97 protein-coding genes and 1 riboswitch (2 of these 98 cut by a window edge) are annotated in these 115,343 nt (G+C 42.2%); of the genes, 52 read left to right on the top strand and 45 right to left on the bottom strand.

Annotated elements, in window-relative coordinates:
- Positions 1-1,642, top strand: the 3' portion of a protein-coding gene (locus C9J12_RS04210; RefSeq protein WP_107241565.1) for a glucosidase family protein. Its footprint begins 617 nt before the window's first position; 1,642 of the gene's 2,259 nt are visible here — the last part of the coding sequence; its start codon lies beyond the left edge, outside the window; it ends in the stop codon at positions 1,640-1,642.
- A gap of 102 nt (positions 1,643-1,744) precedes the next feature.
- Here C9J12_RS04210 and C9J12_RS04215 read toward each other — a convergent pair whose 3' ends face one another.
- From C9J12_RS04215 to nagE, 3 genes are all read right to left on the bottom strand, one after another.
- The gene (locus C9J12_RS04215; RefSeq protein ID WP_107241566.1) at positions 1,745-3,061 is read right to left on the bottom strand and encodes a sensor histidine kinase; all 1,317 of its coding nucleotides are present in this window, start codon (positions 3,059-3,061) and stop codon (positions 1,745-1,747) included.
- Positions 3,042-3,719, bottom strand: a complete 678-nt coding sequence (locus C9J12_RS04220) for a winged helix-turn-helix domain-containing protein (protein WP_107241567.1) — start codon at positions 3,717-3,719, stop codon at positions 3,042-3,044. The genes C9J12_RS04215 and C9J12_RS04220 overlap by 20 nt, the downstream gene beginning before the upstream one ends.
- A gap of 156 nt (positions 3,720-3,875) precedes the next feature.
- Positions 3,876-5,234, bottom strand: a complete 1,359-nt coding sequence (gene nagE, locus C9J12_RS04225) for an N-acetylglucosamine-specific PTS transporter subunit IIBC (RefSeq protein ID WP_107241568.1) — start codon at positions 5,232-5,234, stop codon at positions 3,876-3,878.
- 390 nt (positions 5,235-5,624) lie between these two features.
- Here nagE and C9J12_RS04230 point away from each other — a divergent pair, with 390 nt between their 5' ends.
- Positions 5,625-7,376 (top strand): glycoside hydrolase family 36 protein, encoded by a 1,752-nt coding sequence (locus C9J12_RS04230; RefSeq protein WP_107241569.1) that lies wholly within the window; start codon positions 5,625-5,627, stop codon positions 7,374-7,376.
- A 150-nt stretch (positions 7,377-7,526) separates the two neighbouring features.
- On the opposite strand, the gene C9J12_RS04235 is transcribed toward C9J12_RS04230, so the two are convergent.
- Both C9J12_RS04235 and C9J12_RS04245 read right to left on the bottom strand, forming a co-directional pair.
- Positions 7,527-8,747: a response regulator gene (locus C9J12_RS04235; protein ID WP_107241570.1), complete on the bottom strand. Its 1,221-nt coding sequence runs from the start codon at positions 8,745-8,747 to the stop codon at positions 7,527-7,529.
- Between the two features lie 573 nt (positions 8,748-9,320).
- On the bottom strand, positions 9,321-13,289 hold the full coding sequence (locus tag C9J12_RS04245; protein ID WP_107241572.1) for an AsmA family protein: 3,969 nt from the start codon (positions 13,287-13,289) through the stop codon (positions 9,321-9,323).
- 290 nt (positions 13,290-13,579) lie between these two features.
- Between C9J12_RS04245 and murQ the strand changes: the two genes are divergently transcribed.
- Positions 13,580-14,488: an N-acetylmuramic acid 6-phosphate etherase gene (murQ, locus tag C9J12_RS04250; RefSeq protein ID WP_107241573.1), complete on the top strand. Its 909-nt coding sequence runs from the start codon at positions 13,580-13,582 to the stop codon at positions 14,486-14,488.
- A 194-nt stretch (positions 14,489-14,682) separates the two neighbouring features.
- Here the strand turns inward: murQ and ulaR (C9J12_RS04255) are convergent, their stop codons facing one another.
- The 5 genes from ulaR (C9J12_RS04255) to ulaR (C9J12_RS04275) all read right to left on the bottom strand — a co-directional run bounded on the left by ulaR (C9J12_RS04255) (position 14,683) and on the right by ulaR (C9J12_RS04275) (position 19,488).
- Positions 14,683-15,438 carry an HTH-type transcriptional regulator UlaR gene (ulaR, locus tag C9J12_RS04255; RefSeq protein ID WP_107241574.1) on the bottom strand — a complete coding sequence of 252 codons (756 nt, stop codon included), beginning with the start codon at positions 15,436-15,438 and terminating at the stop codon, positions 14,683-14,685.
- Between the two features lie 226 nt (positions 15,439-15,664).
- Positions 15,665-16,537, bottom strand: a complete 873-nt coding sequence (locus C9J12_RS04260) for an L-ribulose-5-phosphate 3-epimerase (protein ID WP_107241575.1) — start codon at positions 16,535-16,537, stop codon at positions 15,665-15,667.
- Positions 16,538-16,562: 25 nt separating this feature from the next.
- A complete protein-coding gene (locus tag C9J12_RS04265) occupies positions 16,563-17,381 on the bottom strand; it encodes a Cof-type HAD-IIB family hydrolase (protein WP_170111715.1) in 819 nt (272 codons plus the stop codon).
- Between the two features lie 174 nt (positions 17,382-17,555).
- On the bottom strand, positions 17,556-18,623 hold the full coding sequence (gene ulaG, locus C9J12_RS04270; protein WP_107241577.1) for an L-ascorbate 6-phosphate lactonase: 1,068 nt from the start codon (positions 18,621-18,623) through the stop codon (positions 17,556-17,558).
- A 109-nt stretch (positions 18,624-18,732) separates the two neighbouring features.
- Positions 18,733-19,488 (bottom strand): HTH-type transcriptional regulator UlaR, encoded by a 756-nt coding sequence (ulaR, locus tag C9J12_RS04275; protein ID WP_107241578.1) that lies wholly within the window; start codon positions 19,486-19,488, stop codon positions 18,733-18,735.
- Between the two features lie 458 nt (positions 19,489-19,946).
- On the opposite strand from ulaR (C9J12_RS04275), the gene C9J12_RS04280 reads away from it, so the two are divergent.
- From C9J12_RS04280 to C9J12_RS04300, 5 genes are all read left to right on the top strand, one after another.
- Positions 19,947-21,695, top strand: coding sequence for a PTS ascorbate-specific subunit IIBC (locus tag C9J12_RS04280; RefSeq protein ID WP_107241579.1), 1,749 nt, complete (start codon positions 19,947-19,949; stop codon positions 21,693-21,695).
- Positions 21,696-21,762: 67 nt separating this feature from the next.
- The gene (locus C9J12_RS04285) at positions 21,763-22,239 is read left to right on the top strand and encodes a PTS sugar transporter subunit IIA (RefSeq protein ID WP_041394894.1); all 477 of its coding nucleotides are present in this window, start codon (positions 21,763-21,765) and stop codon (positions 22,237-22,239) included.
- 68 nt (positions 22,240-22,307) lie between these two features.
- Complete coding sequence (locus tag C9J12_RS04290) at positions 22,308-23,000, top strand: L-ribulose-5-phosphate 4-epimerase (protein ID WP_011220365.1); 693 nt, start codon at positions 22,308-22,310, stop codon at positions 22,998-23,000.
- Between the two features lie 221 nt (positions 23,001-23,221).
- Entirely contained in the window at positions 23,222-23,866 is a 645-nt protein-coding gene (locus C9J12_RS04295; protein WP_011220366.1) for a 3-keto-L-gulonate-6-phosphate decarboxylase UlaD, read from the top strand.
- Positions 23,867-23,879: 13 nt separating this feature from the next.
- Complete coding sequence (locus C9J12_RS04300; RefSeq protein ID WP_107241580.1) at positions 23,880-24,140, top strand: HPr family phosphocarrier protein; 261 nt, start codon at positions 23,880-23,882, stop codon at positions 24,138-24,140.
- Positions 24,141-24,269: 129 nt separating this feature from the next.
- Here C9J12_RS04300 and C9J12_RS04305 read toward each other — a convergent pair whose 3' ends face one another.
- Complete coding sequence (locus tag C9J12_RS04305) at positions 24,270-25,739, bottom strand: pyridoxal phosphate-dependent decarboxylase family protein (protein ID WP_107241581.1); 1,470 nt, start codon at positions 25,737-25,739, stop codon at positions 24,270-24,272.
- A 358-nt stretch (positions 25,740-26,097) separates the two neighbouring features.
- Here C9J12_RS04305 and C9J12_RS04310 point away from each other — a divergent pair, with 358 nt between their 5' ends.
- The gene (locus C9J12_RS04310) at positions 26,098-27,363 is read left to right on the top strand and encodes a metal-dependent hydrolase family protein (RefSeq protein ID WP_107241694.1); all 1,266 of its coding nucleotides are present in this window, start codon (positions 26,098-26,100) and stop codon (positions 27,361-27,363) included.
- A gap of 132 nt (positions 27,364-27,495) precedes the next feature.
- On the opposite strand, the gene C9J12_RS04315 is transcribed toward C9J12_RS04310, so the two are convergent.
- The 6 genes from C9J12_RS04315 to C9J12_RS04340 all read right to left on the bottom strand — a co-directional run bounded on the left by C9J12_RS04315 (position 27,496) and on the right by C9J12_RS04340 (position 35,138).
- Complete coding sequence (locus C9J12_RS04315; protein ID WP_107241582.1) at positions 27,496-28,914, bottom strand: YfcC family protein; 1,419 nt, start codon at positions 28,912-28,914, stop codon at positions 27,496-27,498.
- Positions 28,908-30,002 (bottom strand): alanine/ornithine racemase family PLP-dependent enzyme, encoded by a 1,095-nt coding sequence (locus C9J12_RS04320; RefSeq protein ID WP_107241583.1) that lies wholly within the window; start codon positions 30,000-30,002, stop codon positions 28,908-28,910. The genes C9J12_RS04315 and C9J12_RS04320 overlap by 7 nt, the downstream gene beginning before the upstream one ends.
- A 433-nt stretch (positions 30,003-30,435) precedes the next feature.
- A complete protein-coding gene (locus C9J12_RS04325) occupies positions 30,436-31,362 on the bottom strand; it encodes a LysR family transcriptional regulator (RefSeq protein ID WP_107241584.1) in 927 nt (308 codons plus the stop codon).
- Positions 31,363-31,511: 149 nt separating this feature from the next.
- Positions 31,512-32,231 carry a hypothetical protein gene (locus C9J12_RS04330; RefSeq protein ID WP_107241585.1) on the bottom strand — a complete coding sequence of 240 codons (720 nt, stop codon included), beginning with the start codon at positions 32,229-32,231 and terminating at the stop codon, positions 31,512-31,514.
- Positions 32,232-32,361: 130 nt separating this feature from the next.
- Positions 32,362-33,435 carry an ethylbenzene dehydrogenase-related protein gene (locus C9J12_RS04335; protein WP_107241586.1) on the bottom strand — a complete coding sequence of 358 codons (1,074 nt, stop codon included), beginning with the start codon at positions 33,433-33,435 and terminating at the stop codon, positions 32,362-32,364.
- Positions 33,436-33,692: 257 nt separating this feature from the next.
- Entirely contained in the window at positions 33,693-35,138 is a 1,446-nt protein-coding gene (locus C9J12_RS04340) for a catalase (protein WP_107241587.1), read from the bottom strand.
- Positions 35,139-35,522: 384 nt separating this feature from the next.
- On the opposite strand from C9J12_RS04340, the gene C9J12_RS04345 reads away from it, so the two are divergent.
- Together C9J12_RS04345 and C9J12_RS04350 are read left to right on the top strand one after the other, a co-directional pair.
- Positions 35,523-36,290: a TerC family protein gene (locus tag C9J12_RS04345; RefSeq protein WP_107241588.1), complete on the top strand. Its 768-nt coding sequence runs from the start codon at positions 35,523-35,525 to the stop codon at positions 36,288-36,290.
- Between the two features lie 130 nt (positions 36,291-36,420).
- Positions 36,421-38,256, top strand: coding sequence for a hybrid-cluster NAD(P)-dependent oxidoreductase (locus tag C9J12_RS04350; protein WP_107241589.1), 1,836 nt, complete (start codon positions 36,421-36,423; stop codon positions 38,254-38,256).
- 140 nt (positions 38,257-38,396) lie between these two features.
- On the opposite strand, the gene C9J12_RS04355 is transcribed toward C9J12_RS04350, so the two are convergent.
- Together C9J12_RS04355 and exaC are read right to left on the bottom strand one after the other, a co-directional pair.
- Complete coding sequence (locus C9J12_RS04355) at positions 38,397-39,341, bottom strand: endonuclease/exonuclease/phosphatase family protein (RefSeq protein ID WP_107241590.1); 945 nt, start codon at positions 39,339-39,341, stop codon at positions 38,397-38,399.
- A gap of 173 nt (positions 39,342-39,514) precedes the next feature.
- On the bottom strand, positions 39,515-41,035 hold the full coding sequence (exaC, locus tag C9J12_RS04360) for an acetaldehyde dehydrogenase ExaC (RefSeq protein ID WP_107241591.1): 1,521 nt from the start codon (positions 41,033-41,035) through the stop codon (positions 39,515-39,517).
- Between the two features lie 252 nt (positions 41,036-41,287).
- On the opposite strand from exaC, the gene C9J12_RS04365 reads away from it, so the two are divergent.
- The 19 genes from C9J12_RS04365 to C9J12_RS04455 all read left to right on the top strand — a co-directional run bounded on the left by C9J12_RS04365 (position 41,288) and on the right by C9J12_RS04455 (position 58,364).
- A complete protein-coding gene (locus C9J12_RS04365; protein ID WP_107241592.1) occupies positions 41,288-43,099 on the top strand; it encodes a sigma-54-dependent Fis family transcriptional regulator in 1,812 nt (603 codons plus the stop codon).
- Between the two features lie 286 nt (positions 43,100-43,385).
- The gene (gene phnC / locus C9J12_RS04370; RefSeq protein WP_107241593.1) at positions 43,386-44,195 is read left to right on the top strand and encodes a phosphonate ABC transporter ATP-binding protein; all 810 of its coding nucleotides are present in this window, start codon (positions 43,386-43,388) and stop codon (positions 44,193-44,195) included.
- Between the two features lie 87 nt (positions 44,196-44,282).
- Positions 44,283-45,293, top strand: a complete 1,011-nt coding sequence (gene phnD / locus C9J12_RS04375) for a phosphonate ABC transporter substrate-binding protein (RefSeq protein WP_107241594.1) — start codon at positions 44,283-44,285, stop codon at positions 45,291-45,293.
- A 62-nt stretch (positions 45,294-45,355) separates the two neighbouring features.
- Positions 45,356-46,150: a phosphonate ABC transporter, permease protein PhnE gene (gene phnE, locus C9J12_RS04380; protein WP_227876268.1), complete on the top strand. Its 795-nt coding sequence runs from the start codon at positions 45,356-45,358 to the stop codon at positions 46,148-46,150.
- Between the two features lie 77 nt (positions 46,151-46,227).
- Entirely contained in the window at positions 46,228-46,923 is a 696-nt protein-coding gene (gene phnF, locus C9J12_RS04385) for a phosphonate metabolism transcriptional regulator PhnF (RefSeq protein WP_107241595.1), read from the top strand.
- A complete protein-coding gene (phnG, locus tag C9J12_RS04390; protein WP_107241596.1) occupies positions 46,924-47,373 on the top strand; it encodes a phosphonate C-P lyase system protein PhnG in 450 nt (149 codons plus the stop codon).
- Positions 47,374-47,412: 39 nt separating this feature from the next.
- Complete coding sequence (gene phnH / locus C9J12_RS04395; protein WP_107241597.1) at positions 47,413-48,057, top strand: phosphonate C-P lyase system protein PhnH; 645 nt, start codon at positions 47,413-47,415, stop codon at positions 48,055-48,057.
- A complete protein-coding gene (locus C9J12_RS04400) occupies positions 48,048-49,208 on the top strand; it encodes a carbon-phosphorus lyase complex subunit PhnI (RefSeq protein WP_107241598.1) in 1,161 nt (386 codons plus the stop codon). The genes phnH and C9J12_RS04400 overlap by 10 nt, the downstream gene beginning before the upstream one ends.
- On the top strand, positions 49,209-50,111 hold the full coding sequence (locus C9J12_RS04405) for an alpha-D-ribose 1-methylphosphonate 5-phosphate C-P-lyase PhnJ (RefSeq protein WP_107241599.1): 903 nt from the start codon (positions 49,209-49,211) through the stop codon (positions 50,109-50,111).
- The gene (gene phnK, locus C9J12_RS04410; protein WP_107241600.1) at positions 50,108-50,941 is read left to right on the top strand and encodes a phosphonate C-P lyase system protein PhnK; all 834 of its coding nucleotides are present in this window, start codon (positions 50,108-50,110) and stop codon (positions 50,939-50,941) included. The genes C9J12_RS04405 and phnK overlap by 4 nt, the downstream gene beginning before the upstream one ends.
- Before the next feature lie 12 nt (positions 50,942-50,953).
- The gene (phnL, locus tag C9J12_RS04415; RefSeq protein ID WP_107241601.1) at positions 50,954-51,673 is read left to right on the top strand and encodes a phosphonate C-P lyase system protein PhnL; all 720 of its coding nucleotides are present in this window, start codon (positions 50,954-50,956) and stop codon (positions 51,671-51,673) included.
- Between the two features lie 101 nt (positions 51,674-51,774).
- Entirely contained in the window at positions 51,775-52,911 is a 1,137-nt protein-coding gene (phnM, locus tag C9J12_RS04420; protein WP_107241602.1) for an alpha-D-ribose 1-methylphosphonate 5-triphosphate diphosphatase, read from the top strand.
- A gap of 19 nt (positions 52,912-52,930) precedes the next feature.
- Positions 52,931-53,542, top strand: a complete 612-nt coding sequence (gene phnN, locus C9J12_RS04425) for a ribose 1,5-bisphosphokinase (protein ID WP_107241603.1) — start codon at positions 52,931-52,933, stop codon at positions 53,540-53,542.
- Entirely contained in the window at positions 53,539-54,306 is a 768-nt protein-coding gene (gene phnP, locus C9J12_RS04430) for a phosphonate metabolism protein PhnP (protein WP_107241604.1), read from the top strand. Before phnN ends, phnP begins: the two co-directional genes overlap by 4 nt.
- Positions 54,307-54,694: 388 nt before the next feature.
- Positions 54,695-54,779: riboswitch (cyclic di-GMP riboswitch) on the top strand.
- Positions 54,780-54,856: 77 nt separating this feature from the next.
- On the top strand, positions 54,857-56,317 hold the full coding sequence (gbpA, locus tag C9J12_RS04435; RefSeq protein ID WP_170111716.1) for an N-acetylglucosamine-binding protein GbpA: 1,461 nt from the start codon (positions 54,857-54,859) through the stop codon (positions 56,315-56,317).
- 90 nt (positions 56,318-56,407) lie between these two features.
- Positions 56,408-56,944: a cytochrome b gene (locus C9J12_RS04440; RefSeq protein ID WP_107241605.1), complete on the top strand. Its 537-nt coding sequence runs from the start codon at positions 56,408-56,410 to the stop codon at positions 56,942-56,944.
- A 122-nt stretch (positions 56,945-57,066) separates the two neighbouring features.
- On the top strand, positions 57,067-57,396 hold the full coding sequence (locus C9J12_RS04445) for a DMT family transporter (protein WP_107241606.1): 330 nt from the start codon (positions 57,067-57,069) through the stop codon (positions 57,394-57,396).
- Positions 57,397-57,416: 20 nt separating this feature from the next.
- Positions 57,417-57,662 (top strand): hypothetical protein, encoded by a 246-nt coding sequence (locus tag C9J12_RS04450; RefSeq protein WP_006230542.1) that lies wholly within the window; start codon positions 57,417-57,419, stop codon positions 57,660-57,662.
- A 333-nt stretch (positions 57,663-57,995) separates the two neighbouring features.
- On the top strand, positions 57,996-58,364 hold the full coding sequence (locus tag C9J12_RS04455; RefSeq protein WP_107241607.1) for a hypothetical protein: 369 nt from the start codon (positions 57,996-57,998) through the stop codon (positions 58,362-58,364).
- A gap of 156 nt (positions 58,365-58,520) precedes the next feature.
- Here C9J12_RS04455 and C9J12_RS04460 read toward each other — a convergent pair whose 3' ends face one another.
- Entirely contained in the window at positions 58,521-58,889 is a 369-nt protein-coding gene (locus C9J12_RS04460) for a hypothetical protein (protein ID WP_107241608.1), read from the bottom strand.
- A gap of 226 nt (positions 58,890-59,115) precedes the next feature.
- Here C9J12_RS04460 and C9J12_RS04465 point away from each other — a divergent pair, with 226 nt between their 5' ends.
- A complete protein-coding gene (locus C9J12_RS04465) occupies positions 59,116-59,781 on the top strand; it encodes an alpha/beta hydrolase (protein ID WP_107241609.1) in 666 nt (221 codons plus the stop codon).
- Positions 59,782-59,859: 78 nt separating this feature from the next.
- Here the strand turns inward: C9J12_RS04465 and C9J12_RS04470 are convergent, their stop codons facing one another.
- Positions 59,860-61,230 carry an L-serine ammonia-lyase gene (locus C9J12_RS04470; protein ID WP_107241610.1) on the bottom strand — a complete coding sequence of 457 codons (1,371 nt, stop codon included), beginning with the start codon at positions 61,228-61,230 and terminating at the stop codon, positions 59,860-59,862.
- A 427-nt stretch (positions 61,231-61,657) separates the two neighbouring features.
- Here C9J12_RS04470 and C9J12_RS04475 point away from each other — a divergent pair, with 427 nt between their 5' ends.
- Positions 61,658-61,867, top strand: a complete 210-nt coding sequence (locus C9J12_RS04475; protein ID WP_107241611.1) for a hypothetical protein — start codon at positions 61,658-61,660, stop codon at positions 61,865-61,867.
- A 200-nt stretch (positions 61,868-62,067) separates the two neighbouring features.
- Here C9J12_RS04475 and C9J12_RS04480 read toward each other — a convergent pair whose 3' ends face one another.
- Both C9J12_RS04480 and C9J12_RS04485 read right to left on the bottom strand, forming a co-directional pair.
- Positions 62,068-65,037 carry a TIM-barrel domain-containing protein gene (locus tag C9J12_RS04480; protein ID WP_107241612.1) on the bottom strand — a complete coding sequence of 990 codons (2,970 nt, stop codon included), beginning with the start codon at positions 65,035-65,037 and terminating at the stop codon, positions 62,068-62,070.
- A 325-nt stretch (positions 65,038-65,362) separates the two neighbouring features.
- Positions 65,363-66,730, bottom strand: coding sequence for an aminotransferase-like domain-containing protein (locus C9J12_RS04485; protein WP_107241613.1), 1,368 nt, complete (start codon positions 66,728-66,730; stop codon positions 65,363-65,365).
- 164 nt (positions 66,731-66,894) lie between these two features.
- On the opposite strand from C9J12_RS04485, the gene C9J12_RS04490 reads away from it, so the two are divergent.
- The 4 genes from C9J12_RS04490 (at position 66,895) to C9J12_RS04500 (ending at position 70,665) form a co-directional block, all read left to right on the top strand.
- Positions 66,895-67,503, top strand: a complete 609-nt coding sequence (locus C9J12_RS04490; protein WP_107241614.1) for a LysE family translocator — start codon at positions 66,895-66,897, stop codon at positions 67,501-67,503.
- 205 nt (positions 67,504-67,708) lie between these two features.
- Positions 67,709-69,022, top strand: coding sequence for an anaerobic C4-dicarboxylate transporter family protein (locus C9J12_RS04495; RefSeq protein WP_107241615.1), 1,314 nt, complete (start codon positions 67,709-67,711; stop codon positions 69,020-69,022).
- A 239-nt stretch (positions 69,023-69,261) separates the two neighbouring features.
- Positions 69,262-69,393, top strand: a complete 132-nt coding sequence (locus tag C9J12_RS31390; RefSeq protein WP_265416138.1) for a hypothetical protein — start codon at positions 69,262-69,264, stop codon at positions 69,391-69,393.
- Between the two features lie 105 nt (positions 69,394-69,498).
- Entirely contained in the window at positions 69,499-70,665 is a 1,167-nt protein-coding gene (locus C9J12_RS04500) for a multidrug effflux MFS transporter (RefSeq protein WP_107241616.1), read from the top strand.
- 99 nt (positions 70,666-70,764) lie between these two features.
- Here C9J12_RS04500 and C9J12_RS04505 read toward each other — a convergent pair whose 3' ends face one another.
- From C9J12_RS04505 to C9J12_RS04515, 3 genes are read right to left on the bottom strand one after another with little or no spacing between them, the layout of a single operon-like run.
- Positions 70,765-71,610 carry a dimethyl sulfoxide reductase anchor subunit family protein gene (locus tag C9J12_RS04505; protein WP_107241617.1) on the bottom strand — a complete coding sequence of 282 codons (846 nt, stop codon included), beginning with the start codon at positions 71,608-71,610 and terminating at the stop codon, positions 70,765-70,767.
- Between the two features lies 1 nt (position 71,611).
- Positions 71,612-72,226 (bottom strand): DMSO/selenate family reductase complex B subunit, encoded by a 615-nt coding sequence (locus C9J12_RS04510; RefSeq protein ID WP_107241618.1) that lies wholly within the window; start codon positions 72,224-72,226, stop codon positions 71,612-71,614.
- Between the two features lie 10 nt (positions 72,227-72,236).
- The gene (locus tag C9J12_RS04515; RefSeq protein ID WP_107241619.1) at positions 72,237-74,681 is read right to left on the bottom strand and encodes a DmsA/YnfE/YnfF family dimethyl sulfoxide reductase; all 2,445 of its coding nucleotides are present in this window, start codon (positions 74,679-74,681) and stop codon (positions 72,237-72,239) included.
- Between the two features lie 363 nt (positions 74,682-75,044).
- On the opposite strand from C9J12_RS04515, the gene C9J12_RS04520 reads away from it, so the two are divergent.
- The 8 genes from C9J12_RS04520 to C9J12_RS04555 all read left to right on the top strand — a co-directional run bounded on the left by C9J12_RS04520 (position 75,045) and on the right by C9J12_RS04555 (position 83,354).
- Positions 75,045-75,629: a molecular chaperone TorD family protein gene (locus C9J12_RS04520; protein WP_107241620.1), complete on the top strand. Its 585-nt coding sequence runs from the start codon at positions 75,045-75,047 to the stop codon at positions 75,627-75,629.
- Positions 75,629-76,186 carry a ferredoxin-type protein NapF gene (locus C9J12_RS04525; RefSeq protein ID WP_107241621.1) on the top strand — a complete coding sequence of 186 codons (558 nt, stop codon included), beginning with the start codon at positions 75,629-75,631 and terminating at the stop codon, positions 76,184-76,186. Before C9J12_RS04520 ends, C9J12_RS04525 begins: the two co-directional genes overlap by 1 nt.
- Positions 76,187-76,334: 148 nt before the next feature.
- On the top strand, positions 76,335-76,712 hold the full coding sequence (locus C9J12_RS04530) for a SpoIIAA family protein (protein ID WP_107241622.1): 378 nt from the start codon (positions 76,335-76,337) through the stop codon (positions 76,710-76,712).
- A gap of 182 nt (positions 76,713-76,894) precedes the next feature.
- Entirely contained in the window at positions 76,895-77,635 is a 741-nt protein-coding gene (locus tag C9J12_RS04535; RefSeq protein WP_107241623.1) for a porin family protein, read from the top strand.
- Positions 77,636-77,831: 196 nt separating this feature from the next.
- Positions 77,832-78,707: a 6-carboxytetrahydropterin synthase gene (locus C9J12_RS04540; protein WP_107241624.1), complete on the top strand. Its 876-nt coding sequence runs from the start codon at positions 77,832-77,834 to the stop codon at positions 78,705-78,707.
- Positions 78,708-79,997: 1,290 nt separating this feature from the next.
- The gene (locus C9J12_RS04545; RefSeq protein WP_107241625.1) at positions 79,998-81,335 is read left to right on the top strand and encodes an APC family permease; all 1,338 of its coding nucleotides are present in this window, start codon (positions 79,998-80,000) and stop codon (positions 81,333-81,335) included.
- Between the two features lie 56 nt (positions 81,336-81,391).
- Complete coding sequence (locus tag C9J12_RS04550; protein ID WP_107241626.1) at positions 81,392-82,555, top strand: M20 metallopeptidase family protein; 1,164 nt, start codon at positions 81,392-81,394, stop codon at positions 82,553-82,555.
- Positions 82,556-82,568: 13 nt separating this feature from the next.
- Positions 82,569-83,354 (top strand): phytochelatin synthase family protein, encoded by a 786-nt coding sequence (locus tag C9J12_RS04555; protein WP_107241627.1) that lies wholly within the window; start codon positions 82,569-82,571, stop codon positions 83,352-83,354.
- A 263-nt stretch (positions 83,355-83,617) separates the two neighbouring features.
- Here the strand turns inward: C9J12_RS04555 and C9J12_RS04560 are convergent, their stop codons facing one another.
- The 4 genes from C9J12_RS04560 to C9J12_RS04575 form a co-directional block, all read right to left on the bottom strand.
- A complete protein-coding gene (locus C9J12_RS04560; protein WP_107241628.1) occupies positions 83,618-85,003 on the bottom strand; it encodes a sensor histidine kinase in 1,386 nt (461 codons plus the stop codon).
- Positions 85,004-85,049: 46 nt separating this feature from the next.
- The gene (locus C9J12_RS04565; protein ID WP_107241629.1) at positions 85,050-85,838 is read right to left on the bottom strand and encodes a response regulator transcription factor; all 789 of its coding nucleotides are present in this window, start codon (positions 85,836-85,838) and stop codon (positions 85,050-85,052) included.
- A gap of 174 nt (positions 85,839-86,012) precedes the next feature.
- Entirely contained in the window at positions 86,013-86,699 is a 687-nt protein-coding gene (locus tag C9J12_RS04570) for a spondin domain-containing protein (RefSeq protein ID WP_107241630.1), read from the bottom strand.
- A gap of 10 nt (positions 86,700-86,709) precedes the next feature.
- Positions 86,710-87,390, bottom strand: coding sequence for a spondin domain-containing protein (locus C9J12_RS04575; protein WP_170111719.1), 681 nt, complete (start codon positions 87,388-87,390; stop codon positions 86,710-86,712).
- A 144-nt stretch (positions 87,391-87,534) separates the two neighbouring features.
- On the opposite strand from C9J12_RS04575, the gene C9J12_RS04580 reads away from it, so the two are divergent.
- The 4 genes from C9J12_RS04580 (at position 87,535) to C9J12_RS04595 (ending at position 91,059) form a co-directional block, all read left to right on the top strand.
- The gene (locus tag C9J12_RS04580) at positions 87,535-88,437 is read left to right on the top strand and encodes a DMT family transporter (RefSeq protein WP_107241631.1); all 903 of its coding nucleotides are present in this window, start codon (positions 87,535-87,537) and stop codon (positions 88,435-88,437) included.
- 130 nt (positions 88,438-88,567) lie between these two features.
- Positions 88,568-89,224, top strand: coding sequence for a DsbA family oxidoreductase (locus C9J12_RS04585; protein ID WP_107241632.1), 657 nt, complete (start codon positions 88,568-88,570; stop codon positions 89,222-89,224).
- A gap of 287 nt (positions 89,225-89,511) precedes the next feature.
- Positions 89,512-90,255: a helix-turn-helix transcriptional regulator gene (locus tag C9J12_RS04590; protein WP_107241633.1), complete on the top strand. Its 744-nt coding sequence runs from the start codon at positions 89,512-89,514 to the stop codon at positions 90,253-90,255.
- A gap of 69 nt (positions 90,256-90,324) precedes the next feature.
- A complete protein-coding gene (locus tag C9J12_RS04595; RefSeq protein ID WP_107241634.1) occupies positions 90,325-91,059 on the top strand; it encodes a transglutaminase-like domain-containing protein in 735 nt (244 codons plus the stop codon).
- Between the two features lie 214 nt (positions 91,060-91,273).
- Here C9J12_RS04595 and C9J12_RS04600 read toward each other — a convergent pair whose 3' ends face one another.
- Together C9J12_RS04600 and C9J12_RS04605 are read right to left on the bottom strand one after the other, a co-directional pair.
- Complete coding sequence (locus C9J12_RS04600; protein WP_107241635.1) at positions 91,274-91,738, bottom strand: ASCH domain-containing protein; 465 nt, start codon at positions 91,736-91,738, stop codon at positions 91,274-91,276.
- Positions 91,739-91,851: 113 nt separating this feature from the next.
- The gene (locus C9J12_RS04605; protein ID WP_227876269.1) at positions 91,852-92,325 is read right to left on the bottom strand and encodes a GNAT family N-acetyltransferase; all 474 of its coding nucleotides are present in this window, start codon (positions 92,323-92,325) and stop codon (positions 91,852-91,854) included.
- Positions 92,326-92,943: 618 nt separating this feature from the next.
- Here C9J12_RS04605 and C9J12_RS04615 point away from each other — a divergent pair.
- Positions 92,944-93,135 (top strand): hypothetical protein, encoded by a 192-nt coding sequence (locus tag C9J12_RS04615; protein ID WP_107241636.1) that lies wholly within the window; start codon positions 92,944-92,946, stop codon positions 93,133-93,135.
- A gap of 313 nt (positions 93,136-93,448) precedes the next feature.
- Positions 93,449-94,936: an alkaline phosphatase gene (locus C9J12_RS04620; RefSeq protein WP_227876270.1), complete on the top strand. Its 1,488-nt coding sequence runs from the start codon at positions 93,449-93,451 to the stop codon at positions 94,934-94,936.
- A gap of 77 nt (positions 94,937-95,013) precedes the next feature.
- On the opposite strand, the gene nagB is transcribed toward C9J12_RS04620, so the two are convergent.
- The 4 genes from nagB to C9J12_RS04640 all read right to left on the bottom strand — a co-directional run bounded on the left by nagB (position 95,014) and on the right by C9J12_RS04640 (position 99,879).
- Positions 95,014-95,814: a glucosamine-6-phosphate deaminase gene (gene nagB, locus C9J12_RS04625; protein WP_107241699.1), complete on the bottom strand. Its 801-nt coding sequence runs from the start codon at positions 95,812-95,814 to the stop codon at positions 95,014-95,016.
- Positions 95,815-96,053: 239 nt separating this feature from the next.
- Entirely contained in the window at positions 96,054-96,584 is a 531-nt protein-coding gene (locus tag C9J12_RS04630; RefSeq protein ID WP_107241638.1) for an MltR family transcriptional regulator, read from the bottom strand.
- Between the two features lie 105 nt (positions 96,585-96,689).
- Positions 96,690-97,835, bottom strand: a complete 1,146-nt coding sequence (locus C9J12_RS04635) for a mannitol-1-phosphate 5-dehydrogenase (RefSeq protein WP_170111717.1) — start codon at positions 97,833-97,835, stop codon at positions 96,690-96,692.
- A 91-nt stretch (positions 97,836-97,926) separates the two neighbouring features.
- A complete protein-coding gene (locus C9J12_RS04640; RefSeq protein ID WP_107241640.1) occupies positions 97,927-99,879 on the bottom strand; it encodes a PTS mannitol transporter subunit IICBA in 1,953 nt (650 codons plus the stop codon).
- Positions 99,880-100,559: 680 nt separating this feature from the next.
- Here C9J12_RS04640 and C9J12_RS04645 point away from each other — a divergent pair.
- Both C9J12_RS04645 and C9J12_RS04650 read left to right on the top strand, forming a co-directional pair.
- Positions 100,560-102,932, top strand: a complete 2,373-nt coding sequence (locus C9J12_RS04645; RefSeq protein ID WP_107241641.1) for a Lon protease family protein — start codon at positions 100,560-100,562, stop codon at positions 102,930-102,932.
- 250 nt (positions 102,933-103,182) lie between these two features.
- The gene (locus C9J12_RS04650; RefSeq protein ID WP_107241642.1) at positions 103,183-104,859 is read left to right on the top strand and encodes a methyl-accepting chemotaxis protein; all 1,677 of its coding nucleotides are present in this window, start codon (positions 103,183-103,185) and stop codon (positions 104,857-104,859) included.
- A gap of 88 nt (positions 104,860-104,947) precedes the next feature.
- On the opposite strand, the gene yddG is transcribed toward C9J12_RS04650, so the two are convergent.
- The 9 genes from yddG to C9J12_RS04695 form a co-directional block, all read right to left on the bottom strand.
- The gene (gene yddG, locus C9J12_RS04655; protein WP_107241643.1) at positions 104,948-105,835 is read right to left on the bottom strand and encodes an aromatic amino acid DMT transporter YddG; all 888 of its coding nucleotides are present in this window, start codon (positions 105,833-105,835) and stop codon (positions 104,948-104,950) included.
- A 292-nt stretch (positions 105,836-106,127) separates the two neighbouring features.
- Positions 106,128-107,756 (bottom strand): methyl-accepting chemotaxis protein, encoded by a 1,629-nt coding sequence (locus C9J12_RS04660; protein WP_107241644.1) that lies wholly within the window; start codon positions 107,754-107,756, stop codon positions 106,128-106,130.
- A 225-nt stretch (positions 107,757-107,981) separates the two neighbouring features.
- Entirely contained in the window at positions 107,982-108,689 is a 708-nt protein-coding gene (locus tag C9J12_RS04665; RefSeq protein WP_107241645.1) for an ABC transporter ATP-binding protein, read from the bottom strand.
- A gap of 6 nt (positions 108,690-108,695) precedes the next feature.
- A complete protein-coding gene (locus C9J12_RS04670; RefSeq protein WP_107241646.1) occupies positions 108,696-109,976 on the bottom strand; it encodes an ABC transporter permease in 1,281 nt (426 codons plus the stop codon).
- Position 109,977: 1 nt separating this feature from the next.
- A complete protein-coding gene (locus C9J12_RS04675) occupies positions 109,978-111,195 on the bottom strand; it encodes an ABC transporter permease (RefSeq protein ID WP_107241647.1) in 1,218 nt (405 codons plus the stop codon).
- Positions 111,192-112,529 carry a TolC family protein gene (locus tag C9J12_RS04680; protein WP_107241648.1) on the bottom strand — a complete coding sequence of 446 codons (1,338 nt, stop codon included), beginning with the start codon at positions 112,527-112,529 and terminating at the stop codon, positions 111,192-111,194. The genes C9J12_RS04675 and C9J12_RS04680 overlap by 4 nt, the downstream gene beginning before the upstream one ends.
- Entirely contained in the window at positions 112,522-113,661 is a 1,140-nt protein-coding gene (locus C9J12_RS04685) for an efflux RND transporter periplasmic adaptor subunit (RefSeq protein ID WP_107241649.1), read from the bottom strand. Before C9J12_RS04685 ends, C9J12_RS04680 begins: the two co-directional genes overlap by 8 nt.
- Before the next feature lie 286 nt (positions 113,662-113,947).
- A complete protein-coding gene (fbpC, locus tag C9J12_RS04690; protein ID WP_107241650.1) occupies positions 113,948-115,003 on the bottom strand; it encodes a ferric ABC transporter ATP-binding protein in 1,056 nt (351 codons plus the stop codon).
- Positions 115,004-115,021: 18 nt separating this feature from the next.
- Positions 115,022-115,343 carry the 3' portion of an ABC transporter permease gene (locus C9J12_RS04695; protein WP_107241651.1) on the bottom strand. It continues 1,775 nt past the right edge of the window, so 322 of the gene's 2,097 nt are visible here — the last part of the coding sequence; the start codon falls outside the window, past its right edge — the gene reads right to left on this strand; the stop codon is at positions 115,022-115,024.

Below are 115,343 nucleotides of genomic sequence, written 5' to 3' on the forward strand. Positions count from 1 at the left end.
TCTTCTGCCATTTGGCAGTGATTTAGAAAATGTGCAGCTAGGTGATATTACGGTTTCATCTGGTACTTCTGCATCGCTTCGTGCTGGTGATATCGTCGATTTTAGTCAACCCGTCACCATCACGTTGACTGATGAAAAAGGCCGTATAGAACAGTGGACAGCAACTGCTGTAGAGAAAGAAAAAGAAGTGGTCGTAACCTCTTCAAACCAAAAGCTTGAAGCTTCATTTGAATGGGCGATTGATAAAACCCGCCAGTTCGTGATGACAGATAAGCACGATTTGGTCAATCGAGATGAAAACAATAATGACGGCAGCGGAACCGCCGATTATATCCCTTCTTACTGGGCAGGTTACTTTGATCGTACCGCATTTTACTCGCGTGATTTTCTTCATCAGGCTACAGGTGCCAAGCTAGCAGGGCTGGATAAAGAAAATTTTTCAATGTTCAAAACCTTTGCACGTCACTCAACTGAATCAAGAAAATGGTACACCTTGTGGGCTGTTAACTTTGATGGTTCACCGCATACCATTGACTACAAAGACGACGACTGGTTTGTTCGTGAAGTACCCGCTCAGTTCGAGTTTTTAGAAAAAGCCTACGAGCAATATCAATGGACTGGTGATAAACGTTATATCGAAGATGAAGATCTTTGGCGTTTTTATACCAAGGTGTTAACTGATTATATTACCTTGCATGATTTGCAGGATCCTAACGGTATTGCCGAGGGTTACGGTGGTATTTTCGAAGGCTCAGCGACTTATAATGAACGCGGGGAGTTTCCGATTGAAGCTGGTGATGGTATCGGTTCACAATATCAAGCGACCGTTGCCTATGCGGCGATGCTTGAAGCGCGTGGTGACGACAGTGATGCCGAATTGTGGCAGGAAAAAGCTCAGAAACTCAAAGATTTTTTCAATCAAGATTGGAGCATTGCAGATCCAGAGAAACCATTGGCTAACTACGTCAATATCGTTCAAAAAGACGGTTTACGTTTGAACGATTTTGGTAAGGAAAATAGCTGGTTTATGCCAATGAAGCTGATCACCGAACCGGGCGAGCGCAATAACAATTATCTGGATTTTATCTCACAGAACCTAGGTGATGGTATTGGTACCACTCCAGAAGCCCCTAATAATATTGAAGCTTACACTTATATTCCAGAAACCTATTTCCCGTATAACCGTAACGAGGAAGCATGGAAGTGGATGCAATACATCATGGATAAGAAAGATCTGCCCCATGAACGTCCGACTCAAGGTACTAATGGTGATTATCCGGAAATTTCATTTACCTTCATATCAAATACCGTTGAAGGGTTAATGGGTATTAAACCGGATGCGGCAAACAATGCGGTTGTTACGGCTTCTCATCTAACAACGGATATTGATTGGCTGTCGGTAGATTACCTGCCAATGGGAGAGCATGAACTCACAATACGTCATGATGGATTGACCAAAACGACGCTCACTAACACATCAGAAAAAACACTGAACTGGCAAGCTTGGTTTTACGGTAACTATGAGGTGCTAAATGTCGATGGTGTATCGATGCCTGCTGAGCATAAATCCGTAAATGGTCAAACCGTGAGTTATGTTGAGATCCCTGTTGGAGGAAATGCAACACGGGTAGTGGAACGCTAGAACAAAAGCCTAGTGTGCCCACTTTAAATCTGGGTTGGTATTGATTTTCTATACTGATTTCCCCCGGCAATTTTACACGTTATTGTCGGGGGCTTTTTTAGCTTAATAAGAGGGAGGGAGCAATAGACGTGCACGTAGTCCAGGATTATTATCACTAAAAGCAAGCTCGCCGCCATGACAGACAATAACCGCTTCTACTAACGATAACCCTAGCCCAAAACCTTGATGTGTTCGGCTACGATCAACACGAAACATCGGTTCGCGAATACGTTCTTTATCCTTATCTGAAACCCCATAACCGTTGTCTGTTACAACTAATCCAAAGTTATCGACAATAACGATGATCTCTCCGCATTCGGGGGTATATTTGATCGCATTTTCAACTAAATTATAAATAGCGCGAAATAATAAACTAGGCTCTCCTTGTAAGTGATAGGGAGCATCTTGGCGCAGGTATAAATTTTGTTTTTTCTCATCAGAAATGGGCAGTAAAAATTCAATGACATCTTGGCTGATTTTGCTCAGATCAACGTATTCTTTTTCTAAATTTTGCTTACCACTATTCAAATTAGCGATTTCCAACATGCCGTTGAACATACCAAGTAAGATTTCAAGATCGTCGTGACAGGCTTCTAATTCATTTTGATGAGGGGAGTTATTGGTAACAAGCAAGCTTTCTAAACGTAGCTTCATGCGGGCAATAGGGGTACGCAAATCATGCGCCATACCGACTGATAATGATTTTAATGAATTCTCTTTTTTCTCAACTTGTTCTATGAGGAAATTTAAATGAATGGCTAATATATCAAATTCATCATCATTACGGCTAACGGGAAGCTTTACCCCTTTTTCACCATAAATAACCCGATTCATCCCTTGGTTTACTCGGCTGAGTTTATTGAGTATTGAAACAGCAAATAATGTTGCCCCTGCTAGCATTAAAATAACCGGTATAGCGATGCCTGTAAGTAACATTGGGGTAACGGTATCACGGTATTCTTGTAATAACTCGGGATTAATACCAATCACCAATTGTTCTTTATTGGGTAATAGAATAATGCTTTCGGGCTGAGTAACATTCAGTACGCTGACATTATTGCCTGATAGTACAGCAGGGTATGAGCGATTTGTAGCTGAATACGAGGCACTGCTAATGCGATAGGTAAATGCGTTATTTTGTTCACTTCTGTTTGCGACAGATTGGCGGATATTTTCAATATTGCCGGTGGCAGCCAACATTGAGAAAGTACTCGTTTCACTATTGAGTTCTCGTTTTAGCTGTTTATGGTAAAACGTTTCAGAACTTACGAAGACTTGGTGAATAAATAGCATAAACATCAATGCCACACAGGCAATGAAGTACAGCAACACTTTGAATATTGAAGATCGTGAAAGGTTATCAGGACCTGCGAAGGACATAGCCTGCACCTCGGATTGTATGGATCAAACCTAACTCACCATTTTCTTCTAATTTTTTACGCAGGTTGGCAATATGTACATCAATCACATTGGTTTTAGGGTCAAAGTGATAACTCCACACGGATTCAAATAAGCTCATTCTAGAGACAACATTTTCAGCGTGCTCCATTAAGTATTGCAGTAATAAAAACTCTTTCTGCTGTAGATTAAGTAAACGTTCACCTCGCCATACTCGGTGTGATTTCATGTCTAATCGTAGATCATCGTAGACATATTCAGTCACGACTTTTGTTGAAGAGTGGTGGCGTTTTACTAATATTTGAGCGCGAGCAATTAACTCTGCTAAGGCAAAAGGTTTGGTTAAGTAGTCATCGCTACCTGCGGTTAAACCGGTTACGCGATCTTCCACGCTATCCATTGCACTGAGGATCAATATAGGTGTTTGATTTTCAGTTGCCCTTATAGCCGCCAAGACCTTTATACCATCTAAAATAGGCAGCATTCGATCTAAAATGATCAGTTGGTATTCGCAACTGGTCGCCATCATTAAGCCTTTATGACCGTCGTCTGCCTCGTCAACGACAAAGCCATGCTCACGTAACCCTTTCGCGATAAATTCACGTGTGGTCAGATCATCTTCGATAACCAGTATTTTCATTTGAGACCTATTTAAAATGCTAAATGCTTGGTGATGGTATATCGCTTCGTTTTGTCGCCATTATAGATGCAGAAGTCATACTATTATAATAAAAAACGGCCTACCAAGGGCAGGCCGTTAAACAACTCTAGGGGGTAAAGTTGCTATTTCTTTATCTTATAGCGACTTCATTTGTGTCGCAATCGACTCAGCTTGTGGGCCTAAGATAACTTGTAGGTTAGCAGAACCAACATTAACGACAGCTTTAGCACCTAAGTTTTTCAGTTTATCATCATCAATAATACTGCGGTCAACAATGCCTAAGCGTAAACGAGTGATGCATGAAGAAATGTCGGTTAGATTATCTTTACCACCAAGAGCTGCTAAGTATTCTTTTGCAAGGTCACCCGCATCAACTTCTTTATTGTCTGTTTTAGGTGCGTCTTCACGGCCTGGAGTTTTCAAGTTGAATGCACGAATAACAGTGACAAAAGTAACGAAGTAAACAACACCCAAGCCAAGACCTAATGGAATAACCATCCAAGCATTTTTAGCTGCTGGGGCATTAAAGTTGATTAAGTAATCAATTAAACCAGAAGAGAAACTAAAGGCTAAGTGAATATCTAACATCGATGCTAATACTAAGCTCACGCCCATTAAGATTGCGTGAACTAAATACAGTGCAGGTGCTAGGAACATGAACATGAATTCGATAGGTTCAGTAATACCTGTTAAGAATGCTGTAAATGCAACACTCAATAGCATACCGCCAACACGCGCTTTATTTTCTTTTTTGGCTGTTACATAAAAAGCCGCAGCTGCTGCAGGTAGGCCGAACATGATTACAGGGAAGAAACCACCAAGAATTAATCCTGCGTTTGGATCGCCAGCCATAAAGCGAGCAATTTCACCTGTCGCGCCGTTGTATTCACCAAAGACGAACCACACCATGGTGTTCAAAATGTGATGAAGCCCAATAGGAATGAGTAAGCGGTTAGCAACACCATAAGCAAACTCACCAGGAGTACCACTGCTTAAAATCCAATGACCAAGGTCGTTGATCACAGATTGGATCGGGGGCCAAATAACAGAAAAACCATACGCTAAGATTAATGCCGCAAGGCCCGTAATAATAGGGACGAATCGCTTACCGGCGAAGAAACCAAGGAACTCAGGTAACTTGATGCTGTTGAAGCGGTTATACAGATGACCAGCAGTCAAACCGATAACGATACCGCCAGCAACCCCTGGGTCGACATTAGGATTTAACGAGCCGATAGCAGCTGTCATAATGAAGTAACCCACACAGGCTGCAATTGCAGCAGCGGCTGAATTATCTTTTGAAAAGCCACCTGCAACCCCCATTGCAAATAACAGTGCTAGGTTAGTAAATATTGCTTGTCCGCCAGCGGCTATAAAAGGAATGTCTAATAAGTCTGGTTGACCAAAGCGTAACAACATACCAGCAACCGGTAGTACTGCAATTGGGAACATCAATGCATTACCAAGTTTCTGGAAATAACCAAGTATGTTCATTTCCCTCTCCATATCGTCTAATTAAAAAATAACGACAACAACTGTGTTGTCGAAAAATATAACTTGGGTATAACAATACAGGTAAGCATCTAAAGTAAGATTTATCGGAACATTAAGGATCCTTAATGTTTCGGCATAAATGGCACTTTCAATGTGATTTCAATCACACAATTGGAAAGATAATAATTTGCGCGAATTATTTACTATTTTTCGTGGTTTATAGAGCCGCGTATTCGTTCGCTTTATCACGTCATGATTTTACAAGATTTGTTCACTTTCTATTCTGTTAAAATCATACGCTACAAAGCGTGCTATTCAGCACGGTTTGTAGTGCCATGGTTGATCTACTCTGCTGCCAGATTTCTTAATTGTGAATAAGATAGAAACATTATGCAGCCAGTGATTTTCCCATGTGGTATTCAAGCCTTGCCAGTGTCTGCTGAGGTTAGTTGTTCATTCGTCGGTAATGAGTTATTCCCTCAGTTCATTGCAACAGATAGTTCGGTATCGTTCTGTGATGAACAATATGCGATGTTGGAATTTTTATTACCCATAAACCCTGACACGCAAGTGATGGGCGATGGCTTTCAAATGTTGGCACAAACAGCGGGCTCGTTGAATCACCCTATTGATGTTGGACGCTGTCCTGATAATAACGAAAGCTATCGGATTTATTCGTCGAATGCCCCTAAGCGTTATTACAACTACTTAGTGATTGAGTCCTCTTATTCGGAATTTACGCTATTTGGCTTTACATCGTGTCATCGTTTTTCTGGCTATTTTGAATATAACAATGGGATGATTAAAGCTTATATTGATGGCGAAAGTGTGGCGATTCTTACGCAATCTTATCAAGAGAAAAGCACGCTAGAATCGATCACTGTGCTGCAGGGCAATGATATTAATGTTTTATACCAGCATTTTTCGGCATTAATTGAAGCAAACCATCCTGCCCGTTTAGGGGTTAGCCAAAAAGCACCTGTTGGGTGGTGTTCGTGGTACGCCTATTATGCAGGCGTGTCTGAGCAGAATATTCATCACAATGTTGATCAAATGCATGGTGAGCTTGAAGCGCTTGAATGGGTATTGCTTGATGATGGCTATCAAGCATTTATGGGTGATTGGTTAACACCGTCAGATCGTTTTGCTGGTGGTGTACAACATTTAATCCAGCAAATCAAAGCCAAAGGAAAGAAGCCAGCCATTTGGATGGCACCTTTTATCGCTCAACCAGAATCTAAAGTGTTCAATGATCACCCTGATTGGTTTGTTAGAAATGAACAAGATGAGCTGTTAAAAGCGGAAGATATTACTTATGGCGGCTGGCGTTGCACACCTTGGTATATTTTGGATACAAGCCACCCTGACGTACAGCAACATTTAATCCATGTTGTGCGTACTATGCGTGAAGAGTGGGGTGTTGAACTTTTTAAGTTGGATGCTAACTATTGGGGTACGTTGAAAGGATCACGTTATAAGAAGGGTGTAACGGGTGTTCAGGCTTACCGAATGGGAATGGAAGCGATAGCCAAAGGTGCTGGCGATGCTTGGCTATTAGGGTGTAATGCTCCTATGTGGCCGTCGCTCGGATTAGTTGATGCAATGCGAGTGTCTGATGATGTAGAGCGTCAACCACACCGTTTTGAACAAATTGCAAAAGAAACCTTTAGCCGCGCTTGGCAGCATCAACGATTATGGCAAATTGACCCTGATTGCGCAACGTTGATCTCGATAGAAGGGCAGGCGACATCAAGTGAAAACTACCATTTTCATCGTGATGTGTTATTGGCTTGTGGTGGTTTATTGTTATCGGGCGATCCGCTTTATCATCTTGATGATTTTGCTCGAAATACGCTATCAGCATTGATTGAAAGACAAAATGTTACGCAATCATCGGCTGTTTTTGATGATCTATTAATGCGGCATGCAGAACTTGATTATGGTGAAAGCGATAAATTACATGTGCTGTTTAACTTTAGTGGTGATGAAAAGCGTACCGTTATTTTAGATAGTAAGATTGGTGGTGAGTGGTGTGATTACTGGACGGGTGAACAAGTATCTTTAGCTACAAATACTCAATGTAGGGTTGATCTCAATGCCGGATTAATGAGCCGTGCTGTTCTATTTAAAGCAAAACGCTAACACGTATTGGTCTATACCCAAGCATCTTGAGGTAACTTGGGTATATTCGTGCGATTTGATGAAAGCTCGTGATGAAAAAACGTGTGAAATGGATTCTTATGTATCTTTACTAAAAAGAGATAAAAAATAGAATCCATTTTTTAGCATAATTTATTCCGAGACGATTAAGTTACGTCCATTTGCTTTCGCTTTATATAAACATTTATCTGCACGGCTAATAAGATCATGCACATTACTGTCAGCGTTGACGACCCCAGCACTAATTGTATAGCTAATTGAATTATTCAGGATATTGAACTGGCTATCTGCAATATCATTTTTTAACGCTTCAAGACGTTGGTTGAACACGATTGGAGAATTGCCATAAAGTATGCAAAATTCTTCGCCACCAAATCGTGCGACAAGGGCGTCTGAAAAGTAATTTTTTAATGTGTTAGCAAACTCAATCAACACCATATCGCCAATGTGGTGGCCATGGGTATCGTTGATTTTTTTAAAATTATCGATATCAAGTAATGCTAAACATCGAGGGCCCGAATGTTTTTTTGACAATGGTTGGTCAAAGAAATAACGACGGTTCCACGTTTGGGTTAGGTAGTCTTTATTCGCCAGATGAAAAAGGTGACGCTCAGAATCTAGCGTGTTTAATGTACTCTGTAAACGACAATAGAATTCCTCTTGATTAAATGGCTTGGTTAAAAAGTCATTTGCACCAGCTTTAAGAAACTTTGCGGTTAATGCAGCTTCATCACTGGCTGATAACCCTATTATTGCGACTTGTCCGGGACGATGAAGTTTTCGTATTTCTTTAATCAGGCTAACACCGTCACGTTCTGGCATTGAGTAGTCGGTAATAATTAAACTAATGTCTTTGTGTTGTTGGAAGACTTCTAGTGCGTGCTCACCATTTTTAGCTTCAACCACTGTTAGGTATTGGCGCTCAAGTAAACTGCGAATATAACGGCGAGCCGTTGTTGAATCGTCTACAACGAGTACTTTATGATCGCTGTTACTTTCTAGTCGTTTTAATATTGGAATGATTGACGCAATACAAGCTGGGCTATCTTTTGGAATATAATCAATAACCGTTTTGGCCAATACTTTTTCGCGTGTCATTTCATCCATTAAAGCCGTGAGAACGATAACTTTAATATCGACAGATAAACAAACATCAATAATCTCGCCATCTTGTCCATCAGGTAGACAATAATCAAGAATTGCGCATAGGAAGTCAGTTGTTTCATCAAGTATTCTTTCTGCTTCAGCGATAGTTTCGGCGAAGACTGGGAAAAAACCCGACTTTCGAAGTTCTATTTCAATCGCTCTTCGAAAAGGGCGGCTATCTTCTACAACTAATATTTTTTGTTCCATTGTTACGGCAACCTTGAGGAGATTATCTAATAGTTGAGTGATGTATCATTATGTGTTTTCAGGCGAAAGATTATGCGCTATTTTACAATATGATACAAATAAAGATGTCAAAAAAAAGTCTACAAATGAAGGTGATAACGGAAAAGTGACTATTTATTGACGGTGTTAGTTATATGGTATGCCATTCATGCTTTGGTAAACAATATCTTAAGCTTTAATGTTAATTTTTTGTTCTCAACCTGGTCGGTTTGTATGTCAATTGCTCGCCAGTGTTCATTGTTACTGATGGCTGGTATTGATAAAAAGCATATTAGTTATCATTCAGTTGTTATGTTTACAGCGAGTCTTTAAGTAAAATTAAACAGAAGTGATACGTAAAAATATAAAGCAACAAAAGTTAAACGCAGATGAATAGTTATCTTATATACCCAAGCTACCTTGGGTATAAACCTGCCCCCTTTGATGTTCCAAAAATGAAGATTCAAAGAGGGGGAGTGTTGTACTTAGTTCATGAATTTGGCAGTCATAATTTTATGGCTTATGGCTTATGGCTTATGGCTTATGGCTTATGGCTTATTGGCCTTGCCAAATCCTCTCACAGGTTTGACTACCATCTTGTTCAAGCGGTTTTTCGATTAACCAACGAATCGGTGATACAACGGGGCTTGTCGTAAAGCGAACCGAAGTTTCGAAAATAGCAGACCAAGGTACATCCAGATCGAAGTCTTCAAACTTACCATGTACTTCTACTGGGGTTTGTAAGCTGAATATTTGCGCCTTCTTTGACTTAGGGCTTAGGTATAAATCAAACGCGCGATCAGCATAACTGGCATTAAACAAACCATTGACTTGAATGCGAGTGGTATCAAGTAGCAAGTTACGTTGAGTCATTGTTCCCTGTTTAATATCCATGCCCGCTGCAACACAATTTAATACCGATGGGTCATTATTGGTAAAGTTGGGTAAAATGGCATCGGTTAAGCTTACAGCCCACAGATCAATTAAGTTGGCTTCAAATGTTTTAGGCCAAGCAGCAAAGCCAATGAATCCGTTCGCATTATTCATCAGTGTATCTGGGGTATTGGCGATGCTTGTTAGGTTAAATTGCGTACTTATTTTACCGTGCATGTCTGTGTTCGGATCGAGTCGACGAGCAAGAATGCCATAATCAAAATTGGTTACTTTACCTTGCAGGTTAATATCAAACATTTCTTGTTTGGCTTTCACTTCACCATGGATATTGATATCGCCACCGGGTAATTTCACATGCAATGGTTGCAGAGTGAATTGCCCTTGCTCTAGTTGCCAATATAGTTTTCCCGCGCCTAGCCAGTCATCACCCGATCGTACTTCATCCACATCGAGCTTGAAGTTAGCGTTCACTATCTCTAAACCTTCAGGGCTAATAACGGGCACTGCATCACTATCTTTGTTCTTGCTATCGATAGGAATACTTTCAATAGTTTGTTCTTTATCTAACCATGCTTGCCAACCAGTAGTCTTAAAGTTATTAATTTGGATAAATGGTGCATGCAAAGTGATATCAACGAAAGGGCGATCTTGCCCTTTCATTGGCGGAATAATGTCACCTTTTCCCATCAGTTTACTGTCACCCACCTGTACCATCATATCGCGCAGGTGGTAGCCGATATCATCCATCGACATTTGAGCCGCTAGTTTTACTGGGCCATAAGGGGGCAGTTCAACACCGGTAAATACGTTAAAGCGATCTAAGTTCGGTGTGTAAGCATCAAAAGCGAGATTTAAACGTTTAATGTCCATTGGCAGGGTAACGTTAGAGCGCGCATTGAATGCCATATCACCCACATTAACCGTTAAATTAACGGGCATTGATTTTCGTCCGTCATTAGCTTGTTTAAGTGACAATGAATCCAATTTTATAGAAACAGCGTGTTCAGATGCTTGTCCAGCTATTTTTAGCTGTGTTGCATCATTAGGACCCGTAATAAAGTGTCCATTATCAAGTGAAACATTAATGGCTTTTCCTGTGTAAACATCAGCGAGTTTAAGTTCGCCTCCCGACATTTTAGCCTCAATTTTGGCTTGTTCCATTAACTCGATAATCGTGCGACCCGATAGGTCAATGGCAAGTTGGGCTGATTTAAGCTTCATGCTCAAATCATCGGTCACATCAAACTGCGATAAAATACGACCAATATCGGAATTATTAACACCAAGATTGAGCTGCGTACTAATGTTTGCATTATTTAAGTTAAACGCAATATCTCCGTTATAACGACTGCCTGCATAGCTAGCGCCAAAAGGGGAAGCTGGCATTTTTCCGTTTCGCACTTTTCCTGTGAAGTTCACGTTATCGACGTGTTGATCTGCCCATGTCATTGTCTTTACGCGAAGTGATAAATCAGCATCTGCAATAACAAGATCATTGCCTAATAGCGGCACATCTAGATTCACACCTTGTGTCGGTACTGCTTGTTCTACTTGGGGTAATTCATCATCGTTAACAAACTGACCAAATTGCGTGAAATCCAATTGATCAAATTGCATGTTAAGCACTAAAAATGGGTTACCGTCTTCTGGTCGCCATTTTGCTTCAAATTGCCCTTTGGTGTTCATTAAAGATAAAGAGGGTATATCAAGGTTGATCCACTTATCTTGATAAGTCAGTTTACCGTTTAATGCAATTTCACCGTTTACATTAGTTTGCGTACCTAACCAAGGGCTTAGTTTGCTAGCATCATCGCCTTGAACGGTTAGGTTGAACCAACTGCCTTCTTGCCATTGAGTGCCGACTAATAAGCCTTGTGCTTTTACATCTAAAACTGAGCTATCGATATGTAATCGTGTTGGCCAATCGCGACCATTAATAATGTCACCGAGCGTGCCAGCTTTAGCCGTTACATGGGTCGGAATACCCATGAGCTCGCCTTGAATATCAGAGCTGAAAGGGCGATTCATTCCTGCTGCTAATTGGGCGGTATCAATTGCAAATGTTGCTTGGCTGCCCCAGCCGACGTTGGCATCATCAATTGAAAGTGCAATTTGGCTGTTATCTAACCATTCTTGCAGTTTGGTGCCTTGCGTGGTGATTGTTAACTCAGACGATGTTAGGTGACCAGAGGCGTAAGGAATACCGGTTAACCAGCCCGCAATTTCCCCTAGAGACGAATCTTTTGCTCCCAGTGTAATATCGACATTCGATGTCCATTCTGTTGCATCGATCGTTGCATTACCACGAAATGGTACATTGGCAATGTCTGCGGTCATTGGCGCTTGTAGTTTTCCGTCGATCCCTTCGATATTTAGCGATAAATTGGCGACGTTTGTACCTAGCCCTTTCACTTCGCCTATATTTACACCGACTTTGGTGGTGGTTTTTGTCAGCCATTGGTCGAGTGCCCGCTGTAATGGTGACTGCTGTGGTGGTGCACCATAAGCCGACATCATCATTGGTTGTGGCTCTTCTGGTTGTAGCCATGGGCGCAAATCAATCAATGGAATATCGAGTTGCCCTTCAATAAAGTTATGACCGTCTGTGTATGGCACATCCAGCTTAACGTCAAGGTAGCCTTTGGCTTGGGTTATCGGGCTTTGTAGCGAAAGGTCGGTAATCGCGAAATGATTCATAGAAGCGATGACATCAGCGTTTACGCTGAGTGGTGCGATAGGTTTTACATCAAGCCCTAATAAATCTTCAATGGGGCGGGTATCTTGCCAATCAAGCTGCACTGTAGCGTGTGACTCACCTTGTTGCAGCGGTACGACATTCGCATCGATGTTAAGTTGCGCACCTGCAAATTCTCCTTTCGCTTTCAGTAAACCCTGCTGCTCATTAATTAGGGTTTCCAGATCGCCTTCAAGGGTTAAATCATAATCTTGCCCTAGGGTGTGCCCTTTAATATCAAGCTGCCATGTATCTGGTTTGGTCAGATTAAGGTTTTCTAAAAACAAGCCAATATATTGATTTTGAGTCTGATCTTCATAAGCGAATGTAATATTTTTCGCTGAAATGCTGTCACTTAAACGTAATGAGAAAGGCAATCCGGAATTCGATGGGTCTTGGCTTTCATCATTAACATTTAGGTTTACTGCGCTTGCTGGTGAGGGCTGCTCATTAAATGCCCAATTGGTTACGCCATCGGCTGTCTTGGTTAAATTAAGCGCGATATCTTCAAACTCAAGATGATCAATTTTCAAGGTATTATTTAAAAGCGATAACACTGATATTTGGGCTTCTAAGTAACCTGATGTCAGCATTGGTTGCCATGGAATAGCCTCAATATTACCGATCATTACTCCTTCAAGCCGAATAGCCGGGCTGAATGAGATCTCAAGTTCGATATCGCCTGTTATTTCAGCGTCGCGATGAAGGTTATCGGTTAGCCATTGATTAATGTAAGTACGGTGTGGCGCGAGATCTAAATTAACGCCGTAACTTAATACGCCCGTTATTAGGATCATTGGACTTAAAAGGCCAATCGAGGCCCATTTGGCAATTTTTTTTAATCGACGAGGCTTAATAGAAGGCGAAGCGTCTGTTTGTGAATGCGGTTGAGTCATAAATTAAGCGCTTTAAATGTCCAGGATAAATAATAAATTGGATGATGTTTTATTGCTTAAGATATCATGAATAAGGGCTTTACAGATATGAGTTGACCATAAAATGACAGTACAAATTACCTGTATCCGTAATCAGTCTTACTAAAGGTAAGCTAGTATCTCGGTGGCGTATTTCTCTTGGATTACCCTGTAAAGCCGTTATGAAGGGAATTAATATAAAATATGCGTGTTGTTGCTAAATATAAAATTCCCTATTATCTAACGCTACATACCGATATTGAGCCAATGCCATGAAAATTGATTTAACCAATCTGATTACCGAAAGCCGTAATGCAGCCAGCCAGCACATCGATACCTTATCAACCATCGATATGTTGAAAGTGATCAATGACGAAGATAAAAAAGTGGCATTAGCGGTTGAACAAATATTACCAGAAATTAGCCAAGTGGTAGATGCCATCACTGAGGCATTTAAAAAGGGTGGGCGTTTAATTTATACCGGTGCTGGTACATCTGGTCGTCTGGGTATTTTAGACGCGAGTGAGTGCCCACCTACTTATGGTTCTAAACCTGAACAAGTTGTTGGTCTTATTGCTGGCGGTCATACTGCTATTTTACGTGCAGTAGAAAATGCAGAAGATAACCGTGAGTTGGGTGAAGGTGATTTAAAAGACCTTAATTTTAATGAAAAAGATGTGCTCGTCGGAATAGCGGCAAGTGGACGTACTCCTTATGTTTTAGGGGCAATGGCGTATGCAAAATCAGTGAATGCTACTGTTGCTTGTATTAGCTGTAACCCCAATAGCCCTATGACAGCAGCTGCTGATATTAGTATCACGCCTGTTGTGGGTGCAGAAGTGGTAACGGGTTCATCCCGCATGAAAGCAGGCACTGCGCAGAAGTTGGTGCTGAATATGCTGACGACGGGAGCAATGATTCGTTCGGGTAAAGTGTTCGGCAATTTGATGGTCGATGTTGAAGCCACCAATGCCAAGTTGGTTGAACGTCAGAAGAAGATTGTTATTGAAGCAACCGACTGCAGCCGAGAAGAAGCAGAAAGTGCATTAGCCGCATGTAACGGACATTGCAAAACAGCAATCGTAATGGTGTTGGCACAGTTAAGTGCAGAAGAGGCAAAGCAGTTATTGGATAATAATAAAGGCTTTATTCGTGCTGCGATTGCGGTAGAAAAAAGATGACGATTCTTCGGAGAGTTACTTTCCGTCAGACACTATACCCAAGCTAACTCAATATGTAGGGTTCAATGTTGATCACTAAACATTGAACCGCTATGCAATTGAGTATGCGCCATTGCTAGAAAATTAGATTTGCAAAAAAGTGTCTTCATCATCGAGACAGATAAAGAAAGATATTATGTATCTTTATTTTTCATCTATACCAACATGACGTTGATACCTGTGTCTTTCAATTGAGTAATAACTTCTGGGTTAGCGTCTTTACCAGTGATTAAAGTGTGAATCTTCGTCGCGTGGCAGAACAACATACCTGCGCGTTGACCAACTTTACTGCTATCTGTGAGTACGACCAATTTACCCACGTGATCTAACATTTTTTGTTCTGCCATCGCCGTGAGCATGTCCATTTTGTATAACCCATCAGCAGTTAACCCTTTACCGCTGGTGAACATCCAATGCCCAGCATATAACGATGACACTTCGTCTTGTGGTGCTAAGGTGATGGACTGCGTTTTATTGTATTGGCCACCAATGATGACAACTCCATCGTGTTCTTCTTCAATTAGGTAGTTTGCCAACGGGAAAAAGTTGGTGATTACTTGCACATCTTGTCCACAAAGCTCTTGCCCTAATAGGAAGGCTGTTGAACCACAATTGATAACCGCACTTTCACCCGGTGCAATCAGAGAGGCGGCTGCTTGGGCAATACGCACTTTTTCATCATGGTTTGAGACATGATTAATATTAAATGGAGACCAAACAGCTTTTTCTTGAGTGATGGCTTCTGCGCCATTACGGACTTTTCTTAACTTCTTCGAATCATTGAGCTTATTGATATCACGACGTGCTGTTGCCGGTGAAATATCATAGGCCTCGATAAGGCTATTTACGGTGATATATCGTTTCTGCTGCAAGAGTTCTAGGATGGCACTATGCCGTTGTGCTTCTGTCATAGCATGCCTTTATTATGATTATTACTGACTGCTTATGATTGTATACCGCGAGTTATGAGATTAAAAGACGTCATCTGCTCGCATTAGCCGAGAAATGACACGTATCAAGTGTATGTATAGATTCTGTAAGCTCAGACGCATATCGTGTCGATTTTCAGCGCCTGAGTTAACAACTTTTCTTCGTGATGACGTCGATTTATGAGGTTAATGTAGGGAAGCTCAGGTATTACGTGAGCGCAAACCCTGCTGCTTGTCCCATTTCAGTGAGACGAGTTTTTGCTAATTGAATGTTGTTGGCCCATTCATCATCTTGAGCCCACATTTCAATTACCATAGGGGCAGCGTAGTCCATGTTAGCTAAGGTTTTGAAAATTGATGGGAAATCGACATCGCCTTCACCTATTACTAAGTCGCGGAATTGGCCTTTACAGGTACTACTGACTTTTAATGTGTCTTTTAAGTGAATTTGGATGATGTGATCGCTGCTGAGTTGTAGCTCGGTACAGATATCATAATTCCATCCGGTGATGTTGCCGACATCGGGGTAGGCCATGAAGTACGGTGAAGGAATGGCTTTTTTCAGTACTTCAAATTTGCCGAGTGAGTTGAGGTAAGGGGTATCCATAATTTCGACACCTAGCATGATACCTGCGCGTTCTGCCATTTTTGTGGCTGCTTTCATGCCTTCGATGAAGCGTTGGTGGGTTACTGCGGTTTGTGGTTCGTAATACACGTCGTAACCGGCCAGCTGGATGCAGCGGATACCGAGTTTATAGGCCAAGTTGATGGCCTTCTCCATAATGACATAGGCTTCATGACGAATCGCTTCATTTTCAGAACCGAAGGGGAACTTACGGTGTGCACTCAAACACATCGACTGTAATGGCAAGCCGTGTTGTTCGCATAAATGGCGTAGGTTGTAAATTTCTTCATCGCTCCAGTCTAAGCGTGCTCGACGTTCATCTGATTCATCGACCGAAATTTCAATAAAATCAAAACCAAGATCTTTTGCGGCTACGATTTTTTGTTCCCATGACAAGTCTGCTGGCATAGCTTTTTCATACAAACCAAGGCGGAATTTCTTATTAAAATTATGCATATATCACCTAAATTAAGTGGAGGGCTTAGAAGCAATCTGCGATGATTTCACTGATGCCTTGGTCGTTATTTGTGGTGGTTGTGATACGGTCTGCGATCTGCTTGACTGCCTCATCGGCATTGGCCATGGCGACGCCGAGCCCTGCAAGGGTGATCATGGAAATGTCATTGTGGTTATCACCTATCGCTACAACCTTGCTTGGGTCAATGTGTTGGTCTGCTAAGTATTCAGCCAAGCGAAAGCCTTTAGTGTTGCCTTTGTTGGAAAAATCGATACGGTTCGACCACGACTTCTCACCAGTAAAAGTGCTACGAATAAACGGTAATTCTGCGAAATGTGTGATGTTTTCAATGTCACCTTCAACCACGAATTTCCAGATGTAGGCGTTGTTGTCGATTTCATCCAAGAAAGAATGAATGCGTTCAATCTCGGGTTTAATGTCATCAGGAAACTGTTGCGACCAGATTTCCATTGCTTCCATATAGTGGATGGGTGTTTTAGCCGAGAATGTCATTTTGTTGGTGACGTACATCACCATGTTCAGTTTGTTTTGCTGTGCCAACGTGACAAATTGACGGGCATTGTCGTGAGAAATGGCCTGTTCAGTGATCACGCTGTTGGTTGAATAGTCATATACATAGGTGCCATTGCAGCAAATGATCGGGGTATCGAGTTCGAGATCATGGTGGTATGGACGGGCGGCGGTATGGTGGCGGCCTGTGACTAACAACACAGTAGTGGTGTCTTTAATGCGTGCGATTGCGTCCTTTATTTCGGGTAAGATCTGATGGTCAGTGGTTAATGTCGTGCCATCTAAATCTAAGGCCAGCACGGAGTAAGTCATGTTTATTCCCTTTGATTGAATCGCGTAAACCATATAAGTAAACGGGAAATGGTGAGTCCTGTCCTTTCATTACTCGGTGAGAAATGAAAGGGCTACCTTCCAACACAAACGATGCGAACCGAAAACAGGAAGATAGCCACAGGTTTTTTTTGTAGGATTAAGAGTTTTTAATACTTACAAGAATGCCTTGAATGGTAATTCTGGTTCGTCTGTAAAGATGTCGGCAAAACCACGAGGGTGCTGGTAGTACATCTTCGCTTGGTCTGTTGGGAAGGTGTATTTACCGCCCACTTGCCAGAAGAAAGGACTAAATCCATAACCCAGACGATCTTTTTTCATCTTCCATAACACTTCAATTTCACGAGGATCGTTTTGGAAGTTGGCCCAAATATCGTGATGGAAAGGCATAACGACTTGCGCATCTAATGATTCTCCGGCACGCAAGATGTCGGAAGCGGTCATTTTGTCGGTTACGCCACGTGGGTTTTCGCCGTAAGACAACAGAGCGACATCAATTTGATTATCGTTGCCGTGTTTTGCGTAGTAATTTGAGTAGTGTGAATCCCCAGAGTGGTAAACATTACCACCCGTAGTTTTCACCAAATAGTTCACTGCGCGGTCGTCCATGCCATCTAAAATCGACTTGTCGTACGAAGAGGTGCCTTCTGGTAGTGTCACCAATGCAGTACGGTCGAAAGCGTCCAATACTTTGATGGTTATATCGCCCACCGGAATCTCATCACCAACTTTGGCTATAATGCATCGATCTTCTGGCACGCCCCAGCCTGTCCATAGATCCACACAAGCTTTTGGTCCGATGAATTTCACGTGCTCACCACAGTTATGCAGTACTGCAGAGGCAACGTTAATATCGATGTGATCGGCATGATCATGGGTAGCCAATACCGCATCAATATTTTTAATCCCGAATGGGTCAAGTACGAACGGTGAAGTTCGTAGGTTCGGCTGTAAGTTGCGAACACCACCCATACGCATCATCTGATGCTGATTTTTCATGTGTGGGTTGCCGTGTGTTCTCTTACCCGTACCACACCAAAAATCGATAGAAATGTTGGTATTACCTTCAGATTTTAGCCAAATTCCCGTACAACCGAGCCACCACATTGCAAAGGTACCTGGCTGCACATCTTCGTGATCAATTTCTTCGTTTAGCCATGTGCCCCACTCAGGGAACGTATTGAGAATCCATGATTCGCGGGTAATTTCGTCAACTTTGCTCATCTGATAGACCTTTCGTTAAATGAATTTAAAAAATCGTCCGAAACGTGCCGGTATGGTGCGTTTCGCTATAAAAACAAATGCGTACTTTTTTCTATATCTGGGTATTGGTTTATACCAACACCACTTCAATTCCTTGTGCTTCCAGCGCGCCCACTACATCGTGAGGGGCATCTCGCCCAGTGATCACGATGTCAATTTGAGCCGTGGAGGCAAATAACATCCCCACGCGTTGTCCAACTTTCGAACTGTCGACTAACACCACGAGTTTGGTCGCTTGCTTCATCATTTTCTGTTCTGACATAGCCGCAAGCATGTCCATTTTGTATAGCCCATCAGCTGTTAAGCCTTTGCCACTAGTGAACATGTAATGCGCGGCATAACCATGTCCCACTTTTTGATGAGGAGCCAGCATCAGGCCTCGTGTTCGGTGGTATTCCCCGCCAATGATCACCACATCATCATGCTCTTTCGTGATCAAATAGCGGATCAGTGGGAAGTAATTAGTAATAACCAAAACATCGCTGCCGCAGATCTCTTGACCTAATAAGAAGGCTGTTGAACCGCAGTTGATCAACACGCTGTCGCCACTGTGGCAAAGCTGTGCGGCATAGTGCGCAATGCGTGTTTTTTCATCATGATTGGAAGTTTGATGAATGTTCATGGGAGACCAAAACATGCGTGCTTGTGGCTTTGCCTCTGCACCATTACGTACTTTGGTTAATTTGCCTTGCTCTTCCAATTTATTGATGTCGCGTCTAGCTGTTGCTGGTGAGACACCAAAAGTATTGATGACTTTTTCAACCGTAATCGCTCGACGATGATTCAGAATATTAAGTAAAGCATTGTGGCGTTGTGATTCAGTCATGTGTCTTACCTCTACTGCTTTCACAATGACACTTTGTGATTCGCAATGACTATAACAATCACGATTGTGATTATCAATGATTACTTTTGGTGTTTTGTGACTGAGTTAAAACTTTATTTTCACCACTTTAACGAAGAGGTTACAACTAGTTGAAATTAAAGTGAGAAGTGTCAAAAAGGATTTTTTGCGAGTTAGTTAGCATTTTCAACCGTTTTGATACGCATTATCACCCACATGATAGCCAAAATTGATCTGTATCAATAGGAAGGGATAATCAACGAGAGCTCTCTCACATAAAATCAAACTATGACTTTTTATGATTATTTGTGATTGCTATGGTGATTACGCGAACAGAAAGCAGGTTGATAAAAATAGAGAATAAGAAACGGCGAAAAGCCAATCACCCCGTGATAGAAAGCGATGAGGTGTACGCACCTACGTTGCGATGGAGCATCATTATGGACACCCTATACGACATTTTTTACATCTTCTACAGCCAAGTCATGACAAAGGCCCCGTTATTACTTGGCTTAGTAACATGTATTGGTTACATCCTGCTAAGACGTGACACGACCACAGTTATAAAAGGCACTATCAAAACCATTGTTGGTTTTATGTTGGTACAAGTTGGTGCAGGTACTTTGGTTGCTGGTTTTAAACCGGTGATTGAAAAACTCTCTGAATACCATGGTTTAACAGGGTCGGTTATTGACCCTTACACCACCATGATGTCCACAATGGAAACTATGGGTGATAACTACTCATGGGTTGGTTATGCCGTCTTAATGGCTTTAGGTCTCAATATCCTCTTGGTGGTTTTCCGCCGATATACTGGTATTCGAACCATTATGCTGACGGGACACATCATGTTCCAACAAGCAGGCTTGATAGCGGTGTTCTACTTCATTCTTGGTGCTGGCATGTGGGAAACCATTATTTACTCGGCAATTTTGATGGCTCTGTATTGGGGTATTTCCTCCAACATTATGTTCAAACCGACCGAAGAAGTAACGGGTGGCGCAGGCTTCTCTATTGGTCACCAACAACAGGTTGCATCATGGATTGCGACTAAAGTTGCTCCAAAATTGGGCAATAAAGAAGACAGTGTTGACCACCTTAAACTGCCTAAATGGCTACACATTTTTCACGATAGTATTGCTGCTACAGCAATTGTGATGACAGTGTTCTTCGGTATTATTTTGTTGTCATTCGGCCTTGATAACTTACAAGCGATGGCAGGTAAAACGAACTGGTTCATTTATATCCTTGAAACGGGCTTGAAGTTTGCTGTTGCGATTCAAGTGATTGTTGCTGGTGTACGCATGTTCGTAGCGGAATTATCTGAAGCCTTTAAAGGGGTGTCAGAACGTGTGATTCCGAATGCGGTTTTGGCGATTGACTGTGCGGCGATTTATGCTTACTCACCGAATGCGATGGTATTTGGTTTTATGTGGGGTGCGATTGGTCAGTTTACGGCTGTGTTAGCGATGCTTGCTTTTGATGCTCCTATCATGATTATTCCTGGCTTCATTCCAATGTTTTTCTCGAATGCGACCATCGGTGTGTTTGCTAACCACTTTGGTGGGTGGAAAGCTGTGATGAAGATCTGTTTCGTCATGGGCATCATTGAGGTATTAGGCTCAGCATGGGCTATTCATTTGTTTGCGCAACAAGGCACAGAATTTAACGGTTGGATGGGCATGGCCGATTGGGCGTTAGTATTCCCACCAATCATGCAAGGTCTGTCTATGTCGAACTGGTTCTTCTTGGTTTTACTAGCAGCTGCTGGTGTGTACATGTTCTTTGCTTCAAAAACATTGCGTGCTGAAGAAGATGCAGAAGCGGCGTTGGCTGTTACACAACCGATAGAAGAAGCCGTAGTGGACGTTGCAGAGCAAGCGATTAAAAGCTCAGCAGGGCGTGCTATTCGTATTTTGGCTGTGTGCGGGAACGGACAAGGCTCATCCATGATGATGAAAATGAAAATTGGTAAATACCTTGAGAAGAAAGGGATACCGCATGTCATGGATTCGTGTGCTGTTTCAGATTATAAATCCAAGCTCGTGAATACCGACATTATTGTGTCTTCTAAACACCTTTCTGGTGAGATGCAACCGGGTGAAGGCAAGTATGTACTAGGCGTACAAAACATGCTGAACCCTAATTCTTTCGGTGATGAATTGCTGAGCTTAATCAATAAAATTTAGCGAATTAATCACAATGCCTCGGTGGGTTGTTGGCAGAGTACAATCCACCGAACACATGGAGTACATCATGAATTTTAAACAATCACTGAACGACAACAATTCCATTAACCTTCAAGCACAAGCTGCCGATTGGAAAGCGGCGATTAAATTGGGTACCGATATGCTGATTGCTTCGGGCGCGGTGCAACCTAGTTATCACGACGCCATCATTAGTAGTGTGGAAAAGCTGGGACCTTACATTGTGATTGCTCCGAATTTTGCGATGCCACATGCTCGTCCTGAAGATGGCGTGAATCGCACTGCTTTCGCCTTAGTAACCTTGCAACAGCCTGTGTATTTTGAGGGGGAAGAAGAGCCTGTTGATGTTCTGGTGACGTTGGCTGGCAGTTCATCAGATGAGCATATGGAAGGCCTGATGGAAGTGACGCAGGTATTGGAAGATGACGACAGTGAAACGGGGGTTGATCTCGATAAGCTTCGCCATTGTCGCAGTAAAGATGATGTGTACCGTGTGATTGAAGAAGCGTTAGCGCTTGTTGTGTAAGCAACATATGCACGGCTGACTATCTATGGGCAGTGTGTTGGCATGCTGCCCAATATAGGAGATGAACAATGTTTAATGCATTGAAAGAGAAAGTCTTAGAAGCGAACCTGCTGCTGCCAAAATACGATTTGGTGACCTTTACGTGGGGTAATGTGTCTGAAATTGATCGCGTAAGAGGCGTGGTCGCCATTAAGCCTTCAGGGGTAGATTATGATGTTATGACGGTGAATGACATTGTGGTGGTTGATTTAACTGGCAAGGTGGTAGAAGGAACGATGAATCCGTCCAGTGATACCGCGACTCACCTTGAGTTGTACAAGGCATTTCCTGCATTAGGAGGAATTGTACATACCCATTCTCGCCATGGCACGATATGGGCACAGGCAGGGTTAGATATCCCAGCGTTAGGTACCACCCATGCTGATTATTTTTACGGTGATATTCCGTGCACGCGTTCATTGACACCGCGTGAGATCGACAATGATTACGAGAAGAATACGGGCTTAGTGATTGTTGAAGAATTCACTCGCCGTGATATTGACCCGAGTGCAGTACCCAGCGCAATCATTGCTGGTCATGCCCCTTTTTCGTGGGGTAAAGATGCGTTTGACGCCGTACATAATGCTGTAGTGCTAGAAGAAGTGGCTGCAATGGCATTATCGACACGCAGCTTAAACAGTGGCATTAGAATTCAACAAGAATTATCGGATAAACACTATTTTAGAAAGCACGGTGCTAACGCGTATTACGGACAAAAATAGGCGTGAATGTTATTGCTTGAATTATTGAGCCAGCTACCAAGTGCTTCATCAACATGTATTCCTGACACATTGACGACAGTAACACCGTGATTGTATGACCAAAGATAAGTGATTGAAGACTTGTCGGGTTTCGTGCGCCTACATGTTGGTGACGATACAAAATAATGGGCTATTTGTTATCGATGTAAATGACTTAACCATTTCGAAAAGGATTAAAAACCATGACTAAACCACTATTACAAATTGCATTGGATTCAACTGACTTAGCAACCGCTGTTACCGTTGCGAATAACGTGGAAAGTTTTGTTGATGTGATCGAAATAGGCACTATTCTCGCGTTTGCGGAAGGTATGTCTGCTGTTAATACGCTACGTAAACGCCACCCTGAACATATTATTGTATGCGACATGAAAACCACTGATGGCGGGGCGATTTTAGCCAAGATGGCGTTTGAAGCTGGAGCGGACTGGATCACTGTCTCGGCTGCTGCACATATTGCGACCATCGAAGCGTGTAAGAAAGTAGCGGATGATTTTAATGGCGAAATCCAAATTGAATTGTACGGAAATTGGACTTTGAATGACGCCCAATCTTGGGTAGATTTAGGCATAAAACAGGCGATTTACCACCGTTCACGTGATGCGGAATTAGCCGGTGTAAGTTGGACACCTGAAGATATCAGCCGTATGCGAGTGTTGTCTGAAATGGGTATCGAAGTGTCGATTACTGGCGGTATTGTGCCTGAAGACATTCACTTGTTTGAGGGAATTAAAGCCAAAACCTTCATTGCGGGTCGTGCTCTTGCCAATGATACGGGTAAAGCGACTGCTGAAGCGCTGCGTACTGAAATTAACAAATATTGGTAAGGACCGAGATATTATGGAATCTTTTGACTTTAACATTACCAATGAAAATGGCTTGCATACTCGCCCAGGAGCTTTGCTGGTGAAAGCTTGTAAGGTTTTTTCTTCTTCAGTTACGGTGACTAAAGGTGAGCGAACAGTGAACGCCAAAAGTTTGATGAAGTTAATGGGCTTGGGTATTTGTAAGAACGACCAAATTCTAGTGGTCGTCGAGGGTGACGATGAAGCTGAAGCGATTGTTTATCTTCACGGTTTCTTGGCTGAATTAAAAGGGTAGTTAAAGAAACTGCTTAAATTAACTAAAAAAACCGTGGTGTTGAAAAGGCAGTAATTTTCTATTACTGCCTTTTTGTTAATAGGGACTGTTTGTTAATAGGAACGGTAATTACCTATAATACAAGCGAGTCTAACTACACGGCGTAGCATCAGACTGCGTGCACTCTTCCTGAACTTTCTCCAGTTCCATATGATAGATTTCAATGATTTTTTCTGCAGAAGCATCAATATCTTGCGCTGTGGTATGGCAACTCAAAACGGAGAACAACATCGTCTTAAGCCCTTTGTAGCCAGACGTCGAGGGGTAACAAAAACCATCTTGCTGAAGTTGGTGAACAATACGGGCGGTCAGCTGATCACGAAATGCATCATCTCCCTTGCCAAACTGAGCAGAGAAACGGTTTGACACCACATCATTGAGAATCGTGATGCCATCAACATTACGGAGCTTATCAGCCATTCGTTTCGCCAACGTGCAGCAGTTATCTAAATGAGCTTGAATACCTTCTTTACCCAGCGATTTGATCGTGGCGTATACTGGTACACCTCGAGCTCGACGAGAGGCAGAGATACCGAAGTTAATAGCATTTCTGTCTGGTTTTGCAATGGCGTCAGTGAGGTAATCTCCCATGTTATTCCCCCCCATAGCCTTCGCCAATAAACATGCATCTTTTACTATCACCATGCCGCTGTCATAAGGCATGTTGAACCACTTATGACCATCGGTATCCCATGAGTCTGCTTTCTCTATTCCTTTCAATAAATGTTTTTGTGTATCACTAGCGGCTGACCATAAGCCAATAGCACCATCAACATGAAGCCAAGCATTCGGATGGGCTTCAGCACAAGATGCAATTTCATCAAACGGGTCAAAAGCACCAGAATCGATACACCCAGCCTGAGCACAAACTAAGGTTGGCCCATCACATTCGGCCAGAATCGCTGGCAATGTATCTGGAATTATTCGGAGGTTATGATCGGTGGGAATAGTCTTAATATCATTAAGTCCAATGCCAATCATTGATAAAGCACGTTTAATCGTAGAATGAATTTGATCACTCATCACAACATGAATACGGGGCGCGCCATATAAGCCATTTGCAGCAACATCCCAGCCTGCTTTTTTCAGCAAGCTGTTACGAGCAGTGATCAATGCAGTATAAATAGCTTCCTGAGCGCCAGAAGTGAAACCCACACCCGCGGTTTTTGGTAGGTTTAGCAGATCAAGCATCCACTCTGCAGCCGTTTCTTCAACAATGGATGTTGCGGGGCTTGATACGTAATAAGGTACATTTTGATCCCATGCGCTCACGAGCCAATCTGCCGCCAACGCAACAGGGAACGAGCCTCCAATCGCATAGCCAAAATAGCGAGGTCCGCCGGAGCCGATCAACCCTTCTTCAACATCCGTGACCAATTGCTGAATAACGTGCTCAGGGGATGTTCCCGCCATAGGCAATGTGCCTCCAATTGCTTTTCGGAGACTCTCAGAACTTGACTGTTTATCAATTGGTCTTTCAGGCAAAGATTCTAGGTAATCGACTGCATGGTCTAACGAACTATTTAGTAATTGACGATACTGATTAAACTTATGGGACATAACAAACCTCATTAATATGACTGAACGACCTCCATAAATTACCCTTGTTATAGATAAGTTCTTACCAATTCACGCCACGTGATGACATCAATACTGATTCTGCCGCATCTTTGAATTGAAGACATAGTGGCAGAACGTAGCGTTATTCTTGAACATTCAGCATTGAACGGAGAGGGGGGGAAAAGTATGAGCCACTACTGAAGCCTCGAACTCTCGAGAAAAGTGCCTGTAATAAAAAAGATGTCACGATACTTCCCTGTGGTGTTGTTGGCGCAAAATGGTAAATACCACCTGAAATAAACCGATAAATTGACTTCGTAAGCAAGACATTATGAATGTGAATATTATTAAGGGCACAATTATGATTTTAATTAAAAATGCGAATCTATTTAACGGTACAGATGAAAAGCTAATTCAAAATGTGAATGTAGTTATTGAAAATAATATTGTCATAAAAATCACCCAAGATGCTGTTGACGAGAGCACTATCGAGAAAGTGATTGATGCGAATGGCTATACGGTAATGCCCGGTCTGATTGATGCTCACGTTCATATTACGTTATCTGAAGCGCCACATATTCTGGATACCATGACGACGGAAGAGATTGCAATACGTTCGGCAAAAGTGGCAGAAGGGATGTTGATGCGTGGTTTTACCTCTGTTCGTGATGTAGCGGGTAATACGACAGGTCTTAAAGTGTCCATCGATAATGGTTACGCAACGGGTCCTCGAATTTTCCCATCCCAAGCTGCAATTTCTCAAACATCAGGGCATTCAGATTACCGTCAGAACCGTGGACAGAAGCGCTTTAATAACCATGAAGATTCGCCTTTGATGAAAACGGGGGCATTTACTATCGCAGATGGCCGTGCAGAGGTGCTAAAGGCGGTGCGTGAGCAACTGTTCATGGGTGCATCCCAAATCAAGATTATGGCGGGTGGTGGTGCATCATCCATTTTTGATCCACTCGATACTCTTCAATATACCTTAGATGAATTGAAAGCAGCGGTTGAAGCAGCATCAGATTACGGTACTTACGTGGCGGCACACATCCATACAACAGAAGCGATGAAAAGAGCGGCAGAAGCGGGCATCATGTCATTTGAACATGCCACAATTATGGATGAAGATATTGCTCAAACGATTAAAGATAAAGGTATTTTTGTTATCCCGTCATACTTTACCTCATCACTTATTGCGGAACGAAAAATTCCTTTAGGTTCAGAGGTTTTGTATCAGAAAACAGAACGCGTCGGAAAAGCCATGCTGCGTTCTGCAGAGCTGATTAAAAAGTATGAGATAGAGAATATTTGTTACGGTACAGACTGTGTTGGAACGTTAAATGTTCATGCAACACAATCAAGTGAGCTAGAAGCCATCGAGAAAGTGTTCGATTCTTTAACGGCATTGAAAATGGCAACGTCGAACTGTGGTCGCTTGTTTGAACTATCTACTTATCAGCACCCTTATCAAGAAGGGAAAATTGGTCAATTGGTAGAAGGAGCCTACGCTGATTTGTTGATTATCGATGGTAATCCACTAGAAGGCGTAGCATGTGCTGTGAACCCTGAAACGCAGAAAGTTATTATGAAAGATGGCGTAATGTATAAAAACGTCTTTTAACAAAATCAACAATGCTGAAGGCTTATCTGTTTAAGAGTCGTTTTATTTGTTGGAAAAACACATTTCCCCTAGTGATTAAGTTCAACTAGGGGAAAATGTGCTGTGATTAATGAATGACTTAATTGATATCGATTAGCTATAAAGGCTAGCGCCAATGGAAAGGATAATGCAGTTAAGAACGACAAAGAAAGCCACCAGCGGGGCGATGAACTTCAGCCAGGTTACATAAGGAATACGGGCAATGGCTAGCCCGCCCATTAGTACGCCATAGGTTGGAGTAACAAATAGGACAGTGCCGATGCCACTCATAAACGCAGTAACGACTAATTCACGACCCGTATTGGCAAAGTCACTCAATGGCGCCAAGATTGGCATGCTCATTACTGCTAAGCCAGAAGTAGATGGAACGATGAAAGAGAGCAGCATTTCAATACCGTAGACGGTGTTGATAAACAGCACGGAACTTTTACCTGCAACAAGCCCTTCTGCGTAATTAAGAATAGTATCGGTGATATTACCCGCTTCCATGACCACCACAATGCCACGAGCGACGCCAACAATTAATGCCACGCCAATGAGATCGGCAGCTCCAGCAACGAAAGAGTTGATTAGATCGTCTTCGCTAAGGCGGCCGACAATCCCGCACAAAATACCCATGAATATGAACAGTGTTGCCATTTCAGCCATCCACCAACCGAGGCTGGAAACACCGTAGATCATGATGCTGAATGTCAGGATAAAGAGTACCAAAACCCCTTTTTGTGGGACGGTCAGTAGGGGAAGGTTATCGGTTGAATCTTTGCCTCCCAGAAAGTGTTTTTCATTATCGTCGCGTAGATGTGCCAATAAAGATGAATCAGGGTTATTTTGAATCTTTTTGGCGTAACGCATGACGTAGCCAATGCCGACGACAAGTGCAATTGCGAGTATTGCAAAGCGAAGCTCGACACCACTTAGAAAATCCACGCTGGCAGCGTTTGAGGCGATAACGGTTCCAAATGGATTGATGGTTGAGCCTAAGGTGCCAATACCAGTTCCAACGAAGATAACGGCGACGGCAACCAAGGGGTCAAAGCGTGCGGTCATAAAAATGGGGATAAGCAGGCCATAGAAAGCAAGGGATTCTTCGGCCATCCCATATGATGTACCACCTAGAGCAAATAGGGTCATTAGGATAGGGATCATGTAAATCTCCTTGCCTTTCAAACGCACCATGATCCGAGCAATACCGGTATCAATCGCCCCTGTCTGGGTCACAATACCCAAAAAGCCACCCACCATCAGAATAAACAGGCTGACATCAATAGCACCAATCACACCGCTTATCGGATCATAAAAGCCGGAGATCGGCGCCATTAAGGTGTCAAAAAAGCCTTGTGGCGATGATTCAATGACATGGTAAGAACCGGGTAATGGAACATCCCTGCCTAATTGTTCATTCATTTCGCGGGTGTATTTACCTGCGGGTAATAGGTACGTCAATGATGCAAAAAACGCAATTAAAAGGAATAAGATCGTAAACGTATTAGGAAACTTTTTAATTTTTAGCATAGTAATTCCTTAACGGATTTAGAGGAGATAAAACGCTTTGTGACGTATTCAGAGGTCATGCACTGTAAAACACCCCCATAAGAAAGCTCTAATTCAACAAGACTTCCGATGCTGTAGTCGATTTCGCTGTCATCAATATCGAGAATAAGGTGATCACTGCTACCACCAATAACAATGATGTTGCTGTCTTTTGGGGTAATTTGGTCGATATCGACATCTTGTTTGCCAATGGCACAAATAGCGCGCCTCCGTAGCCCTCGGTCAATAAATTCGGGTTTGTTACCGAAGGCATCTAGCGCTGTTGAATTTGAAGGAACCGACGGTTTAACTTTTATTTCGATGATCTCAGCCGTGAGGTCAAACGTATCTCGGCTGGTATTGGGGATTCGTTCATCATTGAGGCCAATGCCCATTAAAACGGATGCGCCCAGTCTTAACTGGTTAATTCCTTGTGGAAGATTACCGTTAAGCATGAGCTGAAGACCGGCAGAACTTGCCCCTGATAGGTATTGCAACTTGATTTGATGCTCAGTTTCTATCTTCTTGGCGATGTTTATAAGCTGATTTTGATTTTCTGCGGTAGGTTCTACTCCGCCATAACAGGCGAGGTTTGTTCCAAGACCCACTAAATCAATCCCAGGAAGTGCGATTGCTTTGCGTGATAGTGCAAGCGTTTCTTCTTCGTAGAATGCGCCTTCGCGGAGATCACCCAAATCATGCATGATGATGACTTGGTGTGATTTGTGCTGTTTGATAGCTTCGTTAGAAAGGGCTTCTAAGGTGACGATTTCAGAGTTTAAGGATATATCGGCATAATGAACAACGTCATCAGCTTCACTGATAGCGGGTATTCGTAACAGCATTTTTTTTGCATCGAGATGGTGGAGTTTTATTAAATTCGCAATACGTGAATCTGCGAGTAAATAAATACCACCGTCTAGGATAGCTTGACCGACTTCCGGATAGGCACAGGCGAGTTTTGTTACGCCAGCTGGTGTAATACCGTGACTTTGGCATGTCGTTACCAGATTTTTCGTGTTTTGGGTGATCGTATCTAAGTGGATATTAATACATGGATAAGCACTCATATATTTACCTTTAGGTAATATTGTTATTGATAAACATTGGGCGCTTTTTATATTTAAAGATAAATAGTGGCTTTAAGATGGATACATTGTGGAAAGTCGATGTAATAAAAAAGATGAAATAATATCCACGGGATAAATACCCAAGTTACCTTAAGATGCTCGTTTCAGCGAGAATTTGTTGTGCTCTAGGCAAGGCGCTTATTTATAGACCTAGTCGTTCTACGTTGAAAATAAGTAACACCGCATAAAGCCCAGCAAAACTCGCCCTTCGGGAGTGATTCAGCGTATCTACTTCTGTGTCAAATGTGTTTGAAAGGGAATGCCATTCCTACACACATTTTCCTTGAATTAAATACGCTGATATCACTCTGAATCCTGCATCTTTAGGTAGCTTGGGTATAGAACTAATTATCCCGTGTTAATTTTTATTTTATTATATTGATGCAGTCATTGATGTGCTTTTATTTATGTGAACATTGGAGATTGCATGCATTAATTCAGTGGCGGCCAGCGATAACTCTTTTGAGTCAAGTGTCGTTAAATGAAATGCAGCAAGGTACTCGAGAGAAGTCGCATTAACTTTTACCATTTCGCCTCTTTGTTCCCAAATAGAAGCATAATGGTCGGGAAGGTAACCAACAAAGGTTCCAGACAAGATAAGGTGAGCTGTCGCTTCCATGTTGGTACTGCTTGCAAGGTGCATTAAATTTTTGGTATCGCTGAATGGTGTGATTTTATGCGATAAACCCCGATCAACTATTGGGAATTTGAGAATATCTTTTGTGGTGATTTCGCCTGATATCGCTAATATTGGGTGCTCTGGCGCGCAGTATAGGCACTGCTTCTCTTCAAATAAATAGCGGTAGTTCAAGCCATCTTTTTGTACTTCAGATGAGGTGATCCCCAGCTCTACCTTTCCTTCTAGTAACATCATTTCAATTTGATAGGAGTTCCAAATATCCGTATCGATAGTGACCTTGGGGTAATTATTACAAAAATGCCTAATTCCTTGCTGAATTTTGCATTGCGGGTTGGTAGCAAGATTGTCGGTGAGTGCCAACCTGATGTGGCCATGAGAGACGTCTCTGATATTATCGAGTTGATTCTCAAAATGACTAATATCATCAAACAATGTTTGGCTAAGTTGGTAAACTTTATTACCGTCACTGGTTAAGCGAAACCCCCGTCGTCCACGATAACATAATGTCATTCCCAATCGAGTTTCAAGGTCATTCATTTTTGTACTAATTGTTGATTGGTGCATATTTAGTTTAAATTGCGCTGCGGAAAAACCGCCAGAATCAACAATGGTTATAAATAAATGCAGTAATTTCAAATCAACGTCGTTTATTTTTCGCATCTCTTTTACTCTATATTTTTTTATAGATAATATTGCATTGATGATTTTAATAATGAGATGCATCGCGGTTTTGTTGCAAAGTTATTCGAAATATAAACACACTGATTTTACAACGATGAACGTAAAGCGATTGTGCGGAGGGATCCGCCTTATTTGCAAAAATCTGGTACCTTCCACCAAATGTTGATCAATGCCAAACCGCTCATCGTCACAAGTGATGCTACTTCTATTGTTCCTGCACCAACAATCATATAAACAAAGACAGTTGAGTATTTTGCAAGCCACCAACTGGCAATGTCTAGCCATAGTGCAATCCAACTTATTGAAATTAAAGTTACTTTGATATATGGATTATAAGTGCTGCATGAGAAGGTCAGGCTGGTCGCGATTAATAACAATGCAATGCCAAAAAGATGGATATGAGCGGTTTTTGCCATCGATTGCCAAGAGTAACCCGCTTGAGTGAACCTGCTTACATCATCATAATTACTAAAGGGTATAGAGTTGATAGCCTTAGATTTCGTTGATGTTCGACTATGGCAGCTTTGGCAATCTTGTTTAATAATTGTCATTACCTCTTGTTGAAATTGCTCGTCATCCATTGCCCCTTTTTTTATCCAATCTTCAACGATTAAAATATCGTCATCATCAGCAACATATTCATACATTGACGTTTTCATTGACCCTACAAGTTGTGCCTCACTGTACTTGGCGCTCATTTTCTCGATGCTTGGCAGATTAAATCCTGTCTCGTTCGACGAATAGACAAGACCAATTAATGTTGCTGCTGATAAGCAACCAAATAGCATGGTGATCAGAAAACCAGATAGCGCAAGTTTGGATGAAAAGTGTAGGTTATGTAATCGCATGCGTTTTCCTCTAATCAATATCAAGGATTGAACACTCTGGACATAAGGTTTCAATTAATCAGATAAATTAATGGTGCTACTTCAAAAGAAGCACCAATACAGTATCAACTGGCGATGCTTAATTAATGTGTTATTTGAAGTTAAGCTTTAACGCACCTTCATGATAAATATGATTGATTTGGGAATTATCAAACACAGAAACACCGAAGTAATACGTTTTACTCAAATCTGAAAATTGCACATCTTCAACCGCAGCATTTTCACCAGTGGTGACTAATTTACGCTGGAACTCAAGCGTCCATTTACCATCAGCCCAAACGGCTTTAGATGAGATATCGCCTCTGGATCCGGTAAACGGGGAAACGACGATGCCAGGCAGTTTATCTCCGGGCTTATAGGTATCGATAAAGGGCGCTTTATCGATGTCTTGAATGGCATAATTATCATCAAGATTCATTACTAAGCCACCGTATGCAGGTTCGCTCTTATCTTCATTGATATTATTTTGGTATCCGCCGCCTGTTTTTGAGTCGCCTTTTCGGCCCCAGTTACTATTTGCTGCGGGATCTTTAGTCGCATCGACAAACTGGTCATCAAACTGATCTGTGAGCCCAGTACGTACACCTTTCCAGTGCCACATATCAATGGTTTCACCGTCTTTTCTGGTATATTTACGCCCTGCAGATTTCTGTTCAATGCCTGCAACTTTTCCCTCTTCATCTGCTAAATGACAGGCAATGTCACAGCCTTTTTTTGAAAAGCCTTTGGCATTAATCGCCCAGAAGATGCTTGCTTTATCTTCGTAATAGGTATTTTCATGGCCCGTTTGATCGAGATTCTTTTGTTGCTTCCATGAATCATCATCTTGCTTAACCCACGGGAAACGATTAACGCTTTTTGTTGGGTCATCCCATTGTACAAAAAAGTAAATATTCTGATCGTCATGAAGGGATTTGATGGAATATTGTGTTTTAAGCATGCCTTCATATTGATCGGGTTTATAAGGCATATAGTCTAACACCATGGTTAAAGGCTTTGCTTTTTCCCACTTTTTTTCGGGCTGACCATCTAACGTAATCGTTTGTGTTGTTTTGTAACTGATCAGCGTGTCATTTTCTGACGCTATGCTCGGTTGTATGAATCCAAGGTATAAAGTAGAACTTGCTATACAAACACTAACTGCACGGCTAACTAAAACATTCACAGAAAATACCTCGATTTTTATATTGAACGAGAGAACGAACACCTGCGTACTGAGTCGCTCAATACCTAGAGTTACTAAGTGCTAAGGTGGCGTATTGTCATTAAATATAGTTGCCTTCAACATAAACCCGTAGGTCAAACCCAAAATACACGCAAAATAATAACGGTTAATGTAAAAAAGGGTCCCCGTTTGGAGACCCCTTGTGTTTTCATTTATTCGTAATAAAGGATTGTTATGTGAACATTGGTTTATGCTGCTTAACCAATTGAAACACCTAAACCTTCCGCTAATGCTTTACCTAATGATTTATCAGCTTGATAGAAGTGATAGATTTGATTGCGTTTAATCTGCTCACAATCCACCTCACTTAACGAGGCTATCAAATTTTGGATAAAGCGTTGTTGTTGCTCTGCGTCCATGATGCGATATAGATTACCCGGTTGGGTGTAGTAATCTTCATCATATTTACGGAAATCATAATGCAATGCCGCTTTTTCAAGTGCTAGCGCAGGCTCTTGTTCGTGTGTTGGTACATAAGCGTTGTAATGGTTTGGCGCGTAGTTAGGTTCTTTACCGCCATTATCATCGCCACGCATTGAGCCGTCGCGGTGTGTTGTGTGTACAGGGCTTTTAGGTTTATTAACAGGTAGTTGACCATGGTTAACACCTAAACGATAGCGCTGCGTATCACCGTAAGAGAACAAGCGACCCTGTAACATGCGGTCTGGTGAGAAACCGATACCAGACACAATATTTGCTGGGGTAAATGCTGCTTGTTCTACCTCTGCAAAATAGTTCTCTGGGTTACGGTTTAGCTCTAATACACCTACATCGATAAGTGGAAATTCACCATGAGGCCATACTTTTGTTAAGTCGAACGGATGGAAAGAGACTTCTTGTGCTTGTTGCTCTGTCATTATCTGCACTTTTACATCCCAACGTGGGAAGTTGCCTTCTTCAATATTCATAAAGAGGTCAACTTGTGAAGATTCACGACTTTTACCAACAACATTCACAGCTTCTTCATCGGTATAATGCTTATGACCTTGCTGCGTTTTGAAATGGAACTTAACCCAAGAACGCTCATTATTGCTGTTGATGAAGCTGTATGTATGGCTACCGTAACCGTTTATGTGGCGGTAATCAGTAGGAATACCACGGTCACTGAATAGAATAGTTACTTGGTGCAGTGATTCAGGGTGACGCGACCAGAAATCCCATGCCGCCGTTGCACTACGTAGGTTGGTGATAGGGTTGCGCTTTTGGGTGTGAATGAAATCAGGGAATTTCAATGGATCGCGGATAAAGAACACTGGAGTATTATTACCGACTAAATCCCAATTGCCTTCATCGGTGTAGAATTTTAGGGCGAAACCGCGAACATCACGTTCAGCATCCGCTGCGCCTTTTTCACCAGCGACAGTAGAGAAACGTAGCAGTACGTCAGTTTCTTTGCCTACTTTAGAGAATAGATTTGCTTTGGTTAGCGCTGAGATATCGTGAGTGACTGTAAATGTACCGAACGCCGCAGAACCTTTTGCATGTACAACACGCTCTGGAATACGCTCACGATCGAAATGCGCCAGCTTTTCAAGTAACCATGTATCTTGAAGTAAAATAGGACCGCTAGGACCTGCCGTTAAGCTATTATCGTTATCAACAACAGGTGTACCATTTGCTTGTGTTAAGGTTGATTTAGTCATGTCACTTACTCCACAATTTTGCTGTGAAATAATAATAGGGTTGTTACCGTGATAAGTACAAACGATAGAATTTATCGTTATGATAGGTATTATCTATTGTTATAGGTGTCGGTACTTTATTCTAAATATTGCCACTTTTTTCGTGGTGTTTTCTGGCTTGTTGTATGTGTTTATCGCCAATTGAAACATGATTTTTTTGATGTTTATTGTCTTGTTTTTTACGTCATGTATCGCTCTGTTACAAATTCTTACAAATATCGCATTGCGCGAATTAAGGCGTAATGGCTAACTACGGCCTCATTCTAACAAGAGGCACCAAAGACATATGGACGACCCCTCAAGTCGCTCAACCCCTACTTACTCCGTCACTCAGGAGTATGCAACATGCTAGAACTTTTCCTTCAACCTGAAGCATTAATTATCTTTGCGACCCTATTTGCCCTTGAAGTGGTATTGGGTGTTGATAACGTTGTTTTCATTTCTGTACTGTGTGAACGTTTACCTGAACATCAGCGTAAAATGGCGCGAAACCTTGGTATCGCACTGGCTGTTATTGCGCGTATTGGTCTTGTTTTCTCGATAAGCTGGGTAATGTCATTAACAGCACCATTAGTGACCTTGATGAACTACGCCTTTACTGGTCGTGATTTAATAATGATTGCGGGTGGTGGATTCTTATTAGCGAAAAGCTTAAAAGAGTTATGGATGTGGTTAACACATGATGAACACCATAACGCAAGCACAGTAAGAGCAGGTATTGCACTTGTGTTGCTGCAGATTGTTGCGGTCGATGCTGTATTTTCTATGGACTCCGTTATTACTGCTGTAGGTATGACAGATGAAGTACCGTTAATGGTTGCTGCTATTCTCGCTTCGGCGTGTGTAATGGTGATGTGTGCAGAGAAAATCAACGATTGCGTAATGCGTTACCCTGGATTTAAAACGCTAGCATTATTATTCTTAGTGCTATTGGGTGGCTTGTTGATGGCAGAAGGTTTCGCTATACATGTGAACAAAGGGTATGTCTATTTTGCGATGGCATTTGGTTTGGTAATGGAAGGTTGCCACATCTTGCTAAAGAAAAAAAACAAACCGTTAATTAAACGTGTTTATCCAAAGCGTGTCGGTTGGGCAATTAAAGCCGCAAACTAATCGTAACTTTTGTGTAGTATCGTTAATAAGGCAGAGCATTGGCTCTGCCTTTTTTATAGGTTTTATTCTTATACATAATTGATACTATGCCAGTAAGCCGTTTAAACATATTCGCATTAAGGATAGCCTCGTGAGTAAGCCAACATTGTTAACGTCTCCAACCCTTTCGCAAATTAATGTCTTTCCCGTTAAATCTATTGCGGGTCTTAGCCAGTCGCAAGTATGGGTTGAGAAACAAGGGATCAGTTTTGATCGTCGCTTCATGGTAGCTAAAAAAGACGGCAGTATGATCACGGCAAGAAAACACCCTGAGATGGTAAAAGTGATGGCGACAATACAATCTCACGGTATAACACTGAGCTATCCGGGTCGTATGCCGTTGATATTGAAATATGCTGATTTCTTAATGGAAGACACTAATGCTGAAGTGTGGGGCGACGAATTTAGTGCGTATACCACAACTATTAAAGCTGATACTTGGTTTTCTTTACTGTTAGGTCAAGAAGTACAGTTATTGTATACGGGCGAGCAATCAAATCGTCTTCGCCCGAAGATTAATCAGAATGTTAGCTTTGCCGATGGTTTCCCTTTGCTGGTAATTAGTGAAGCGTCATTGGATGCGTTGAATGCTCGCAGTAGTCAGCGAAGCACAATGGATCAGTTCCGCACAAATCTTGTTGTTTCAGGCACAGAAGCATTTGCAGAAGATAGTTGGAAACGCATTCGTATTGGCGAGGTTGAGTTCTTATCCGTTAAGCCATGTTCACGTTGTATTTTAACCACCGTGAACCCTAAAACAGCTGAGTTTAATGCATTGAAAGAACCGCTAGCTACTATGTCTAAGTTTCGTGCTGATGCATCTGGTGATGTGTATTTCGGCCAGAATTTGGTTGCACTAAATGAAGGCGAAATTAAAGCGGGTGACATCATCGAAGTGCTCGAGACTAAGCCGAAAGAAGTGTATGCCGACAACAGTGAGTTGAACTTAACGTTAACCTGCGTTGAACGTGAAGACATTGCGCAAGACTTCTGTACATTTTGGTTGGAACCGACAAAAGAACAAACATTACCGACTTATCAACCGGGTCAGCATTTACCGTTGCAACTAGAAATAAATGGTGAGTACATTTCACGGCGCTATACATTGTCATCTAGCCCTTCTCGTCCTGGTCGTTATGCTATTTCAGTAAAACGTGTAGATGATGGACGCGTATCGAATTGGCTGCATGATCATTTAGCCGTGGGAGATACGCTGGTGGCTGAAAAACCAGATGGTACATTTTATCTAGGTGCGCATGCTGACAAATTACTTTTGCTTTCAGCAGGCAGTGGCATTACGCCAATGCTATCGATGTTGCGTTATTTAGCCGATCATAATCAAGTGCATGATGTCGTGTTCTATCATCAGTGCAGTACTCAAAACGATATCCCATGTTTAGATGAGCTTGAATTACTTCAAGAAGCACATCCTCATTTAACCGTTCATGTTGTATTAAGTCGTGAAGATAAAGCTTGGAAAGGGTTATCGGGGCGTTTATCAGCTGAGTTATTAAGTCATATTCCTACACTTGCTGAACGACAAGTATTCGTGTGTGGTCCTGATGCGTTTATGAAAGAAGCTAAATCATTACTCCTTGCAAAAGCACTGCCTGAGTCACAGTATCACCAAGAAGCATTTGGACCGATTCAAATCGAAACTGGTGAAGAGAAAAGCGTCACGATCAGTATTGATGGTAATATATTTGAAGGCAACAACCAGCAAACAGTACTAGAGCAAGCAGAAAATGCAGGCTTGAAGATGGCGAACAGTTGTCGTGCGGGATTATGCGGTGCTTGTAAAGTAACATTAGCAAGCGGTGAGGTTGAACAACCGGATGTACCTGCATTGTTTTCTGGCGAAAAGGAAGAGGGTAAAGTACTTGCTTGTTGTTGCATCCCTAAAACGGATATTGAACTTGTAAGTTAACCCTGTTTGCTGCGGTAAAACTATAAATAAGAAAGACCGATGTAACTTCAAACATCGGTCTTTTTTGTTGTATGCTGCTGCTTATTCCCGAGTTAATTATTCTGCGATAGCGTATTGAATTGATGCGTTACTGGGACTGTTCACTTCTGCATCGTTAGGTAAGTCACTATGGGGCGATGATCAGAGCCCTCCATATTCATTAATGCTTCCCGTTCACATATTTCTAATGGGTAATGTGTCCAAAGATGATCAATCGAGATGGTTAAATATTGCCGTAAACCAGACCAATTCGGCCAACTTGAGACAGGTTGACTATTAAAGCCACCAAATAGGGTTTGATAGCGTTCGCTAGTTGAAGATAAATTAAAATCTCCAACAATAATCTGAGCAGGCGAGGCATTATCGGTACCAATATAATCTTCAACTAAATGGTTCAAGGTTTTCAGTAAGGCGTTACGTTCAGTCCATAATTGTTCACTGCGCGGCGAAGGCGGGTGCGCTGTATACAGCTCAATCGGGTCGTGTGTTGGAGGGTGCCAAATACCATGAATGATTTGGTGACCAGCTTGAGTCGCGATTGTTTTCATATTAAACAAAGGGTACTGACTAAGTACAAGTTGCCCGCTTGGGTAACCAACTCTTGGTTGTCCGCCAAATTGATATGGATATTGGGTTTTGAGTGCCTCTTTTAGCATGCTGCCATGTTCAGGTGTTGTTTCTTGGAACACTAATAAATGCTGAGGGTATTGTTGTAAGTAATAAAAAAGAGGATCAAGGCTTGGGTTCTCATAACGCAAATTGTACTGAAAGACTTTTAATGTTTGAGGGCACTGACTAAGAGATTTTGAATTATCTAAAGGGTGTATATAACCCCAAAGGAATATAAAAGGTAGACCGAAAGTAAATTGCAAAGTATTACGCAAAAAGAGCGTAAAAATAAGCGCCAGACAATAAAATAAAAACGGTATTGCAGTAACCGATAATATATTTTCCTGCCACCAGATATTCGAAAATAGTAACCCGACAACCCAAACCAGTGTTGGCATGGTTAAGATGAATATCGATCGTAATGACAGCTTTTTCATCCGGAAATAACCTAAATCTCCATGAGTGGTCAAAAAGTAAAGCAGGAATTACGCCACTTTGCATAATGAATAGTGGGATTTTTTGAATGAAAAAGGGATGACCTGCATTAATGATTGCTTACAACGCCATCCCTTTATCGCATTATGATTTTTTAGCAGAATGTCTTATACAGCTAAAAGAAACCCAATGGGTTAATATCATAGCTGACTAAGAGATTTTTAGTATTCTGATAATGGTCGAGCATCATCTTATGAGTTTCACGTCCGATACCGGATTTCTTGTAGCCCCCAAATGCAGCGTGGGCTGGGTAAGCGTGATAACAGTTAACCCAAATACGACCCGCTTCGATATTACGACCCATACGGTAAGCAAGGTTTGCATCTCGTGTCCATACGCCAGCACCTAATCCATATTCTGTATCATTGGCAATTTCTAATGCTTCAGCCTCGTCTTTGAATGTCGTGATGGCGATAACGGGTCCAAAGATTTCCTCTTGGAATACACGCATCTTGTTATGACCTTTTAGCATCGTCGGTTGAATGTAGAAACCATTATCCAGGTCGTCGTTTAACGTAGCCGCTTGCCCACCTATGAGTACTTGTGCGCCTTCAGCACGGCCAATGTCTAAGTAGCTAAGAATCTTATCGAATTGCTCTTGCGAGGCTTGTGCGCCAACTTGGGTGTCGGTATCTAATGGGTTGCCTTGTTGGATCACTGCTGCACGTTCTATCACTTTAGCAATGAATTTGTCATAAACAGATTCATGGATTAAGACTCGTGATGGACAAGTACAAACTTCACCTTGATTAAAGAAGGCTAACAGCATCCCCTCGATACATTTATCGAGGTAGGCGTCTTCATGATCAAAGATGTCAGCAAAAAAGATATTAGGTGACTTACCCCCTAGCTCGACGGTTGAAGGAATTAAACTTTCGGCGGCACATTTAAGGATATGATGGCCCACATCCGTAGACCCCGTGAAGGCCAGTTTGGCAACTCTGTTACTGGTGGCTAACGCTTGGCCTGCTTCGCTGCCGTAGCCATTCACCACGTTAAGTACGCCTGGTGGAAGAAGGTCGCCCACTAATTCCATTAATACTAAAATTGAGGTTGGTGTTTGTTCTGCTGGCTTTAGAACAACACAGCAGCCTGCTGCCAGTGCTGGGGCTAATTTCCATGCCGCCATTAGCATTGGGAAATTCCAAGGAATGATCTGACCAACTACGCCGACGGGTTCAGGGAAATGATAGCTCGCGGTATTTTGGTCTAACTCTGCTGCAGAACCTTCTTGTGCTCGAATACAACCCGCAAAGTAGCGGAAGTGATCAACAATTAAAGGTAGATCGGCGGCCAATGTTTCACGTACGGGCTTGCCGTTTTCCCATGTTTCAGCAACGGCTAAGTATTCGAGGTTTTGTTCAATACGATCGGCAATCTTTAATAATATATTTGAGCGTTCTGTGACACTTGTTGCTGCCCATGTTGCGCGAATATTATGCGCAGCGTCTAAGGCTAAATTGATATCCGCTTCAGTTGAACGCGCAACCTGACAATACATTTGACCATTTACAGGTGAGATATTATCGAAATATTCACCGCTGACAGGTTTTACCCACTCGCCGCCAATATAGTTATCGTAATGTGATTTGAACGTGATAACTGCGTTGTCTGTTCCTGGTTGAGCATAAATCATTGGTCGTTCCTTCTTAGCGTTTATACAAAAAAATAATTAGTGATGCATGTAGTTATTTGTTTTTCTTCGAGTTATATAACGCAAGCAGTGAGCCAACTTTGAATTCTTGTTGTTAATGAAATGTAACGCTATGATTAACAAAAAATTATCATTTGAAAATAACAGGCAGGGTGACAAGAAAGCACAGAGGCAAAGTGTTCAACTGTCTCTAAATGGCACACCCGCACTGTTACAAAATGGAACAGTTACCCTATGGATTCGTTACCTCACACTCAGCAAGAAGATTGGTTATCGCAATCTTGGCACCGAAGTCAGCAAGCTGGTCTAGATGAGCAGCATCAGCCGGAGCATGTGCGCCTAGATAAAACCCAACTAGAGCAGCGACAACATATTGCCAATGTGCTGATCAAAACGGTTGAACAGTTGGCTGTGCCATTGTTTAACCAGATGTTCGCAGGCACAAACAGTCGCTTGCTACTAACAGATACTGAAGGGGTGATTATTGGCTCGTGGGGACAATCGCGATTTGAACATCAGCTAACAGGCATCGCGTTAGAATCGGGCGTGTGTTGGCAAGAGAGCCTAAAAGGGACGAATGCGATAGGCACTGCATTGGCAGAAAAGCGCTTTGTTGCTGTGATTGGCGATCAACATTTTATTCGTAAACACCGTTTTATCAGTTGCTCTGCTAGTCCAATCTGTACACCAGACGGCGAGTTACAAGGTGTACTCGATATAACAAGTGAACAACAAATTCACTCGCAACAAACGCAATTATTGATTCAAAATATGGTGCAAGCTATTGAAAACAGCTTACTTTGCCAAGTGCCGGAAGGTAAGTACCGTGTCGATTTGGCGTTTGATCAACATTTACTCAATAGTGGGTGGCAGGGTATCGTGATTGCGAATCAAAGTGGTCATATTGTTGCGCATAATGCAGTGGCTGCACGGCTATTGTCTGAATCTTTATTAGAATCGACCATTCTAGGCTGTAACATTGATCATATTATTGAGGCTGCCCAATCTTCTTTTACTTCGGCACAAGCCGCGAATAATAAAAGTAACGACTTGGTCTTTCGTTGTCAGTCGATCCAACCAGTAAAAAATCCCCGCTCTGTTATATATTCTCCGTCTTGCCCGTTACACATGGGAGATGACGTAATTGAACAAGCTTGGCAGCAAGCGTGTAAGTTAATTAATAAGGATGTGACGCTGCTGATATTGGGTGAAACAGGGGTCGGCAAAGGCGAATTCATTAAACAGCTCCATCAATACAGTTCGCGTAATCAACATCCTTTAGTTGCGGTAAATTGCGGTGCTTTGCCACAAGATTTGATTGAATCTGAATTGTTTGGTTATGCGCCAGGGGCGTTTACTGGTGCCAGTAAAGAGGGGTATCAGGGTAAAGTGCGTCAGGCCCATAAGGGGATTTTATTCTTAGATGAAATCGCAGATATGCCATTGTCTGCCCAGTGTCGTTTGTTGCATGTATTGCAAGAAAAAGAAGTGGTACCAGTCGGCTCGAATGAAGCATATCAAGTCGATATTCAAATTGTTGCGGCAACCCATAAAAACCTTGCACAGCTTGTTGAATTGGGAGAATTTCGTCAGGATTTATATTATCGATTGAATGGTTTAATTGTTACATTGCCACCGCTACGTGAAAGACAAGACAAAGCGGAATTAATTATAAATATTCACGCAAAACACGCTGAAAATAATCAAAGTATATGTTCACACTTAATACGACTGTTAACGGAATATTCATGGCCGGGTAATATTCGAGAACTCGACAATATGCTGCGTGTGGCATCCCTATTATCAGATGATGCGGATCAACTGACCATCGCTCACTTCCCCAATAATATTGTTACACAGCTAGTATCAAACATGCATCAAAGCTTATCGAAAACGGCTGTAACGAAAGATTTGAAAAGCACAGTCGATGATGTATTGCTTGAAACCTACCATGCTAATCAAGGTAATATCAGCAAAACATCGCGAATGCTCAGTATTAGCCGTAATACCTTGTATCGAAAATTAAAAAAGCTGGGAATAATGTGATCCTCTATTGTTAATGAACAGCACCTGCTGTTCATTAACGAATAAATATTGATATACCGTCGCAAAGTCGCTGCTTTTTTCCATGAACCTTTCATTACCCTCTTATCTAGACAAGTGAACATTAACTCTGACTATTACTCTTGTTTATTTTCTTATATCAACAGTTTAATCAGTATCAACAACCGCCCCACACAATCTTCTCGTCACCTGCCTGACATATTTCATCAATAAAACATTCATCTTTGCCCTGCACTGTAGGTCTCGAATCAGACTTGAGGTCAGGGACATGGACAACATCATTGCAATTCGACATGTAAACAAAACGTTCGGCGGAAAGAAAGCGCTAGACGGGATTAATCTGGATATCAATAACCGTGAAATGACTGCGTTATTAGGGCCATCAGGTTCGGGGAAATCGACGTTATTACGTCATCTCAGTGGATTAGTCGTGAGTGATAACAACCCTCAATCCAGCATCAGTGTATTGGGAAAGGTTGTGCAGTCAAAAGGTAAGCCAAGTAAAGAGGTACGCACTTGTCGGGCTCAGGCTGGTTATATCTTTCAACAATTTAACTTAGTGAATCGATTGAGTGTGCTGACTAACGTGTTGGTTGGCGCGCTGAGCTCTACGGCTAAATGGCGCACATTAACAGGTACATTCACTGCTGAACAGCGTTCACGAGCACTGAAAGCGCTAGAGCGTGTAGGCATGGAGCAGTATGCAAAGCAGCGTGTATCTACCTTATCTGGCGGTCAGCAGCAACGGGTTGCCATTGCGCGAGCATTAATGCAAGAAGCCCAAATCATTTTTGCAGATGAACCGATCGCATCATTGGATCCGGAGTCTTCTCGTATTGTCATGGAACTGCTTGCCGATATAAATAAGCAAGAAGGTATTCCCGTGGTTGTCACATTACATCAGGTTGATCATGCCTTGAAATACTGCAGCCAAATCGTGGCATTACGTGATGGCAAGGTCTTTTATCAAGGCGTTAGTGAGGGACTGTGTGAACGGAAATTGGCAGAACTGTACGGTGCAAAACCGCAACCCGCACCAGCTATAGCGATTCAACCTGTGTTAGCCCCATCTTTTTAGTCCAAGACCTTAAAGATGATTAGACATTATTTAACGCGATTTCATACCAATTTAGCTTGGTATAAACACCATACAGGGAAGGGAAACATGCTTCGTTCAATCAAGAAAGCGTTAGCCATATTGGCTGTTTGCTCAACGGCAATTACCACGTCGGCATTGCTCAGCCAGCAAGCCGTCGCGAGTGAGATAAAAACCATTAATTTCGGCATTATTACCACGGATGCGCAGCAAAATTTACGACAGCGTTGGCAACCCATGCTGGATGATTTAAGTGAGGCTTTGGGCGTACCGGTGAAAGCGTATTTTGCCCCTGATTATGCTGGCATTATTCAAGCGATGCGGTTCAAAAAAGTTGATATGGCGTATTACGGTAACAAGTCAGCAATAGAAGCGGTTGATCGTGCTAATGCCGAAGTGTTTGCACGTTATGTCGGAGATGACGGGCTAGAAGGGTATTACAGCGTATTACTGGCCAACAGCGCGAATGACAAAATCAATAATTTGCAAGATGTGATTGATCAACGTGCATCACTCAATTTCGGTAATGGTGAACCCAATTCTACGTCGGGTTTTCTAGTTCCAAACTATTATGCTTTGGCACAAAACCATATTTCAGCCCACGACTTTAAACGCACGGTTGTTGCTGGCCATGCCGCCAATGTAATGGCTGTGGCGAATAATCAAGTGGACGTGGCGACCAACCACACTATGAACCTAATTCGCATCGAGAAGAGTACCCCTGAACTGTACAAAAAGCTGAAAGTGATTTGGCAGTCACAACTGATCCCTTCCGATGTAATGACATGGCGTAAAGATATTCCTGAAGAAACGAAAACAAAAACCCGCGAGTTCTTCCTGAGTTATGGCAAAGATGGCAATCCACAAGCGTTGAAGAATCTTAAGGGACTGTCGTGGTCGGGTTTTGCTGCAACAGATAACAATCAACTGTTACCTATCCGCCAAATGGAAGCATATAAAAACTTGATTGAAACACAAGATAACCCGCGTTTGGATGAAGAAGAGAAGCAGAAACGCATCACTAAAATCCAACAGGAATTAAATACCTTATCTCGTCAAATTGATGCAGTGAAAGGGTAACTATCAGTGTTCGGGTTATTCGCTGAGTAACCCGTTTGTTTGACCGTAAATAGGATTGAGCCATGTATACGGAAACGCAAAAGCAAAAATTCATACCAGAATCTAAATTATCGCTTAAAAAAGCCATTTTGGCAGTGGTGGTTTTGTCAGTATTGATGTGGTCATGGCGTGGCGCAGAAATGGCACCGATGCTATTTCTTGAACACCCTGAAAACATGGTGCAACTACTGAACGATTTCTTTCCACCAGATTTTATTGATTTAGAACTGTATATCAGTGAAATGATCGTCACAATTCAAGTCGGAATTTGGGGCACGGTGTTAGCGATTATTCTTGCGGTACCATTCGGCATTTTGAGTGCAGAAAATCTGATGCCGATGTGGGTAACATTTCCAATGCGTCGCTTAATGGATGGGCTTCGCGCGATTAACGAAATGGTATTCGCAATGCTTTTTGTCGTCGTGGTTGGATTAGGCCCTTTTGCTGGAGTAATGGCGTTGTTTATCCATACTACTGGTGTGTTGGCAAAGTTATTTGCAGAAGCAATAGAAGCCATTGAACCAGGTCCGATTGAAGGCATTAAAGCCACTGGGGCGAATCCGCTAGAAGTGATTTTATATGGGGTAATTCCACAGGTAATGCCGTTGTGGATTTCTTATGCACTATACCGTTTGGAATCTAATATTCGTTCAGCCACAGTGGTCGGTATGGTTGGGGCTGGTGGTATTGGGGTATTACTTTGGCAGTCTATTTCAGGTTTTCAAATGCAGCAAACCGCCGCCATTATGTGCATTGTGATAGTGACGGTCAGTGTTATTGATTTTATATCGCAAATCATTCGTAAAAAATTCATTTAAATTTAATTTACCTGCACTAAAGAAATAAAAAATTTACGGTTACATGTCTAGATAAGTTAAATCGTTAAAGGAATAACATGCCCGTTTATTTAGATATTGCCACGCAATTAGATAATGACGTTCGTAATAAATACCAAGCTGGTGATTATTTACCGTCGGAATCACAACTTGCACAGCATTTTAATGTGAACCGACATACGGTGCGACGCGCTATTGATGAATTGGTGGCGACAGGCATGGTGCAGCGCCATCAAGGGAAAGGCAACATGGTGCTTCGCCAACCCCATGATTACTATTTACATGCAGGGGCACACTTTACAGGAAACCTGTTAGAACAAGGCTCGTTGCCTAGAAGTGAGGTATTACAGGCTCGGGTTATTGTCGCTAATAGTAAAATTGCTGAACGATTAAATAAGCCAGCAGAAAGTAAGGTTATTCATATTCGTACGTTTAGAAAAATAGACGGTATTCCTCGTACTGTTATTGACCATTATTTATCAGATACTGCGTGGTGGCCGGTATTGAAATATTTTAAAACCGGTTCATTACATCAGTTTATTAATAAAGAATTGAATATTGAATTACAGCGTAAAAATACACGATTGCGTGCACAAATGCCGACGAATGAAGATTGTCGGCTATTACAAATGAATTCCAATATTCCTATTTTAAAAATTAAAACCACCAATGTCATTAAAGGAACCAATATTGTGGCGGAATATTCCAGCTCGAATACACGTTCCGATGTCATTGAATTAGTCATGGAGCATTAAATGGACGCTTCTCAGCAGAGAAAAAAATGGATGTCGGTATTAGCTCGAGCGGCTTTTTCTGACCTTCAAACACAGTGGGCAACATTGGATTTACCGTTGCCGGTTTTTCAAGTGATTCGCCCAGCCGAAATTGGTCTAGCCCAAGTCAGGGCACGTATGGGAGGAGGCGGGCGGCAGTTCAACATGGGGGATGTCACCCTAACACGTGCTGTTGTGAAATTAGATAGCGGTGAAATGGGGTACAGCTATTTGCAAGGTCGCAATAAACAGCATGCTGAATTAGCTGCAGTCATTGACGGCTTAATGCAAACCTCTGAATACCAAGCGCGCTTAATACGTGAATTGATCACGCCATTAGCGGCATTAAAAGCGGAGCAAGAGCAGTTACGTCAACAACAAGTGGCGAGCAGCAAAGTTGATTTCTTTACGCTGGTTCGTGGTGAAGATTAAGCCTGAATTTCAGTGCATTTAAAGAGAGGGGCAATACCCATGAATATGATTTCACCAGCATTTAGTGATGCGGTGCACGATAGTCAAATTTGTTTTCGTCGTTTATTGAAAGCCATGTCAGAGCCTGGCGAATGCGTCGAACTGGATCGTATTAATGATCGCAGCAATGACCATGAAAAGGGCAGTGGTTTTGGCATCATGATGAGTGCCTGCACCCAAACCTTGTTGACGCTAGCAGATAACACCACACCTTTGTGGTTATCACCGAGTTTCATTCAAGACAAAGCAGTAATAGATAATCTGACGTTTCATATTGGCGCTCAGATTACGCAAACTGCAGACAGTGCAGCGTTTGCTGCGGTGTCGTATCAAGATAGTGTAACAACACCGTGGCTAACCCTGCCGCTGTGTATCGGCAATGAAGAATACCCTGATCGCAGTACGACCGTGATTGTCGAAACTGACAGTTTATCGAATGGGGTAGCGCTTACATTGACTGGCCCGGGTATTGAGCAAGCTCGAGATATTCATTTAGGTCAGCTTCCTGATGACTTGTTGAACTTGTTATTACAACGCCAACACTTGCCGAGTTTTCCACTGGGATTAGATTTTATTTTTGTGAGCGGTCAGCATGTCATTGCCATTCCTCGTTCAACGTTGTTGGAGATCAGCCTATGTATGTAGCAGTGAAAGGTGGCGAGAAAGCGATCAGTGCCGCTCACCAATTACAAGCCGATAAACGCCGTGGTGATAAAGCATTACCTGCATTGTCTGTGGCACAAATCAGTCAACAATTAGCAGGATCTGTCGATCGCGTAATGACTGAAGGAGGGATCTACGATAAAGAATTGGCCGCTCTTGCGATTAAACAAGCCGCTGGCGATCTGGTAGAAGCGATTTTTTTACTTCGTGCCTACCGTACTACTTTACCCCGCTTAGCAACAACGCAACCAGTGAACACCTCTGCAATGCGTATTGAACGCCGTATTTCAGCCACCTATAAAGATTTACCGGGCGGCCAAGTTTTAGGCCCAACGTATGATTACACCCATAGGTTACTGGATTTTTCATTACTCGCAGAAGGTAATGAAACCGCTGCAGATAGTTCTGAAACAGCAACGCAGACTGTTCATGCTCGTATTGCAGAACAGGTTGCGAGCGGTGCAGCGTTAGTAAAGGAAGCTGAAGCAGGAGCAGGAGTATGCCCACAAGTGTTGGGCATCTTAGAAAAACTCGACATGATGCTGTTGGAAGAAGATAACCAGCAAATACCTGAAGATATTACGCTCGAACCTGTTAATTACCCGTGTGATCGTTCTGCTCGTTTGCAGCAATTAGTCCGTGGTGATGAAGGTTTCTTGTTGGCGCTAGGGTATTCCACTCAACGTGGCTATGGCCGTAACCATCCCTTTGCTGGCGAGATTCGCTCAGGACAAGTCACACTGTCACTTCTTCCTGAAGAACTAGGCTTTGAAATAGAGATCGGTGACCTTGAACTGACGGAATGCCAGATGATTAATGGTTTTGTCGGTGATAAAGCGGTGAAACCTAAATTAACCCGAGGTTATGGTCTTACGTTTGGTTTCAATGAGCGCAAATCCATGTCGATGGCACTGTTAGATCGTGCTTTACAAGCGCCAGAATTTAACGAAGCGGTTGATAGCCCAGCACAAGATGAAGAGTTCGTATTAGCACATGCCGATAATGTCGAAGCGGCTGGCTTTGTTTCTCACTTGAAGCTACCACATTACGTCGATTTCCAAGCTGAATTAGAGCTACTGCGCAAGATGCATAAAGAGCATGACGACATGACTCAAGACAGTGAGGGCAAATAAATGAGCCAAGTAATTAATGCATCATCAACATGTCAAAGTGATGATTCAAATACCGATTCCTGCACTGATTACAATACAGGTTACAACTACGGTTATTTGGATGAGCAAACCAAGCGGATGATTCGCCGTTCATTATTAAAAGCGGTCGCGATTCCAGGATACCAAGTACCGTTCGGTGGCCGTGAAATGCCAATGCCGTACGGTTGGGGAACGGGTGGGGTCCAACTAACCGCTGCCATTCTGGGGCAAGCAGATACCCTAAAAGTGATCGACCAAGGCGCGGATGACACTACTAATGCTGTCTCGATCCGCGAGTTTTTCAAAACGGTAGCGGATGCCCGTACTACTGAACGCACGGTAGATGCGACAGTGATTCAAACCCGTCACCGTATTCCAGAGGTATTACTGAAAAAAGATCAGATCCTCGTTTATCAAGTGCCGATCCCAGAGCCGCTGCGCTTTATAGAGCCTCGTGAAACCGAAACCCGAAAAATGCATGCCCTGCAAGAGTACGGCATTATGCATGTGAAACTGTACGAAGACATTGCGCGCTTTGGCCATATCGCAACTGCATATGCTTACCCCGTGCGTGTGAATGATCGTTACATTATGGATCCTTCTCCTATTCCAAAATTCGATAATCCTAAAATGGACAACATGTCTGCGCTGCAATTGTTTGGTGCTGGGCGTGAGAAACGTATTTATGCCATTCCGCCGTTCACCAAGGTACGTAGTTTAGATTTTGAGGATCACCCTTTTGAAATCCAGCAGTGGGATGAACCCTGTAGCATTTGTGGTGCAACTAATACCTTTTTGGATGAAGTGGTCACCGATGATGAAGGTAATCGTATGTTTGTGTGTTCAGACACGGACTATTGTGGATCGCAAGGGGGAAACGCATGAATACGTCAACGCAACAAGCACTAATTGCCACCATTTCAGATGATGAACAGCCACTATTGTCGGTGACAAATCTCACTAAATTGTATGCGCCGGGTAAAGGTTTTTCGCAAGTGTCATTTGATTTATACCCAGGTGAAGTGTTGGGCATTGTTGGGGAATCGGGATCAGGCAAGAGTACCTTACTACAGGCTATTTCAGGGCGCTTAAAGCCTGATGGCGGTGAAGTGTTATACCTGCGAGGGGATACAGACACCCAATGCCAGCAGGTTGAAGAATTGTATGCGATGGCGGAAAGCCAGCGCCGTCATTTACTACGCACAGAATGGGGGGTTGTACACCAACACCCAATGGACGGCTTGCGTGGTCGCGTTTCTGCTGGGGGCAATATTGGTGAGCGTTTAATGGCCGTCGGCCAACGTAATTACAGTGAAATCCGCGAGCAATCTGCCACATGGTTAACCGATGTTGAAATTCCGGTCGAGCGGATTGATGACATGCCGACGACATTTTCTGGCGGTATGCAGCAGCGATTGCAGATCGCCCGTAATTTAGTCACGCACCCGAAGCTAATCTTTATGGATGAGCCGACGGGGGGCTTGGATGTTTCAGTGCAGGCAAAGCTACTGGATCTATTACGTCAGTTAGTAACTGAGCTGGATTTGGCAGTGATTATTGTGACTCACGATCTGGCTGTTGCGCGTTTGTTGGCGCACCGTTTAATGGTGATGAAACACAGTGAAGTGGTCGAAACTGGGCTGACCGATCAAGTGTTGGATGATCCACAGCATCCGTATACCCAGCTACTTGTATCGTCAGTGTTGCAGAACTAATAAGGATATCTCATGACTTCAATGGTTAACGTTTCAAATGTCAGTAAAACTTTTGTTTTGCATAATCAAAATGGCATGTCACTACCGGTGTTAACTCAGGCCAATTTAACCGTTTCGCAAGGTGAATGCGTGGTGTTGCATGGTCACTCCGGCTCGGGTAAATCGACCTTGTTACGCGCCTTATACAGTAACTATCTGGTTGATCAAGGCAGCATCGAGATATTGCACCATGGCCATTGGGTCGACTTGGCACAAGCCACACCGCGTGAAGTGTTGAATGTGCGCCGTGACACCATTGGTTGGGTGAGTCAGTTCTTACGTGTTATTCCCCGCATTAGTGCATTAGAAGTAGTAATGCAGCCAATGATTGAACGCGGCGGATGTCGTAAGGCTGCGAAAGTGAAAGCGACATCATTGCTGGCACGCTTGAATGTACCTGAACATCTTTGGCACCTTGCACCTGCAACGTTTTCGGGTGGTGAACAGCAACGTGTGAATATTGCACGAGGCTTTATTGTCGATTACCCCGTGTTATTGCTTGATGAACCAACAGCGTCGTTAGACACCGAAAACAGTGCGGTAGTGGTCAGTTTGATCAATGAAGCCAAACAACGTGGTGCTGCAATCGTCGGTATTTTTCATGATGAAGATGTACGAGAGAAAGTGGCTGATCGTTTGTATGCCATGCAACCAGTGAATACGGCAACGGAACTGCAATCTCAATGCGCTTAATTCAATTGTCTAGGCCTTGAAACGTAATTCGATCTTAAAACCTAATCAAGATAGGCCAAGCGTTATGAATAAGCCAACGGTGTGAAATAAAGGATGACAGAATGATCATTACCAACGTGAACTTGGTACTTGAAGACCAAACAGTAAAAGGCTCGATTGAAATTGAAGGCGGTATTATCCGCACCCTATCAGATACTGTTAGCCAGTTACCCCAAGCGATAGATGGCGAAGATGGTTGGTTAATGCCCGGGTTGATTGAGCTGCATACCGATAATTTAGAGAAGTATTTTACACCACGGCCGAAGGTAGATTGGCCGCCGTTTTCTGCCATGAGCGCACACGACGCGCAATTAGTCTCATCTGGCATCACCACGGTATTGGATGCCGTCGCGTTGGGTGATTACCGTGAAGGTGGCAAACGGCACGATAATCTCGATAAGTTAATAGAGACAGTAATAGAAAGCCAGCGTCGAGGTGTTAACCGCGCCGATCACTTTTTGCATTTACGTTGTGAAGTACCGCACGAGACTACAGTCGGCATGTTTAAGCGTTATGCACATTTGCCTGATGTACATTTGGTGTCTTTGATGGATCATGCGCCGGGTCAGCGTCAATTTGTAAATGTGCAAAAATATCGCGACTATTATCAAGGTAAGTACAAGTTTAACGACCAACAAATGGCAACGTTTGAAGTTGAACAGCGTGAACGATCGCAAGTATGGTCGGCACCTAACCGTGAAGCTATTTGCCAATACTGTCGCGAGCATAATATTCCGATGGCTAGCCATGATGATGCCACCGTCGCACACGTTGAAGAATCCAAAGCACTAGAAATGGTGATTGCGGAATTCCCAACTACAGTTGCAGCGGCACAAGCGTCACATGCTTTAGGGCTGAAAGTGATGATGGGAGCGCCTAACGTGGTACGAGGTGGGTCTCATTCTGGCAATGTTGCTGCCCATGAACTGGCACAACTAGGAGTGTTAGATATTCTTTCATCTGATTATTACCCTAGTAGTTTATTAGATGCCATCTTCCGTATTGCACACGATGATCGTAATGAGTATTCCTTGGCAACGGCGACCCAATTAGCGACCATTAATCCGGCACAGGCCCTGCAATTGGATGATCGCGGTGTTATCGCGGAAGGAAAACGTGCCGATTTATTGTTGGCTCATCAGCGTCACGACCATACGTATGCGACGCGTGTTTGGCGTGAAGGGAAAGCTGTATTCTAATTAAACGAAGGCTCAATCTATGGCTCGAATTTTTTATGTCATTGGTGCCTCTGGTGCCGGAAAAGACAGTGTGATTGATGCGGTGCGTCAGGCTTGGCCCTCCGATATTTTGGTTGCCCATCGTTACATCACCCGTGCAGCATGTGCGGGCGGTGAAAACCATATTACGCTAACCGAAGCAGAATTTGTTTATCGTCGGCACCATGATTTGTTCGCGATGCATTGGCAAGCTAACGGGCTGCATTATGGAGTGGGATTAGAAGTCGATTTATGGTTAGCCAACGGCTGTGATGTCATGGTGAATGGATCCCGCGAGTTCTTACCCCAAGCGCTTGCACAGTATGGAAACTTATTAGTACCTGTTGTTGTCGATGTTGCTTTGACCGTGCTTGAGCAACGGTTACGCACTCGTGGTCGTGAAACAGAAACCGAAATTCAGCAACGACTTATTCGTGCGCGAGACTTTCAACACTGCGCGCTACCAGATGGCAATGCTCATGCTGATATGGCTGAAAATAGCGAACTGTGGCGGTTGGATAACAGCGGAACCATTGCACAAACGTTAGCGCAATTTGACCGTTACTACTGTGCTGAACCTGAATCTAAACTTGAATCGGTAGGGCATCGATGAAACTGACCTTACTGGGAACGGGCAATGCAGGTATGTTGCCCGTTTATGGTTGTACATGCCAAGCTTGCAATCGAGCCCAGCATACCTCGTCGTATCGGCGTAAGAAAACGTCAGCGGTGATCGAGCATCAAGGTAAGCAATTATTGTTGGATGCTAACGCAGATGATCTTCTCTCTCGTTTTCCTGCGGGCAGTATCGATAGAATATTACTGACCCATTATCACATGGATCATGTACATAGTTTATTTGATCTACGCTGGGGGGAAGGTACATCTATTCACGTTGACGGGCCGGATGATCCCCAAGGCTGTGATGATTTGTTCAAACATCCCGGATTATTGGCTTTTCAGCCTCCACTAACAGCCTTTAAAGCGTTTAGTTGGCAAGGTATTACCATTACGCCATTGCCGATGAACCACTCCAAAGTGTGCTTTGGTTATTGCTTTGAATGGCAAGGACGACGTATTGCGTACTTAACCGATACGTTGGGATTACGAGAAGATGTGACTGCGTGGTTAGCCGCAAATCCCATTGAAGTGATGCTGATTGATTGTAGCTTTCCGCCATCGTCTTCTCGAGAAGAACGCCTGCCAGTGAATCACAATGACACCGATACAGTGTGCGTTATTCAACAGGAATGCCTGCCTAATAAAATGGGGCTGATTCATGTTGGGCATGATCTGGAATCATGGGCGATGGATAACCCTAATTACTTTACTGCGTGCCGATTTCTGGCCTTTGATGAACAGGAATTCGAACTATGAGCCAACCTGCAGCACAGATACTGAATGCGGCCCTTCTGTTGCACCTATTGCTTTCTTACTCATGCAGAGGCGGTGATGAAGTAATGATTACGCTTTCCACGTTTACGATCTTGATTAGATTAAATGTGCAAAAGGAATATGTCTGATGTATTGAATAATGTTCATTCATGATTTGCATACTTTTTATGGGTTATATTCATCAAATTGGTGGTAAGTAATCAATATAATGATTTAAACGGTTGTTTAGTTTGCACTAAAGTAAAAGATTGCTACAAAACCAGAGAATATATTGTGATCTTCTGTGAGATTAAATGCATATAAGTCTGCTTTTTTAGGCATTTAATGTAGAGTGGTTATGAGTGATGAAGATCACATTTAAACCAGATAACCACATTGTTGGCAAACTATCCTAAAGGGTAGGACGCAAAGCTTCCGGTCTGTCGACGTCAGTCTATGATAGCGGGGTTACCGTCTTTTAAAGACGTAAAATTGCATCAAACATGCCGATTCTATGGTTGTTTTTTTCTATAAAACAACGGAATCAGTGATTATGATTATTACAAAAAAAACACTTCTACCTGTTACCTTAGCGCTGTTTAGTTCAGGGGTAATGGCACACGGTTATGTCAGTTCAGTCGAAGGCGGTGTTGCGGAAAGTCGTGCTGCACTTTGTAAATTTCCAGCGAATGGAACAGGCGAGAAAAATACAAACTGTGGTTCAGTACAGTGGGAACCACAGAGTGTTGAAGGCCCCGATGGTTTCCCAGAAACAGGCCCTCCTGATGGTAAAATTGCGAGTGCAGGCTTGTCTCAATTTTCTCCACTTGATGAGCAAACGGTTGATCGTTGGGTTAAACGCCCAATGCAAGCGGGCATACAAAACTTTGAATGGACTTTTACCGCAAACCATATCACTCGCAACTGGCGTTATTACATTACCAAGCAAGATTGGAATCCTAATAAATCACTAACACGTAGTGCATTTGATCTGACTCCTTTTTGCCAGATTAGTGGTGATATGGCAGAGCCACCAATGCGTGTACATCACAGCTGTAATGTACCTGAACGCAAAGATTACCAGGTGATCTTAGCGGTATGGGAAGTCGGTAATACACCTGCAAGCTTTTACAATGTTATTGATGTTGTGTTCGATGGCGATTTACCGACGATACCTGACTGGGCTGTTGGTGGGCAGATTTATCCAAGCATGGATCTTAAATCTGGCGATAGCGTTTATACCCGAGTATTTGATGCGTCTGGAGAGAATAATGCGCTTTCGACTGAATTAACGATTGAAACTGAGCAACAAGGACAAGCGAATAATTGGTCATACAGCTTGGCTCAGCAAATCAATAATGTTTACGATAATATCCGTGCAGGTAAAGCTGATGGAGAAGGTAATTTTGCGCCAAGCTATGGTACAAACCCTATTTATCTACAAGACGGCAGTGGGCTAAAACGTGTTGAGATCGGTTACAACATTATCACGCCAGAACCAGATTATGATCTTGATATCAGCGGATTAGAGAATGAATATCAGATTGGTGATGAGTCCGTTAGTCTTGAACTAAACCTTACTGCCCAAGGCGATCAATTTGTTGAACTAACCGTTTATAACCACAACAAAGAAGCGCTGGCGAATAAGCAGGTTACGTTGAATGATGGTGATTCTCAAGCTGTGTCAATGGAGCTGTCGAAATCTGAATCTGGTCATCACATGCTAGTAACGCGAATTAAAGACAGCAGTGAAGGTAACTTGATCGATCAGATCACGAATGACTTCCATTTAACTGAGGGTGGCGATCCACCTGAAGGGGATTACGACTACATCTTTCCTGAAGGGTTAAAAAGCTATACAGCGGGTAGTAAAGTATTAGCAACTGATGGACGTATCTACGAATGTAAGCCTTTCCCATATTCAGGATACTGTATTCAGTGGTCGCCTAGTGCGACTCAGTTTGAACCGGGTGTAGGTTCAGATTGGAGTACAGCTTGGATTAAACTGAACTAAATCCTTTCACCAGCCTCGTCATGGGGCTGGTTTTTCTGCTTGTCTAGATTCTAAATATGTTCAATGTCTAAACTCAAGGCTAATAGTATTATGAGAACCCATTATGATATTTTGACCCGAGTACTGCACTGGATTATGGCTGCGGTCATTATATATGCAACATGTGCTGGCTATATCATGCATCTCGTCGTCGATTCTTCCCCCCGTATTTTTAACTTCTTGTCTGTACTAAATATTTCTCTTGCAACAGTGGGAGCGGCTATTTTCATTGTTCGTTTTATTTGGAGCTTCCTACGTCCGACAGTCCACAGCATTAAACAGAGTGATTCATTGCAGAATAAGATGGCGCACTTAGCCCATTCTCTCCTGTATTTTATGATGTTTAGTGTATTTACGAGTGGTTTTCTGATGCTAAAAACTGGGTATGATTTGTTTTGGTTAATCCCTGTCAATAATGTGATTAGTAATCCAGAGATCAATGCTTTTTTCTTTATGGTGCACAGATTCAGTTGTGTAATGTTGGCACTATTAGTCGTTGTGCATGCATCAGCAGCGTTACATCATCACTATAAGCGAAAGAATAACGTACTTCATAGTATGGTAGGGCCCGCGATAAAGGTGAGGTAGCTTGGGTATACCACTATTACTGGTTGGTAAAAGTAATTTGTATTTTATGATGATTATCATTCATGTGGAAATAAATATACTGTGTCCTCTTCTTCAACAGCAGCACGAAAACGAGGCAAAAGATGGGTTGGGTATTTTTATTATTAGGTGTGCTCGCAGAAGCAACATCGCATGTAGCATTGAAAGCAACTAACGGTTTTACTAACCCCTTGCCTAGCGCCATCGTAATTCTTGGTCATCTGACTGCATTTTTGTTTTTAGGTCAAGCAATGAAAAATCTGCCCGTCGGTGTTGTTCATGCGTCTTGGGCAGGGCTTGCGATTATATTGGTTACGCTGATGTCGAATATTATTTATAAGCAGCATTTAGATGCCAAGGTATGGCTGGGGATGGTCGTGATTGGTATTGGTATTGCCATTATTAACCTCTCTTCAGTTCCTCATACGCATTAAGTTTTATCTTAGGGGGAATTATGAATCAACAACGGGCAGAAAATCTCTACTTTTATCTTAGGCAGCAGCACGCACCGCAAAAAGATATTAATGCGGTGCTTAAGCTGTTAAAGCAAAATTACAGCATCGATTTGGCACAATTAGAAAAACGGTACCGTAAAACGTTAGGTTATTCACCCAACCGATTTGATATTAATACTTATGGCACCGCCGGTTCACGTACGATGAATCAAACACGGCAGATGCAAAAAAATGAAATGCACTAAAGGTGAAATAGCAACTTATCCGCCTGAGGCATTCACCTCACTCACCCGAAAATGCGAATAAGTTAACCCAATCTAAAATCGTTACAGGATCGTTATCAATATGCTGATTAGATTCTAGTTGCTTTAAAGCAGATCATCGATGCCTACGCTATTTTGTAACGTACTTTAAAAACAGACATTGCTCACCCCATCACGCCTTCAGAAATAGTTTGAGGTTCGTCATTAACCATTATTCCGCCTGTACTGACCATGTGAGTTCTGTCTTTTATCACTATTATAAAGCTAACTCGGTTGAACTTATGTACAGCCACTTGAATAGAAGAAGTATTGATTATGCGTTATTTCAAAAGATTATCTTTAGTATTGCTAACTATGGTGGCGACACTTTCTACCGCTTATGCATCAGACACCGCGGTCATTGAAATTGTCACACTAAAACTGAAAGCGGGTGTTTCATATACTGAGTTTGCTCCAATTGATAAAGCAGTCGAAGACCAACATGTTGCTAAACAGTCTGGGTTCATTTCACGCGAATCGGCCGCTGGGGAGAATGGAGAGTGGCTTGTAATTGTACATTGGGAATCTACAAAGGATGCTGATGCATCAATGGCTTCATTTATGAATGCCCCTGCATCTCAGAAGTTTGTCGATAATATTGATGGTTCTACTATGGTTATGAAGCGTTATTCTAAGACACCGTAAATCGGCTGAGGTGGTTTTGTTGCAATAAAGCCTAAAACGGTGGGTTATTCACCCACCGTTTTGATATTAATACTTATGGTGCTGCAGGCTCACGCACGATAAACCAAACATGGCAAATGCAAAAAATACAATGCACTAAAAGCAAGATAATGTGGCTTAGCCACCTTTAGCGATCTTTATTAGTGTTTCGATAAAGGTTTTCACTGCTTTAGTATGTTCAAATTCGAATGCAAGACCATAGTGAACTTCAGTTCGACCGGTATTCACTCGTGTTGGAAAGCGTGTCATGTCTGCATTGTGATAATACGAATATTTAACAGATACCCCATCTAACCCTGATAATTCATTAGCGAAAACTTCAAATGCAGGACGAATAATAAGTTGTGGGTTGTGATTATCGATACAAAGATAAAATGGCTCTTTTAAACTAGGTAACATGTATTCTGTTATCTTTTTAATCTTGAAGTTTGTGCGGCACTCCAACGTTTTTAACGCCTCTTCCATGTCGCTATGTGCGATAGCCATATTGTGTTCCTCGTGCTGAAATAGCGTTTAAATTACGTATTTGGTATAAGGCTCTAGATTGCACGAATATTGGCTTGGAAACTATAGTGTTGCCTTGAATAAATCCTTTAATTTCTCTTAAGTTCTTAACTTAACCAAGATGCAGGAGTAATCGAATCCAATTCTGGTCATGTTTCAACATTTCAGTGTATGGTTAGGTATCTTCAAATAAAATGAAAATGGACGAATGACAACTCTTAATTGCGTGGAAGTAGAACCGCAAGTAACAGCTAGCGCTGCTGTTATCTGGCTTCATGGCTTAGGATCAAATGGTCATGATTTTGAATCAATTTTACCTGAATTAAAACTTCCACAAGATGCACCTGTGCGGTTTATTTTCCCACACTCGCCGTCTATTGCCGTTACGATTAACGGTGGTATGGTGATGCCTGCTTGGTATGATATTTTAGAAATGGGCGCTGGACGTAAGCTAAACGTTCAACAGTTGTTAGATTCAGCTAATCAAGTGGTCGAGTTAATTGAGCGCGAACGTGCTCGTGGTATTGCCAGCGATCGTATTATTATTGCAGGCTTCTCTCAAGGTGGTGCTGTTGCTTACCAAGCGGCATTGAGTTATCCAGACAAGTTGGCAGGCTTATTAGCATTATCAACGTATTTCCCAACCTCTGATTCCATCGAATTTAGTGATGCTAATCGTGAGTTACCGATTGAAGTTATGCACGGTAGCCATGATCCAGTGGTATTACCGTCAATGGGTAAAGATGCTTTAGCTGCACTGAACTCGGCGAATTTTAATCCCAACTGGCGCACTTATCCAATGGAGCACAATGTATGTCTAGAGCAGATACAAGATATAGCGGCATGGTTTAAGCACACGTTGAATTTAGGCTGAGATGTTTTTAAGCTATGAAGGTTGATTAGAAAAAGAAGGAGCATAATGCTCCTTCGTTTTGTTTACGCTTACTTTTGTTTATTCACAAGGCGGAGCAAGGTGGATAACAGCTAGCCCACCCAGTGATGTTTCACGGTATTTTCTGTTCATGTCTTTACCGGTTTGATACATAGTATCGATCACTTTATCGAGAGAAATACGTGATTTACTGTTTCGCTTTAATGCCATACGTGAGGCATTAATAGCCTTCATCGCGCCCATTGCATTACGTTCGATACAGGGGATTTGTACAAGTCCACCAATGGGATCGCACGTCATACCTAAAGAGTGCTCCATGGCAATTTCAGCGGCCATGCAAATTTGTTCATTACTTCCGCCTCGTATTGCCGTTAGACCTGCAGCGGCCATTGACGACGATACGCCAACTTCACCTTGACAGCCCACTTCAGCACCTGAAATGGAGGCATTCATTTTATATAACATGCCAATGGCTGCAGATACTGCTAAGAAATCTTTTATTTGCTCTATTTCTAAGGTGTTAATGAATTTGTTGTAGTACATCAATACGGCAGGAATAACACCAGCTGCACCGTTAGTTGGTGAAGTAACAACTTGCCCGCCTGCGGCATTCTCTTCACTTACCGAAAATGCGAATAAGTTAACCCAATCTAAAATAGTCATAGGATCGTTATCAATATGCTGATTAGATTCTAATTGTTTTAAAAGAGCGGGTGCCCGGCGAGTTACATGTAATCCGCCTTCTAAGATTCCTTCCTTATGGAAGCCTCTTTCCATACAGTCAGACATGATATGCCAAATTTTATTGGCTCTTTCGTCAAATTCGTCTTGGCTTCTAAAGGTTAATTCGTTGTCTTGCACTAAGCGACCAATACTTAATCCGTCACGTTCAGCCATAAGTAGAATATCGTCAGCAGATTTGAAAGGGTAGGCAACGGTAGTTTCGACAGTCGCCCCTTTATTTTGCATTTCTGCTGCAGTCGCAATGAATCCACCGCCTATCGAGTAATAGGTTTCACTTTCTAACTCATTACCTTCTTTATCGATTGCAGTGATCATCATGCCGTTTTCGTGCAAAGGAAGGTTGGTGGTATGAAATACAATATCTTCCTCAGCAGTAAATGGGACTGTTTTCTGGCTTGCTAAAGGTAATGTATTACTTTTATGCGCATTAAGCATTGTTAGGTTGGCAACTTCAATATCGATAGTGTCGGGCTTATTACCCATTAGACCAAGAAACACGGCGCGATCGGTATGGTGTCCTTTTCCTGTTAACGATAAAGAACCGTATAAATCAACCCGTACAGTATGAACAGTTTCTAGCTTAGGCAGAATTTTTTGGCAGAACTCAAATCCCGCGATCATAGGACCATTAGTGTGGGAGCTGGATGGACCAACACCAATTTTATAAATATCAAAAACAGACAACATAATGGTTTTTCCCTATTTTTTATGTCGATATAGAGCTGGTGACACAGCTATATTCATGTACCAATAATACTAAGTATGTGCGTAATATTTTTATTATGCTTATTATCATAACGAAGCAAACAGAGAGGGGTAAGTACAGAGTCATGTTAATGTGATGTTGCAGTGTGTTATCTTTAGTATTCCCTAGCAAACACTAGATTATCACGTTGATGTGTGAGTATTTTAGATAATTATTGGGGTTTTCTGTCACTCTAAGGTGCAATATCAATGCGCACTCTGTTGCGTGTCTTTTCATTATAGGCTCATGAGAAATCCCGTTTCTTATGGTTTATTTTGAGACAATTCTCATTTTTGAGTTAAGGTTTTCTGTAAACTGCCACTAAGTTTAAGTATTAAAGTTAACCACACAAGTTATGAAAGGTATTTAATGGACAGATATTACGCCCGTTTTTCATCTAACCACCCTTGGTTACACTTGTCATTTTTAGCGATCGTAGCGGCTATTTTTAGCATCAGTTGTTATCAGTTATTGGTTAATGAAGAATTAATATTTGCCATCGGCTTAGTGGTACCTGTCGTGATTATTCCGCTTTTTGCAATGGCTGCAAATTATAAACGAAAGTATATGCACGATTGAATGAAGGGCTTGCCACTATAGCTGCCAATAGTTTAACTGCATATTTAAGTGCCTATCCTGCAGATATTCAAGCAATAACGAGCTTTGTTATAGTACTAAAGCTATGAGGTTTTTTGATACGATTAGGTGTTTACTTTAGCTCTTTGAGGGCGTCATCTAATAAGCCTCCGGCTTTGCCGGAGGTCATTTAACTAAAGGAACTAGATTTTGGTTACTGTATAGGAGTTGCTATTGTCAAACAACGTAATGCGATATGTACCTTCCCCCTCACGGATATCTATGTCAGCCCCGTTAAGTTCAAAACTACCGTCTGAGCCGTTATCTCCAAAGTTTTTTCTCCAGTCACCGAAAACATCGAACTTGAACTGTTCGTTACTGCTAGCACCAAAGCTAACTTCAACTTGCCAAGTATAGTCTGCGATTAGAGTCATCTCTGTACTAGCCCAGTTATTATTGGTACCACGGACAGCAAGGCTGGGTTGGTTCGATGCAAAACCGCAGTTGTGCTGACACTGCGTAGTTGTGATCTCGATGGTCTTGATATTCTCCACCGATTCGACTCCTGTTCGTATCGAAATGACGCTACCTTCTTTAATCCAGCCTTTTGCTCCATCGGCTTCCAATGCAATACGATTCGCCAAGCTAGTGAGTGGTGAGCCATTTAGGGTGACAGTGGCGCTGTCGTCAGAATTGATCAGATAACGTACTTCGTTGTTACGACTACTGAGTGCTCCGGCAAAGTTGCCATGCGCGGTGTCGATGGTAATTTGGACCCCGTTGCTGATCGGCGTTTGGTTGATCAAGGTTTCGCGTACCAGGTAATGCGGTACGCTGTTGGTGTCGTAAGAGTCAACTGTAGTACCGTCATCTTCATATAAGGTGAAGCTGCTGGCTTTGTCTGACGGGAAGACTTTAACGATCAACTCATCATGACGGGAACCGTCTTTGCGGTGACCAAATACATCCTTTGTTTGTGCGTCGACATACATCATTGGAATGATGGCTCCAGCACGAACATAAGTCGGTACGCGATTGCGGTTTTCTGAAGGGATCCACTGGTTCACATTTGGCAAGGTTATACCGTTTACGGTATCGTATTTTTCTAGGGTGTGGTAGTTGTACCAAGACCCAGTAGGCAGATAGACGTCGCGTGTTTCTTTAAACTGGGTAGTCAGGCTAGCGACTAGGATATCTTTCCCTATCATCTTTTGATCTGCTTTACCGCTCAGCGTTTGATCATCCTGATAATAAAAAGGCATTGGCGCGATTACTGGCTCTCCATATTTATAGGCTCGATGGGCCAGAGAATAGTAGTAAGGGATCAGCTCGTAACGCTGGCGTAAATTGCTCAGATTACCCACGATATTACCTATCAGCGCCGGAGATGTTTCAGTTATAATGCAGTCGCTTCCTGTCGCTCCGGGCATTCCGCAGTTATTACCGTGAGGGCGCAACGGAATATCTAGCCAAGCCGCATTGGCAAACCAGAGACTGTACATTTCATTTTCGCTGTAGCCAGTTCCTGGCTCAATAGCTGTGTCTTTATTACCTTTATCGTCGAATTTGCGCCAAAACCCACCAATATCCGAGCTGTAGTAGTCAATGCCAGCAAAGGACATTTGCATAGCTGCATTATAGTGCATGTTCATATGATCGAGACGACCACCTATATCACCAGACCATAAACCAACGCCATAGCGTTGAGAGCCCACCGTACCTGCACGAGCAATGGAGTAAGGTCGCTGTGGGTTTTCGGCATGGTTACGCACGTAGCCGTCATAGATCGACTTACTCCACAACAGGTTGTGGACATTATTGTAGTCGGCGTGGTTACCGTTGGCATAACAGGAGTTTGGACGAAAATCTTCTGGTTCACCTAAGTCGGTCCAGTGGCCCAAAATACCCAAATCGATGATGTTAGGTTTGCGCACATTGTCGTGCCACCAAGCGGCTGCCGCATTGTTCGACCAATCAATCATGCCGCTGATGCCAAACCAATTATTAAATTCGGTAGCATCGCTAGTGCCGCAGTTTTTGGCAAAACCGTCGTGAGCGGTCATACCATCGTAGTTGGTGCCACCATAATTACCTTGTTTGGAGACGTATGATTCTTCGATGGTGATTAGCCCGATGTCGTCTTTTTTCAAACTGGCTACTTTACTCGCAGGATTGGGAAAAGCTTGCTCATCAAAAGACAAGTCGCCCATAGGGTTAGCATCACTGTTATTTTGCCAAGCGTGTTTGAAACCAAACCAAGCTACATCCAAAAGGGCTCCGTCGAGTGGGAAGTTTTTTTGACGTAATGTTTTGATGGTATCGTCCAGCTCAGCCCAATTGTCGTAGGAAAATTCGGATACCCACATCCCCAATGCTTTTTTTGGCAATACTGGTGGACGGCCTACCAGTTCCATGAAATCGCTGCGCAAATCGGGAAGATCCGCTCCGCTCATATAGTAGAGGTTGGTTTCAGCTGCATTTTTGTTGCGGATTTCCCACCATTCTCGGGAAAGGTTGAAATCATTTTTGAATTTGGAATCAAGGAACAAAGCATAGTTGATGTTGGTGCCAACGGCATACAACACAGGGAACTGCAAGCGTGGTGTTGTGGCTCCGGCATAAGCTCCGTCGCTGTACGTCACGCTGCTAAAGGTGTTGCCTCGGTCATCCGGTGTACTGAACCCTCCGGCTTCTAACCATTCACCGTTGACCTGACCACCGTTATTCAGATCAATAGAGGCAAAGGTTTGACCCAAACCGTATACTGAATGCATACCGAGATTGTGAACGGAAGCGCCATTCCAAGTGTTATCATAGATTGCGGGACAAATAGTGGCACTCTGCTTATTGTTTTGATTTAGTTCGTTAATGGAGATGCAACCGTTGTTGCTGTCTACACTAACGCTCAGCTCTTTCGTGTTGAAGCCATTATCGTTGGGGTTATAGACCTTTGGTCCTGAGTAATCTTTCTTAAACACCATGGCAGTATTTTTTATTGTCGATTCACCGATAGTATTGCTGTGATGGCGAAAAGAAATGTGTATCAGGTCGTCGTCAAGTATTTCAATAACAGTACTGGCTAAACCATAATTAACAACATACGGTTCAGGAATCGAAGCAAAAGATAAACTAGGTGTTAGCATGCAACAAACTGCTAATAAATTTTTTTTCATATTAAATTAATCCATAGAGCTAACTAATGTGCACGTGTATATGCATATGCATTTTCTATGTATTAGCACTAATAAAGCTCCTCCTTGACTCTACGCCCCCTTGGAATATTTTAATATTTGTGATAAGCGCTCCGTTTTGTAGGGCTTTGTTGCCTACTAAAGCTTTGTGGTCTTTTTGTACGATTAGGTGATCCGATAGCGATTGGGCATCACTAGGTAAGTAAAACGGCTTAAAATAGAACCACCGAACAACATTTCCTTTGACTAATTTACAATGTCTCTCTTGTGTAATGGATTAGCTTTTTCATGGCTTTAGCTGCTGAATTTAACGTTGTTTTGCTAGGGCAATTTGTTCTTTAATGATTACCAATCCTGTTTTGAGTTGGCTACGGCTCGAAGGGCCTGTGAGTGATATACGTATTGCTGCTGGTACTGGGTAACGACCCACTGCAAACATTTCTGCTTCGCGAACATGAATCCCTTTATTACGTAGTAGTTTACTAAAGCTATAGCCAGTTAATGGCTCTGGTAAGGGTATCCAACAATTAAACCCGGGAATAACCGCATTATTCTGCGATGGAAAATACTGATTGAAAAGCCGATGTCGTGCGCTAAGCTCAAGTGCGATTTCTTTATCAACGGCCTTCATGGCTCCATTGGTTAGCCAGCGACAAACGAGGTCGATCATCAATGGGCTGATATGCATGCAATTAGCGCGTAATGTTCGTTGTAAGGTATCTTTTAGTGTTAGCGGCATAATGAGATAACCGACCCGTAACCCTCCTGCAAAATATTTCGAGAAACTACCGACATAAATAGTGATATCGGGGGCTATTGCAACTAACGGTGTTTTACGATGGCTGGGCGGGCAATACAGCACGTCATCTTCAATGATCAAAACGTTATACCGACGACAAATCTCGATGATTTTTAGGCGACGACTATCGTTAATTTGTGTTCCCGTTGGGTTTTGAATTGCAGGGGTTAAATAGAGTAGCCGTGGTTTGTGACGTTTGCAGTGCAGTTCTAAATCTTCGGGAACAATCCCTTCATCATCCAGCTGTACAGGCACTAATTTACGTTCTGCCTGCTGACAGGCATTGATGAATTCTGCGTAACATAATCCTTCAACAAGAATGGTTTCTTTAGGGCGAGAAAGTGACTGTAAAATAATGGCTAAGCTATGCTGGCCACCATATGTCCAAATTAGGCGGCGATTATCGATATCAACGTTCAGGCGATTGCTTAGCCACTGTTGCAAGGTTCTATTATGCCCGTGTAACCCTTCGGCACTGTAATAATCGAGCACGGCTTTTTGTGCTGTGGGCTCATGAGATAAGTCTTGCAGAATAGTCGATAGGTGCTGTTGTTGGCTTAGCAACAGTGGACGACAAATGGCGAGATCGATACCTTCTTGAGACGTTACAGGGTGATAAAAAGCTTGTTGCTCTGATTGCCGATCTTTTACATATGTACCACTGCCCACTTTTGGCTCAATCAATCCTCTTAGTTCTAATTCCTGATAGGCGCGGGTAACCGTACCGACTGTTACTCCAAGGCGATATGACAATATACGCTGTGGTGGCAATTTCATGTTTATTGCCAATTCATTGCTTTCAATGGCTTCAGTAAACGCATCAGCCAATGCCATAAATTTAGGACCTGTACGGTTAGAGATATCAGGAATGAACATTGTCACCTTCGATAGGGGTACATTTAAATACTGAATATAGGATAGATAAGGCTTAATAAGAAAGAAATAGAAGAATTGTTATGGTGACGCATGAACAATAGGTGAATCGCACAATCTTTCGTTACGCTCGTTATATTAAATAGCGAAGTATGAAGGAATGAAATATGAGTACGGTATGGGATTTGTTGCCAGCAATGAGTGTGTTTGCCTTTGTAACGGCGATGACACCGGGGCCCAATAACTTTCTATTGGCAAGTTCTGGTGCCCAATTTGGTATACGTCAGTCGGTACGTCATTTGGTTGGGATCCGTATTGGTGTTATCGGTTTGGTGCTGTTATGCGCTGGTGGGGTCGCAATTGCCCTTAAACAGCACCCAGAACTTTACCGTGTTTTACAGTTTTTAGGGCTGGGTTACATGCTCTGGCTGGTGGTGAAGTTGATGTGTTTTAATTCGAGAGGTAAAAGTGGAAGTGCGGGAAAGCCGTTATCAATGAAACAGGCAATGCTATTCCAGTTGGGTAATGTAAAAGCATGGATGGGCTCATTAGCACTAGTAACCAGTTACAGTTTACCAAGCCATTATTGGTTATCTGTATTCAATATCGTGGTGGTGTTCACTGTCTTTGGGCTGTTTGCGAACACCTGCTGGGCGGGAGTCGGGCGTTGGATCAATCAATACTTAAATACCTCTTTGAAGCAGCGTGCTTTTAATGTCAGCTTAGGCTGCATGACTCTGCTGTCATTACTGCCTGCGATCACGGAAATGATCTAGTTGTAATTAAATTGTCAGGTTTATTTACAGTGTGTACGTACTTCAATCACCACTTAATAACAGTTAAATAATAAATGCAAAATTAACCACTTGAAAAGTATAGTTTATTTTTATTTGTGTGATGAATGCTTGATAATTACATTTATGAAATCAATATCATGTGCCACTTGAATTTATTTTAAACGTAGTCATCAGGGAGATTGATGTGTTTGTTGTTGAATTTTTAATTGTACTGGTTTGTATCTTAATTGGTGCACGGATTGGTGGTATCGGGTTAGGTGTCATGGGTGGTGTGGGTTTAGCCATACTGAGTTTTGTGTTTGGTATGCAACCAACCAGCCCACCAATCGATGTAATGTTGATGATCATGGCGGTTGTGGCTGCTGCGGCTTCAATGCAAGCGGCGGGCGGTTTGGATTTTTTAATCAAAATAGCCTCTAATATTCTGCGTAAAAACCCTCGTCACATCACTTTTATTGCGCCGATTGTTACTTACTTCTTCACGATGATGGCGGGTACTGGTCACGTAGCTTATTCAGTATTGCCTGTTATCGCGGAAGTGAGTCGCCGTAGTGGTATTCGTCCTGAGCGCCCTATGGGTATGGCGGTTATCGCTTCACAATTTGCTATTGTTGCTAGCCCGATTGCGGCTGCTGTGGTAGCACTTGTGGCATTCTTGGAACCGCAAGGTATTACACTGGCTGACGTATTATTGGTGACGATTCCATCAACGATGCTGGGCTTGGCTGCAGCGTGTGTGATCGTGAATAAGCTAGGTAAAGAGCTGAAAGACGATCCGGAATATCAGCGTCGCTTGCAAGATCCTGCATTCCGTGAAGAAATGGAAAAAGAGGTAAAGGTTGAAGATTTAGTCATTCAACCGGAAGCAAAAAAAGCCGTGTCTTTGTTCTTGTTCGGCTCATTGATTGTGGTGGTGATGGGTGCCTTCCCATTCTTGCGTCCAAGCTTCGATGGTCACCCTATGGGAATGGCGCACACCATTGAAATTGTGATGTTGTCGGTTGCGGCATTGATCATTCTAATCTGTAAACCTGATGGCTATGCGATTACTCAGGGTTCGGTGTTCCATGCTGGTATGCGTGCGATTGTTGCGATTTTTGGTATCGCGTGGTTGGGTGACACCTTCATTGCTGGCCATGGTGATATGGTGAAAGAAGCCGTATCAGGCTTAGTGGAAGTGGCACCGTGGACATTCGCGTTTGCGTTGTTTGGCTTATCTGTAATGGTTAACAGTCAAGGCGCAACAACAGCTGTATTAGTACCAGTGGCAATTACCTTGGGTCTACCACCGACAGTAATCATTGCAACTTTCGTGGCTGTGAACGGTTATTTCTTCATTCCAAACTATGGTCCTATTATCGCGTCGATTGATTTCGACCGTACTGGCACTACCAAAATCGGTAAGTATATTTTTAACCATAGCTTTATGATGCCGGGCTTATTAAGCATGGTGTTCAGCATCATCTTCGGACTGATTTTTGCTGGCATTGTATTGTAATCTATTAGCGGCTTATCAGAGTAAGTTGCTTAGGTTACTTGTTAATAATATGTAGAAAAGCCAGTGCAGTAATGCACTGGCTTTTTTGTGTCTGATTGTTCGATAGTGTCTTTTGGGACCTATTTACGTAATAGTATCTTTTGGTTGTCATATATTTAAATAGCTCATATTAGACTGATTATAAAGGTATAGCGCGACTTAAACCGCACTACTCAATATGAAGCCGACGCTTTGCACGAGTGGGGGAAGTACAGTTTGCCGCCTTTAAGTACCCGCGTAGTGTCGAAATTCGTCAGCAGCTACCGATGGGTGCCACAGGAAAAATCTTGAAGAAAGATCTGAAGGCTGAGATGACGTCGGTTACTGCGTAACATCGAGTTGTCCTTATTTTGATGTTTGTTGTCTTTATGTTTGTAATAGGCAAGAGCTTAACTCGGTAAAGTACCCCTCATCGAAACACTGATGAGAAATCGAACATGAACAGAAAACCGAGTACGTGGCTAGTAGTGGCGTTAATGATGTTTCCGCAAATAGTGGAAACCATTTACAGCCCTGTGTTGCCACACATTGCAGAGGCATTTAATGTCTCTTTTCAGACGGCTGCACAAACCTTATCGGTCTACTTTATTGCGTTTGCCTTTGGTGTGGTCTTCTGGGGACGCATGTCAGATGTAATCGGCCGACGACGAGCGATGTTAGCGGGTTTATTGACCTATGGGGTTGGCGCCGGATTGGCGGTTGTAGCGACCTCGTTTGACATTGTGTTGATCGCTCGCATTGTGTCTGCGTTTGGTGCCGCTGTTGGATCGGTGGTCACACAGACCATGCTGCGTGATAGCTATCAAGGTTCTGAGTTGGGCAAAGTGTTCTCACTAATGGGCATGGGTATTGCCATTAGTCCTGTGCTCGGCTTAATGAGTGGTAGTGTGCTGGCAAGCACTTGGGGTTATGTCGGCGTATTTGTTGCGGTAATGGTGTTGGCATTTGTGTTATGGACAGTTTCCATGGTTCGATTACCCGAAACTCGTCCAGAGGTTGTGCAGACAATTTCGATGGGGATAATTGCTCGTAAGATGATTCGTGACGGTGCGTTATGGCGCAGTGCGAGTTTGGTGGCGTTATTCAACCTGATGTTGTTTGGTTATTATGGATTAGCGCCGTTCTTGTTTTCGCATCTTGGTTTGTCGTCTGAAGCTTTTGGTTACAGTGGTATTGCATTGGCGTTGGGATCGTTGCTGGGCAGTATGCTGAATAAACGGTTATTGGTAAGAGGGTGGTCATCACATGCTTTAGTGACGCTGGCGAGTGGCACGGCGTTAATCGGTAGTGTTGGTGTTTTTGTAACGCAATCTCAGCTGTGGTTAGGCTACCCGTTATTCCTATTGCCGATGATGCTGGTGGTGATGGGTTTTGGCGTCGCGATTCCGAATATTTTGGCGCATGCATTAGCCGATTACAAAACGGTTGCTGGTACGGCGGGGGCATTATTTGGTTTAGGTTATTACTTGATGCTGGGTGGTTTGTTAGCAGTGGCTGGTATGGTACAAAACTTAGGGGCTGTACTTGGGATAGGGGCATCGTTGAGCGTGATTTTATCGTTGCATCGTGCAAGTTCACTGAATGTGAGCACAGTGAAATCATGAAGTGCTAAGTACTGAAAAGGTATCACCTTACAGAAGGTAAGCTGAAGGAAAAAGAAAAGGGAAGTCAGCGATGACTTCCCTTTGAGGTTTCAAACAGTATTACATGCCAACCGTCATGTGCAGGCCATAGAACATGCCACGGCTCACTAATTCTGACGAGAATACCAAGATGAAGCTAAGTAGCATCACTGGTACTCCTGGGCGGCTTACCATCAAGCGAGGTACAAACCAGACGCCAAGGGCTGCTAGTAAAAGTCCCACACGCAAGATTTGTAACTGCATCATGTCAGGGATCAAATCAGACGCTGATACGATGGCAGTATTAATGTCACCCAGTGAAATCATTTGGCTAACAGTCACAACCACACTGACGGCGACCGCAATTGCACCAAACAACGGTAATGCATTATCTAATGCTGCCATCTTATGATCAGAAGCAGTCAGTAGCATGTGACCGAAAATCAGACCAGAAATAATGGTTGTTAAGATAAATGCCATTGGCGTGTAGACGGTGTCCCATGTTGGCACTGTGTCGATAAGGTACACTTTGATCATCGAGTACATGAAGCTCACACCAATGATCATAGCAATCACCAATAAAGCTTTACGTAACGACTCTGCGCCTTTGTCGAGTACTTCCAGTAGCCAATAGAAACCACCCGCGGCAAAGAACAAGCTGCCCGTGAATATCTCATTAGACAGCCATGAACTGCCCACTTGGTTCAAAGCATTCATCGCGCGTAATGGGCTGCCAAGGTGCACGGTAGATGCCATGAAACCTAGGCCCATTAAGACCCAAATGAAAAACATGTTTTTATGTAAGCGGTCACTTTCACCGATACACAGTTTGCCTGCCAAGATAATGCAGCCAAGCAGTAAGAATGCACCCACTGCGGTTTGTGCTAATACCGTGAATAGAATCAACGGCCATTCATGCCAAGCCATGTTATACCTCCTTCGGATTTGCCAAGTGACCGGTTTGATCATCCGTCGGACGCGCATTTCGGTTCAGCTTAATGACAATGTTTGGTTTTGTTGTTAGTGATGACGGTAAAGGAGCAACATCTGCATTTGTACCGTATTTTTCACGAAGTTCTGCAATCGGACCAAACTCCAGTGCACGTAGTGGACAAGATCCAACACAGATTGGCTCTAGCCCTTGACCAACACGTTCGTAACAGCCGTCACACTTGGTCATGTGACCTTTTTCTTCGTTGTACTGAGGTGCGCCGTATGGGCAGGCCATTTCACAGTACTTACAACCGATGCAAACATCTTCATCGACAATCACGAAGCCGTCTTCACGTTTGTGCATAGCGCCACTTGGACATACTTTGGTACAAGCAGGTTCGTCACAATGGTTACAAGCGATTGAAAGGTAGTACGAGTACACATCCTGACGGAAGGTATCACCATCTTTAATCCAGTTGCCGCCTGCGTATTCATAGATGCGGCGGTAGTTCACGCCGATATCTAAGTTTTTGTTATCCTTGCAAGATAGCTGACATGTTTTGCAGCCAGTGCATTTGCTTGAATCGATATAAAAGCCGTATTGTTTCATTATTTAACCCTTATGCCTTCTTCACAAGTTGCACGTCTACTAAGTTTGTATGCTGTGGGTTGCCTTTTGCTAATGGGCTAGGGCGCTGAGTGGTCAGTACGTTAATACAGCCACTGTGATCGATACGTTGTCCATCTGGGGCGTACCAAGCACCTTCACCTAACGCGACAACACCTGGCATCATTCGAGGTGTGACTTTTGCGTTGATGTGCACTTCACCACGGTCGTTGAAGATACGAATCAGATCACCATTTTTTATCCCACGCGTTTGGGCATCTAAAGGGTTTAACCACATCTCTTGTTTGGCTGCATCTTTTAAGATATCAACGTTACCGTACGTTGAGTGAGTACGTGCTTTATAATGAAAACCTGTTAATTGAAGTGGGTAGTTACCTTGCTTAGAGGCTTCCCATCCTTCGAAATTAGGCGTGTAAACCGGTAATGGATGAATTGTTTCGTCTGCATCCAATTCCCATGTTTGACCTATGCTAGCCAAGCGTTCTGAATAAATTTCAATTTTACCAGAGGGTGTTCTTAGCGGATTTGCTTCAGGGTTTTCACGGAAATCTTTGTAAGCGACAAAATGCTCTTTCACAAAGCGCTTATAGATACCTTGCTCACGCATCGCTTCGAATGTTGGTAGCAATGGATCTTGTGCGCGAGTTAGTTGGTATAAGTGACGTAACCAACCTTCTTGATCGCGACCTTCAGTAAAGGCTTCTTCAACCCCTAATTTCTGTGCCAGACCAGTACAAATATCGTAAATACTCTTTGCTTCAAATTGCGGTTTAATCGCTTGTGATGCAAAGATGAAATACGGCATGTTGCCTGCTGATGCATCCATACAGAAATCGGATTGCTCAGAGGTGGTTAAATCAGGTAGTACGATATCGGCATATTTAGCAGATGACGTCATGTGGTTATCTATTACCACAATCATTTCACAGGCTTTTTCATCTTGAAGAATGTCATGAGTACGGTTGATATCAGCATGCTGATTAATCAAACAGTTACCAGCATAATTCCAGATGAACTTAATAGGCACATCAAGTTTTTCTTTGCCGCGAATACCATCGGCCGTTGCTGTCATTTCAGGACCGCGGAAAATAGCATCAGTCCACAAGAACATTGGGATAGATGCTTCAATTGGGTTCTGTAATGTAGGGAAGCGAACAAAAGGAATACTAGAGCTGCTTTCGCGTGCTCCTGTACCACCACCGTTAAGGCCAACATTACCGGTTAATAAGGCCAGCATTGCAATCGCACGAGATGCAATTTCGCCATTAGCGGTACGTTGTAGTCCCCAGCCTTGAATAATGGCACAAGGCTTAGTTGAGCCTATTTCGCGAGCTGCTTTGATAATAATGTCTGCAGGAATTCCCGTAATTGATGAAGCCCACTCAGGGGTTTTCTCTACTTCATCATTGCCTAACCCTAAAATATAAGACTTATAGTCACTGTTTGCAGGGGCTGAAGCTGGTAATGTTTTTTCATCATAGCCGACACAGTATTTATCAAGGAAAGCTTGATCAACCAAGTCTTCTTTGATCATCACATGTGCCATTGCTGCAATAAAGGCTGTATCAGTGCCTGGGCGAATTGGGATCCACTGATCTTCACGTCCACCGGCTGTGTCAGTATAACGAGGATCGATTACGATCATGCGTGCATTAGATTTTTCTTTGCCTTCCATGAAGTGGTGAATAACACCACCACCAGACATACGCGTTTCTGCTGGGTTATTACCAAACTGTACAATTAGCTTGGTATTTTCTAAATCAGAAGGGGAATTATTTGCCGCAAAGCCACCGTAAGTGTAGTTCAGACCTACTGCAATTTGTGCGGTTGAGTAATCACCATAATGGTTTAAGTAGCCACCGTTTAGGTTCATCAAGCGAGCAATCAAACTACCACCCGGAGGCCATGATTTAGTAACTGTACCGCCTAGAGTGCCAGTACCGTAATTCAAGTAAATCGCTTCATTACCGTAGTCTTTACGAATCGTCGTAATAGAAGCTGCGATCTCGTTGAAAGCTTCATCCCAACTAATACGTTTGAATTTACCTTCACCACGTTTACCAACGCGCTTCATTGGATATTTTAAGCGATCAGGGTTATACACTCGGCGTCGCATTGAACGACCACGTAAGCAGGCACGTACTTGGTGATGACCATACTCGTCATTACCTGTGTTATCGGTTTCAACCCACTTTATTTCGCCATCTGAAACATGCATGCGTAATGGGCAGCGGCTGCCACAGTTTACGGTACAAGAGCTCCATACAACTTTGTCTTCCGCTGGTGCGGTTGACGTTGCAGCAAAAGCGGAATTTGATTTGAATGGTAGGGTAACACTGCTGGCTACGGCGGCTAAACTACCTAATACGGAACCTGTTTTCACAAAGTTACGACGAGATAATTTAGGTGCTAGTAGTTCTTTCAGTTTTAATTTCATAGCACGACATTCTCTGTGTTATTGCTGACACAATTGTTTTTTATATGATTAATAAATCACGGTTATAATTTAAGTTCTACTCTTTAAGTGGTAGCGCTTTATTAGCCATACTTTCTTTTTTGTTGCCTCTTTACTATGTCTTGCATCAAGAAAAACGAGGGAGAGAAACGGGCTGTATTTATATTTGTCTGATCTCTGATTAAGATCACGGTTGTTAAGAGAAATTGATGTTTTACAAGCATTTATGTACTACTAATCATTCTTATTCAGCTATTAATAATATTGAAGATTGCGTTAAAACAATTTTCTTCTAATCTTCTTGGGGTAGACTCAAAACGTACCTAGTCTAAATAATGAGGAATCATGGAAAACATCGCAATTGTTGCAAAGTTATTAGGCAGCTTCTTTTATTTTCCATTGGCGTATGAAAATAATATTCAATATTTAGATGCTATTAAAAATAGTGATGACGTAAATGAAACAGCTTTTTTTGCATTTATTTCTGCAGTAGAAAGTACAAATGAAGAAGCGCTACGAGCTGATTTTCAATTATTGTTTGAAGGTTGTGAAATAATGCCTGCACCACCATGGGGATCGGTTTATTTAGATCGTGAACAAGTGATCTTTGGTGATTCTACGTTACGTTTACGACAGTTTTTAGCTAGTCATAATATGTTGTTAGATACAGGAATGCGTGAGCCGGAAGATCAATTCGGGTTAACCTTGCTAGCCTTAGCCAATATTATTGATCAATGTGACGATGTAACGATCGTAACTGCTTTGTTAGCCGATCACCTTTTACCGTGGGCATATCATTACCTTGCATTGGTACAGAAACACGGTCAGACCGATGTGTATAAAGTACTGGCTGAGATAACTGAAGAGTGGTTAACCGCGGTTCAGTCAGAACTGAAGATAACACCTCAAACGTATAAATTATATTTCTGATGGCCGAGCGTAACGAAAAATATTATCGGGCGTGTCTAGAGCATTACTCTGTAAGCCGACGAGGCTTATTAAGAGGATTATTCTCTGGTGCGAATAAAGCGGTTCAGGTGCCAGATGAAATATCGGTAAAACGTTCTGTTCCTCGTCCACCTGGTGCTGTAGATGAAGGTGTGTTTTTACAGTTATGCCAATCATGCAATGACTGTGAAACGGCATGTGTGCAGCAAGTGATTGAAATGGTTGAAGGGCGGCCTCAGCTTAATCTAGATTACAATCACTGCACGCAATGCGGTGAATGCCAAAAAGCTTGCTCGACTGGCGCATTATCATCAATAAACAAAGATATTGGTTTACGTCCATCATTCTCAAAAGGGTGTAATAATCGCTTGTCTGGCGAATGCCTAATCTGTGCTGATGCTTGCCCACAGTTGGCAATCTCTGTTTCTTCTCGGCAGTTACCCGTTATAAATGAAGCTCTGTGTTCTGGGTGCGGTCAGTGTCGTTCAGTATGTTTTATTGGTGCTGTTCAACTTGAATGGCCAACAGCTCGCCATTAAGCGAGCTGTATATTTCATCTATATCTTTTTATGCACAAAGATTGGCTTCCTTAGCACTATTTATTCCTCTAAATCAATATTGTAGAAATGACGAACTACACTTTATTGATGAACTTAGCGGTAATACTTTTGTTTTTTAGGAGGCAAGATGAGCGCTCTACACGGATTAACCATTGAAATTGATCGTGATCGTAATGACTTCTTTATGGAAATAAAGGCAATCGGCACGCTAACACATGCTGATTATGAAAAAATCACCCCAATCATTGATGAAGCGTTGGAAGGGGTAACGGTACCGATTGTGAATGTCTATATCGATGGAACTGAGTTCGATGGTTGGCAGTTACAAGCCGCGTGGGATGATTTAAAAATAGGGTTAAAACACGGCAAGAAATTCGATAAAGTGGCTTTATATGGTAACCAGCATTGGCAAGAAGTGATGTCAAAAATTGGCAGTTGGTTTGTATCGGGTGAAGTTAGATATTTTGACGATCCACTCGAAGCATTAGCATGGTTAAGAGATTAGGTTCACTGGAAAGAATGGATGAACAGTGATTAGGGTTATTAAAATTTGCCAAAAATGTGAAATTATTATTGTTTTCATACATTTTAATTAAATTTAATCACTGTATGAATGATTGTTTTACGATAAAATGAAACGACGTTCGATATGTAACTGCTTGAATCGATATAATACAGGCTTAAAGAATGAAAATAACCACGATCGCATCCGTCATCACTACCGCTTTGATTCCCGTCATGTTTTCTTCAACGTGTATGGCATATACATCGAATGATGTTGAATCGGTAAATAGTGGCGACGTTGCAAGTACAACGGAAGTACAGAGTGATACAACAGCGAAAGCAGCAACAATGCCTCGTTTTGATGATTCACCACGTTATTTTGTCGGCATTAACGCCGGTAAAAGTAAGTTAAATGGAACCGATATTGCGACATTAGGCAGCGATTCTCAAGAAGCTTCAAGCCCTGATGCAAGTGGCTTTGGTGGTTTGTCTATAGGTCGATACAGCGCTAATGGTGGCAGCCGTATATATTACAGCTATGAGCAGCATTCGGCTGACACACAATTTAGCTCAGCTTTAGCTTACTCGACGAAAACGAGCTTGCATTTACTGAATGCTGATCGTATTTTTCGTGCAGATAAAAGCGTAAATCCTTTTATCGGATTGCATTTTGGTTATGGTAAAACGAAATCTGACTCCGAACTTTCTAGTGGCTATAAAGACTCTGGGCTTGTCTTTGGTTTACAAGCAGGTGTTGCTTGGCGTGCCAGTGAACAATTTACCATTGAGCTAGGGCTTCGTCATACGGTTTTGCCTGATAACTCTAAAGAATGGTCTGCGACAAGCGGTGGTAACACCTATAAGTTTCAGTCAACGCAAAGTACATTGTCTTCAGCGTATTTGGGGGCTAATTACCGCTTCTAATACTTATACCCAAGCTACCTCAAGATTCTCGCTGAAACGAGCATCTTGAGGTAACTTGGGTATATCCACTTTATTTAGGTAACACGCATTTAGCACTTAATAAGTGCGTGTTCATAACACCACGGTTTACTCAGCCTTTCAGCCGCGTATAATGCCCTCCTCATAAACGACAATCATTATCAATAAGGACTTCATTTTGAAGCTATTTGTCAGAGATCTTACGGTTATTGACGCCTCATACTTGTGTGACGAGCGTGGAATGGTCGGTGAAAGTTGGATTCTTGATGTGGTGATGTCGGGCGAACTGAATGAAATGAGTATGCTGCTTGATTTCAGTCGTGTGAAAAAGCAAATTAAGTTCTTGGTTGATGAGCATGTCGATCATCGTTTGATTGTGCCAAGCAACAATACTGCGATTCGGACAGCGACCACTAAATCAGGTTATGCGACTGTAGATTTACTGCGTGGTGATAAAAGTATTCACCTGCATAGCCCTGAAGAAGCATACTGCTTTATTGATGCAGAAAAAGTAACAATTGAATCTGTGACGGCTTACCTGCATAACATACTTAAAGGTAACTTGCCTGATAACGTTGAAGGGTTAGAGCTTACTTTACGTCATGAAAAGATTGATGGCCCTTTTTATCATTACAGCCATGGTTTAAAAAAGCATGACGGCAACTGCCAACGTATTGCTCATGGTCATCGCTCTCCCATTGAACTGTTTGTTGATGGCGCTCGCCATACTGAACTAGAGCAACAATGGGCAAATCGCTGGGAAGATATTTATTTAGGCACGAAAGAAGACATGATTTCTGTGGCTGAATTAAACCTTAGCGAACACGCTACATCTATTACCGACGATGGTTATTTTGGGTTTCGTTATACTGCGCCGCAAGGTGAATTCGAGCTCGCAATAGCGAAATCAGAAACGGAAATTATTGATACTGACACCACTGTCGAGTTATTGGCATCGTATATTGCTAATGAAGTGAAGCAATCACTGAGTGATGAATCACTTGAGGTTGTTGCTTACGAAGGTGTCGGTAAAGGCGCTATGGCTTCTGCTTAATTAGCCTCTGTCGAATAAAAGCCCATTATCATCTGCTTTCACAGCGATGATAATGGGCTTTTTTATTGCAAGTACACAGCGTTTTTCTGTGTTTTTTTTGAAAGAAATTATTCAATAACTGAATTTTACAGTGAAGGAATTTCCTGCTTTAATTCTGCTGTGAACATATAGCGATATATTTCCCAGTCACATCTCTTTTCTTAACAACAAAACATTTAAGGTCATTGAGGATCATCACCAGAGCGCTATACCCATTATTCTCTGTCTTGCTTGGCCCATACGCACCAATATGCTTAGACCGGAAACGACTAAATTCAGTATTGTCGGAAAGCAAAAGCACTGCTGGATGAAAACAGATCATATTGAAAGGTTCTGGTAGTGGGATTATCCGCAATGAGTAATAAATTTTCACCTATTAAGATGGTATAAGTTGAATTTAGATTAATTGAAACCAATAGAATAACTTCAGCTACAAGCTAATATTACAACAGAATTAAAACATCGTGAAATTGAGTAAACAAATAACAACCCATTAGCTGATTATACTGAAAAGGCTTTTATTGGTTAATTGTGGCAGTCTTCGATAAGAAATTTAACGTGTTAAGTTCATTTTTATCATTCTACCATGCAGCACTAAAAGTGCTTTTTATCACTTTGCTGAGAATCGAGGGCATAGCAAGTGGTTATCTATGATGTATGCTCGTTGAAACTGGAATTATTTGGATTATAGGCTAGTCTCCGATTAAAACCCCCAGAGTCTATAAATCATTAATGATGTATTAAGACAAATGTAATCATCATTTATAACTATTACTTCCCGTCTGTTGATTTTTATTTACACTCCCACCAAACTTGTTACATCTAATTTCAAACATTACTATGTTCATTATTACTAATTGATCAATGTGTGACTAAAGTCTTACTTTATGAAGGGTTATTTCAGATAATCACATTTCTATTTCTTTTCATTATTTGAACTGGATCGACTATTTCTAGCTCCGTAAGTATCTGTTAGATAACCAAGATCAATGTCTGAAAGTAAATTTATGCTTCTGATGATGTTATGGAAAATATTTCTATAAATCAGACCTATTGTGGAAAATTTGGGATTTTTTTCTCTCATATAAAGCGTATTCTCATTTTGAATTCAAACATAAGTACTAGGGAATAATTACTTCATTAATTAACATTTACTCTTTTTGATTTTTTATTTCAGTATTTACTTCACACCGATTTATCGGATATTCCCTCGTGCCAATTTTTTATATTGGGCGTAATAGTAGGTGAAACATGACAAAACAAAAATTAGGACTCGCGAGTATCGTATTACTTGGATTTAACTCCATCATTGGATCCGGAATATTTTTACTACCTAGTTCGTTATATCAATTAGCTGGTGACTGGTCTGTTGCTCTTATTCTTATCACTGCAGTTATTGTTGCCACAATTGCTTTTTGCTTTGCTGAAGCATCAGGTTATTTTAGCCAGAATGGTGCCGCTTATGTATATACAAAGGAAGCCTTTGGTCCTTTTGCTGGTTTTGAAGTCGGTTTCCTGAAATGGATAATGCAATGTATTGCGTGGGGGGTAATGGCTGTCGCACTTACTAATATTCTTGCTAATACATTTAGTTTTGAAGATGACCAAATGCTTCGTAGCGGAATTATTATTAGCATTGTAGGTTCGCTAACAATATTAAACCTTGCTGGGGTGGGTGCTGCTAAATTTGTAAATAACATTTCCACATTGGCAAAAATGATACCGTTAGTTATATTAATTGCTGGAGGTGTGTGGTTTATTAACCCAGAATTCATCATGCCTACTATCTCTTCTGCACCTGCAGAAACGGCGGAACACTCACTTTCCTTTGAGACACTAGGTTCAGCTTTGATCCTTTGTTTCTACGCTTTTACCGGATTTGAAACATTCGGTACTGCCGCTGAAGATATGGAAAACCCGAAACGTAACCTTCCTCTTGCCATTATTATCGTGATTATCGCCGTGACGGTATTCTATGTCGCGGTTATGGCTGTGTCTGTCGGCATTCTGGGCCCTGATATCGCCAACTCTACTGTACCGTTGGCCGATGCTGCAAAAGTTGTATTCGGTGATGCTGGTTTCTATATGATTACTGTCGGCTCAATCATTTCTATTGCCGGAATTAATGTTGCCGCTTCTTTCCATATTCCACGTGCGTTATTGCCATTGGCTGACGACAAGATGATCCCTGCTGTCTTTGGTCACAAGAATGAGAAAGGAATCCCTACCGTGGCTATTTTAGTATCCGGTCTAGTGACTATTCCGATTGCTCTTTCTGGCTCATTTACTACTCTAGCAATGCTGAGCGTGGTAACCCGTTTTGCGCAATACATCCCTACCTGTATTGCTGTACTTAAGTTCCGCAAGCGCTTTGAAGGTGACGAAAGCACCAAGAATAACTTCAGAGTACCGTTCGGTCCGGTTGTGCCTGTTGCAGGTGTTTGTATCTGTATCTGGCTACTTGCTGACCAAAGCTTAACTAAAATTCTTGTCGGATTGGGTGCTATGGTACTGATTTCTCCGCTTTACTTTATTGCTCGCAAACGTGCAGCAGAGCAACAAATTGAACCAGCAACCACTAAAGCGTAACCCACTCGTAAACTCAGCCAGAATCTAAGGTTCTGGCTATTATCCGGACATAATAGATGATGAACACAATTGAACTTGTTAACGAATGGCATCAGGAAATTACTACATGGCGTCATACGCTGCACAGCATGCCAGAGGTAGGATTTGAACTTCACTACACATCTCAATATGTCGCGAACAAACTTGAATCCTGGGGTGTGAAAATCGATCGCAGCTTCGGCCAAACTGGCGTTGTCGGTATTATAGACGGCACACTGGGCGAAGGAAGAACCATTGCCTACCGCGCCGATATGGATGCTCTGCCGATGCAGGATCAAACAGGTCAACTATATGCTTCTCAACATCCGGGTAAAGCTCATGCCTGCGGCCATGACGGCCACATGGCAATGTTACTAGCGACGGCTCGGTATTTTTCCGAAAACCGGGATTTTAGAGGCCGCATCATCTTTTTATTCCAACCAGCAGAAGAAATAGGCGCCGGAGCCAAAGCCATGATGGAAGATGGCCTGTTCGAGAAATACCCTTTTGACGAAGTGTATGGGTTTCACAATATGCCAAGGTTGCCAGAGAACACCATTTCACTGCGTTATGGCCCTATTACTGGCGCTGGTGAAAAGTTCAGCCTGATTGTTAAAGGCTGTAGCGGTCACTCCAGTGTGCCGCACAAATGTATCAACCCAATTACCATCTCTGCCAAGATCATCACTGCATGGCAATCCATTGTTTCGGAGTGCGTACCGTGTTCTGAAATGGGGGTACTTGCTGTAACGAAAATTATGAGTGGTGAAGTATTTAACGCGATACCTGAATCAGCTGAAGCTGGCGGTACCATTCGCTTCTACGAACGTGAAGTAGGCGAGACTATGCGCCGCAAGATGCAATTGCTCGCCAGCTCCATAGCTGAAGCTTATGACGCAAAAGCTGAAGTTATCTTCGAAGTTCTATGCCCAGCGACAGTAAATACCGCCGAACAAGTTGATTGCGTGATTGATGTTGCCAAGGAAACGGTCGGGGTAGATAACCTCAACGCCAATGTCGATCCCAGTCCGGGCGGCGAAGACATGGCATTTTTCAAGAAAGACGACAGTATTGGTGCCTGCTTTTTTATGATTGGCTCAAAAGGCACCAACCTCCATACCTGCGATTTTGATTTTGATGACAGTATTATCCCTCTAGGGGTCACCATGCTGTGCCGAATTGCAAAACAACGATTAGTGTAAAATAAGGTTAATTATGAAAACAATACTAAAAACATCGCTACTTTCCCTTGCTCTGGCCATTATGCCAACCTCTGCTGCCTTTGCCGATGTCATCGACTGGTCAAGCGACGAGGGGATCACCCGCCTTGAACAGTCTAATTTTAAGAAAGATTTTTTCAAGCTAGCAAACTTTTATGATGCGCAAGATAACAAAGTCTACTGTGGTGTCGCATCTACCAGCATTATAATGAACGCCCTTCGTGTTCGTCAGAATGTTACTGAAATCCCGTTAGATGAATTAGCAATAACGGCAGAAGACCGAGTCTACTTTCCTCAGGGTAACTGGAGTCCGTTCTACGAGCGCTATACTCAAAATACTGTTTTAGGACACAGCACTAAAACTCGACTACAAATTATGGGACAACCTGTCTCTGACGGTGCTGGCCCAGATTACGGTTTGCAGCTAGATCAAATGACGGATCTGGTGGCAACTAACCAGTTAAAGGTAAAAACAGTTTTTGTCGATAACCTAGACAGAAAAGCGTCTATGAAAGCAGAACTGGTCCATGCCCTAGAGACCAAAAACCAGTATGTTGTCGTTAATTACTCGCGCAAAACGCTTAATCAGCCAGGTTCAGGTCATTACTCACCTATTGGAGCCTACGATAAAGCATCTGATTCTTTCCTAATCATGGATGTGTCAAATGCCAAAGCGGATTGGGTCTGGGTTGACAGCGATCAACTGTTCGACGCTATGGCAACTATGGATACAAAACGCAATCGTGGTTACCTGCTGATCAGCGAAGGTCTAAAAGGTTAATCACTCATCGCTCTGGCAGGCTCCCCCCTGCCGGAGTTAACACATTACTACGCCTTCTCGTCCCGCATTGCGACCAAGTCAGTCTTTAACCTCCTCTCAAATAGCTTGAAAACCGCCTGTAGTATTCAGCTGAAGTTATGGAAGAAACCATAGAGGCCATCATTGATGGCTAAGGCAGAAAGGCTACAAGTAGCCCTTTAAACATATCAACATGCGAAGTTGGAACTCATCGAAGAGTCCACTAGCAACTATGCTATGTCAAATCAGTGGCTTATTCGGAAAATAAAGGATTGCTGGAATACATCGTGTTTTTTCTGCGTGAGTAATTGGCTATTGTGTAACATTAGAATCGATTGAATAATTTTGGTGCCTAAGCCTAATGATCCTGAAGGGGCATTTTGTTCGATACGATTACTGATGTTGATCTCAACCTGATTATGCTGTTTATTTTTATTAGGTTGAATGACCGTTAATTCGATGGAAGAGTTATTAGGGGCATGGCGAATTGCATTCTCTAATAAGTTAGAGAAAAGTCGAGATAATAGCTGTTTATCTCCTGTTATTGGTGCAATGTCTGCAATATTCAAATTAAGTGATAGGTGCTTTCTTTGGGCATCGATAGCAACGCTTTCTGCTGTCTCGTAGATAATATCTGCCAGTTTGACCGATTCAAAATGCGGGGCGGGCTCTGGTTGTTTATCTCTTGCAAGCTGTAATTGATGGTGCAATTGTTCTGCCAGTTTTTGAGCATTACGGTGGGCTGTATCAATCAAAGGGTTTGGCTTTTCAGCCTGTAGTTGCCATGTTTCTAAATAACCTAATACGCTTGATAACGGGGTTTTTAAATCATGGCTAAGTTGCATCAGCATTTCATGGCGAAATGTCTCTTGTTGCTGTAATTGAAGGAATTGCTGTTGAATATATTGCGCCATTTGATAAAACTGTGCCGTAATGGGCTGTAATTCAGGTACTTGTTGTACGAAATCAGGTTGTAAACGGAAGTTATCTTTGGCTTGTAAACGTAAACGACGAGTGACTGTTTCCATTGGTGTTAGCAATGTACGTTTGACCATAAAGTAAGTGGCCATGCTAAATCCTACAAGTAACACGAGAGAGGCTATAAGTACCATTAATATTGGACCGTAACTTTCTTGCGCTGTTAGTAAGCTATGTTTCTCACTACCAATAACCACATACAAATAACCAATCACTGAACCAAATTGACTAATAGGGGCAACTGAAAATACTTTTTGTTGTTCGGGTAGGCGAGGATCATCTCCTAAAATGGGAAACGGCTTTTCAGCCAAAAATTGTTTAATAGGAAGAAGGCTAACTTTCCCCATTTGTACTTTTCCTTCAGGGGCGGCATGGCTGCGGATATTACCTTGTTGATCAAGGAAGTAAATTTCGAAATCAGGACCTAGTAACATCAAAGTATGAAAGATGGACTTTAGTGCATCAGGGTTGTAATTCGTGCCTTCCATTAGCGGATTATCATCACGCATGTGGGCGGCTAATTCATGATGCAAACCTTGCTGGGTACGTTGCTCTGTTGTTGCTTGTTGTTGGAAAAATAATGAGCCAATTAATAACGCTGAAAGTGAAAACCATACACACGTTAGCAGCAATAAACGTAGTTTGAAGTTCATGGTTATCCTTCCTTTATGGCGGTTAGTAGAATTGTTGAATAGCCCATTAAATAGCTTGAAATTTATACCCAACACCCCAAATAGTATGAATGTACTTGTGCTTAGGATGACAGGCTTCCAGTTTCGTTCTTAATCGGTTAACGGTGCTACAAACCGTATGGTGATAGCCCGAAAAGTCGGTATGCCAAACCTGTGAAAGCAATTCATCTTTGCTATAAACTCGCCCAGGTCTTTTTGCTAAAAAGTACAGCAAGGTGAATTCCGTTGCTGTTAGATTAATCGGCTGCTGGTTCACTTCAACTTGGTGAGAATCTGGTTTAATGGCTAACTCATCAAAATGTAAAACAGGCTCTTGGTTATCTAGCGTATTCTCTGATTCAGTCTGTTGTATTCGTTGGCTTGAACTTGATGATTCGTTGTGGCTCTCTCTACGTAAAATAGCTCTTACTCTTGCTTGAAACTCAAGAACGCTAAAAGGTTTCGTTAAATAGTCATCTGCCCCAGATTCTAAGCCTTCGACTTTGTCTTTTTCACTATCTCTGGCTGTTAGCATAAGTACTGGTGTCCAATTTTCATGCTGGCGCAGTGTGTGGCAAAGTGTTAAACCGTCACCATCGTCGAGCCCTCTATCTAGAATCACTAACGAAAAGTGGTTCTCTTTAATTAATTTATCGGCTTTAGTTATGGTGGTTGCACGAACAACCTGATGATTTTGCAGTGTTAAGTGCATGCCTATCAGCTCTGCAAGATCGTTATCATCTTCAACAATTAAGATATTAGATGGTGCAATTATTTGGGTTGTTGTAGTTATCTTTGCTGCTGTTGTATTTAACATGATCTTTCCCCCGGCTATTCGCACGACATGATGTTCTCGTCGTGTTTTAGAATGGCAGTTACACCGTTTTTATCTTCTGGTGTAACTGACCGGATAGGGAAAGAATTCTTTCATTGAATAGCAAAAATTATTCGATTCAAAAGTACTTTATTCGACAAGTGCTTTATGTAACAACTACTCTGTCCGAGTAATACTTAATCGTGCGCCTGGGTTTAAGAATCGATGGGTTGCGTTTAATACAGAGGTTGCTAGCCCATCATCAAGGCTAATAACACCAGCATGGAATGAAACGCGGTTATTGTCGTCACGTGCACTGTTGAAACCTTCACCACCGGCAGCTGGCCCCGGTATGCTTGCCGCAGATTCATCATTGTTTTCTGTGCCTGAATCCCAAACCGCCATGTTCATATTCAAGCTTGCCCCAACAGCTAGCGATGTAAGATCTAATTGGGTTTCTCCCACAAAACCATCATTGGTGTTTACCAGCATGCTGGCGACAGAGATTAAGCTAGCTTGGGTTGGATCAATTGTAAAAGTAATAGTGTCGCTGTTACCTGGTAATACAACCCCTGTACCAGAGAAGCTATAACCGACATTGGTGTTTGTTTCTTTTTCAGCAAGTACCGATGAGTTGTCACCACTTTCAGCTAATATTTCTAGGCCATCACTTGCTGCCTCACCCACTGAAAATAGACGATATTGGTCGTTATGCGCTAATACTGCCAGCGGAGAAAGCGGTTGATTGGGTGTAAGGTTTTTAACGGTAACAGTATAGCTACGGGGTGCTCCACTATCGTCGTTGTCGGGACAACCTACTAGCAGGCTTACACTGGCTGCAATTGCTATCAGACGGAATTTCATATCAGCCTCCTTATTTAACCGTTACGGTCATTATCGCTACTGGATTTAACCAACGGTATGCGCTGCTGTTAATGTCGCTTACACCTCCTGCTGGATTGGTATCACCAAGGTTGCCGGGGTGAATATGTACTTTGTCATTGGTGACTGTGGTTTCGACACCAGTGCCGCCAGTACCAAACGTGATAAAAGGGGGATTAGGCATACTTGCTGCTAATTCGTCGTTAGCTTCTGTACCTGCATCGTAGCTATTTAAGTAAACCTTGTAGGTGCCAGATGTCGATGGAATAATCCAGCTATCAAGTCCGACAAAACCATCGTTAGTGGGCAATAACATGGCAGTTACCGAGAGTCGGTCTAGGTCGCCAGTACTTATGGATGTTGTAGCCGCTACACCGGGATTAAGAATGCCACTTGCGGGGTTCTCTATAACGACAGCCCCTGCATTACTGGCTAAAGAGGATAAACCTGAAATATCACCACCTTCTGCCATTGCTTCTAGTTCTGCCGATGCGTTAGTGCCCGATTCAAATAAATGGGCATCAGCACTGTGTGCAGCAATAAGCAGTGGCGTAAAGTAAATTCCTTTTGTTGCATTGGTTATTGAAATATCAAGTTCTGCCGCCTGTAAGCCCACAGCACACAATATAGAGGTACTGATCAAAGAGGATTTTATTACAGAGGGTAAGTGCATTGTTGTTTTCATCATCGCGTCCATCATGTTATTGGTGATATTCAAAGCATGACGGATAAATCTGACAATCATCTCGCGAAATTCTCACAAATTCATCACAATTTTTTTTGCTATTATTGTTACTTCACAGCACTGGGTAGAAGAATGAAAACGATTAAAGCTCACTGTATGGTAATACTTGCGACTATCTTGATTGCGGGCTCTTTTCTTGCCTCGAATAATCTAACCGGAACGGTTAATCCGATATCGTTGACGTTACTCCGATTCGTCATTGCGACCTTGTGTTTAGCGCCTGTTGTATTATTTACACCAAGGTTTCGTAAGCAAATAATGCGTGTATTGCCACGTTGCATGGTGATCAGTTTCTTTTATTCTGGTTACTTCATTTGTTTGTTCGAGGCATTAAAAACGACCACGGTATTAAATACAGGCACGCTTTATACATTAACCCCTTTTATCACTGCTGTACTGTGTATTTTCTTGTTCAAGATGAAAGTCGGCTTGGTGCAATTTTTTGCTTATATTTTAGGGGCAATTGGTACGCTATGGGTGGTATTTAATGGCAGCCTTAATTCGTTGTTATCGCTATCTTTAACTCAAGGTGATTTGATATTCATGCTAGGTGTCTGCTCAATGTGTGGTTATACCATTGTTATGAAATTGCTTTATCGAAAAGATAACGTCATCGTTCTTACATTTTGTACGCTTTTAGGCGGTACGCTGTGGATGACGATTGCCACTGTGGCGATGGGTATTCCATTACAGTGGGATTTGCTACAAGGTAACGCTTTGTTGAGCATGGTGTATTTAGCAATTGGCGCTACATTACTCACCTCTTATTTATATCAAAAAGCATCTATAGCATTAAACCCAAGCAGTGTTACCGCTTATATCTATATGAGCCCAGCTTGTGTGGCACTTCTTACATTCTTAATACACGGCGAATCTATTTCAACAGTCATTCTATTTGGTATTGCTTTATCAGCCATAGCCACTCTCTTTTTACAGATAATGAATGTTAGAAATAGTCACAAATCGGCGCACTAAACGTGATTAATGCAGCGATTACTCGCGTTATAAACAGCATATGATCACAACGATTAATGTTAGGATGTTATTGAGCACTCACAGAGAGTGCCGATCTATTTGATAAAATAAGAATGTAAAAGAGGTTTTCATGTCAAAGCTCCGTAATATTCGTATCGATATCGTCTCTGATGTTGTATGCCCGTGGTGTATTATTGGCTATAGACGCCTTGAAGAAGCACTTGGTGCATTTGAAGGAAAGATAAACGTAGAGCTGTATTGGCAACCTTTCCAAATTAACCCTGATATGCCAAGTGAAGGGGAGAATTTAGGCGAGCACCTAACCAAGAAGTACGGGTTAACGTCAGAGCAAAGCCAAGCTAACCGTGAAAATCTGATTCAGATCGGGGAGTCTTTAGATTTTACGTTCAACTTCACCCCTGAATTTAAAATTTATAACACATTTAAAGCACATCAGTTATTACATTGGGCTGCAAAGCAGGGTAGGCAACATGCATTAAAGTTAGCCTTATTTGATGCTTATTTTACCGAGCAGAAAGATCCGAGTGATATTGAATTACTGGTAACGGCTGCAATGCAGGTCGGGTTAGATGGTGAAGAAGCGCGTGCGGTATTAACCGATGAACGTTTTGCTGATGATGTGAAAATGAATCAACAAACTTGGACAAATAGTGGTATTCAGTCTGTCCCTTCGATTGTATTGGATCAGAAATATCTAATTTCTGGGGCGCAAGATCCTGAAACATTCATTCAGTCGATTCAGCAAGTGCTTAATGACGCTCGCTAAGCTATTTATTGAAAGCAGCAATTGATAATACTGAAATGATGAAGCCGTAAAATTCATGTCAGCTTATGGTGCAGGCTATATGTGTGTTTGCACCATATCTTTGTTCAAAAAATAACTTAGATCTAATGGTGGTTTAACCGAAATATGGCTCTGAAAGGAATAAGCGAACAGTTAAATCGGTTGATAATTCGTTAAATGCTCACCCTTGCAGTGTCTAGTACAATCAAAATAGGTAACTACAGTCGAATATTTGAACCACATAAAATTTATTAGAGAAACGAGAAGTGATGAAGTCTAATGTTTGGATCAAGGCAGGTATAGTGATCATATATGGTTCATCTATAGATGCCTCTCCTCATCGTCACCACGCGATTCAACTGGCGTGCCCTAGAAATGGCTATAGCTGCAAACTAGATAATAATGAAATATCGACACCAGTAATTATTGATTCTAACGTCGAGCATCAGCTACAAATTGATGAGGGTTGGATCTTGTTGGTCGAGCCCACTAGCGAATTAGGGGGGGAGCTATCTAAGAAATTGGCAGGGCAACCTTCAAAAGTATTTAAAGTGCCTTTACCCACGATTAAACATACAGAATACATTGATGATTTAACTGTACTACTTTCCCCTTTATTTGAAAATTTAGCGCTTTCAAATAAATTTCCTCTCATCAATGAAAGTCAGATCGCGGATCATCGCATTAAAAAATTATTACATGAACTCAACCAATGCTTAGATGGGAAATGCCTTAAACCTAGCAATTGGCGGGCGTCTGATGTTGCTCAAAAACTGGCTCTATCGGAGAGCCGCTTTCTTCACTTATTTAGTAAAGAGCTGGGCATTCCTTGGCGACCATATTTGCTATGGTGTCGAATGATTTGTGCTGTAAGAGCAATATTAAATGGAGAGTCTGCGACAGATGCTGCTCACATGGCAGGCTTTTCTGATAGTGCGCATTTAAGCCGTACTTTTCGAAAAACATTTGGAATGACCATTCGGCAAGCAAACGCTATTTTTCAAAAAAGTTAGCCAGTTTATTCAATTTTTAGCTCCGCTCATTGGTTACTCTTGTTACATATTCGATGAAAGGAGTTACCGATGAGTGAGCTATCAAAAGATTATCGACAAGAAACGTCAATGCTGGATTTCATGCACCCGTATATCCAAAACTTGGTTGAGAGAAGAGAGTGGAAAAAACTGTCGGAATTCGCTGCTATTGGTGCAATTTATAATTATGTCAGAGACGAGGTTCGTTTCGGTTATAACAAAGATGACCGTATGGCCGCTAGCCAAGTGTTAAAAGATGGTTACGGGCAATGTAATACTAAAGGAACGTTATTAATGGCGCTGCTCCGTGCTGTAGGTATTGCTACTCGTTTTCACGGTTTTACTATTTATAATGAGTTACAGCGAGGGGCAATCCCGAACTACCTTTTTAAGATCGCGCCAGCTCGTATCATCCATAGCTGGGTGGAAGTTTATCACGATGGGCGTTGGATTAACTTGGAAGGGTATATCTTAGATAAAGATTACTTAAAGCAAGTTCAAAAGCAATTTGCCGAACAAAGTGATTCGTTTTCAGGCTACGCAATTGCAACCAAATGCTTGTCTAATCCTGAGGTTGACTGGAAAGGGAAAGATACCTATATACAGAGTGAAGGGATTGCTGATGACTTTGGCGTATTCACTCAGCCAGAAGATTTCTATTCAGTACATGGTAGTAATTTGTCTGGTATAAAAAAAGTGATGTTTCGATATGTACTCCGCCACTTAATAAACTTAAATGTGAATAAGATTCGTACAAACGGAATTCCAAATAAAAAGGTAACTTAAACAGACAATAACGTTTGCTTTAACTGCCTCTATTTAGATCAAATCCAGCATTAGAGACTAAAGAGTTGGACTGTGAATTATCAATTTGGTCTTTGTTATGTTCATATTCGATATACCATTTCTAGTGTAGTGGCTAATGCTCTAGCTCATTCATAGGCAGTTAGCCACTATTTTTGATACATAACCTAATGTCTATTTCTGCGTTGTTTATTGCCTATTGATGAACCACATGGAATCGTTCTAAAACAAGTACCATATTTTCATTTGGCTCAATACCTAACTCAATGCACTCTTTAGCGAAGAAATCCCAATGGGCTTTGCGCCACCATTCAAGTGAACGGTCACCTTCACCTTCCGCATAAGCAAATTCTGCCGTGACTTCACTGTATTTACACTTTTCAACTGAGTCGATTTCAACAATACAAATTGGCTTTCCATTCCAATCAACGACAACCAGTAAATGACCAACAGTTGGCCTTGGTTCTTCATCTGATTCATACCAATAATTAAGGCTGCAAGTTGCTGTCTTTTGACCGATTCGAATTAATTCAGCGCATAAATTGGCATTATGCTCATCAGCACAGAAATAATCCGAACTGAATGATTGATACTTTTTACGCTCAGATTCACTTAGAGAGCTGAGGTATGTGTCTAGGTAGATTTGAGACTGTTCTTCCATGAAATCCTCTTACTAATTTTTTCAATATAACGCCGTCATAAATTGTGTTGATGGCTTTGTGTACGCCTAGCATAGGCATGAACTAATGAGGTTATAAACCTCCGGCTAACCGGTTATATTCGTTGCGTCAGGCGCATATGGATTAAAGCAACACTCTCGCCTTGGGGCGATATATGCTTTGCTACAGAGTAAGGTTCAAAACCTAATTTGCTATACATTAACAAAGCTCGTGTATTAAAGTTAAACACCGACAAATGCGGCACTGCATCATAAATTTCCCTGCAAACTTCTATCATGTGCTTGATTAACCCCTTACCGATGCCTTGTCCTTTAAAATCTTGACCAACGATAACATTTCCAATAAATGCACTTTCCCCTGGAACAACATTGTACAAATTACTAAAAGCCACAACTTGCCCTGCAATAATACAGACAGTTAAACTTTTTCTAGCTTTTGCCGTTTCTTCAATCTGCTTTTTATCCCATGGAAAACTGCCAGTTGCACAGAATGAAAATAATTCTTCAGGAGATGCAGTCAACCGCGCTATATCATTATATTGTTCTTCTTTAGCACTAGTAAATTCCATTTTTCCTCCAATAACTAAAGACTCGCTCTGAGCAACCGAAGATCATCCACAACAACTTCGTGCCTATTTTCTTTATGGATAACAGGTTACTAGCTTAAAACCGCAAGGTAAACGCTCAGCAACCATTGATGCCTATTCACGTGCAGTGCGTCGCATTATCCACCTCTTTGATAAAGCACCTGACAATACTTTACTCAACTGTTCAACATCCATTTTTGGAGTGCTGTTAGGGTTGGTTGTGATGTTTTACCGTTATTTTTCAAATTATTACCTTGGATTTGACTCTACAATACGTGGGTCTGCTGAACAGGTTTACTCATCAACTACGTTATCAAGTCTGCTTTTTAACGATATAGCCTTGGACTACGGCTGGGTGAAGTATGCATAATCGTTCAGTAATTGCGGTTCGAGTCACGCAATGCTTTAAGCAGAAAGATTGACTTGAACCTATAATGGTCGTGTATATTGTAACTGCATGAAAAAGCAGTGTGAATTACGTGCTACAGTTTGATATATAAGTGTTTATTTTTTCTTGATAGTGCTTCCATGATACTTAATTGATCAGCTAGCTGAGTAAATCAGATCGCTTCTCAATTATGTATTGCTGGAGACAGGCACATGGAAATACTTGAAAAAGCTAAAACGTTATTTACCCAACCGTTAAGCTTGGATGGGTTGCGAAAGCTTGATCGGTTAGAACGCCAAGCAAAAGGGGAGGAGAGAATGTATATAGGTTTGTTATGGGATGCAGCATATGCCGCTGTTGACCCAATTGTTTTGCAACAGGCACGTGTAGAAGGTTTGCTGTAAAAAGAAAATAGCCTACTAGACAGATAAAACTAACCGTTATCGAATGTTGGTAACGGTTAGAATCCCACCATAATCATACCCTCATGTTAAATAATGAAGTGCACAGATTCATTAGATTAGAGCTTTGTAATGAGTCAATATATTCAAGCATTTAAATATTGCTCCCCAAATATGTAGCGTCACATTAAATTATACGGATTGTAAAACGGCGGTCATAAAAGTAAGCCACTATGCGTGCAACTTATTACTTTTAATCAACGTGTTTCAAAGCTTGAATTTGGCTTTGATGTATAACAACGATAGGGAATCCGTAGTGAACAAAACACTTTTTATATCAGCACTTTCTGCCGCTTTATCAACTGCATTCATTTCTCATGGTGCATTTGCCGCTGTGCCGCAACAAAATGATGTTTGGTTTAAAAATGGACAGCGAGCGATAGAGCAAGCTAAAGCACTTAAACCGATTGATACCAAAGCGAAAAATGTCATTATTTTTATCGGCGATGGTATGAGTGTGGGCACAATGACTGCCTCTCGTATCTATGCAGGGCAAAAGCTGGGTAATACGGGTGAAGAGTATCAGCTTAGTATGGACACCATGCCGCACGTTGCGATGTCAAAAACGTATAACACCGATATGCAAACACCCGATTCAGCGGGTACGGCATCTGCAATCGTAACGGGCGTAAAAACCAAAGCGGGCATTATTAGTGTTGATGACAATGTAAGACGCGGTTTTTGTAGCACAGTAAAAGGTAATGAAGCCAAAACGTTGTTTGAAATGGCCGCTGAAAAAGGCAAAGCATTGGGGGTTGTTTCTACTGCGCGTCTGACTCATGCGACACCAGCTGTTGCTTACGCACACTCTGCTGATCGTGATTGGGAAAGTGATGCCGCAATGACGAATATTGCAAAGAATCAAGGCTGTAAAGATATTGCAGACCAATTTGTTAACTTTGATTTCGGTGATGGTTTTCAAGTCGCATTTGGTGGTGGTCGTCGCGAATTTATGCCTGTCGATATGAAAGATCCAGAAAATGCAGACAAAACGGGTAAACGTAAAGATGGTCGTAACCTGATCACTGAATGGGAAACGCGTTACCCAAATGGTGAGTACATATATGACCGTAAAGGATTTGATGCTATCGACCCTGCTAAAACGGAACGTGTATTTGGTTTATTTGGCAATAGTCACATGGAATATGAAATTGATCGTCAAAAAGACAATAATGAGCCGTCGTTAGCCGAGATGACATCAAAAGCGATCGATATGCTAAGTAAAAATAAAGACGGTTATGTGATGATGGTGGAAGCGGGGCGAATCGATCATGCGCACCATGCGGGTAATGCTGCACGTGCATTTGAAGATACAGTTGCATACGACGACGCCATTAAACTGGCATTAGAGAAAACAAGCAGTGAAGATACGCTGATTATTGTGACAGCTGATCACGCACACACCATGATCATGAATGGTTACGCAGAGCGCGGTAATCCAATCTTGGGTTTGTCTAAAACGAAGGGCAAATACAGCGAAGATGAGTTTGGTAAAAAGTACACGACTATCTCGTATGGTAATGGTCCAGGAGCAGTAAAAGAGGGGCGTGCTGACGTAACTCAACAAGAAGCAACTAGCGTTGATTACTTACAGCAATCTTTGATTCGTTTAGGATCAGAAACACATTCAGGTGAAGACGTTACAATCTTTGCTCGTGGTCCTAAAGCGTGGCTGTTCCAAGGTACTGTCGAGCAAAACTATATCTTCCATGTTATGAATGAAGCGCTTGAATTAACTAAGTGACTTTAATTTAAGTAGTTCAGTGAATAATAAAAAAAGCCGCATTATATATGCGGCTTTTTTATTGTAGAAAATAAAGCTTATAAGCCTTTGATATTCTCAGCTTCTAGCTCTTTAAAGTACTTCACTGTTTTCACTTTAAGCTCTTGTTGTGCTGCTTCGTCAGCAACCATAACCGCTTTAGTGTGAAGTTGAAGTGCAGATACCGTCCACATGTGGTTTACGCTACCTTCAATTGCTGCTTGAAGAGCAAGTGCTTTATTATGACCTTGAATTAGGATCATCACTTCTTCAGCATCTAATAGTGTTGCAACACCAATAGTCAGTGCGTACTTAGGCACTTGTGCAATGTCGCCACCGAAGAAGCGAGAGTTGGCAATACGTGTATCTTCAGTCAGTGTTTTAATACGTGTACGAGAAGATAGCGATGATGCTGGTTCGTTAAATGCGATGTGACCATCGTTGCCTACGCCGCCCATGAATAAGTTGATTTTACCGTAAGACTTAATCTTATCTTCGTATGCTTTGCAGTGACCATCGATGTCGTCAGTTTGACCATCTAATAGGTTGATGTTTTCTGCTTTAATATCAATATGATTGAAGAAGTTAGTGTGCATGAATGTGCGGTAAGATTCTGGGTGGTTTGGGTCAATACCCACGTACTCATCCATGTTGAATGTTACAACATTTTCAAAGCTAACTTCGCCAGCTTTGTGCAGTTCGATTAATACTTTATAAGTTGATAGAGGCGTGCTGCCTGTAGGTAACCCCAGTACAAAAGGGCGATCTGCTGTTGGATTAAAATCATTGATACGCTTAACGATATGACGTGCAGCCCATGCGCCAACTTGAGTAGCATTGCTTAATGGAATTAATCTCACTTTGATACCTCTATAAACAGAATTATTAAATTTCAAATCATTATTTGCATTGTAAAATAAGTTTTGAATCAGTGCCAATGATTTAAAACAAAAAAGCGATCTTATTGTGAGGTTTTCACATTCTAGACTCACAAACGGTAACGGTTTACGCTTAATTATATGCGCTTAAGGCTTTAGCGGTAGGGGGCAAGGGTATGAAAGAGGGTGCTATTCGGAAAAACCATCCATGGAGTTCAGAATCAAAATGGACTATCACGACCAAGTTCATTACAGATGCCAGCAATTGCAAGAGCAAGCGCCGACTTGATGATCTGCTCTTGACGAGCTAACTGCATTTGATAAAAAATAAGGTCGACATCGTCACCTGGCGAGGCGATTTCAAGTTGTACCATTCCCATATTTTGTACCGCATGCATTTTTTTGATGGGTTGTAATATTTTTGGGTCAGTAAAACAGTAATCGCTACCATCGCTGTTAAGAAAATCACGCAGTTTAAGAAAAGCATCGATATCTTGGTAAATGTTGTGTGAAACAACACCTAAACCCAGCAATAGCTTAAGGCGAACCGTTATTTCACCTAAGGGGCCAGAGTTATCCAGTAAAGGGCCGACCACAGACTTAACGGCGAAATCGTCTTTACGAAATATACGCTGGATTAAGCTATCGACAGCTTCTTCAAATACTTCGACAGAAGTGATAATGAAACCGCGCACATTAGATGTATCACTTAATCGTTCAAGGATGTCTGACTCTTGGTCACTTTGTGCCATAACCTGTGTATTCTCTTTCGTAACAGGGAAGGGCAGTTATTGCCCTTCCAAGTCTTTCCACATTTGGATTTTGAGTGAATTTATTCACTTAATCACGATGAGTAATCAGCTCAATTGTAGAAAAATAGTTTCAATAGTCTTCGCTTCCTTGCTGTCAGCGTCGATACCTGTGTAATACGCCAATGTTGGGCGAAGGCCTTTCTCTTTTAACGAGGTTTGTAGCTCGACGGCCTGTGGATCTGATTCGTTGGTGTACATGAATGCAGCAGCAATACCTTTAAGTAAGGTTTTGTTTTCTGTTCCGTATTCAATTGTACCTAGTAATGGTTTGATTAATCTATCATTTTCTCCTAGTTTACGGATTGGTTGACGACCAACACGGTCAATTTCGTCTCGTAAATAAGGGTTTGCGAATCGGCCTAAGATTTTTTCAATGTAAGCATTGTGCACTTCACGGTCAAAACCATAACGTTTGATTAATACTTCACCACTTTCTTGCATCGCGGCTTTAACTTGCTCGCGAATCTCATTATCTTCAATGGCATCACGTACGGTTTTATGACTTTTTAGTGCGCCTAGGTAAGCTGTCATGATGTGGCCAGTATTTAGCGTAAACAATTTACGCTCAACAAATGCCATCAAATTGTCAGTCATTTCCATCCCTTCAATTACAGGGATATCACCTTTGAATTGCTGCTTATCAACGATCCACTCGCTGAAGCTTTCAACGGTAACCTCTAATGGGTCATTCGCTGCTTCTGAAGGTGGAACGATACGGTCTACTGCAGAATCAACGAAGCCAACTAACGCGTCTGCACGAGCGTGATATTGCTCATCAAGGTGTTTATATACTTCATTTTTTAGGTGTGTCGTCCCACGTACCATGTTCTCACAAGCAATAATGTTTAATGATTTTTCATTGCGTGCCTCAAAACGCTGTGCAAGACCTGTTGCGATTGTTTTCGCAATGATATCAAGTACGTTAGGCCCAACAGCCGTAGTCACTAAATCTGTATGCACAATGCGGTCGATAACGTCTTGGCTTGCTGAGTTAACAGCTGTTACGTGGGTGACAGTATCAACTTGGCATTGGCTGCCAACCACTTTTACTTTATAAGATTGATCATGACTTAATTGATCAACAAGTGGTTTATCAACGTCTGCAAATGTAACCGCGACATTTGCATCTGAAAGTAATTTACCAATAAAACCACGACCGATATTACCTGCGCCAAAATGAACTGCTTTCATAATCTTTACCTACCAATAATTAATTTTAAAAAGTAATTTAAGAATGAGCAGAGGCTAGACCGAGCATCTAACCTCGGGGTCACTCAGCGTATTAAGCGGCTTTTTGGCCAGCAAGAATACTTAGCACTTCGTTGACATCTGTTGTGCTAGTTAGACGCTCGATAGCATCAGGATCGTCGAGTGCATTGGTGATAGTAGTGATAACTTGAATATGTTCATCGTTCTTCGCTGCAATACCGATTACCAGCTTCGCTAGGTCGTCTTCATCATCGCTGAATAGAACACCTGCAGGGTACTGACAAATTACGATACCGGTTTTGATAACACGGTCTTTAGCTTCAACAGTACCGTGTGGAACCGCGATAGATTCGCCTAGGTATGTTGATACGAGTTTTTCACGGTCGAACATTGCGTCTACGTAATCTGGTTCTGCATAACCCATTTTAACCAGTTGCTCGCCAGCATATTTTATCGCTTGTTCTTTTGTGGTTGCAGTACATCCAAGGTGAATATTCTCAGCTTGAATTTGGAATACTTGCTTCTCTTGTGGTTCAAAACTATCTTCGTTTGCTGCGACAGGTGATACTTTTACTATTGCAGAGTCGTTTGCTGCGTCAGGGCTGTTTGCTGCCACAATACTGGTCACTAAATCGTTGTAGATTTGGCTGTCTAGGAAGTTTGTTAGCGAAATGTGTTTTGCATTCGCTGCATGTTTACGAGCACGGTCTGTTAAATCTTTATGAGTAATCACGATATCTACCTCTTGCGGCAAGCTATTAATGGCACTGTTCGTTACGCTAATGTTGAGTCCAGCATCTTGAACCTTCTTACGCAGCAGGCTTGCACCCATTGCACTCGATCCCATGCCGGCATCGCAAGCAACAATGATGTTGCGTACGTCAGCCATATTAATATTGCTTTTATCTTCAGCTGTTACTTCTGCCGAATTGCCTTTAGAGCCCGCTTTCATACCCTTCATTTTTGAAGTTGCAGAAGCAAGAGTTGTATCGTCGTCTTCATCTGTTGTATTTTGAGTTTTCATTAGCAGTGCAGCAACAGAGAATGAAACCGCTGTTGAAGCGATTACAGAAAGAATAACGCCCACAAATGATGCTTTAGGTGTCATCAATAAGATGGCAAAGATTGAACCTGGAGAGGCTGGTGAAACAATGCCTGCGTTGAATAATGTAAGTGTGAATACACCCGTCATACCGCCAGCAATTACCGCTAGAATCAAACGTGGATTCATCAGTATGTACGGGAAGTAAATTTCGTGGATACCACCGAAGAAGTGGATGATAGATGCGCCACCAGCCGTTTGCTTAGCAGTACCGCGACCGAAAACTGTGTAAGCAAGCAGAACACCAAGACCAGGACCTGGGTTCGCTTCAATCAAGAAGAAGATTGATTGACCAGTTTCACTAGCTTGTTGAATACCTAATGGCGAGAAGATACCGTGGTTAATCGCGTTATTTAGGAATAGAATTTTTGCTGGTTCAACAAAGATTGACGTTAAAGGTAATAAACCTGCTTCTACAAGGAAGTTAACACCGCCAGCCAAGCCACCTGATAGTACTTTTACAAATGGACCAATCATGTAGAACGCGATGATTGCGCAGATCATGCCCACAATACCGGCAGAGAAGTTGTTTACTAACATCTCGAAACCGCTTTTTACTTTACCGTCTACCCAGTTATCGAACTTCTTGATTGCCCAGCCACCCATAGGGCCGACCATCATTGCGCCCATGAACATTGGGATGTCTGTACCGACGATAACACCAATTGTTGTTATTGCACCGACAACCGCCCCACGGTCACCACCAACCAATTTACCACCGGTATAACCGATTAGAAGTGGCAATAAATATGTAATCATAGGGCCAACAAGTTTTGCTAATTCCTCGTTTGGAAACCAGCCTGTTGGAATGAATAAAGCTGTGATAAAGCCCCATGCGATGAACGCACCGATATTTGGCATTACCATATTAGATAAGAAGCGACCAAAATTTTGTACCTTGATCTTTGCATCTGGTGATATCATTAGGATTCCCCGTTTGATGTTCTATTTTTATATTCTGTTGTAAGTAACGGTTCGCCAAAACCGTCGATTGCTTAGTACCCAATTAATTTACCATAGATATTGAAATTAGAACTGATAACGGGTTTTTTGTGACTTATGTCAAATTAATCTTGGGCCCTACCAATTTATAGTGTGACAACTGTCACGATCACCCTTTGTAAGTGAGTTACATTTCTTGCATTTTTAAAATGTCAATCAAATGTTCAGGCTTTAGATCTCACTTGTAAGTATTTTTCTTTTTTGCTTTTGGTGATATTTATCACACTTGTGTTATTTTCCTTTTAAATAGTAGATGTGTTTAGTGATGCAGATCGCTCTCCATATTTAATTCATATCGTGAAATTATTCGAAAAATTTTAGCTGTTATATTTTGTTGCAAAATTACATATGCAATCACATGTTAATTTGACTTTTTTAAGTGCAGATCTTATGTGAAAACGATAGTAACCCTCCTCTTTGATTTCAATTTTTGCTCATTCTGTTTAATCAATATCCCTGTTAGTGCTAAGTGTATTGTTTGTTAAGTAAGCGATAAGCATGAAATCACGTATATTCAAGTAATTAAACGTTAGTTAAGTCACTAAAATATAATAATTTTCTGACTACACTAGAGTAATAACTGTCATATAAGAGGGACGCATATGCCAATTAAACCCCTAAGCAGTGACAAGCTGTATCGAGTATCTGAATTAAATGGGTTAGATGCTGATTGCAAATCAACGAAGCATTTAACACCATTAGATGAAATTGTGGGCCAAGAAAGGGCGCAGCAGGCGGTTGAGTTTGCTATGTCGATTAAAGAGAAAGGCTATAACATCTATGCGATAGGTCGAAATGGCTTAGGTAAACGTACGATGGTGATGCGTTATTTAAATCGTCATGAGCCGAATGATAAAGAAAGCAATCTATATGATTGGTGTTATGTGGTTAATTTTGAAGAAACCCGTAGCCCGAAAGTATTGATGCTACCTGCAGGAACAGGTATTCAATTTAAGAAAGACATTGAAAAGCTCATGCAGCGTTTAGTCAAAGGCATGCCACTCGCTTTTGATAATGAAATGTATTATTCCCGAGCTGAAACGCTAAAAAATCAGCTTGCTGAAAAGCAAGAGGGTGCCCTCGCTAATTTAACGAAGCAGGCTAAAGAAAAAGGCATCAGCCTATCGCTAACCACGCAGGGTGATTATCAGTTAATCGCAATGAATGGTGAAGAGTTACACACCGAAGAAACGTTTGATCAATTAACTGAAGAAGAAAGAAACCAGTTTGACGAAAATATCAATCAGTTTGAAGCGAAATTGCGTGGCATTGTTCGTCAGCTAACGGAGTGGGAAGAAAACTATACCGATAAACAGCAGAAGCTCAATGAAGAAATAGCTTCTGAAGTTATCGTGCATTCGATCAAAGAATTAAAAGACAAGTACCAACGTCAGTCAGAAGTGAAGCACCATTTAGTGGCATTGGAAAAAGATATTCTTGAGAACTTGGATATCTTTTTAGAAGAAAACGAAGAGCAAGTTGCATTAGCCTACGCCGCATTAGACAAGAAAATGCCGCGCCGCTATCAAGTGAATGTGCTCGTCAGTCAAAATGACAATAAATTTCCGATCGTGGTTGAAGAAAATCCAAACTATCACGCTATTTTTGGCTATGTTGAAAATGCGACATTTAAAGGTACTGTTTTTACCGATTTTTCATTGATCCGTCCAGGTAGTTTGCATCGTGCAAATGGTGGCGTGTTAATGATGGATGCAGTGAAAGTGCTTGAGCGTCCCTATGTATGGGATGGTTTGAAGCGTGCGCTCCGTTCTCGCAAATTGAATTTGAGTTCACTAGAACGTGAAGTAACGCTTTCTGGCACAATTTCGTTGGATCCTGAACCGATACCGTTAGATGTGAAAATTATCTTGTTTGGTGATTATCAGACGTATCAGTTGCTACAGCACTATGATCCTGAATTCAGTGAACTGTTTCGTGTGACGGCTGATTTTGAAGATGAGATGGTGCGTACCGATGAATCGGAAGAGCACTATGCGCGCTTCATTTCTAGTATCGTTCACGATAACAATATGTTGCATTGCGACCGTAAAGCGATTGCACGTGTGATTGAATACAGTTCTCGCCGCGCTGATGATCAGTATAAATTATCTCTGCATTCCGCCGATATTGCGAACTTACTCCGTGAAACTAATTATTGTGCGCGAGCGTCGAATGCCACGATGATCCGAACACATCACGTTGAACAAGCATTACAGAATCAAGAAAAGCGGGTGAGTCGCTTAAAAGATCACGTCATGCATAGTTTCGTTACGGGGACGACGTTGCTTGATACTGAAGGTGTGTCTGTTGGGCAAGTTAATGCATTGGCCGTTATTGCGACGTCAGACTATCAGTTTGGGTCACCTAATCGAATTACGGCGACCACTGCATTTGGCGAAGGCGATGTTTTCGACATTGAACGCAAAGTGGAATTAGGAGGAAGTATTCACTCAAAAGGGGTGATGATCCTATCTGCTTATTTAGCGTCAGTGTTTGGTAAAACATCTAAAATCCCATTAACCACACATTTAACCTTTGAGCAGTCGTACGGTGGTGTTGATGGTGATAGTGCATCAATGGCTGAGTTGTGTGCCATTGTTTCTGCATTTTCTCAACAACCGATTCGTCAAGATGTGGCGATTACAGGTTCAATGAACCAGTTTGGTGATGCGCAACCAATTGGAGGTGTTAACGAGAAAATCGAAGGCTTCTTTGATGTGTGTGTCATCAAAGGGCGTAAACCCACTCAAGGGGTAATTATCCCAGCATCGAATGCGCATAATTTGATGCTACGTAAAGATATTGTTGAGGCGGTAGAAAAAGGCAATTTCCAGATATGGGCAATTAGCCATGTTAAAGAAGCTATCGAAATTCTTATGGGGATGAAAGCCGGCATGCTAACAGAGCATGGCAATTATGATCTTGATTCTATCTTTGGTATTGCGCAGATCAAGTTGAACGCGTTAAGAAAGTAAATAGCATATAACATTAATTATGTGAATTGGCAGAGCTGCATGGTGTTGATATACCATGCGGTTTTTTATTTAATTAATACTCAAGTTACCTCAATAAATTCGCCCTTTGGGAGTGCATCTTGAGGTAGCTTGGGTATACAGTCTTTCCACAATATTTGATTTCGATCAAATAGCCCCCAGAATTGAAAGTAATGCAACTAGTTGCTCCTATACTTGTTACATAACATCTAATGGTAACTTGAGTGGGTGAATGATGATTGCACGTAGCCATGGATCGGAACACGCAGCAGAGGCCCGTAAATATTCTATTTTCTCTTTAACGATTAAAGGTAAGTTCACATTCTTCTTTCTGACGTTGGTTATTCTCGTTAGCTCATTGGCTGTACTTTCTATATTCAATTTAAGATTGATTGATCAAAATTGGAATAACTATCAGGTTGAGATAGTATCCCGACAAACGCATTTACAAGCAATGAAAGCACACTTTGGCTATGGTGGAATGATCCATAATTTTAAGAATTATGTACTACGAGGGGATGATAAGTACTTACCCCGAGTAGAGAATAATTATCAGCAGCTATCAACTCAAATTACTGCTTACCGTAACTTGTCTCAACTCAGTGCGGAGGAGCAAAAAGCGCTAGAGCTTATCTTATCAGTTGCTACCGCCTACCGTGATGCTGCTCAACAGGCTGCCAGTATGTACAGTAATGGCTACAATACACACGATATTGATGCTGCTGTGAAAATTAATGATGCTCCGGCGCTGAAGGCTCTTGATGTCTTAAATCAGGCTTACTTGATTTTAACAAAAAGTATGAGTAAACAACTTAATGAACAGCTCTCGCTATCAAGGTATGCGCTATTAGTTGGGGCGTCACTTATTCTATTATTCGTGAGTGGCAGTTTGTTGTTGTTATACACCAATGTGGTGGGACGTATTCAGTTGTTGGCATCTGTAAGTAAAGAGCTGGTTAACGGGGATGGGGACTTAACTCGCCGAGTTGAGATGAAAGGTGACGATGAACTTAGTGATGTTGCCAGTAGTGTGAATCAATTTTTACAACAAGTACACCATGTGGTGAGTGAAGTTGTAGTAACGTCTAAAGCATTACAGCATGATGCTAATGTGTTGTCAGAGGCGAATCAGAGAGCAGCGGAGAGTGTTTCTCAGCAGCAGGCAGAAATTGAACAGGTTGCGACAGCAATTAATCAGTTTGCGGCCACTGTACAAGAGGTAGCCACTAGTGCCGAAGCAGCATCGGTATCGGCACAGCAAGCGACTAAACTAACACTGGATGGTCAGCATGCGGTTACGACGAGTGCTGAGGGAATTCATAGTTTAGTTTCGCATCTGAATCAGGCGCAAGAGACAATTAATAGTGTTGAGTCAGGCGGTGAGGAGATTGGTACGGTACTTGATGTAATTCGTGGTATAGCGGAGCAGACGAATTTATTAGCTTTGAATGCGGCGATAGAAGCGGCAAGAGCGGGTGAGCAAGGTCGGGGTTTTTCAGTTGTGGCTGACGAGGTCCGAAATTTAGCGACACGGACTCAAACGTCAACTGCTGAAATCGATACGATGATCAGTGAGCTACAACTCAGTAGCCGCAGCGCTGTCACTGTCATGCATACCGGACATAATGAAGCGCTACAAAATGTGCAGTTATCAGATCAAGCTACTAACGCCTTGAACCAGATCGCGACGGCTGTTATACAAATATCTGCAGCCAACGAGCAAATCGCAGCGGCGGCGGAACAACAGCATGTCGTGTCTGAAGAAATAAATAGAAACATTCACAATATTAGCCAGTTAGCTGATGGTTCATCAGATTTAGCGCAGCAAAATACATCCGCCAGCCTGCAGTTGCAACAACTAAGTGAAAAACTGGGACAACTCGTTGCTCAGTTTAAAGTTGCGAATTGACGGACTATACCCAAGTTGCCTCAAGATGCTCGTTTCAGCAAAACTCACTGAGAACACTCTGAATCCTGCATCTTGAGTTTATAGGCTGCTATCTTTTATCTTTACTGAACCACCAACACAGCAGTGAAGAGATCGTTACCATTGCCACACCTTGCCAAAAGCGCGTTGTTAATGAAATATCTAAAATCCATGCGGATAAGAACGTCGAAAATATTGGCGTAAAGTACGATAGCGTAGCCAATAGCATCATGTTTCCCCCTATGATGCCGATATTCCACAACGCGTAACCGCTGCCCATTACAATGCCTGCCAATAATAAATCAATCACAGATTGCGTTGTAAATACCAATGCCCCTTCATCACTAAAGAAGTACTTGATCCATAACGCGATAGCCGTCGCGATAAAGAACCATGTAATGGCATTTTTTCCATTAGAAAGGTGCTTGGTAACATTACAATATATTGCCCATAAGAATGCACCAATTAACGCCATTGAATAACTTGCAGGGTTACTTGCTACATTGCCAACTAAGCGTTCAAGGGAAAGGCCCTGATCACCGCTCATTGTCCACGCTACCCCAAAGAATGACAGTAAAATGGATGGGTAGATAATAACATTGACTTTCTTTTTGCTGGCAAGAACGGCTAACAGCACCGTTAAAGAGGGCCATAAATAGTTAACAATACTGACTTCAATAGCTTGAAGACGATTGTTTGCCATTCCTAAAGCCAGAGACAAGCAGATCTCATAACTTACAAATAAACCGCCGCCAATCAATAGATAACGAGTAGAGAATGAAGGCAAGCGTGGCGCCCCTAATGTGACAATCAAAAACAGCGAACTCACGCTATAAATCATCGCTGCGCCACCAATCGGGCCAAGTTGTTCTGCTACATTTCGGAGCAAGCCCACCGTTAAGCTCCACAGCACAATGGCTGCACATCCGGCGAGGGTGAATTTGTAGGAATTGGTCAAATATAACCTCTAGTAATACAGCAAGATAGAGGATGATTAGATCATGATGCAGAGGGGAGGGCAAGAACAACAATGTAAATTATAAAGAATAATAAATAGGTGAAATCGGTAGGTGGTAAATAATTGTTTTTTAGAGGTAATGTTGATGATAAATAGCAAAGGTAATTCGGCTGAATAATGTTAATTGAGGCAGGGGGTATTGGATAGGTCCAATGTGTTTTTCGCGTTAATACTTTATTGTATTTGGATCGAGATTTATTAAATAAAGTATCAACGCGGGTTTAAATGATGTTTAATTTTGCATTGTAAAAGTACTGAGCTTTTTATTTAAGTTTTTAGAAATGGTCGTCAGGTTTTCAGATAGTTGGGCGGTTAAGTTTGACTGATTCGTCGCATCTTTGGCTGCGTCGTAAACTGCATTGATATTTTTGTTGATTTCATTTGATGTTGTTTGTTGTTCTTCTGCTGCAGCTGCAATTTGGTGGCTCATATTTTGTATAAGATTGACGGCTGTTTTTATGTCATTAAGTGAATCTTGGGCTGCCTCTGTTTTTTGAACTGCGTTATTTGCGCTTAATAGATTTTGTTCCATTTTCGACACTGCATTGCTGGTTTCAATTTGGAGTTTCTCTATCATTTCAGAAATCTCACTAGCGCTTCCTTGAGTGCTACTTGCAAGGTTTCGAACCTCTTCTGCAACAACGGCAAAACCTTTGCCTTGTTCACCAGCACGTGCAGCTTCTATCGCAGCGTTGAGGGCTAAAAGGTTTGTTTGTGTCGCAATACCCTTAATTGTGTCAAGGATGGTGTTGATGTTCTTTGTCTCTTGGGCGAGAGTGCTGATGACATCTGAGACTTGCGTAATATCATCTGAGAGTACGGTGATATCGTTGTTCATCACTTTGACCACGTTAATACCCGAATTACTGTACTCATCGGCTTTTATCGCAGTATCTGCTGCACTGATTGTATTTTGTGCCACCTCTGTCACTGTTGCTGTCATTTCCATCATAGCTGTTGCGGTAAGCTCAAGCTGTTCGGTTTGCTTCATTGCGCCTTTACTTGTTTGCGATGCAGATGACGCGAGATCGGATGAGGCTGTTAGTAACTCTTTTGTAATGCTATTTATATCGCTTATAAGTGACCTAAGTTTGTCTAGTGTTTTATTGTAGGATTTGCCTAACTGCGATAATTCATTTTTACCTTGATCGTTAGTGACTTTATAAGAAAGATCACCTTGTTCTAACTTCAGCATTCCTTTAACAACGCTTGCAATGTTTGTTCGGATGTATGAAGAGATTAAGTGTGAGGTGAGAAAGCCAATAAAGCCAAAAATTAGAATAATAGCAGCGGTGTACATTAGCGTATCGTGTTCTGCATTACTAAATGCTTGCGAACGTTCACTTTTTAGTAGTATTTCATCTTTTTTTGCTGCTGAGAGTATCTGTCTGATACTGTCGACATATTGCTTTCCAGTGCCCGAGTTAACATATTCAATGGTATTACCGTTGTTTTTGCTTAAGTTGATACCCGGTTGTAAAACATTCGTTACCCAACTTTCTAGCTTTGCTTCAATTTCGAGGAATCGTTGAGTTTGGGTTTTGTTGTCTGCGGTTAACGTTAGTAGGTTTGATAGGGACTGTTTTACAGCTTCAATTCCTCCTTCATAGGGTTCTAAGAATCCGTCATTATTGGTTATCATAAAGCCGCGATAACCCGTTTCCATATTGACTACGTTTAAAAGGGTATAATCAATTTTATCAATGACTTCATAAGTGTGCTCAACCCATTCGTTCGACGTTTTTGCCCTTTCTGTTGAAAAATACAGTATTCCGAAAATGATAGCGAAGGAGATAAGTGGTACAAGAGCTGAAAACGTTAGCATCACTTTGATGGTGAGGTTGTTAAAGTATTTTTGCATAAGATCCCTCTTTTGCCTTGGAAGTTATTCTTACTCTAGGTTAGATATAGGCAAATGCAAAAATAAAGACTGGTTTTCTAGACAGTGCTCTCGGTGTTGCATAGGCTGGGTTCTTGTTTATTAAACAAATACAATAAAGCACCCAATCATCCTTGTTTTTATTAGAGTAACAAGGCTATAAGGTGCTTTACGTTTTCAGACGTTTTTACTGTGTGTAAAGCCTCCTTAGTTAAGTTTTTCGTCACTCACCACTTTCCCATCTTTTATACTAAGAATACGCTTAGTACGTCGTGCTAGGGCATTATCGTGAGTCACAATAATTAAGGTACATCCTTCTTGGTGTAACTCATTAAATAGCATTTCAATCTCGGCGCCTGATTTTGAATCCAAAGCCCCTGTGGGTTCATCTGCCAGTATGATTTGCGGGTCGTTAACGAGGGCACGAGCGATAGCAACCCGTTGTTTTTGACCTCCAGAAAGCTGATTGGGCTTGTGGTTCATACGGTCGCCCAATCCTACGCGTTTTAACAGTTCAGCCGCTTTTGCTCGGCGTGTTTTTGAATTTACGCCAGCATAGACCAGTGGTAGTGCGACATTTTCTAAAGCTGTGGCGTATTCCAGTAAATTAAAACTTTGGAATACGAAACCAATTTTACTGTTACGAATAGCAGAGAGTTGCGTGCTGCTTAGGGCCGATACATCGCTATTGTCTAATTGATAATTACCCGAAGTCGGTTTATCTAAACATCCGAGTACATTCATAAGTGTCGACTTCCCCGACCCCGATGGCCCGAGTATTGATAAGAATTCACCGTTATGAATGGTGAGGTCAACACCATCGAGTGCGTAAACCTCTTCATCCCCATTTTTATAGTGCTTGCTAATGCCGTTAAGCTGAACGAGAGGCTTGGTGTATGTCGAAATAGGGTTCATGAATGCTTACTCACTTTGCAATGCTTCTAATGGTGTAATACTGGCGGCGTGACGAGTGGGAAACCATGCTGCTGCGATACCAACAATACTTAATGCCAAGATAACGAGGCTAACGATAGTGAATGATAATTCAGGGGTAGGCTGTCCGAGATAATCATATAATCCATTACCTTGAATGGGGATGTTTTGCAGTAGGCTTACTAAGCCGTATGTTAGCCCTAGTCCAATCAGACCACCGACAGCGATGGTGATAAAAGCTTGAGTTAAATAGTGTAATTTGATGTCGTTAGGTGTTGCCCCAACCGCCATTCTTACCCCGATGTCACGGGTGGCTCGCTTTACGGTGGCGTACATCACGTTGGCTATGCCAATACCAGCAACTGCCAATGTGACGAGCCCAATAATGCCTAAAAAGCTTTGCAACCCGATTAAAAATTGGCGCATGGTTTTTTGTCTTAATAACATGTCTTGCGTTTGAACAAGCTGTTCATCATCCATGCTTGCGCCATATTTTCGAGCAATAACTTGTTTAGCCATAGTGGCAACTTTCTCACGATCTACGCCTTGAACTGGCTGAATATTAATTGCACCAATGGGTGAGTTAGCATTGAAGCGTGACCATGTTGTAAAGGGGACGAAAATAGCAAAATCAATCGGTGTGCCATTTTCTATATTGGAGGTATTAGGCTTTAGTACCCCAATAACGGTGAAATTTTCTTCGCCGACCTTCACTTGCTTTCCGATAGGGGAGGTCGTTAAGTCGGGGATGTTATCCCAATCGAAGTCATCATCTTCATTGAATAGACTGACTGCCGCATTGTGACCGAGAGCAATGACTTTACGTTGTTCTTTCATATCTAAAGGATTGAACCAACGACCGCCAGAGGCGATTTCTAAACCCGTCAATGCTTGGTATTGAGGATAAACGGCTAAGGGTTGCTGCCATGTACCGTTATCGTTATACCTAACATCTTCTGCCCATGTGGCACTTGGCTCTGCGGATTCAATTGAAGGTAGTGCGCGTAGTACATCTACATCATCCGGTTTAAGGTTGAGCTGTTTCCCTTTTGAAAATTGGCCATAATCTTTCGTCGCAAAACCACCCGTTAACATGATCAGATTACCGTTACCATTGCTGGTGGTGCGAATAAGCCCTTGACGCAAACCTTCACCAATGGCGAGCATAGATGCGATAGAAACTGTCGCCCACACAATGGCTAAAATCGTTAGCCCTAGGCGCATTTTCTCTGCGGTCATTTCGTGTATTATTTGTCGTAATGGCAGCATGTTATGCCCTCGCACTTAACGCGATAACAGGCGTAAGGTTCGATGCACGGCGTGCCGGAAAGAAAGAGGCTAATAGCGCTAAAATAGCGGTAACAAACAATGCCATCATGATAGCATCTAGGGTCATTGTCGGGCTGCCAAGCCATTCTGGTAATCCTATCTGATTCATGAGTGTAACTACCCCATAAGAGATGCTAACGCCGAGTAAGGTGCCCATTGCGACTAAGATTCCACCCTCAAGTAGAAATTGCACCAGAATATTATTGGGAGTAGCCCCAATGGCCAGCCTTACGCCGATTTCACGTGTGCGCTCTGTAACCGATAAAAACATGATATTGGCGACACCTAAGGCACCAACCGCTAAGGTCATTGCCCCACTTGCCCCAAGAAACATTTGAATACCACGTAGCAAAGCGGTAAAAAATTTCGCGTCTTGGCTAAAGTCAGGTAACCAAACCGCTCGTTTATCTGTTGGGTCAAAATGTTTTTGGTTAGCAAAGAATGACAATAGGTTTTGGCGAAGAATAACGCCTGAAATACCTTCCGCTGGCGTTACCATAATTTGACTGGGTTTATCGTTCCATAGATCAGAGAAAGTAGTATTGGGAATGATCACTTGATTATCTTCCCGCCCCATTGAAATGCCTCCTTCACTTTGTTGAGTAATGCCAGAGACTAAGAAAGGGATGCCACTAACCCTTAACTTGTCACCCAGGGCTAGATTGCCTTGTTTTGCCAACTGCCAACCGATGATGGCAATGCGGTTATGGTTGTTAAGGTCACTCTGGTTGATGTTACGCGACCCTAGTACGAGTTTGACTTTACGCATATCAACATAGTGATTATCAACACCACGCACATAACCGGGTAAAGTATGCCCAGTGATGTCTGTGACGCTGGCATCCCATTTCCGGTATAACACCGATACTGTTTTGATCGCAGATTGTTTTTCTAATAATCGGAATTCAGGTTCTGTGAGTGTGATCTGGCGCCGTGCAGGTAACCCTTGCCAAGGCTTGCTGGTCATTTCTGGCACGGCTAGCTGTGTGTCACTCATTAATAATGAAAATGACTTAGCGTTTACCTGATAAAAGCCTTCACCTAATGCCATTAGTACTAAGACAGAAACGATTCCCCATACAATCGCAATAATGGCAAGTAGACTGCGAAGCCGGTGGGCAAATAGCATCTGCACAATTTGCTGTAACATTGGCATCATGCTGCAAGCGCTCTTGATATTTGTTTGATTGTTTCATCATCCAGTTTCCCTACCGATTTCAATAATGACACGCGGTGCTGCCAGTATTGATAAAGCAATGATTGTAGGCTGTTTTTACTGATGAATAGATTATTATGCGCCGTTATAATATCGCTTGCATCTACTAAACCTGCGTCATAAACGGTTTGCTTACTCTTTAAGGCTCTTTCACGTGATGCGACTTGTTGTTGTGCTATTTCTACGCGCTGCCAGTCGAGCTGTATTTGAGTAAAGCGACTCTGGATGGTTTGCTTTATATTGATTTCGACAATGCGTATATCTTGCTTGGCTTGGTTAAGCGTTAAGCTTGAACGATCGACACTTGCACGTGTTGAACCATTTAAATCGATAGGAATATTTAATTTAATGTTAGCACTTAAATCGTCACGGTTACGGCGGTCGTTATCGCTGTAATTAATAGAACCTGCAACGGTTGGGTAGTATCCGGATTTTGCTTGGTCATATTGGAATTGGTTAGCTTTCAATGTTTGTTGGGCAGCCAGTAATTCGGGGCTGTTATTGCGAGCAAGTGCTAACCATTCTTTCTCGCTATTCACTTGCATTACAGGTTGTTTCAGAGATGTTGTACTTATTTCATTGATCGAGTTGGGTACTTGATTGATTAAAGCGGTTAACGCGGCTTGTAATGTATCGATATCAGATTGGTTTTGCAGTATTAACGCTTGTTCATCAACATGATTCGCTCGCATATCTTCTACTTCGGTAATCATGATACTGCCGGCAGCATAGCGTTGTTCAGTGATAGTGAGCATTTTTTGCCCTTCATCAAGTTTCTGCTGTGCTAAGCGTAAATCTCCATTCGCTTTCGCTAAATTGAGGTAAGCGGTGATCAACTTTTCGGCAAGGTCGTTGTGAGCTTGGCGCTCTTGTAGTTGTGAAGACACATAAAAAGCTTCTGAGGCATTTAAGCCCGACCACTTAGCACTGTCCCAAATGGTTTGGCTTAACCCCACCGAGTAACCATTGGTGTTTTTGCCATCATCATTCCAACTTGAAGTTGCACTCGCGTTCAGGCCGGGCAGCAAATCGCTTCGGCTTGAACGAATATTCGTTTCACTAATTTGAGTATCAATTTGTGCTTTTTGGTAACTAGGGTCGAAGGCTTTAGAGGCTTCCCATGCTTGTTCAATTGTAATGGCATACGTGGGAGTTGCCATGCCAATAAGAAATACACCGCCTACAATTCGATAAGACTTTTGTAAGAGTATAGCTACGCGTTGCAACCGTCTATTTCTAGGTGCTACACCAACAGTTGCTTGTATCAACTTAAGCATTGGGTGCTGCTCCCATCATGCTGAAATCAACAATTTCCTCGCCCTGTTTTAAACCAGAAAGTACTTCAACATTGATACCATCAGACAAGCCTAATTTCACTGGTGCGGTATGGAAGCCCTGTTCTGATTCATCAGGGATCAATACTTCAGGGTTATTGTCTGTAAATTGTAAAGCGCGTTCTGGAATTGTCGTGATTTTGTCAGCTTTTTTGAGAGTGATTTGCGCGGTTGCAGAAAAACCAGAGCGGATAGTTAGGCCTTCTGGAAACTGAATTTTATTTACTTCAACTTGGAAGCCATTATCAAAACTGCGCTGTGCTGTTGTGGTTTCTTGCGCTGAATTTAGCTTTTCAGATTGCACTGCAACTTTGCTTAACACACCGGTAATTTCTATTTCTGGGTAAGGGGCTAATGTCATGGTAACGGGCATACCAACGTGTAATTGCGCTGCGTCATGTTCGCTTACACTACCTTTAAATATCATGTTGTTCATGTTGGCTAGCGACATCATCTGTGTGGCAGATTGATTTGATTCTGTTGAAATAATGGGTTCGCCAACTTCAACATTTAGACTCAATACTGTGCCGGTAATCGGCGCAACAATGGTCGAGGTCAGGATTGATTCTCCCACCGATGATTCGCCACTTCGGATCAGGTCTAAGTTCTGCTGTTTTTGCTGTAGGTTGGCATTATTTTGGCGTACATCGGCTTTTGCCTGAATATAGTCACCATAGTTTTTGGGTATAACTTGATTTTTGACTAGGCGTTCAAGGTTTGCGAGCTTTTGTTTAGACGATTCCAATTGTGCCTGGCTCGACATTAATTCTGTAATGGCTTGTGTTAATCGTTGTGGTGTTGGGTTTGGACGTATTTTAATCAGCGGGGTGCCTGCTTCAACTTCTTCGCCAACATGATGAAAAATCTCGCCTACAATCCCTTCAATTTGGGATTTAATTTGAACTGAATGTGCAGGAACAATCTGCCCAACTGCGATTGCTTGTTTTTCGATTGTACCTATTTCAGCAGTGATAAGAGGCAGTGATAGTGTATCGCTATCTTTGGTGCTGAAGTAATATCCAGCACCTACCGTGATCGCTGTTGTAATAGCAGCCGCAATCCAGCGTTTTTTCATATAATTATCCGTTTAAAGGTGAGTATTTGTTTGGTTATTGGGATATCAGACTTTAGTGCCTGATTAAAGTTCATATCAATAATACATCGTACAATAATAACTGTCATGTATGAATGTAAAAAAATGATGTAATAGTATTATTGTTAAGTAAATGGTCAGAAACTTTAACCATCAAGGATGAGCAGATATTTGTCTCGATTGGTATTGAGGTAGCTTGTCTATAAGATGAATTACGCCCCAGATAGGGGCGCAGAATAATGTTGCTTTTTATCGTGTTAAAAAAAGCTTACGCATCAAAAGGTAATAAGAATATTCCTGTAGGGTTAATCGTTAAATAAGCATGGTCAGATAAATTGGCATCAAATTGTGACGAGTTTAGTTGCAGCAATAATTCTTGATCATGCCATGTTACGGCAACTTCGTACATTGAACCCATGTACACCACATTATTAACAATGCATTGTTGGCTAGGCTCGCCCTCGCTGGTTAATAAAATAGCTTCAGGCCTTACTCCTATTTGATAATCACCTTCAGCTTTGCCTTGAACCACGTCTGGATCGGCTGGAATGCAGTAACCGTTGATGTTTAATTGTCCACCGTCATAACGGCCCGTAAAAATGTTCGCATCACCCATGAAGTTTGCCATGAACATTGATGAGGGTGTTTTGTATAAATCATCCGGAGAACCTTGCTGCATGATCTCGCCGTCTTTCATTACGATAACGGTATCAGATACAGCGAAAGCTTCTGTTTGATCATGCGTTACGTATAAAGAGGTAATATTGAAACGCTGCTGAAGATCGCGGATTGTCTCGCGCATACTTCGGCGTAAATTTGCGTCAAGGTTACTTAATGGTTCATCAAATAGCAGTACTTTAGGTTTTAAAACCAAAGCGCGCGCCAGTGCAATACGCTGTTGTTGACCACCAGAAATTTGGTCGACAAATCGATTTCCCATACCTGATAGATCGACCAGCTTTAACGCATCATCAACGCGTTGTTTAATTTCTGCGGCTGGTAATTTCAGCATTTTTAAGCCGTAGCCAACATTGTCATGTAATGATAAATGAGGAAATAAGGCATAAGATTGGAATACCATACAAATATCGCGTTGCTGGATTGAGGTATTTGTTACGTCTTCGCCATCAATGAATATTTGCCCGCTGGTGGGTTTTTCTAACCCTGCTACTAAGCGTAAAACCGTGGTTTTGCCACAACCAGATGGACCAAGTAGCGTGACTAAGCTGCCTTGTTTAATCTCAAGATCAAGGTTGCCAATAACAGTATTGTCACCAAAGCGTTTGCAGACATTTTTTAGAACTACAAAGTTGTCGTTTTCCATAATTATTATCTCCAATCGTTAGTCTTGGTTGTTGGCTTTTGAACGGGATACGCGGGCTTCACCCACAAGGGCATCAAAAATCAATATGATGGCCAGCATGACGAAAATCAGTACTGAACCATAAGCGATGGCAATGCCGTATTCGCCATCTTCAACGCGGTTTAAGATATACGATGTTGCAACGCGGGTTTCTGGCGTTACCAAGAAAATAATGGCACTTACCGTGGTCATTGCGCGCACAAAGCTGTAGATCAATGTTGATAAAATAGCCGGGCGCAATAGTGGAATTAAAATATGGGTAATCGTTTTAAATGAGTTAGCACGTAAGCTCAGTGATGCT

Origin of the sequence: Photobacterium frigidiphilum (assembly GCF_003025615.1) — a bacterium.
Lineage (GTDB): Bacteria > Pseudomonadota > Gammaproteobacteria > Enterobacterales > Vibrionaceae > Photobacterium > Photobacterium frigidiphilum.

Coding starts and splice junctions, on each gene's coding strand:
- C9J12_RS04215 (WP_107241566.1), bottom strand. CDS start 3,061: ATGTCCTTCGCAGGTCCTGATAACCTTTCACGATCTTCAATATTCAAA.
- C9J12_RS04220 (WP_107241567.1), bottom strand. CDS start 3,719: ATGAAAATACTGGTTATCGAAGATGATCTGACCACACGTGAATTTATC.
- nagE (WP_107241568.1), bottom strand. CDS start 5,234: ATGAACATACTTGGTTATTTCCAGAAACTTGGTAATGCATTGATGTTC.
- C9J12_RS04230 (WP_107241569.1), top strand. CDS start 5,625: ATGCAGCCAGTGATTTTCCCATGTGGTATTCAAGCCTTGCCAGTGTCT.
- C9J12_RS04235 (WP_107241570.1), bottom strand. CDS start 8,747: ATGGAACAAAAAATATTAGTTGTAGAAGATAGCCGCCCTTTTCGAAGA.
- C9J12_RS04245 (WP_107241572.1), bottom strand. CDS start 13,289: ATGACTCAACCGCATTCACAAACAGACGCTTCGCCTTCTATTAAGCCT.
- murQ (WP_107241573.1), top strand. CDS start 13,580: ATGAAAATTGATTTAACCAATCTGATTACCGAAAGCCGTAATGCAGCC.
- ulaR (WP_107241574.1), bottom strand. CDS start 15,438: ATGACAGAAGCACAACGGCATAGTGCCATCCTAGAACTCTTGCAGCAG.
- C9J12_RS04260 (WP_107241575.1), bottom strand. CDS start 16,537: ATGCATAATTTTAATAAGAAATTCCGCCTTGGTTTGTATGAAAAAGCT.
- C9J12_RS04265 (WP_170111715.1), bottom strand. CDS start 17,381: ATGACTTACTCCGTGCTGGCCTTAGATTTAGATGGCACGACATTAACC.
- ulaG (WP_107241577.1), bottom strand. CDS start 18,623: ATGAGCAAAGTTGACGAAATTACCCGCGAATCATGGATTCTCAATACG.
- ulaR (WP_107241578.1), bottom strand. CDS start 19,488: ATGACTGAATCACAACGCCACAATGCTTTACTTAATATTCTGAATCAT.
- C9J12_RS04280 (WP_107241579.1), top strand. CDS start 19,947: ATGGACACCCTATACGACATTTTTTACATCTTCTACAGCCAAGTCATG.
- C9J12_RS04285 (WP_041394894.1), top strand. CDS start 21,763: ATGAATTTTAAACAATCACTGAACGACAACAATTCCATTAACCTTCAA.
- C9J12_RS04290 (WP_011220365.1), top strand. CDS start 22,308: ATGTTTAATGCATTGAAAGAGAAAGTCTTAGAAGCGAACCTGCTGCTG.
- C9J12_RS04295 (WP_011220366.1), top strand. CDS start 23,222: ATGACTAAACCACTATTACAAATTGCATTGGATTCAACTGACTTAGCA.
- C9J12_RS04300 (WP_107241580.1), top strand. CDS start 23,880: ATGGAATCTTTTGACTTTAACATTACCAATGAAAATGGCTTGCATACT.
- C9J12_RS04305 (WP_107241581.1), bottom strand. CDS start 25,739: ATGTCCCATAAGTTTAATCAGTATCGTCAATTACTAAATAGTTCGTTA.
- C9J12_RS04315 (WP_107241582.1), bottom strand. CDS start 28,914: ATGCTAAAAATTAAAAAGTTTCCTAATACGTTTACGATCTTATTCCTT.
- C9J12_RS04320 (WP_107241583.1), bottom strand. CDS start 30,002: ATGAGTGCTTATCCATGTATTAATATCCACTTAGATACGATCACCCAA.
- C9J12_RS04325 (WP_107241584.1), bottom strand. CDS start 31,362: ATGCGAAAAATAAACGACGTTGATTTGAAATTACTGCATTTATTTATA.
- C9J12_RS04330 (WP_107241585.1), bottom strand. CDS start 32,231: ATGCGATTACATAACCTACACTTTTCATCCAAACTTGCGCTATCTGGT.
- C9J12_RS04340 (WP_107241587.1), bottom strand. CDS start 35,138: ATGACTAAATCAACCTTAACACAAGCAAATGGTACACCTGTTGTTGAT.
- C9J12_RS04345 (WP_107241588.1), top strand. CDS start 35,523: ATGCTAGAACTTTTCCTTCAACCTGAAGCATTAATTATCTTTGCGACC.
- C9J12_RS04355 (WP_107241590.1), bottom strand. CDS start 39,341: ATGAAAAAGCTGTCATTACGATCGATATTCATCTTAACCATGCCAACA.
- exaC (WP_107241591.1), bottom strand. CDS start 41,035: ATGATTTATGCTCAACCAGGAACAGACAACGCAGTTATCACGTTCAAA.
- C9J12_RS04365 (WP_107241592.1), top strand. CDS start 41,288: ATGGATTCGTTACCTCACACTCAGCAAGAAGATTGGTTATCGCAATCT.
- phnC (WP_107241593.1), top strand. CDS start 43,386: ATGGACAACATCATTGCAATTCGACATGTAAACAAAACGTTCGGCGGA.
- phnD (WP_107241594.1), top strand. CDS start 44,283: ATGCTTCGTTCAATCAAGAAAGCGTTAGCCATATTGGCTGTTTGCTCA.
- phnE (WP_227876268.1), top strand. CDS start 45,356: ATGTATACGGAAACGCAAAAGCAAAAATTCATACCAGAATCTAAATTA.
- phnF (WP_107241595.1), top strand. CDS start 46,228: ATGCCCGTTTATTTAGATATTGCCACGCAATTAGATAATGACGTTCGT.
- phnG (WP_107241596.1), top strand. CDS start 46,924: ATGGACGCTTCTCAGCAGAGAAAAAAATGGATGTCGGTATTAGCTCGA.
- phnH (WP_107241597.1), top strand. CDS start 47,413: ATGAATATGATTTCACCAGCATTTAGTGATGCGGTGCACGATAGTCAA.
- C9J12_RS04400 (WP_107241598.1), top strand. CDS start 48,048: ATGTATGTAGCAGTGAAAGGTGGCGAGAAAGCGATCAGTGCCGCTCAC.
- C9J12_RS04405 (WP_107241599.1), top strand. CDS start 49,209: ATGAGCCAAGTAATTAATGCATCATCAACATGTCAAAGTGATGATTCA.
- phnK (WP_107241600.1), top strand. CDS start 50,108: ATGAATACGTCAACGCAACAAGCACTAATTGCCACCATTTCAGATGAT.
- phnL (WP_107241601.1), top strand. CDS start 50,954: ATGACTTCAATGGTTAACGTTTCAAATGTCAGTAAAACTTTTGTTTTG.
- phnM (WP_107241602.1), top strand. CDS start 51,775: ATGATCATTACCAACGTGAACTTGGTACTTGAAGACCAAACAGTAAAA.
- phnN (WP_107241603.1), top strand. CDS start 52,931: ATGGCTCGAATTTTTTATGTCATTGGTGCCTCTGGTGCCGGAAAAGAC.
- phnP (WP_107241604.1), top strand. CDS start 53,539: ATGAAACTGACCTTACTGGGAACGGGCAATGCAGGTATGTTGCCCGTT.
- gbpA (WP_170111716.1), top strand. CDS start 54,857: ATGATTATTACAAAAAAAACACTTCTACCTGTTACCTTAGCGCTGTTT.
- C9J12_RS04440 (WP_107241605.1), top strand. CDS start 56,408: ATGAGAACCCATTATGATATTTTGACCCGAGTACTGCACTGGATTATG.
- C9J12_RS04445 (WP_107241606.1), top strand. CDS start 57,067: ATGGGTTGGGTATTTTTATTATTAGGTGTGCTCGCAGAAGCAACATCG.
- C9J12_RS04450 (WP_006230542.1), top strand. CDS start 57,417: ATGAATCAACAACGGGCAGAAAATCTCTACTTTTATCTTAGGCAGCAG.
- C9J12_RS04455 (WP_107241607.1), top strand. CDS start 57,996: ATGCGTTATTTCAAAAGATTATCTTTAGTATTGCTAACTATGGTGGCG.
- C9J12_RS04460 (WP_107241608.1), bottom strand. CDS start 58,889: ATGGCTATCGCACATAGCGACATGGAAGAGGCGTTAAAAACGTTGGAG.
- C9J12_RS04465 (WP_107241609.1), top strand. CDS start 59,116: ATGACAACTCTTAATTGCGTGGAAGTAGAACCGCAAGTAACAGCTAGC.
- C9J12_RS04470 (WP_107241610.1), bottom strand. CDS start 61,230: ATGTTGTCTGTTTTTGATATTTATAAAATTGGTGTTGGTCCATCCAGC.
- C9J12_RS04475 (WP_107241611.1), top strand. CDS start 61,658: ATGGACAGATATTACGCCCGTTTTTCATCTAACCACCCTTGGTTACAC.
- C9J12_RS04480 (WP_107241612.1), bottom strand. CDS start 65,037: ATGAAAAAAAATTTATTAGCAGTTTGTTGCATGCTAACACCTAGTTTA.
- C9J12_RS04485 (WP_107241613.1), bottom strand. CDS start 66,730: ATGTTCATTCCTGATATCTCTAACCGTACAGGTCCTAAATTTATGGCA.
- C9J12_RS04490 (WP_107241614.1), top strand. CDS start 66,895: ATGAGTACGGTATGGGATTTGTTGCCAGCAATGAGTGTGTTTGCCTTT.
- C9J12_RS04500 (WP_107241616.1), top strand. CDS start 69,499: ATGAACAGAAAACCGAGTACGTGGCTAGTAGTGGCGTTAATGATGTTT.
- C9J12_RS04505 (WP_107241617.1), bottom strand. CDS start 71,610: ATGGCTTGGCATGAATGGCCGTTGATTCTATTCACGGTATTAGCACAA.
- C9J12_RS04510 (WP_107241618.1), bottom strand. CDS start 72,226: ATGAAACAATACGGCTTTTATATCGATTCAAGCAAATGCACTGGCTGC.
- C9J12_RS04515 (WP_107241619.1), bottom strand. CDS start 74,681: ATGAAATTAAAACTGAAAGAACTACTAGCACCTAAATTATCTCGTCGT.
- C9J12_RS04520 (WP_107241620.1), top strand. CDS start 75,045: ATGGAAAACATCGCAATTGTTGCAAAGTTATTAGGCAGCTTCTTTTAT.
- C9J12_RS04525 (WP_107241621.1), top strand. CDS start 75,629: ATGGCCGAGCGTAACGAAAAATATTATCGGGCGTGTCTAGAGCATTAC.
- C9J12_RS04530 (WP_107241622.1), top strand. CDS start 76,335: ATGAGCGCTCTACACGGATTAACCATTGAAATTGATCGTGATCGTAAT.
- C9J12_RS04535 (WP_107241623.1), top strand. CDS start 76,895: ATGAAAATAACCACGATCGCATCCGTCATCACTACCGCTTTGATTCCC.
- C9J12_RS04545 (WP_107241625.1), top strand. CDS start 79,998: ATGACAAAACAAAAATTAGGACTCGCGAGTATCGTATTACTTGGATTT.
- C9J12_RS04550 (WP_107241626.1), top strand. CDS start 81,392: ATGATGAACACAATTGAACTTGTTAACGAATGGCATCAGGAAATTACT.
- C9J12_RS04555 (WP_107241627.1), top strand. CDS start 82,569: ATGAAAACAATACTAAAAACATCGCTACTTTCCCTTGCTCTGGCCATT.
- C9J12_RS04560 (WP_107241628.1), bottom strand. CDS start 85,003: ATGAACTTCAAACTACGTTTATTGCTGCTAACGTGTGTATGGTTTTCA.
- C9J12_RS04565 (WP_107241629.1), bottom strand. CDS start 85,838: ATGTTAAATACAACAGCAGCAAAGATAACTACAACAACCCAAATAATT.
- C9J12_RS04570 (WP_107241630.1), bottom strand. CDS start 86,699: ATGAAATTCCGTCTGATAGCAATTGCAGCCAGTGTAAGCCTGCTAGTA.
- C9J12_RS04575 (WP_170111719.1), bottom strand. CDS start 87,390: ATGCACTTACCCTCTGTAATAAAATCCTCTTTGATCAGTACCTCTATA.
- C9J12_RS04580 (WP_107241631.1), top strand. CDS start 87,535: ATGAAAACGATTAAAGCTCACTGTATGGTAATACTTGCGACTATCTTG.
- C9J12_RS04585 (WP_107241632.1), top strand. CDS start 88,568: ATGTCAAAGCTCCGTAATATTCGTATCGATATCGTCTCTGATGTTGTA.
- C9J12_RS04590 (WP_107241633.1), top strand. CDS start 89,512: ATGAAGTCTAATGTTTGGATCAAGGCAGGTATAGTGATCATATATGGT.
- C9J12_RS04595 (WP_107241634.1), top strand. CDS start 90,325: ATGAGTGAGCTATCAAAAGATTATCGACAAGAAACGTCAATGCTGGAT.
- C9J12_RS04600 (WP_107241635.1), bottom strand. CDS start 91,738: ATGGAAGAACAGTCTCAAATCTACCTAGACACATACCTCAGCTCTCTA.
- C9J12_RS04605 (WP_227876269.1), bottom strand. CDS start 92,325: ATGGAATTTACTAGTGCTAAAGAAGAACAATATAATGATATAGCGCGG.
- C9J12_RS04615 (WP_107241636.1), top strand. CDS start 92,944: ATGGAAATACTTGAAAAAGCTAAAACGTTATTTACCCAACCGTTAAGC.
- C9J12_RS04630 (WP_107241638.1), bottom strand. CDS start 96,584: ATGGCACAAAGTGACCAAGAGTCAGACATCCTTGAACGATTAAGTGAT.
- C9J12_RS04635 (WP_170111717.1), bottom strand. CDS start 97,835: ATGAAAGCAGTTCATTTTGGCGCAGGTAATATCGGTCGTGGTTTTATT.
- C9J12_RS04640 (WP_107241640.1), bottom strand. CDS start 99,879: ATGATATCACCAGATGCAAAGATCAAGGTACAAAATTTTGGTCGCTTC.
- C9J12_RS04645 (WP_107241641.1), top strand. CDS start 100,560: ATGCCAATTAAACCCCTAAGCAGTGACAAGCTGTATCGAGTATCTGAA.
- C9J12_RS04650 (WP_107241642.1), top strand. CDS start 103,183: ATGATGATTGCACGTAGCCATGGATCGGAACACGCAGCAGAGGCCCGT.
- C9J12_RS04660 (WP_107241644.1), bottom strand. CDS start 107,756: ATGCAAAAATACTTTAACAACCTCACCATCAAAGTGATGCTAACGTTT.
- C9J12_RS04665 (WP_107241645.1), bottom strand. CDS start 108,689: ATGAACCCTATTTCGACATACACCAAGCCTCTCGTTCAGCTTAACGGC.
- C9J12_RS04670 (WP_107241646.1), bottom strand. CDS start 109,976: ATGCTGCCATTACGACAAATAATACACGAAATGACCGCAGAGAAAATG.
- C9J12_RS04675 (WP_107241647.1), bottom strand. CDS start 111,195: ATGATGCCAATGTTACAGCAAATTGTGCAGATGCTATTTGCCCACCGG.
- C9J12_RS04680 (WP_107241648.1), bottom strand. CDS start 112,529: ATGCTTAAGTTGATACAAGCAACTGTTGGTGTAGCACCTAGAAATAGA.
- C9J12_RS04685 (WP_107241649.1), bottom strand. CDS start 113,661: ATGAAAAAACGCTGGATTGCGGCTGCTATTACAACAGCGATCACGGTA.
- fbpC (WP_107241650.1), bottom strand. CDS start 115,003: ATGGAAAACGACAACTTTGTAGTTCTAAAAAATGTCTGCAAACGCTTT.